101 protein-coding genes and 4 tRNA genes are annotated in these 109300 nt (G+C 58.9%); 54 read left to right on the forward strand and 51 right to left on the reverse strand.

All coding sequences use genetic code 11. The annotated features are described in order from the left end of the window. Window positions 1-83: 83 nt before the first annotated feature. Window positions 84-452, reverse strand: coding sequence for a PilZ domain-containing protein (locus IAI51_RS14965; protein ID WP_187679182.1), 369 nt, complete (start codon window positions 450-452; stop codon window positions 84-86). 159 nt (window positions 453-611) lie between these two features. On the opposite strand from IAI51_RS14965, the gene IAI51_RS14970 reads away from it, so the two are divergent. The 3 genes from IAI51_RS14970 (at window position 612) to yjiA (ending at window position 4014) form a co-directional block, all read left to right on the forward strand. Continuing rightward, window positions 612-2678 carry a carbon starvation CstA family protein gene (locus IAI51_RS14970; RefSeq protein WP_187679183.1) on the forward strand — a complete coding sequence of 689 codons (2067 nt, stop codon included), beginning with the start codon at window positions 612-614 and terminating at the stop codon, window positions 2676-2678. A 15-nt stretch (window positions 2679-2693) separates the two neighbouring features. After that, the gene (locus IAI51_RS14975) at window positions 2694-2891 is read left to right on the forward strand and encodes a YbdD/YjiX family protein (protein WP_003228401.1); all 198 of its coding nucleotides are present in this window, start codon (window positions 2694-2696) and stop codon (window positions 2889-2891) included. A 151-nt stretch (window positions 2892-3042) separates the two neighbouring features. Beyond that, window positions 3043-4014 carry a GTPase gene (gene yjiA / locus IAI51_RS14980; RefSeq protein WP_187679184.1) on the forward strand — a complete coding sequence of 324 codons (972 nt, stop codon included), beginning with the start codon at window positions 3043-3045 and terminating at the stop codon, window positions 4012-4014. 53 nt (window positions 4015-4067) lie between these two features. Here yjiA and IAI51_RS14985 read toward each other — a convergent pair whose 3' ends face one another. The 5 genes from IAI51_RS14985 to morA form a co-directional block, all read right to left on the reverse strand. Then, window positions 4068-4766, reverse strand: a complete 699-nt coding sequence (locus tag IAI51_RS14985; protein WP_187679185.1) for a GntR family transcriptional regulator — start codon at window positions 4764-4766, stop codon at window positions 4068-4070. A gap of 24 nt (window positions 4767-4790) precedes the next feature. After that, window positions 4791-5495, reverse strand: a complete 705-nt coding sequence (locus tag IAI51_RS14990; RefSeq protein ID WP_187679186.1) for a FadR/GntR family transcriptional regulator — start codon at window positions 5493-5495, stop codon at window positions 4791-4793. Window positions 5496-5545: 50 nt separating this feature from the next. Beyond that, window positions 5546-6859: a C4-dicarboxylate transporter DctA gene (locus IAI51_RS14995; protein WP_187679187.1), complete on the reverse strand. Its 1314-nt coding sequence runs from the start codon at window positions 6857-6859 to the stop codon at window positions 5546-5548. A gap of 276 nt (window positions 6860-7135) precedes the next feature. After that, window positions 7136-8389, reverse strand: coding sequence for a serine hydroxymethyltransferase (gene glyA / locus IAI51_RS15000; RefSeq protein ID WP_187679188.1), 1254 nt, complete (start codon window positions 8387-8389; stop codon window positions 7136-7138). Window positions 8390-8557: 168 nt separating this feature from the next. Continuing rightward, complete coding sequence (morA, locus tag IAI51_RS15005) at window positions 8558-12406, reverse strand: cyclic di-GMP receptor MorA (protein WP_187679189.1); 3849 nt, start codon at window positions 12404-12406, stop codon at window positions 8558-8560. A 286-nt stretch (window positions 12407-12692) separates the two neighbouring features. On the opposite strand from morA, the gene ettA reads away from it, so the two are divergent. After that, window positions 12693-14357: an energy-dependent translational throttle protein EttA gene (gene ettA, locus IAI51_RS15010; protein WP_187679258.1), complete on the forward strand. Its 1665-nt coding sequence runs from the start codon at window positions 12693-12695 to the stop codon at window positions 14355-14357. Window positions 14358-14660: 303 nt separating this feature from the next. Then, a complete protein-coding gene (gene gdhA, locus IAI51_RS15015; RefSeq protein ID WP_187679190.1) occupies window positions 14661-16007 on the forward strand; it encodes an NADP-specific glutamate dehydrogenase in 1347 nt (448 codons plus the stop codon). On the opposite strand, the gene IAI51_RS15020 is transcribed toward gdhA, so the two are convergent. The 4 genes from IAI51_RS15020 to IAI51_RS15035 all read right to left on the reverse strand — a co-directional run bounded on the left by IAI51_RS15020 (window position 16004) and on the right by IAI51_RS15035 (window position 19581). Further along, window positions 16004-16498, reverse strand: coding sequence for a GreA/GreB family elongation factor (locus IAI51_RS15020; protein WP_187679191.1), 495 nt, complete (start codon window positions 16496-16498; stop codon window positions 16004-16006). The genes gdhA and IAI51_RS15020 overlap by 4 nt on opposite strands. A gap of 71 nt (window positions 16499-16569) precedes the next feature. Then, the gene (locus IAI51_RS15025) at window positions 16570-16926 is read right to left on the reverse strand and encodes a hypothetical protein (protein ID WP_187679192.1); all 357 of its coding nucleotides are present in this window, start codon (window positions 16924-16926) and stop codon (window positions 16570-16572) included. Between the two features lie 217 nt (window positions 16927-17143). Further along, window positions 17144-18997, reverse strand: coding sequence for a DUF4105 domain-containing protein (locus tag IAI51_RS15030; protein ID WP_187679193.1), 1854 nt, complete (start codon window positions 18995-18997; stop codon window positions 17144-17146). Between the two features lie 95 nt (window positions 18998-19092). After that, a complete protein-coding gene (locus tag IAI51_RS15035; RefSeq protein ID WP_042561159.1) occupies window positions 19093-19581 on the reverse strand; it encodes a DUF3015 domain-containing protein in 489 nt (162 codons plus the stop codon). A 277-nt stretch (window positions 19582-19858) separates the two neighbouring features. Here IAI51_RS15035 and IAI51_RS15040 point away from each other — a divergent pair, with 277 nt between their 5' ends. Further along, window positions 19859-22297, forward strand: a complete 2439-nt coding sequence (locus tag IAI51_RS15040) for a Lon protease family protein (protein ID WP_187679194.1) — start codon at window positions 19859-19861, stop codon at window positions 22295-22297. A gap of 311 nt (window positions 22298-22608) precedes the next feature. Further along, a complete protein-coding gene (locus tag IAI51_RS15045; RefSeq protein ID WP_095189336.1) occupies window positions 22609-22929 on the forward strand; it encodes a hypothetical protein in 321 nt (106 codons plus the stop codon). Here IAI51_RS15045 and IAI51_RS15050 read toward each other — a convergent pair. Further along, complete coding sequence (locus IAI51_RS15050; protein ID WP_187679195.1) at window positions 22926-24755, reverse strand: hypothetical protein; 1830 nt, start codon at window positions 24753-24755, stop codon at window positions 22926-22928. The genes IAI51_RS15045 and IAI51_RS15050 overlap by 4 nt on opposite strands. Before the next feature lie 162 nt (window positions 24756-24917). On the opposite strand from IAI51_RS15050, the gene IAI51_RS15055 reads away from it, so the two are divergent. The 3 genes from IAI51_RS15055 (at window position 24918) to IAI51_RS15065 (ending at window position 26630) form a co-directional block, all read left to right on the forward strand. Beyond that, complete coding sequence (locus IAI51_RS15055) at window positions 24918-25406, forward strand: TIGR00645 family protein (RefSeq protein ID WP_129395586.1); 489 nt, start codon at window positions 24918-24920, stop codon at window positions 25404-25406. 176 nt (window positions 25407-25582) lie between these two features. Then, window positions 25583-25888, forward strand: a complete 306-nt coding sequence (locus IAI51_RS15060) for a DUF6482 family protein (protein ID WP_187679196.1) — start codon at window positions 25583-25585, stop codon at window positions 25886-25888. Between the two features lie 124 nt (window positions 25889-26012). Next, window positions 26013-26630 carry an FKBP-type peptidyl-prolyl cis-trans isomerase gene (locus IAI51_RS15065; protein ID WP_187679197.1) on the forward strand — a complete coding sequence of 206 codons (618 nt, stop codon included), beginning with the start codon at window positions 26013-26015 and terminating at the stop codon, window positions 26628-26630. 131 nt (window positions 26631-26761) lie between these two features. Here the strand turns inward: IAI51_RS15065 and IAI51_RS15070 are convergent, their stop codons facing one another. From IAI51_RS15070 to IAI51_RS15080, 3 genes are all read right to left on the reverse strand, one after another. Continuing rightward, the gene (locus IAI51_RS15070; RefSeq protein ID WP_003228365.1) at window positions 26762-27019 is read right to left on the reverse strand and encodes a hypothetical protein; all 258 of its coding nucleotides are present in this window, start codon (window positions 27017-27019) and stop codon (window positions 26762-26764) included. Window positions 27020-27225: 206 nt separating this feature from the next. Next, on the reverse strand, window positions 27226-27567 hold the full coding sequence (locus IAI51_RS15075) for a zinc ribbon domain-containing protein YjdM (protein WP_003228364.1): 342 nt from the start codon (window positions 27565-27567) through the stop codon (window positions 27226-27228). Between the two features lie 125 nt (window positions 27568-27692). Beyond that, a complete protein-coding gene (locus tag IAI51_RS15080; RefSeq protein ID WP_187679198.1) occupies window positions 27693-28661 on the reverse strand; it encodes a polyprenyl synthetase family protein in 969 nt (322 codons plus the stop codon). 240 nt (window positions 28662-28901) lie between these two features. Here IAI51_RS15080 and rplU point away from each other — a divergent pair, with 240 nt between their 5' ends. From rplU to IAI51_RS15105, 5 genes are all read left to right on the forward strand, one after another. Beyond that, a complete protein-coding gene (gene rplU / locus IAI51_RS15085) occupies window positions 28902-29216 on the forward strand; it encodes a 50S ribosomal protein L21 (protein WP_003176051.1) in 315 nt (104 codons plus the stop codon). Window positions 29217-29251: 35 nt separating this feature from the next. Beyond that, window positions 29252-29509 (forward strand): 50S ribosomal protein L27, encoded by a 258-nt coding sequence (rpmA, locus tag IAI51_RS15090; protein ID WP_003176049.1) that lies wholly within the window; start codon window positions 29252-29254, stop codon window positions 29507-29509. A 193-nt stretch (window positions 29510-29702) separates the two neighbouring features. Next, the gene (cgtA, locus tag IAI51_RS15095) at window positions 29703-30926 is read left to right on the forward strand and encodes an Obg family GTPase CgtA (RefSeq protein ID WP_187679199.1); all 1224 of its coding nucleotides are present in this window, start codon (window positions 29703-29705) and stop codon (window positions 30924-30926) included. A gap of 137 nt (window positions 30927-31063) precedes the next feature. Then, window positions 31064-32182 (forward strand): glutamate 5-kinase, encoded by a 1119-nt coding sequence (gene proB / locus IAI51_RS15100; RefSeq protein WP_187679200.1) that lies wholly within the window; start codon window positions 31064-31066, stop codon window positions 32180-32182. 10 nt (window positions 32183-32192) lie between these two features. After that, window positions 32193-32660 (forward strand): CreA family protein, encoded by a 468-nt coding sequence (locus tag IAI51_RS15105; protein ID WP_187679201.1) that lies wholly within the window; start codon window positions 32193-32195, stop codon window positions 32658-32660. A 110-nt stretch (window positions 32661-32770) separates the two neighbouring features. Here the strand turns inward: IAI51_RS15105 and rpsT are convergent, their stop codons facing one another. Further along, window positions 32771-33043 carry a 30S ribosomal protein S20 gene (rpsT, locus tag IAI51_RS15110; protein ID WP_003228351.1) on the reverse strand — a complete coding sequence of 91 codons (273 nt, stop codon included), beginning with the start codon at window positions 33041-33043 and terminating at the stop codon, window positions 32771-32773. A gap of 252 nt (window positions 33044-33295) precedes the next feature. Here rpsT and murJ point away from each other — a divergent pair, with 252 nt between their 5' ends. The 6 genes from murJ (at window position 33296) to ispH (ending at window position 40782) form a co-directional block, all read left to right on the forward strand. Then, complete coding sequence (gene murJ, locus IAI51_RS15115; RefSeq protein ID WP_187679202.1) at window positions 33296-34834, forward strand: murein biosynthesis integral membrane protein MurJ; 1539 nt, start codon at window positions 33296-33298, stop codon at window positions 34832-34834. A 129-nt stretch (window positions 34835-34963) separates the two neighbouring features. Continuing rightward, entirely contained in the window at window positions 34964-35902 is a 939-nt protein-coding gene (gene ribF, locus IAI51_RS15120; RefSeq protein ID WP_167394884.1) for a bifunctional riboflavin kinase/FAD synthetase, read from the forward strand. Window positions 35903-35915: 13 nt separating this feature from the next. Further along, window positions 35916-38747 carry an isoleucine--tRNA ligase gene (ileS, locus tag IAI51_RS15125; protein ID WP_187679203.1) on the forward strand — a complete coding sequence of 944 codons (2832 nt, stop codon included), beginning with the start codon at window positions 35916-35918 and terminating at the stop codon, window positions 38745-38747. Further along, a complete protein-coding gene (lspA, locus tag IAI51_RS15130) occupies window positions 38740-39252 on the forward strand; it encodes a signal peptidase II (RefSeq protein WP_187679204.1) in 513 nt (170 codons plus the stop codon). Before ileS ends, lspA begins: the two co-directional genes overlap by 8 nt. Window positions 39253-39259: 7 nt before the next feature. Further along, the gene (gene fkpB / locus IAI51_RS15135) at window positions 39260-39697 is read left to right on the forward strand and encodes an FKBP-type peptidyl-prolyl cis-trans isomerase (protein ID WP_185037054.1); all 438 of its coding nucleotides are present in this window, start codon (window positions 39260-39262) and stop codon (window positions 39695-39697) included. Between the two features lie 140 nt (window positions 39698-39837). Continuing rightward, window positions 39838-40782 carry a 4-hydroxy-3-methylbut-2-enyl diphosphate reductase gene (gene ispH, locus IAI51_RS15140; protein WP_187679205.1) on the forward strand — a complete coding sequence of 315 codons (945 nt, stop codon included), beginning with the start codon at window positions 39838-39840 and terminating at the stop codon, window positions 40780-40782. Here ispH and IAI51_RS15145 read toward each other — a convergent pair. After that, entirely contained in the window at window positions 40754-41308 is a 555-nt protein-coding gene (locus IAI51_RS15145; RefSeq protein ID WP_187679206.1) for a GspH/FimT family protein, read from the reverse strand. The two genes, ispH and IAI51_RS15145, sit on opposite strands and share 29 nt — an antisense overlap. A 130-nt stretch (window positions 41309-41438) precedes the next feature. Here IAI51_RS15145 and IAI51_RS15150 point away from each other — a divergent pair, with 130 nt between their 5' ends. Genes IAI51_RS15150 through thiO form a run of 7 tightly spaced genes read left to right on the forward strand, consistent with a single transcriptional unit; the run spans window position 41439 to window position 48210 of the window. After that, entirely contained in the window at window positions 41439-41912 is a 474-nt protein-coding gene (locus tag IAI51_RS15150; protein ID WP_187679207.1) for a GspH/FimT family pseudopilin, read from the forward strand. Beyond that, entirely contained in the window at window positions 41909-42358 is a 450-nt protein-coding gene (gene pilV / locus IAI51_RS15155; RefSeq protein WP_187679208.1) for a type IV pilus modification protein PilV, read from the forward strand. Before IAI51_RS15150 ends, pilV begins: the two co-directional genes overlap by 4 nt. Then, a complete protein-coding gene (locus IAI51_RS15160; RefSeq protein WP_187679209.1) occupies window positions 42355-43068 on the forward strand; it encodes a PilW family protein in 714 nt (237 codons plus the stop codon). Before pilV ends, IAI51_RS15160 begins: the two co-directional genes overlap by 4 nt. 11 nt (window positions 43069-43079) lie before the next feature. Beyond that, window positions 43080-43559: a PilX N-terminal domain-containing pilus assembly protein gene (locus tag IAI51_RS15165; protein ID WP_187679210.1), complete on the forward strand. Its 480-nt coding sequence runs from the start codon at window positions 43080-43082 to the stop codon at window positions 43557-43559. Then, on the forward strand, window positions 43546-46635 hold the full coding sequence (locus IAI51_RS15170; RefSeq protein WP_187679211.1) for a pilus assembly protein: 3090 nt from the start codon (window positions 43546-43548) through the stop codon (window positions 46633-46635). The genes IAI51_RS15165 and IAI51_RS15170 overlap by 14 nt, the downstream gene beginning before the upstream one ends. Before the next feature lie 15 nt (window positions 46636-46650). Then, window positions 46651-47052 (forward strand): type IV pilin protein, encoded by a 402-nt coding sequence (locus IAI51_RS15175; protein ID WP_187679212.1) that lies wholly within the window; start codon window positions 46651-46653, stop codon window positions 47050-47052. A 57-nt stretch (window positions 47053-47109) separates the two neighbouring features. Next, window positions 47110-48210, forward strand: coding sequence for a glycine oxidase ThiO (gene thiO, locus IAI51_RS15180; RefSeq protein ID WP_187679213.1), 1101 nt, complete (start codon window positions 47110-47112; stop codon window positions 48208-48210). Window positions 48211-48321: 111 nt separating this feature from the next. Here the strand turns inward: thiO and IAI51_RS15185 are convergent, their stop codons facing one another. From IAI51_RS15185 to IAI51_RS15195, 4 genes are all read right to left on the reverse strand, one after another. After that, a complete protein-coding gene (locus tag IAI51_RS15185; RefSeq protein ID WP_187679214.1) occupies window positions 48322-49668 on the reverse strand; it encodes a sigma-54-dependent transcriptional regulator in 1347 nt (448 codons plus the stop codon). Further along, window positions 49665-51254 (reverse strand): sensor histidine kinase, encoded by a 1590-nt coding sequence (locus IAI51_RS15190; protein ID WP_187679259.1) that lies wholly within the window; start codon window positions 51252-51254, stop codon window positions 49665-49667. The genes IAI51_RS15185 and IAI51_RS15190 overlap by 4 nt, the downstream gene beginning before the upstream one ends. Next, the gene (locus IAI51_RS27975) at window positions 51244-51477 is read right to left on the reverse strand and encodes a PP0621 family protein (RefSeq protein ID WP_262410350.1); all 234 of its coding nucleotides are present in this window, start codon (window positions 51475-51477) and stop codon (window positions 51244-51246) included. Before IAI51_RS27975 ends, IAI51_RS15190 begins: the two co-directional genes overlap by 11 nt. Before the next feature lie 126 nt (window positions 51478-51603). Continuing rightward, window positions 51604-52620, reverse strand: a complete 1017-nt coding sequence (locus IAI51_RS15195; protein ID WP_187679215.1) for an outer membrane protein assembly factor BamD — start codon at window positions 52618-52620, stop codon at window positions 51604-51606. A 151-nt stretch (window positions 52621-52771) separates the two neighbouring features. Here IAI51_RS15195 and rluD point away from each other — a divergent pair, with 151 nt between their 5' ends. The 7 genes from rluD to IAI51_RS15230 all read left to right on the forward strand — a co-directional run bounded on the left by rluD (window position 52772) and on the right by IAI51_RS15230 (window position 57859). Beyond that, window positions 52772-53734, forward strand: coding sequence for a 23S rRNA pseudouridine(1911/1915/1917) synthase RluD (rluD, locus tag IAI51_RS15200; RefSeq protein WP_187679216.1), 963 nt, complete (start codon window positions 52772-52774; stop codon window positions 53732-53734). After that, on the forward strand, window positions 53731-54453 hold the full coding sequence (pgeF, locus tag IAI51_RS15205; RefSeq protein ID WP_187679217.1) for a peptidoglycan editing factor PgeF: 723 nt from the start codon (window positions 53731-53733) through the stop codon (window positions 54451-54453). Before rluD ends, pgeF begins: the two co-directional genes overlap by 4 nt. A 129-nt stretch (window positions 54454-54582) precedes the next feature. Continuing rightward, on the forward strand, window positions 54583-57147 hold the full coding sequence (gene clpB, locus IAI51_RS15210) for an ATP-dependent chaperone ClpB (protein ID WP_187679218.1): 2565 nt from the start codon (window positions 54583-54585) through the stop codon (window positions 57145-57147). A gap of 295 nt (window positions 57148-57442) precedes the next feature. Then, a tRNA-Asn gene (locus IAI51_RS15215) sits at window positions 57443-57518 on the forward strand. 9 nt (window positions 57519-57527) lie between these two features. Next, a tRNA-Pro gene (locus IAI51_RS15220) sits at window positions 57528-57604 on the forward strand. Between the two features lie 5 nt (window positions 57605-57609). Continuing rightward, window positions 57610-57685, forward strand: a tRNA-Lys gene (locus IAI51_RS15225). 97 nt (window positions 57686-57782) lie between these two features. Continuing rightward, window positions 57783-57859, forward strand: a tRNA-Pro gene (locus IAI51_RS15230). Window positions 57860-57981: 122 nt separating this feature from the next. On the opposite strand, the gene IAI51_RS15235 is transcribed toward IAI51_RS15230, so the two are convergent. The 5 genes from IAI51_RS15235 to IAI51_RS15255 form a co-directional block, all read right to left on the reverse strand. Beyond that, complete coding sequence (locus tag IAI51_RS15235; RefSeq protein ID WP_187679219.1) at window positions 57982-58389, reverse strand: EF-hand domain-containing protein; 408 nt, start codon at window positions 58387-58389, stop codon at window positions 57982-57984. Between the two features lie 230 nt (window positions 58390-58619). Further along, window positions 58620-59918 carry an NAD(P)/FAD-dependent oxidoreductase gene (locus IAI51_RS15240; protein WP_187679220.1) on the reverse strand — a complete coding sequence of 433 codons (1299 nt, stop codon included), beginning with the start codon at window positions 59916-59918 and terminating at the stop codon, window positions 58620-58622. A 63-nt stretch (window positions 59919-59981) separates the two neighbouring features. Beyond that, a complete protein-coding gene (locus IAI51_RS15245; protein ID WP_003228304.1) occupies window positions 59982-60155 on the reverse strand; it encodes a DUF3094 family protein in 174 nt (57 codons plus the stop codon). 51 nt (window positions 60156-60206) lie between these two features. Then, window positions 60207-60734 carry an MOSC domain-containing protein gene (locus IAI51_RS15250; RefSeq protein WP_187679221.1) on the reverse strand — a complete coding sequence of 176 codons (528 nt, stop codon included), beginning with the start codon at window positions 60732-60734 and terminating at the stop codon, window positions 60207-60209. After that, window positions 60731-61357 carry a DUF1780 domain-containing protein gene (locus tag IAI51_RS15255; protein WP_003228301.1) on the reverse strand — a complete coding sequence of 209 codons (627 nt, stop codon included), beginning with the start codon at window positions 61355-61357 and terminating at the stop codon, window positions 60731-60733. Before IAI51_RS15255 ends, IAI51_RS15250 begins: the two co-directional genes overlap by 4 nt. A gap of 148 nt (window positions 61358-61505) precedes the next feature. Between IAI51_RS15255 and IAI51_RS15260 the strand changes: the two genes are divergently transcribed. The 3 genes from IAI51_RS15260 (at window position 61506) to IAI51_RS15270 (ending at window position 62922) form a co-directional block, all read left to right on the forward strand. Continuing rightward, on the forward strand, window positions 61506-61955 hold the full coding sequence (locus tag IAI51_RS15260) for an FAD/FMN-containing dehydrogenase (RefSeq protein WP_222944172.1): 450 nt from the start codon (window positions 61506-61508) through the stop codon (window positions 61953-61955). Next, window positions 61952-62641: an energy-coupling factor ABC transporter permease gene (locus IAI51_RS15265; protein WP_187679223.1), complete on the forward strand. Its 690-nt coding sequence runs from the start codon at window positions 61952-61954 to the stop codon at window positions 62639-62641. Before IAI51_RS15260 ends, IAI51_RS15265 begins: the two co-directional genes overlap by 4 nt. A 65-nt stretch (window positions 62642-62706) precedes the next feature. After that, a complete protein-coding gene (locus tag IAI51_RS15270) occupies window positions 62707-62922 on the forward strand; it encodes a hypothetical protein (protein ID WP_007959584.1) in 216 nt (71 codons plus the stop codon). Window positions 62923-62928: 6 nt separating this feature from the next. Here IAI51_RS15270 and yacG read toward each other — a convergent pair whose 3' ends face one another. From yacG to pilB, 5 genes are read right to left on the reverse strand one after another with little or no spacing between them, the layout of a single operon-like run. Beyond that, window positions 62929-63129, reverse strand: coding sequence for a DNA gyrase inhibitor YacG (yacG, locus tag IAI51_RS15275; RefSeq protein ID WP_007959585.1), 201 nt, complete (start codon window positions 63127-63129; stop codon window positions 62929-62931). Then, window positions 63126-63749, reverse strand: a complete 624-nt coding sequence (gene coaE / locus IAI51_RS15280; protein WP_187679224.1) for a dephospho-CoA kinase — start codon at window positions 63747-63749, stop codon at window positions 63126-63128. Before coaE ends, yacG begins: the two co-directional genes overlap by 4 nt. Then, window positions 63746-64618: a prepilin peptidase gene (locus IAI51_RS15285; RefSeq protein ID WP_187679225.1), complete on the reverse strand. Its 873-nt coding sequence runs from the start codon at window positions 64616-64618 to the stop codon at window positions 63746-63748. The genes coaE and IAI51_RS15285 overlap by 4 nt, the downstream gene beginning before the upstream one ends. A gap of 1 nt (window position 64619) precedes the next feature. Next, window positions 64620-65837, reverse strand: coding sequence for a type II secretion system F family protein (locus IAI51_RS15290; RefSeq protein WP_187679226.1), 1218 nt, complete (start codon window positions 65835-65837; stop codon window positions 64620-64622). Between the two features lie 2 nt (window positions 65838-65839). Continuing rightward, complete coding sequence (gene pilB / locus IAI51_RS15295) at window positions 65840-67540, reverse strand: type IV-A pilus assembly ATPase PilB (protein WP_187679227.1); 1701 nt, start codon at window positions 67538-67540, stop codon at window positions 65840-65842. Window positions 67541-67766: 226 nt separating this feature from the next. Between pilB and IAI51_RS15300 the strand changes: the two genes are divergently transcribed. Both IAI51_RS15300 and IAI51_RS15305 read left to right on the forward strand, forming a co-directional pair. Continuing rightward, window positions 67767-68198 (forward strand): pilin, encoded by a 432-nt coding sequence (locus IAI51_RS15300; RefSeq protein ID WP_187679228.1) that lies wholly within the window; start codon window positions 67767-67769, stop codon window positions 68196-68198. A gap of 296 nt (window positions 68199-68494) precedes the next feature. Beyond that, complete coding sequence (locus tag IAI51_RS15305; protein WP_187679229.1) at window positions 68495-68851, forward strand: BON domain-containing protein; 357 nt, start codon at window positions 68495-68497, stop codon at window positions 68849-68851. A 223-nt stretch (window positions 68852-69074) separates the two neighbouring features. On the opposite strand, the gene IAI51_RS15310 is transcribed toward IAI51_RS15305, so the two are convergent. From IAI51_RS15310 to dksA, 15 genes are all read right to left on the reverse strand, one after another. Beyond that, window positions 69075-69371 (reverse strand): DUF2845 domain-containing protein, encoded by a 297-nt coding sequence (locus IAI51_RS15310; RefSeq protein WP_187679230.1) that lies wholly within the window; start codon window positions 69369-69371, stop codon window positions 69075-69077. Further along, window positions 69371-72322 carry a DUF748 domain-containing protein gene (locus tag IAI51_RS15315; RefSeq protein WP_187679231.1) on the reverse strand — a complete coding sequence of 984 codons (2952 nt, stop codon included), beginning with the start codon at window positions 72320-72322 and terminating at the stop codon, window positions 69371-69373. Before IAI51_RS15315 ends, IAI51_RS15310 begins: the two co-directional genes overlap by 1 nt. A gap of 134 nt (window positions 72323-72456) precedes the next feature. Continuing rightward, window positions 72457-73473, reverse strand: coding sequence for a class I SAM-dependent rRNA methyltransferase (locus IAI51_RS15320; RefSeq protein WP_187679232.1), 1017 nt, complete (start codon window positions 73471-73473; stop codon window positions 72457-72459). Between the two features lie 92 nt (window positions 73474-73565). After that, window positions 73566-74438: an oxygenase MpaB family protein gene (locus IAI51_RS15325; RefSeq protein WP_187679233.1), complete on the reverse strand. Its 873-nt coding sequence runs from the start codon at window positions 74436-74438 to the stop codon at window positions 73566-73568. A gap of 51 nt (window positions 74439-74489) precedes the next feature. Continuing rightward, complete coding sequence (gene acs, locus IAI51_RS15330) at window positions 74490-76427, reverse strand: acetate--CoA ligase (protein ID WP_187679234.1); 1938 nt, start codon at window positions 76425-76427, stop codon at window positions 74490-74492. Window positions 76428-76617: 190 nt separating this feature from the next. After that, window positions 76618-78282: a glucose-6-phosphate isomerase gene (pgi, locus tag IAI51_RS15335; protein WP_187679235.1), complete on the reverse strand. Its 1665-nt coding sequence runs from the start codon at window positions 78280-78282 to the stop codon at window positions 76618-76620. Between the two features lie 343 nt (window positions 78283-78625). Beyond that, window positions 78626-79486 (reverse strand): pantoate--beta-alanine ligase, encoded by an 861-nt coding sequence (panC, locus tag IAI51_RS15340; protein ID WP_187679236.1) that lies wholly within the window; start codon window positions 79484-79486, stop codon window positions 78626-78628. Continuing rightward, window positions 79483-80283, reverse strand: coding sequence for a 3-methyl-2-oxobutanoate hydroxymethyltransferase (panB, locus tag IAI51_RS15345; protein ID WP_187679237.1), 801 nt, complete (start codon window positions 80281-80283; stop codon window positions 79483-79485). Before panB ends, panC begins: the two co-directional genes overlap by 4 nt. A 301-nt stretch (window positions 80284-80584) precedes the next feature. Beyond that, a complete protein-coding gene (gene folK, locus IAI51_RS15350) occupies window positions 80585-81070 on the reverse strand; it encodes a 2-amino-4-hydroxy-6-hydroxymethyldihydropteridine diphosphokinase (protein WP_187679238.1) in 486 nt (161 codons plus the stop codon). A gap of 3 nt (window positions 81071-81073) precedes the next feature. Continuing rightward, window positions 81074-82477 (reverse strand): polynucleotide adenylyltransferase PcnB, encoded by a 1404-nt coding sequence (locus IAI51_RS15355; protein WP_187679239.1) that lies wholly within the window; start codon window positions 82475-82477, stop codon window positions 81074-81076. 734 nt (window positions 82478-83211) lie between these two features. Continuing rightward, on the reverse strand, window positions 83212-84648 hold the full coding sequence (locus IAI51_RS15360; protein ID WP_187679240.1) for a sigma-54-dependent transcriptional regulator: 1437 nt from the start codon (window positions 84646-84648) through the stop codon (window positions 83212-83214). Window positions 84649-84670: 22 nt separating this feature from the next. Beyond that, on the reverse strand, window positions 84671-87625 hold the full coding sequence (locus IAI51_RS15365) for a sensor histidine kinase (RefSeq protein ID WP_187679241.1): 2955 nt from the start codon (window positions 87623-87625) through the stop codon (window positions 84671-84673). Further along, the gene (locus IAI51_RS15370; protein ID WP_003176118.1) at window positions 87609-87785 is read right to left on the reverse strand and encodes a hypothetical protein; all 177 of its coding nucleotides are present in this window, start codon (window positions 87783-87785) and stop codon (window positions 87609-87611) included. The genes IAI51_RS15365 and IAI51_RS15370 overlap by 17 nt, the downstream gene beginning before the upstream one ends. 77 nt (window positions 87786-87862) lie before the next feature. Beyond that, window positions 87863-88759, reverse strand: coding sequence for a tRNA glutamyl-Q(34) synthetase GluQRS (gene gluQRS / locus IAI51_RS15375; protein WP_187679242.1), 897 nt, complete (start codon window positions 88757-88759; stop codon window positions 87863-87865). 190 nt (window positions 88760-88949) lie between these two features. After that, entirely contained in the window at window positions 88950-89393 is a 444-nt protein-coding gene (gene dksA, locus IAI51_RS15380; RefSeq protein WP_007909922.1) for an RNA polymerase-binding protein DksA, read from the reverse strand. 334 nt (window positions 89394-89727) lie between these two features. Between dksA and IAI51_RS15385 the strand changes: the two genes are divergently transcribed. Continuing rightward, on the forward strand, window positions 89728-90900 hold the full coding sequence (locus tag IAI51_RS15385; protein WP_187679243.1) for a pyridoxal phosphate-dependent aminotransferase: 1173 nt from the start codon (window positions 89728-89730) through the stop codon (window positions 90898-90900). Further along, on the forward strand, window positions 90900-91613 hold the full coding sequence (sfsA, locus tag IAI51_RS15390; protein WP_187679244.1) for a DNA/RNA nuclease SfsA: 714 nt from the start codon (window positions 90900-90902) through the stop codon (window positions 91611-91613). Before IAI51_RS15385 ends, sfsA begins: the two co-directional genes overlap by 1 nt. Here sfsA and IAI51_RS15395 read toward each other — a convergent pair. Further along, on the reverse strand, window positions 91610-91927 hold the full coding sequence (locus tag IAI51_RS15395) for a Rieske (2Fe-2S) protein (protein ID WP_187679245.1): 318 nt from the start codon (window positions 91925-91927) through the stop codon (window positions 91610-91612). The two genes, sfsA and IAI51_RS15395, sit on opposite strands and share 4 nt — an antisense overlap. A gap of 282 nt (window positions 91928-92209) precedes the next feature. Between IAI51_RS15395 and IAI51_RS15400 the strand changes: the two genes are divergently transcribed. The 3 genes from IAI51_RS15400 to IAI51_RS15410 are packed head-to-tail and all read left to right on the forward strand — an operon-like array spanning window position 92210 to window position 94833. Then, window positions 92210-93193 carry a FecCD family ABC transporter permease gene (locus IAI51_RS15400; RefSeq protein ID WP_187679260.1) on the forward strand — a complete coding sequence of 328 codons (984 nt, stop codon included), beginning with the start codon at window positions 92210-92212 and terminating at the stop codon, window positions 93191-93193. Then, window positions 93193-93960: a heme ABC transporter ATP-binding protein gene (locus IAI51_RS15405; RefSeq protein ID WP_187679246.1), complete on the forward strand. Its 768-nt coding sequence runs from the start codon at window positions 93193-93195 to the stop codon at window positions 93958-93960. Before IAI51_RS15400 ends, IAI51_RS15405 begins: the two co-directional genes overlap by 1 nt. A 21-nt stretch (window positions 93961-93981) precedes the next feature. Next, entirely contained in the window at window positions 93982-94833 is an 852-nt protein-coding gene (locus IAI51_RS15410; RefSeq protein WP_187679247.1) for a ChaN family lipoprotein, read from the forward strand. 226 nt (window positions 94834-95059) lie between these two features. Here IAI51_RS15410 and IAI51_RS15415 read toward each other — a convergent pair whose 3' ends face one another. From IAI51_RS15415 to IAI51_RS15430, 4 genes are all read right to left on the reverse strand, one after another. Continuing rightward, the gene (locus IAI51_RS15415; protein ID WP_187679248.1) at window positions 95060-95860 is read right to left on the reverse strand and encodes a Crp/Fnr family transcriptional regulator; all 801 of its coding nucleotides are present in this window, start codon (window positions 95858-95860) and stop codon (window positions 95060-95062) included. A 16-nt stretch (window positions 95861-95876) separates the two neighbouring features. Beyond that, complete coding sequence (locus IAI51_RS15420) at window positions 95877-96149, reverse strand: TfoX/Sxy family protein (RefSeq protein WP_003228231.1); 273 nt, start codon at window positions 96147-96149, stop codon at window positions 95877-95879. Between the two features lie 229 nt (window positions 96150-96378). Beyond that, entirely contained in the window at window positions 96379-96723 is a 345-nt protein-coding gene (locus tag IAI51_RS15425; protein ID WP_007909940.1) for a pentapeptide repeat-containing protein, read from the reverse strand. Window positions 96724-96814: 91 nt separating this feature from the next. Further along, a complete protein-coding gene (locus IAI51_RS15430) occupies window positions 96815-98371 on the reverse strand; it encodes an AAA family ATPase (RefSeq protein ID WP_187679249.1) in 1557 nt (518 codons plus the stop codon). A gap of 118 nt (window positions 98372-98489) precedes the next feature. Here IAI51_RS15430 and mrcB point away from each other — a divergent pair, with 118 nt between their 5' ends. From mrcB to IAI51_RS15445, 3 genes are read left to right on the forward strand one after another with little or no spacing between them, the layout of a single operon-like run. Then, the gene (mrcB, locus tag IAI51_RS15435) at window positions 98490-100814 is read left to right on the forward strand and encodes a penicillin-binding protein 1B (RefSeq protein WP_187679250.1); all 2325 of its coding nucleotides are present in this window, start codon (window positions 98490-98492) and stop codon (window positions 100812-100814) included. 16 nt (window positions 100815-100830) lie between these two features. Beyond that, window positions 100831-101580, forward strand: a complete 750-nt coding sequence (locus IAI51_RS15440) for a hypothetical protein (protein WP_187679251.1) — start codon at window positions 100831-100833, stop codon at window positions 101578-101580. Further along, the gene (locus IAI51_RS15445) at window positions 101580-101915 is read left to right on the forward strand and encodes a YqcC family protein (RefSeq protein ID WP_187679252.1); all 336 of its coding nucleotides are present in this window, start codon (window positions 101580-101582) and stop codon (window positions 101913-101915) included. The genes IAI51_RS15440 and IAI51_RS15445 overlap by 1 nt, the downstream gene beginning before the upstream one ends. Before the next feature lie 18 nt (window positions 101916-101933). On the opposite strand, the gene IAI51_RS15450 is transcribed toward IAI51_RS15445, so the two are convergent. Next, window positions 101934-102350 (reverse strand): DUF4124 domain-containing protein, encoded by a 417-nt coding sequence (locus IAI51_RS15450; protein WP_187679253.1) that lies wholly within the window; start codon window positions 102348-102350, stop codon window positions 101934-101936. Between the two features lie 400 nt (window positions 102351-102750). On the opposite strand from IAI51_RS15450, the gene IAI51_RS15455 reads away from it, so the two are divergent. From IAI51_RS15455 to msrQ, 6 genes are all read left to right on the forward strand, one after another. Beyond that, a complete protein-coding gene (locus IAI51_RS15455) occupies window positions 102751-104475 on the forward strand; it encodes an acetolactate synthase 3 large subunit (RefSeq protein WP_187679254.1) in 1725 nt (574 codons plus the stop codon). Window positions 104476-104477: 2 nt separating this feature from the next. Beyond that, the gene (ilvN, locus tag IAI51_RS15460; protein ID WP_003176102.1) at window positions 104478-104969 is read left to right on the forward strand and encodes an acetolactate synthase small subunit; all 492 of its coding nucleotides are present in this window, start codon (window positions 104478-104480) and stop codon (window positions 104967-104969) included. Window positions 104970-105017: 48 nt separating this feature from the next. After that, a complete protein-coding gene (ilvC, locus tag IAI51_RS15465) occupies window positions 105018-106034 on the forward strand; it encodes a ketol-acid reductoisomerase (protein ID WP_003228216.1) in 1017 nt (338 codons plus the stop codon). A gap of 147 nt (window positions 106035-106181) precedes the next feature. Further along, window positions 106182-107039, forward strand: a complete 858-nt coding sequence (gene pssA, locus IAI51_RS15470; RefSeq protein WP_187679255.1) for a CDP-diacylglycerol--serine O-phosphatidyltransferase — start codon at window positions 106182-106184, stop codon at window positions 107037-107039. Window positions 107040-107102: 63 nt separating this feature from the next. Further along, complete coding sequence (gene msrP / locus IAI51_RS15475) at window positions 107103-108116, forward strand: protein-methionine-sulfoxide reductase catalytic subunit MsrP (RefSeq protein ID WP_187679256.1); 1014 nt, start codon at window positions 107103-107105, stop codon at window positions 108114-108116. Further along, window positions 108116-108739, forward strand: coding sequence for a protein-methionine-sulfoxide reductase heme-binding subunit MsrQ (gene msrQ, locus IAI51_RS15480; RefSeq protein WP_187679257.1), 624 nt, complete (start codon window positions 108116-108118; stop codon window positions 108737-108739). The genes msrP and msrQ overlap by 1 nt, the downstream gene beginning before the upstream one ends. The last annotated feature ends 561 nt before the right edge of the window (window positions 108740-109300 follow it).

The following is a 109300-nucleotide window of genomic DNA, read 5'->3' on the forward strand; positions in this document are numbered from 1 at the left end:
CTGCGATCTTTTGATCTTGCTTTTAAAAGATCAGGATCAAAAGATCGCAGCCTTCGGCAGCTCCTACAGGGAGCCGGTTTTAATCAGAGTTCGATCAGAGCGCCCAATTCTCGCTCCAGCTCCTGCGGGTCACCCAGGTTGAACTCAATCAAGCGCCGCAGGCGTTCGATGGACTCCAGGCTGATGTGCTTGCAGACGAAGCCGAGTTGGCCATGGTCGTCGTGGGTCAGTTGCACATCCATCTTGATGTCGACCTCATCGTTGAGATGAATATCGACCAGAAAATGCCGCTCCCGAACACCTAGCCACGGCTCGGGTTTTTCGATCAACAGACCCTTGAGCGACAGATCAATCAATTTGACCGGCCAGATGTACTCGCCCTGACTCAATTCAGTCTTGGCATCGAACGCGATACGTTTGAAGCGGCGACGCTCAGCTGGGTGCTGGCTCATGGCGCAATCCTCACGAAGGTTTGCTGACTATAGACCCGACCAGTCGGTCGCAGCCAATCGTTAAGGCGTCTAGACCAATGTCGGGGTATGGCCTTTGTCGCCGTAAGCGCTAAACTCGGGGTGGCTGTCTTTCTTGTCCACCCTGGCTGGAATAATAAAATGAAAAATAATAATAGCCTGCTACGCCACTTACCCTGGCTAGTGCTGGCAATCGTAGGAGCGTGCGCCCTGGGCGTAGTGGCATTGCGCCGAGGCGAGGCGATCAACGCCTTGTGGATTGTGGTCGCTGCCGTGGCCATTTATCTGGTTGCGTACCGTTACTACAGCCTGTTCATCGCTAACCATGTGATGCAACTCGATCCGCGTCGGGCCACCCCCGCCGTGCTCAACAATGACGGTCTGGACTATGTGCCGACCAACAAACACATTCTCTTCGGTCACCACTTCGCGGCCATCGCTGGCGCGGGGCCTCTGGTCGGTCCGGTACTGGCGGCGCAGATGGGGTATTTGCCCGGCACGCTGTGGCTGATCGCTGGTGTGGTGCTGGCGGGTGCGGTGCAGGACTTCATGGTTCTGTTCATGTCGACCCGTCGTAACGGCCGCTCCCTGGGCGACATGGTGCGTGAAGAAATGGGCCGCATTCCCGGCACCATCGCCTTGTTCGGCTGCTTCCTGATCATGATCATCATCCTCGCGGTGCTGGCGCTGATCGTCGTGAAAGCCCTGGCCGAGAGTCCATGGGGCATTTTCACGGTGATGGCGACCATCCCGATCGCGATGTTCATGGGCATTTACATGCGCTACATCCGTCCGGGTCGCATTGGTGAGATCTCGGTGGTCGGCGTGTTGCTGCTGCTGGGTTCGATCTGGCTCGGTGGGCAGATCGCCGCCGATCCGGTGTGGGCCAAGGCGTTCACCTTCACGGGTGTGCAGATTACCTGGATGCTGGTCGGTTACGGTTTTGTGGCCGCTTCGCTACCGGTCTGGTTGATTCTGGCGCCGCGTGACTACCTCTCCACTTTCCTCAAGATCGGTACCATCGTCGCTTTGGCGATCGGCATTCTGGTGACCATGCCTGAGCTGAAAATGCCGGCGCTGACCCAGTTCGTCGACGGCACCGGCCCGGTGTGGAAGGGCGGTCTGTTCCCGTTCCTGTTCATCACCATCGCTTGTGGTGCGGTCTCCGGTTTCCATGCGCTGATCTCGTCGGGCACCACGCCGAAGTTGCTGGATAACGAAACCAACGCCCGTTACATCGGTTACGGCGGCATGCTGATGGAATCGTTTGTAGCGATCATGGCCATGGTTGCTGCTTCGGTGATCGAGCCTGGCGTGTACTTCGCCATGAACAGCCCGGCAGCCGTCGTCGGCAGTGATGTGGTGTCTGTTGCGCAAGTGGTCACCAGTTGGGGCTTCGCCATTACGCCTGAGGCGCTGCAAGCCGTTGCGAATGACATTGGCGAAACCACGATCCTGGCCCGTGCCGGCGGTGCGCCGACCCTGGCGGTCGGTATCGCGCAGATCCTGCACAGTGTCCTGCCGGGTGAAAACACCATGGCGTTCTGGTACCACTTCGCAATTCTGTTCGAAGCACTGTTCATCCTCACCGCTGTAGACGCCGGCACCCGTGCCGGGCGGTTCATGCTGCAGGATTTGCTCGGCTCTTTCGTGCCGGCGCTGAAACGTACCGAGTCGTGGACCGCCAACCTGATCGCTACCGCTGGTTGTGTGGCGATGTGGGGCTGGTTGCTGTACCAGGGCGTGATCGATCCACTGGGCGGCATCAACACCCTGTGGCCGCTGTTCGGTATCTCTAACCAGATGCTGGCCGGTATCGCATTGATGCTTGGTACCGTTGTGCTGATCAAAATGAAGCGCCAGCGCTACATCTGGGTCACTTTGCTTCCGGCTACCTGGCTGCTGATTTGCACCACCACAGCAGGCTTCATCAAGCTGTTCGACGCCAACCCGGCGATCGGATTCCTGTCGCTGGCCAAGAAGTACAGCGATGCACTCGCCAATGGTCAGGTGCTCGCGCCGGCCAAAAGCGTGGAGCAAATGCAGCACGTGATCTTTAACGCCTACACCAACGCAACGCTGACAGTGCTGTTCCTGTTTGTGGTGTTCAGTATCCTGTTCTACGCGCTCAAGGTCGGCATCGCCGCCTGGGGTAAAAAAGAGCGTACGGATAAAGAATCGCCATTCCAGGCCCTGCCGGATGCGTAACCAGAGGATTGCACCATGTTCAATGACCTGAGTCGCCTCGGTAAATACCTCGGTCAGGCCGCGCGCCTGATGGTCGGCATGCCCGACTACGACACCTACGTCGAGCATATGCAAACCAAGCACCCGGACAAACCGGTGATGAGCTACGAGATGTTCTTTCGCGAACGTCAGGAAGCCCGTTACGGTGGCAAGGGTGGGCCGAAGTGCTGTTGATTAGAGCCTGAGGTCGAAGCTATCCCCTGTGGGAGCGAGCCTGCTCGCGAATACGGAGTGTCAGTTGATGAATCCATTGGCTGACACACCGCTTTCGCGAGCAAGCTCGCTCCCACATTTGTTTATGTGTTCCTTTTAAGGAGATCGGATTTTGTCTTCTCCCATACCTGTCACTGTACTCAGCGGTTTCCTCGGCGCCGGCAAGACCACTTTGTTGCGGCACCTGTTGAAAGCCGAGCACGGCCTGAAAATCGCCGTGATCGAAAACGAATTCAGCGACGCCGGCATCGACACTCAGTTGCTTGGCGACGAACCTGTGCAAGTCATGACCCTGGCCAACGGCTGTGTCTGCTGCACCATCCACACCGATCTGACTAAAGCCCTGTACTTGTTGCTTGAGCGGCTGGACAGCGGCGAAATCGCCTTCGACCGACTGGTGATCGAGTGCACCGGTCTGGCCGATCCGGCACCCGTGGCGCAGACCTTTTTCATCGATGAAGAACTGCGCGAGCGTTATTTGCTCGACGGCATCATCACCTTGGTTGACGCGGCTCATGCCGATGTACACCTGACTCAGACCATCGCCCAGGCGCAGATCGGTTTCGCCGACCGCTTGCTGGTCAGCAAGACTGATCTGGTGGATGAAGCAGCGTTCACCGCGTTGAGTGAGCGCCTGACGCGGATCAACCGTCGTGCGCCGATCCGTGTGGTCGAGCACGGCAACATCCATCTGGCTGAATTGCTCGACGTGCGCGGCTTCAACCTCAACGCCGATCTCGGCGGTGGGCTGAATCTGCGTCCGGTCAGCAAGGCGCCGTCCATTGACCGCATCTCCAGCCTCGTGCTGCGCACCGAGCAGCCGCTGGATATCGATCAGCTCAGCGAGTTCATGAATGAGTTGCTGGAAGAACACGGCAAACAATTGCTGCGTTACAAAGGCGTGCTGAACATTGCCGGGGAAGATCGGCGATTGGTGTTTCAGGGTGTGCTGAAACTCTATGGTTTCGACTGGGACACCGAATGGGCCGAAGGTGAGGCGCGCGAAAGTGTGATTGTGTTTATTGCTGATGACTTGCCGGAAGAGAAGATTCGGGCGGGGTTTGCCAAGGTTTCGGCAGCCTGATGGATCTTCGGTGTCAGAGATGACGCCATCGCGGGCTTGCCCGCGATGGCGATCTATCCGGCAGCGCAGTGCGCATTGACGGAATACAACAGGGTGCCTTCCAAATGATCCAGATGTTGATTCATCAACATCGCCGCTTTAGCCGCATCCCCACATTCCACCGCCTCAACAATCATCAAATGCTCCTGCCACGCGCAACAACTGCGCGTCGTTCCATCACCCCGCGCAATCGCCAGTGACGTAATCGGCACAAGGCTGCCGAGAAAATGCGCCAACGGTGCGTTCCCCGCCATCTGCGCCAATTGCAGATGAAACTCCCCCGACAATCGAATCGCCGCGCCGCGCCGATCCTGCTCTACGGCCTGACGCTCGCGCTCGATCAAGGCGCGCAGGCGTTTCACGCCATCAGCCTGTGGTCGCTGACAAGCCAGGCGCACCAGTGTGTTTTCGGTCAGGCGCCGTGCATGCAAGGTCTGCCGGGTCTGCTCCATATCGGGCGTCGCAACACGCGGCCGATGATTGGCGCGCAGGACGATCACTTGTTCATGGGACAACTGCGTCAGCACCCGACGCACGTCCGCGCGGCTGACGCCGAACATCTGCTTGAGGCTCTCTTCGGTGAAGCGGCTGGCCGGGTCGATACGTTGTTCCAGAATCGCATCGAACAGCCGTGGATACAGGTCATCAATGCGGGAGAAGGGCAGGGCGGCCGACATATGGCGAGTGCGCTGTGGTGAGGCAAGACTGTTCATGGCCGGTCTCCAGTGGGAAGAAATTCAGTTGTTCAAATTGTCGTCCGGAATGTTCAGCTCGATGCCCATCCGCTGGCCTTCGCGCAGGATGTGCCGGCGCATTTCGGCGCTGGCCTGGGCGCTGTTTTTGCTGCGGATCGCACGAACCACGGCTTCGTTTTCCTCCAACCTTTCGGCCAGATGCTCAGGGGAATTGCGCAGCACCTCGGCGCTTTGCTTGAGGGCATTGCTGGTCTGTTGCACCACGCTCTGGAAGATCGGATTCGACGTCAGGGTGAACAGCTCTTCGTGAAACGCGATGTAGGCGCTGACCCCGGCTTCGCTATCACCCGCCTCGAGGGCTTCGCGCATGTCCATCAGAGTCAGGCGCAACTGGCCGACTTCCTTGCTGCTGATCGACTGGGCAACGAGGCCGACGATGAACGGCTCAAGGGTGTAGCGCAGTTGCAGCACGTCTTCGAGACTGGCGCTGGCCACTGCACTGTCGTGGCTTTGGCTGTCGCTGAGCTGTGCGTCGAGTACGACTACGCCTTTGCCCGGCATCGAGCGCACGAGACCGAGGGTTTCCAGGACGATCACCGCTTCGCGCAGGCTCGGGCGGCTGATGCCCAGTTGCTCGGCCAGTTCGCGCTGGCCCGGCAGCATGTCGCCGGAGCGCCACTGACCACGGGCCAGTGCGGCCCGGAGTTTTTCTACGACTGAGTTGACGACGGTTGAGGTGGTAATCACGTGTCTTGCTCCATGAGCCGTGCCTGCGGGTCAGTAGGCACTGCGATCAATCAGAATTCTTTGGCCGCCGCTTGAGCGACGGTTTTTCTCGGCTGAAAGGTATAGCCCTGCTCGCCGTTGAGCACCTTGTTCGCCCGTTGCACATCGATGTCCTTCTCCCAACGAGCGATGGCCACGGTGGCGACGCAGTTGCCGATCAGGTTAGTCAGTGCGCGGCCGATGCCCATGAACCAGTCCACCGCCAGCACTAACACCAGACCGACCACCGGAATGGCCGGGATCGCCGTCAATGTCGCCGCCAGAATCACCAGTGCCGAACCGGGAATGCCATGGGCGCCTTTGGAGGTGATCAGCGACACCAGCAGAATCGTCAGCAAATCAGTCATGGCCAGCGGCGTGCCGGTGGCGTTGGCGATGAACACGATGGCCAGGGTCAGATAGATCGAGAAACCGTCGAGGTTGAACGAGTAGCCGGTGGGAATCACCAGCCCGACCGTCGAGCTGCCGATCCCCAAGTGTTCAAGTTTGCGCATGATCTGTGGCAGCACGGCGTCAGACGACGCGGTGCCCATGACGATCAGCAGTTCTTCACGCAGGTATTTGAGCAGCGGCCACATGCGCAGGCCGGAGGCGCGCATCACCACACCGAGAATCACGCTGACGAAGGCGACGCAGGTCAGGTAGAACAGACCAACCAGACTGCCCAGGTGTTGCAGCGAGTCGAGGCCATATTTGCTGGTGGTGAACGCGATGGCGCCGAACACACCGATCGGCGCCAGACGCACGATCATGCCCATGATGCGGAAGATCACATGGCTCAGTTCGTTGATCAGGCGCGAGATCCCGGAAGCGGCTTCGCCGACCAGGTTCAATGCGCTGCCGAACAGCACCGAGAACAGCAGTACCTGCAGGATGTTGTTGTCGGCAAACGCGCCGATCACCGACGTCGGGATCAGGTCCATCAGGAACTGCGTGGTGGTGTGCATGTGCTGGCTGCGTTCGGCGAGGTCGCCCATGTCGGCGGCGGACAGTTGCTCCAGATGGATATTGGCGCCGCTGCCGATGCCGGTGCTGAAGGCGAACACCAGACCGATCACCAAGGCGATGGTGGTCAACACTTCAAAGTAGATAACGGATTTGAGGCCGATGCGCCCGACCTTCTTCAGATCGCCCGCGCCACTGATGCCGCTGACCACCACGCAGAATACGATCAGACCGATGAGCATCTTGATCAGTTTGATGAAGCCGTCACCGAGCGGTTTGAGCTGGGCCGAGTATTCAGGAAGGGTCAGTCCGCAGACGATGCCAAGCACCAGTCCGAGAACCACTTGGAGGAAGATTGAACGCGAGCACCATCTGAGCATGGGAGGAATCCTGGTCGGTGTCCTGGCTGCCGTGCGCGTGGCGCATCAGATTCAGGACTTAATTATTGTGGTCTTACCGGTATGTCCAGTGCGGGTGCAGTCTAGGCGCGGATTTTTGCGGATCGCAAGTGAAAATTGACGAATTGGCATGACCGGTCTGACCAGTTGTGCGGTGAGTCCCATTCTTGAGCGGTTCAGGCGTTTGAAAAAATGCGGACATAAAAAAACCGGCCAATCACTTGGCCGGTTTTTCATGCTGCGGATTTATCGTCGCGATTAAGCGCCGTACACCGGCAGTTTCTTGCAGATGGCTTTGACTTTCTCACGAACGGCGTCGATCACCGCTTCATTGTTCAGGTCAGCCAGGATGTCGCAGATCCAGCCGGCCAGCTCTTTGCACTCAGCCTCTTTGAAGCCACGAGTGGTCACAGCCGGAGTACCGAAGCGCAGGCCGGAAGTGACGAACGGGGAGCGTGGATCGTTAGGCACGGAGTTCTTGTTCACGGTGATGAACGCTTTGCCCAGAGCGGCGTCTGCGTCTTTACCGGAGATTTCCTGCTTGATCAGCGACAGCAGGAACAGGTGGTTTTCAGTACCGCCGGACACCACGTCGAAACCGCGCTCGATGAACACACCGGCCATGGCCTTGGCGTTTTTCACCACTTGCTGCTGGTAAGTCTTGAACTCAGGCTGCAGCGCTTCCTTGAAGCAGATCGCTTTAGCGGCGATCACGTGCTCCAGCGGGCCACCCTGGGCACCCGGGAATACCGCGGAGTTCAGCTTCTTCTCGATGTCGGCGTTGGCGCGAGCCAGGATCAGGCCGCCACGTGGACCGCGCAGGGTCTTGTGCGTGGTGGTGGTCACGACGTCAGCGAATGGCACCGGGTTCGGGTAGACGCCAGCGGCGACCAGACCGGCCACGTGAGCCATGTCGACGAACAGGTAGGCGCCAACCTTGTCAGCGATAGCGCGGAAGCGTGGGAAATCCAGAATCTGCGAGTAGGCAGAGAAACCGGCCACGATCATTTTTGGCTTGTGCTCAACCGCCAGACGCTCGACTTCGTCGTAGTCGATCAGGCCGTTGGCGTCGATGCCGTACTGGATAGCGTTGTACAGCTTGCCGGAGGAGGAAACGCTGGCGCCGTGGGTCAGGTGACCGCCGTGGGCCAGGCTCATGCCCAGAATGGTGTCACCGGCCGACAGCAGGGCCAGGTAAACAGCAGCGTTGGCTTGCGAACCGGCGTGCGGCTGAACGTTGGCGTAATCGGCGCCGAACAGTTCTTTGGCGCGGTCGATGGCCAGTTGCTCAACAACGTCGACGAACTCGCAACCACCGTAGTAGCGCTTGCCCGGATAACCTTCGGCGTACTTGTTGGTCAGTACCGAGCCTTGAGCCTCCATCACCGCTGGGCTGGTGTAGTTCTCCGAAGCGATCAGCTCGATGTGTTCTTCCTGGCGCTGAGCTTCTTGCTCCATGGCGGCAAAAAGATCGGCGTCGTACTTGGCAATAGTCAAATCACGGCTGAACATGGCGGTCCTCAAGGATTGGGGGCAGAAAAGGGGGGCATTCTAACCCAATGGGTTTTGGATGGCATATGAAACGACATCATGTCGCAGACAAGTGGTTTTCATGACCGATGTGCGGTGCTTTTGAAGGCCTCTTCGCGAGCAGGCTCGCGAAGGCCGCACCGCCGATGTTCAGTCGAACATGAAGAGGGCGTCATTGCTGAACTGCGCCTCAAACCGACCCGCCGGCATCGGCCTTCCAAACAGATACCCCTGAACCTCATCGCAGCCATGCTCACGCAGGAAGTCGAGCTGCTCATGGGTTTCCACACCCTCGGCAATCACCGCCAGATTCAAGCTGTGGGCCATGGCGATGATCGCCCGGGCTATCTGCGCGTCCTGTTCGCCGGACGGCAAACCGTCGACGAAGGTGCGGTCGATCTTCAACACGTCGATCGGGAATTGCTTGAGGTAGTTCAGCGATGAATAACCGGTGCCGAAGTCGTCGACCGCGATGCTCAGGCCAAGGTTTTTCAGCCCGGCGAGAATCTGCATGGCTTCGCTGACCTCGCGCATCAGGATACTTTCGGTCAGTTCCAGCTCCAGGCATGCCGGCGGCAGGCCGGTTTCGCGCAGGATGGTGGCGATCCGCGTGCCGAGTTGGCCATCGGAGAACTGCCGCGCCGAGATGTTCACCGACACCTTTGGCACGCGCACGCGGCTCTGGTGCCAGGTCTTGAGCTGACGGCAGGCCTCGCTGATCACCCAGTCGCCGACGTCCACCACCAGTCCGAGTTCTTCCAGCACCGGAATGAAATCCCCCGGCGGCACCAGCCCACGACGCGGATGACGCCAGCGCAGCAGGGCTTCGGCGCCGGTCAGGCGCTTGCCGTCGCCGCTGAATTGGGGTTGGTAATACAGGACGAATTCGTTCTGCTCCAAGGCATGGCGCAGGTCGCTTTCCAGCTCCAGACGCTCCAGCGCACTGGCGTTCATGTCGGCCTGATAGAACTGGAAGTTGTTCTTGCCGCGCTCTTTGGCGTGGTACATCGCGGTGTCGGCGTTCTTCATCAACTGGCTGAGTTCGTTGCCGTCCTGCGGACTCAGGGCGATGCCGATACTAGCGGTGACGAAGAACTCGCGACCCTCAAGCACGAACGGTCGTACCAGACTGCCGAGAATCTGCTCGGCCACATGGATCGCCCGGTTCAGCGCCAGCTCCCGACTTGAGCGGTGCTGCAGCAGGAGAGTGAACTCATCGCCACCCATCCGCGCCACGGTGTCGTCATCGTCGACGCAGGCCAGCAGGCGTGTGGCCATGTCTTTCAACATGCGGTCGCCGGCGGCATGGCCGAGGGAGTCATTGATCGGTTTGAAACGGTCGAGGTCGAGAAACATCAGCACCACCCACGACTTCTGCCGCTCGGCTGCTTGCAGCGCAGTGTGCAGGCGATCCTGGAACAGTGTGCGGTTGGGCAGATGGGTCAGGGCGTCGTAATAGGCGAGGCGGTGGATGCGCTGTTCGCTGGCCTTGCGCTCGCTGATGTCGCTGAAGAAGCACACGTAACTGGCCAGATCACCCTCGTCGTCGAGCACGGCGGTGATGCCGACCCACGCCGGGTAGTGCTCGCCGTTGCGGCGTTTGAGCCAGACTTCGCCTTCCCACGTACTGTGCTGATGCAGTTGCTTGAGCACGTAACGCAGGTGCGCATCCTGTTGCTCGTCGACGGTGAGCATGTTGGGCAATTGGTCGAGCACTTCCGCCACCGCGTAACCGCTGACCCGACTGAACGCCTCGTTGGCCTGGACGATGTAACCGGCCGGGTCGGTGATCAGGATCGCCGACGTCGAGTGTTCGAATACCGTGGCGGCCATGCGCAAATCTTTCTCGGCGCGGCGCTGCTGACTGATGTCGCGACCAACGCCGAGCACGCCTTCGAACGCGCCGTGTTCGTCCCACACCAGCACCAGACGCAGTTCGATCGGGATCTTGCGGCCATCGGCGCGCAGGCAGTCGAACAGGAACAGTTGGGTCTGCACCTGATTGCGCAAAATGGCTAACTGTTCGGGTTTATCCAGGGCTTTGCTGACGCGATCCATCAGTGTGTAGATGCCGCTCAGTTGCTGCGGGTTGGCGATGGTCGATTGCCAGCCGTTCTGGAAAATCCATTCGGCGTCGTAGCCCAGCACCGCTTGCACCGACGGGCTGACGTAGTTCAGCGAGAGCTTGCTGTCGGTGGAGAAGATCACGTCGCTGATGCTTTCGGCGAGCATCCGGTAGCGCTGCTCGCTGTCGCGCAGGGATTCGCTGGCTTCTATCTGTTCGGTGATGTCCTTGGCCACGCCGATGATCCGCGTGACCTGATCGTGCTTGTCCCGGGCCAGTGCCTGTTCACGAATGTCGAAGCGCCGCCATTCGCCGTCGCGATGGCGGAAGCGCAACTGGCACTGCAACAGTTGGCTGTAACCGGCGTGGCGCTGCATCTGCCGTGAGCGATGGTAATAGTCGGCGTCTTCCGGGTGCAGGAGAATTTCCCAGAAGTACTCGCCCATCTGATGCAGTTCGGTGCGGTTGTAACCGAGGGTCTGGCCGAGATGGTGGTTGCTGAAAATCATCCGCTGGCTGATCACATCCTGCACGTACAGATGATCCGGCACGGTGCGCACCACGTCCGACCAGAAGCCCTCGCGCTCCAGCAGCGACAGCTCGATCAGCTTGCGGCTGGTGATGTCGTTGATACTCAGGATCACCGCTTTATAGTCGTGCCGCTCGGTCGGCAGGCGCAGCACCATCCACAGGTGTTGATCGCGACCGTTGATGTCCGGGAGTTTGATTTCCAGTTCCAGCTGCTTTTGTTGCTGGAGCACCGCGTCGAGTACTTGATGGCCGATCGCGCAGTGACGATGTGGATGACCGTCGATCAACAACTGCCAGGCGTGTTCGCAGGAATTGACATTGAGCAATTGCAGCGCGACCTGATTGACCTCGGTGACGCGCAGTTCCTGCAGCAATTGCTGGCGCTGTTGCGGCTGGTCCAGCCAGGCCTTGAGCTGGTCGCTGGTCTGGATCTGCGCCTTGTCGAAAATCTGCTTGAGCCCGGACAGATCGAGCACGCACAGGGCCACCCCGGTACCGTCGAAAATGTCCTGATAGCGGCGGCGGCCTTCATGTAATTGGCGCTGACGCCGGCGCATGTTCAGTAGCGCGATCACCGGTAGCATCGAGAACGCCAGGCCCAGCAGGCATTTGCCGATGAACGCCGGCAGCAACTCCTCCAGCACGCGCTGGCGGTCGAACAGGCCACGCAATTGCCAATCACTGCTGCTCAGCGGCACGGTGAGTACGGTGTTGGCCAGATCGTCCGGGCTCAGCACGCCAGGCTTGGCGGATGACAGGGCTTCGTCGCGACTGATGATCTGATGGTTGATACGGTTTTCCACCAGCCACAGCGGACGCAGGCCGGTTTCACTCTGCTTGGTCAGCGAGTCGAAGAACGTCGGCGTCAGGCGCAAAGCCCAGTAGGCGCGGGTACTGCCGCTGGCCTGATGCAACAACAGATGCACCACCGAGCCATCGTCGGCGTTACTGAAATAGTGCGCCTGGGCGCGGCTGCGGCGTACCAGTTCGGTGAGGTAGCTGGCGTCGGAGCTGTCGGCGGCGCTGTCGCTGATAATACGCCCGGAAGGGCTGAGCAACGCGAGGCTGCGCAGGTCAGGCAGCGATTGCTGGAGCTTGCGCAGCAACTGCTGCTGTTCGTCGGCCGATTGCGGTTGTTCGACGATCGGTAGCAGATTGAGGGCGATTTGCGCATTCAGCGCCATGTTCAGGCTGACCTGCGAGGCGAGGTCGGCGGTGTAATCGATGGTGTACTGGCGCTGGTTATTCTGGGTTTCGCGCAGTTGATCGAGCAGTTGCCAGAACAGCAGCGCCAGCAGCAAAAGCACGAGTGTCGCCAGCGCACCCTTTAATGTCCCGCGCAGGGGCGAGCCGGGCGCCGGTTGGGTGCTGCTCACAGAGGCTGGCGGAGTGACATTGGACAAGCTGTAATCCTGCGATCTGGCTGGACTGGCGCGACGTGCACTATAAGCCGGACGCCCAAAGGGCGGCTAGCATGCCTTGAGTCGTGGCGAAGTGCCAGCCCATCGCGGCTGGACTGCCTTCCGTCAATCAGGTAGCTTTGCCGGTTACGCGGGAGCGTTCCAGCTCCTAGAATCAGACTTTTTTCAGCGCGCACGCATTGATCACCATCAAGTGAACGACGCGCACGGTCTGGCCGGGCATCGCCTGCGCTCCAATCATTCATCTGTCACTGACCCAAGGTTCTCCATGGCTCAATACGTCTTCACCATGCATCGGCTGGGCAAAGTTGTTCCGCCGAAGCGGGAAATCCTGAAAAACATTTCGCTGTCCTTCTTCCCTGGCGCCAAGATCGGTGTACTCGGCCTTAACGGTTCGGGTAAGTCCACGCTGCTGAAAATCATGGCCGGCGTCGACACCGAGTTCGAAGGCGAAGCCCGTCCGATGCCGGACCTGAACATCGGTTATCTGCCGCAAGAACCGCAACTTGATCCGACCAAGACCGTGCGTGAAGTGGTCGAGGAAGCGGTCAGCGTGATCAAGAACGCCCAGGCGCGCCTGGACGAGGTCTACGCGGCTTACGCTGAAGAAGACGCCGATTTCGACAAACTGGCAGCTGAACAGGCCAAGCTCGAAGCGATCCTGCAAGCCAGCGACGGCCACAATCTGGATCGTCAACTGGAAGTCGCTGCCGATGCGCTGCGTCTGCCGGCATGGGACGCCAAGGTCGAATTCCTCTCCGGTGGTGAAAAGCGTCGTGTGGCCCTGTGCCGTCTGCTGCTGTCCGCTCCGGACATGCTGCTGCTCGACGAACCAACCAACCACTTGGACGCCGACTCGGTGGCGTGGCTGGAGCACTTCCTGCACGACTTCCCGGGCACCGTGGTTGCGATCACGCACGACCGTTACTTCCTGGACAACGTTGCTGGCTGGATTCTGGAACTCGACCGCGGTGCGGGCATTCCTTACGAGGGCAACTATTCGGGTTGGCTTGAAGCCAAGTCCGATCGTCTGGCTGCCGAATCCAAGCAGCAGTCGGCCCACGAAAAAGCCATGAAAGAAGAACTGGAGTGGGTGCGCAAAGGCGCCAAGGCCCGCCAGTCGAAATCCAAGGCTCGTCTGCAACGCTTCGAAGAAATGCAATCGCAGGAATTCCAGAAGCGTTCGGAAACCAACGAGATCTACATCCCGGCCGGTCCGCGCCTGGGCGACAAGGTCATCGAGTTCAAGAACGTCACCAAGGGCTACGGCGATCGCGTGCTGATCGACAACCTGTCGTTCTCGATGCCGAAAGGCGCCATCGTCGGCGTGATCGGCGGTAACGGTGCCGGTAAGTCGACCCTGTTCCGCATGCTGATGGGCAAGGAAACGCCGGACTCGGGCAGCATCGAAGTCGGCGAAACCGTGCAACTGGCCTGCGTGGATCAGAGCCGCGAAGACCTCGACGGCAGCAAGACTGTGTTCCAGCAGATCTCCGACGGTTCCGACCAGATCCGCATCGGTAACTACGAGATCCCGTCGCGCACCTACGTCGGTCGCTTCAACTTCAAGGGCGGCGATCAGCAGAAGTTCGTCAAGGACCTGTCCGGTGGTGAGCGCGGTCGTCTGCATCTGGCGCTGACCCTGAAGGAGGGCGGCAACGTCCTGCTGCTCGACGAACCGTCCAACGACCTCGACGTTGAAACCCTGCGTTCCCTGGAAGAAGCCCTGCTGGACTTCCCGGGCGCCGCCATTGTGATCTCTCACGATCGGTGGTTCCTTGACCGCGTCGCGACCCACATCCTGGCGTACGAAGACGACTCGCAAGCGATCTTCTTCGAAGGCAACTACACCGAGTACGAAGCCGACCGCAAAAAGCGCCTCGGCGAAGCGGCTGCCCAGCCACACCGGGTACGTCACAAGAAACTGGCCTGATATCGGGTTGGTTGCACAAAGAGCGGAGCCTTAGGGCTCCGTTTTTTTTGCCAGGGATTTTCAGGGATACCGAGTTGTATTCATCGCTGGCTTGCCAGCGATGACGCTATAACTGTTGGTGCATTACCCAAATTTGCTCTCACCAATCAGGTGCAATATCAATCAAAAAAGACTTCTGATTTATATCCTGTGCACCATTTGATTTCATATCTGCGACATTTTGCGCTATTTCTGTGTGCAATTCGTTTGTTACAGTCCGGCCCAATCTCCTCCAACGACAATAAATTTGCCGAGACTTTTCCCATGATCGAATCCGTCGAATCCGTCGAATCCTTCCTCGCACGCCTGAAAAAACGCGACCCGGATCAACCCGAATTCCACCAGGCTGTCGAAGAAGTCCTGCGCAGTCTCTGGCCGTTTCTCGAAGCCAATCCGCGTTACCTGACCTCGGGGATTCTGGAGCGCATCTGCGAGCCGGAACGGGCGGTAGTGTTTCGCGTGTCGTGGGTCGACGATCAGGGCAAGGTTCAGGTCAATCGCGGTTTCCGAGTCCAGATGAACAGCGCCATCGGCCCGTACAAGGGCGGCCTGCGTTTTCATCCGTCGGTGAATCTGGGCGTGCTGAAATTCCTCGCCTTCGAACAGACCTTCAAAAACTCGCTCACGTCGCTGCCCATGGGTGGCGGCAAGGGCGGTTCGGACTTCGATCCGAAGGGCAAGAGTGACGCCGAAGTCTTGCGGTTCTGCCAGGCGTTCATGAGCGAGTTGTACCGCCACATCGGCGCGGATGTTGACGTGCCGGCCGGTGACATCGGCGTTGGCGCGCGGGAGATCGGTTTTCTGTTCGGCCAATACAAACGCCTGAGCAACCAGTTCACCAGTGTGCTGACCGGCAAAGGCATGACTTACGGCGGCAGTTTGATCCGCCCGGAAGCTACCGGTTTTGGCTGTGTGTACTTCGCCGAAGAAATGCTCAAGCGTCGCGAGCAGACCGTCGAAGGCAAGCGCGTGGCGATCTCCGGTTCCGGCAACGTCGCGCAATACGCGGCGCGCAAGGTGATGGATCTGGGCGGCAAAGTGATTTCCCTGTCCGACTCCGAAGGCACGCTGTATTGCGAGGCGGGGTTGAGCGAAGAACAGTGGTCGGCGCTGCTGGAACTGAAAAACGTCAAACGCGGGCGGATCAGCGAAATGGCGGCGGCATTTGGCCTGGAGTTCCGTGTTGGTCAGCACCCATGGTCGCTGCCGTGCGACATCGCGCTGCCCTGCGCCACCCAGAACGAACTCGACGCCGATGCCGCCCGCACGCTGCTGCGCAATGGCTGCGTGTGCGTGGCCGAAGGCGCGAACATGCCGGCCACGCTGGAGGCTGTGGATATCTTTATCGATGCCGGCATTCTGTTCGCGCCGGGCAAGGCCTCCAATGCCGGCGGCGTGGCGGTGAGTGGGCTGGAAATGTCGCAGAACGCCATGCGTCTGCTGTGGACGGCGGGCGAGGTGGACAGCAAGTTGCACGCGATCATGCAGTCGATCCACCACGCTTGCGTGCATTACGGCGAAGAGAACGGGCGGATCAACTACGTCAAAGGCGCGAACATCGCAGGCTTCGTCAAAGTCGCCGATGCGATGCTGGCGCAGGGTGTGGTTTAACTCGGTTCGACGCGGATCACTTCAATCACTTGATCGCCGGCGGGGCGCTGCCACAGCACCTCGTCGTTGAGCCGGGCACCGAGCAGTGCGCGGCCCAAAGGTGATCCCCAATTGATCAGGCCTTTGGCGGCGTCGGCCTGATCTTCGCCCACCAGTTGCACCCGGCGTTCGGTGCTGTGTTCGTCGGCGTAGGTGACCCAACTGCCGATCTGCACCTTGTCGGTGGAGGTCGCGGCGACGGCGACCTGCGCGCTGCTCAGGCGTTGGTTGAAGTAGCGCAGATCCCGTTCAAGATCGGCCAGGCGCTGTTTGTCAGCCTGTTCGCCCTTGGCCGATTGCTCGGCGTGCAGGGCTTGCAGCTCGGCAACTTTCGCCTGCAACTGCGCCAGCCCTTGCGGGGTGACGTAATTGGGCTGTGTGCTGACCTGCCGTTCGACCGGTTGATCGGCTTGCGCAGCGGCATTGTCTTCGTTGACGAAAGCGCGACTCATGGTGTCCTCCTCTTCATAGAGTTTGGGCCATGGTCGCCGGCATTTGGTTTCACTGGATGTCTGGAAGCGACCTACTGCGAGCGATAAGCCCGCCCGGCGTCCTGGTCTTTCTGTTGCTGCCAGGCGCGTTCGCGTTCGTCCCAATGTTCGTTGCGATATTCTTCGCGACCCTTGTTTTCCAGCATTGCCTGACACTGGCGGAAGCCATCGGTCCAGCCTTCGGCGTACTGCTTGTCCTTGAGATAGCGCGGCACGTTCTTGCGGAATTCACCGCTGATCGAACCGGCCGCCTGGCGGCCGCTGACACAACCGTCATCGAAACCGTCGGCGAAGGCCGGTGGATAACCTTTGGCAATCAAATCTTCGTGAGTGGTCTGGCAACCGCTCAGCACCAGCAAAACGCCCAGCAAACCCGCACACCGCCACATCGCACTCTCCCGCGCCGGTTCTCGGCTTATGGGGAAAGTCTAGAAGGGGATTCGTTGGATGTTGGTGAAAGGCATGTGAGTAATTCGTTGAGCGCTGCAATTCCCTTGTAGGAGTGAGCCTGCTCGCGATAGCAATCTGTCAGTTGATAACGATGTAGCTGACACACCGCTATCGCGAGCAGGCTCACTCCTACAGGGGAAGGTCGGTGTATTCGGATCAGTAGTGATACCACTTCACTTCTAGCATCACTTCAGTCTCCGGCGTGGCCAGATGACTGAACTCACGCTGCGCACTCAAGCGCAAACCGAGGTTGCGTGACAACTCCCACTGCTGATTCAGACTCAGGCTGCGGCGCACTTCGCCATTGAAGAAGTAATCGCCCTTGGCTTCCAGGCTGAGATTGCCCAGCGGGTTTTTCCACAGCACGCCGGTATTGAAACCGCCCGCCGGGGAAACAAACTCGGCGAAGTCATTGTTGTGTTCCACCCGCACCGTGCCGAGAGCAAAACCCAGCACATCGTCGCCCAGCGCCCACGTACCGCCACCACCGCCATTGACGTGGCTGACCAGCGTCTCGTCATCGTGTTTGCCCGGCACCCGCTCCAGGCCTCCGGTGACTTGCCACGACAGCGGCTGCAATAGCTCATTGCGAGGGGTTAGCGAGCGAATGGTCGCCAGATCCAGTTGCTGGAATTGCCACTGGTTGCCTTCGTACTGGCGCAGTTTCATCTGCAGGATTTCAATCTGCGCACCCAGCGGGAAGCTTTCGGCGTTGTCGTTGAGATCGTGATAGGCCATGCGCAAGCCGTACTCGCCAAATGCGCGGTCGCCTCGAGTACCGAGACCGGCCTGCCAGGTCCTTGATTCGTGGCCATATTCGGGCAAGCCCGGTTGCGGGATTTCCAGCTCCGGCGCCGGATTTTTGTTGATTGCTCGCAGCAGTTCAAAACTGCGCTGCGCACGTTGTGGGTCGCGCTCCTGGCCGTTGGCGCGGTAGCGTTCCAGACGATACGCCGCGTCGATGATCAAGGCTTGGCGGGCGCGGGGCAGGGCCTTGAAGGTCGGGTCTTGCAAGACTTGCTGGTCGGCGCTGACTTTCAGCACCCACTGCTGATCTTCATCGCTTAACGGTTCGGCGCGACTGAGCAGTTCACGCTCGCGGGAGGGGCGGTATTCGATGCTTTCGACCAGCCCGGCTTCTTTCACCGCTTTGACCGTGTCGGTAGGAATCGCGGTCAGCGGGAATTGTTCGGTCAGGCGCAGGCTCGGCCGCGCCACTTGCAGCAGTTCGAGCAAGCGGTAGGAGCAGTTTTCATCGAAGAAGAAGTAGTCGAACTGGATCTGCTTCAACTCCCACACATGTTCAACCATGCGCGCGGTTTCTTCTTGCGTCAGATTGAGTCGGTATTCCCACAGATCGCGGTTTTCCAGACTGCGGTATTCGGAGAGTTTTTCCTGATACGGCACCAGCGCGAACAGGCCCGGATAGCCACCCATCAAACCTTTCCAGGCGTAAAGGATGCTGTTGTCCGAACCTTCGATGTAAGCACCGAAGTTGATCGCGTAACTGAGCAGCGACGTCTTGTCGGCCTGCACGTCAGCCTGATCGATGCGCAGCAGCGTGTGGCCGAACATCGACGATGGGCTGTTGAGATAAGCCGCCGGGAAGATCATCACCGCGCTGTGCGGCGAGACGTCCTTGAACCACTTTTTGTACTCGGCGCACGCAGGTGCCGGCAGATCGGTCAGGTTGAGCTGCGTTTTCAGCCAGCGCGTGCGCGCCGGGTAAACGCATTGTGCGTGTTGCTCGCCGAGGCTGGCCGGGGCATACAGTGCCTGAACGGTGGCGGCAAGTTCATGGTCGGGATGTTCGTTGCCGTCGTGCGCCAGAAAGAACTTCTTGTCGCTGACATAGCTGCGCCAGCCACCAAGCTTGGCGGTTTCGTAATGACCGAGGGAAATCCAGAAGCGGTCGTTGGCCAGTTGCTGCAAACGTTGAGGGTCGATGTTTGGCGCGGCGGACAGCGGGGCGCAGACACAGAGCGCCAGCCAGGCAAGGCGTTTGAGCATAGTCGGCAACTTAAACAGGAAAAAAACAAAAACCCAAAGAGGGACGGGCCAAAAAAATAAAACCCGCTTCCCGAAAGAAGCGGGCGGAGTCGAGCTTAAGCCTGAGTTGCGTACTTGGCCAGACGTGGGTCTGACTTCAGAACGGACAGGGTGTTGGTATGCACGTCTTCAGCGGTCACGTCAGCCTTGCTGAAGATCTGCTGGAAGTGCTCGTGAGTGACAGCAGCGAAGTGCGCACGGTCTTCCGGCGCCACGCCCAGTACCACGGCATAGGTAGTCAGCGCTTCGCCGTTACCTTTTGCCATGTCTTCGGACAGCTCGTTCATCATGCCATTCATGGCAAACCAGGATTTGCCGCCGTAGGTCAGCGACGCGTTGGTCGAGCAACCGTTGGTGCCGGAAGTCATACCAAACGTGGCGTTACCGGAAGTGCCGTTGGTGGTGGATGCCAGGAAGTGAGCAGGGGTGCCACGCTGACCTTCGAACAGCATGTTGCCCCAGCCGCAATCCGGGCCGCCTGGAGCTTGCGCCATTGCGTTGATGGATACAGCGGTGAAGAGAGTACCGAGAAGAATCCGTTTCATAGCTTTTATCTCTTTATGTGCATACCAATGGACAGGGTTCTGACACCTGACGGTGCCAGTGGGCCAGTATTAGTTCCAGCCGCGCAGTTTGGAGTTTAGGCACGTTCCTGGGGTTCCGTGAGTTTTTACAAAAGATTTGGCGATAACCCCGATTTCATGGGTGGCGGGACATGGGCAGCCGGTTGTCTATGCTTTGTCATAGGGCGCGCCTTGCCAGTGGGGCACAGGCAGCGCCAGAATGCCGCTATCTGCCCCGCCTGATTGTTAAGGAAGCCCGATGCCTGATCCTGTTGCTGCCAGCCTGCGTATAGCGCCCGAAGCGCTGACCCGTCCGTTTTCCGCTGAACAGTTCAGCTTCACTACCACCAATGATCTGGAGCCCTTTCGCGGTGTGCTCGGCCAGGAACGTGCGGTCGAAGCCTTGCAGTTCGGCGTGGCCATGCCACGCCCCGGTTACAACGTATTCGTCATGGGCGAGCCCGGCACCGGTCGCTTCTCGTTCGTCAAACGCTACCTGAAAGCCGAAGGCAAACGCCTGCAGACCCCGGCGGACTGGGTTTACGTCAACAATTTCGATGAACCGCGCGAGCCCCGCGTGCTGGAGCTGCCATCGGGCACGGCCGGCGCGTTCATCGGTGATATCAACGGCTTGATCGACAACCTGCTGGCGACCTTCCCGGCGGTGTTCGAACACCCGTCCTACCAGCAAAAGAAAAGCGCCATCGACCGCGCCTTCAACCAGCGCTACGACAAGGCCCTCGACATCATCGAGCGTCTGGCCCTGGAAAAAGACGTCGCCCTGTACCGCGACAGCAGCAACATCGCCTTCACGCCGATGCTCGACGGCAAGGCGCTGGATGAAGCTGAGTTCTCGCAGTTGCCGGAAGCCGATCGCGAGCGCTTTCATGAAGATATTTCCGGCCTTGAAGAGCGTCTGAACGAAGAACTCGCCAGCCTGCCGCAGTGGAAGCGTGAGTCGAACAACCAACTGCGTTCGCTCAACGAAGAAACCATCACCCTGGCCTTGCAGCCACTGCTGTCGCCGCTGTCGGAGAAGTACGCGGAAAACGCCGCTGTCTGCGGTTATCTGCAAGCGATGCAGGTGTACCTGCTGAAAACCGTGGTCGAGCAACTGGTCGACGACAGCAAGACCGACGCCGTCGCGCGCAAGTTGCTGGAAGAGCAATACGCGCCGAGTCTGGTGGTTGGTCATCCGGCCAGTGGCGGTGCGCCGGTGGTGTTCGAGCCGCACCCTACTTACGAAAACCTGTTTGGCCGTATCGAATACACCACCGATCAGGGGGCGCTCTACACCACCTATCGCCAGTTGCGTCCGGGTGCGCTGCACCGCGCCAACGGCGGTTTCCTGATTCTGGAAGCGGAAAAAATGCTCAGCGAGCCGTTCGTGTGGGATGCGCTCAAACGCGCTCTGCAATCGCGCAAGCTGAAAATGGAATCGCCGTTGGGCGAGATGGGTCGTTTCGCCACCGTGACCCTCAATCCGCAGCACATTCCGCTGCAGGTCAAAGTCATCATCATCGGTGCGCGGTCGCTCTACTACACGCTGCAAGACCTCGATCCGGACTTCCAGGAGATGTTCCGCGTCCTGGTCGACTTCGACGAAGACATTCCGATGGTCGACGAGAGCCTTGAGCAATTCGCCCAGTTGCTGAAAACCCGTACGTCGGAAGAAGGCATGGCGCCACTGACCGCCGATGCGGTCGCACGTCTGGCGACGTACAGCGCGCGTCTGGCCGAGCATCAGGGGCGCTTGTCGGCGCGCATTGGCGATCTGTTCCAGTTGGTCAGCGAAGCGGATTTCATTCGTCACCTGGCCGGCGATGAAATGACCGATGCCGGTCATATCGAACGTGCCCTGAAAGCCAAGGCCACTCGTACAGGTCGTGTGTCGGCGCGGATTCTCGACGACATGCTCGCCGGGATCATCCTGATCGACACCGACGGCGCGGCGGTCGGCAAATGCAACGGTCTGACCGTGCTCGAAGTCGGTGACTCGGCGTTCGGTGTGCCGGCGCGGATTTCCGCCACGGTGTACCCGGGCGGCAGCGGTATCGTCGACATCGAGCGTGAGGTCAACCTCGGCCAGCCGATCCACTCCAAAGGCGTGATGATCCTCACCGGGTATCTGGGCAGCCGTTACGCTCAGGAATTCCCGTTGGCAATTTCCGCGAGTATCGCGCTGGAGCAATCCTACGGTTACGTCGATGGCGACAGTGCATCGCTGGGCGAGGCGTGCACGCTGATTTCGGCGTTGTCGAAAACCCCGCTCAAGCAGTGCTTTGCGATCACCGGCTCGATCAACCAGTTCGGCGAGGTGCAGGCAGTTGGCGGGGTCAACGAGAAAATCGAAGGCTTCTTCCGCCTCTGCGAAGCACGCGGGCTGACCGGCGAGCAGGGTGCGATCATTCCGCAGGCCAACGTCGCCACGCTGATGCTCGACGAGAAAGTGCTGGCGGCGGTGCGCGCCGGGCAGTTCCACGTTTACGCAGTGCGTCAGGCCGACGAGGCGTTGAGCCTGCTGGTCGGCGAGCCGGCCGGTGAACCGGATGCTGACGGTCAATTCCCTGAAGGCAGCGTCAACGCGCGGGTGGTTGAGCGTCTGCGCGTGATTGCCGAGATGATCAGTGAAGAAGATCTGAAAGAGGCCGAGAAGGAACTGGCGCAGGAGGCGTTGGCGGAAGCCAAACCGGCGTAAGCCATTACACGGTTAAAACTGTAGGAGCGAGCCTGCTCGCGATCACGGTGTATCAGTCGACATTTCCATCAACTGACACACCGTGATCGCGAGCAGGCTCACTCCTACATTTGTTTTGTGTCGATCTTCGGGAAAAGTGCCATCACTCTGGCGCCAATATTCACACAATGACCATTCGGCGCCTTCTGGTTCCATAAAGCTTGCGCGGCGAACTTTTCTTCTATTCTCAGCTCAAGGATATCGACAGTATCACTGGATCGAGCCAGTCCTCCCGTGAGGGCTGAATACCGGCTTCACCGAGGGTCGCCGCCATGTCGCGCAACCTCTGCCTCACCCGTCAATGCCTGGGTCTCGTGACCCGTATCGAGTGCGCCATCAAGCCGTTGGCCGGCGATACTGGCATGTGGACGCTACTCTTCGCTGCCGGCATGGCCGGCGAACAACCCTCTGCCATCAAAGCCCAAGGCCCGTTTCACGGCCCGGTCGCTGCCGAGTCGATCCTCGACACCATCGTCGAAAGTCTGACCCTGCACGGCTACGAACTGGCCGACGATCCGCAAATCTGGAGCCTGCACCTGCAAGCCCAGCTTCGGCAGATCAACGGCGGGCGGGGACGTAGCCTCAACAGTTAAGGCGCAGGGGCGGGTGCCTGCGACTTGTCGAGTTTGACCTCAAAGCCGTATTGCACGGTGGCAAGGTCGGTTCGCTGGAAGGTTTCGACGTGGGTTGGTCGGCCGTAGAAGTAGTGCACGCCTAACAACGCCGGGCCTTTCGCGCTCGCATCATGGCTGACCGAGAGGATCTGCTTCAGATAGTTGCCGCTGTCGTCCTTGACGAAGAACCGCCATTCGTTCGCAGGAAACAGTTTCAGATCCACCGCCAGGGTGTTGTTTTTGATCTCCAGGCCTTTGGGTAAAGACTTGGCGTCGTAGGATTTTTTGTCGACCTTGGCGAGAAACAACGGCATCGAACCGACGGCAATCGCCGGGGTTTCCGGGAACAGATTCAGATCATAGGTAATCGTCGCCCGCAACGGGTCGACCTGATAAGCCTCGGGCGGCAGTTCGATTGGCTCATCAAGTTTGCCGCTGCGCTTTTCGGTGAAGAACGTCACCGGGCTGACGCCGGGGCTGAAGTCGTCACCGAGCAATTCATCGTTGAAGGTACGTCGATGGGAAAACTCGATACGCGCCGCGCTGGGGTCTTCCACCGATTGATGAATACGGATGCCGGCCTTCAATTGGTCTTCTGTCAGGCTTGCGCCTTTGAGCCAGTTCACCGCCAGATCGTCATACACCACCACGGGCAGATCCAGCGGTTGAATGGCTTTTTCCGTGGTGTGCTGATTGAACGCACGAATCGGCAGATCCAGGTTTTTGCGGGTCACGGTGGCCGATGAAAAGTCCAGCACGCTGACTTCCAGGGTTTCGATCGGGCCGTTGAAGTAAACCTTGTTGTAGCGCTTGGGGTGTTGTTGCTCAAAGGCTTGCTGATCGTTACTGAGCTGTTTTTCCAGGGTGTCGCTCCAGCTTTTCTGCTGTTGCAACTGAACCAGTTGTTTTTCGTAGAAGGCGACCTGCTCCGGACTTTCGTTGATCGAGCCGGCACGCATCAAATATTGCCCGCTGATGTCGCGGGCTTGAACGATCAGCGGATTGAGCTGGGCGTCTGCGACTTCCGGTGCCAATGGCAGGCTGTTGCTGAACTCTACTTGCGCGTAGTTCTTTTCAAGCTTGAGCAGTTTGACGCTGAGGTTGTCGTTGGTGCGGATCTGGCCAACGTCCTTTTGCGTCAGGTCGAAACTGTACAAACGTCGCGGCGCAATGACTTCGACCTGGCCTTGCAGGCTCACTGGTTGCGGCTGGGTTTTCTTGTCCACATTCAGGCCGTCGATGAATGGGTAGGTCACCGTCAGGTCGTCGGGGTTGGTGACGTTGGAGCTGGACGGGCTCAACTGAATGCCGGGATCGGTTTCCGACCACTCGGGTTGATAAGCAATGACGCGCTTGTTGCTCAGCGTTACCGACTGCCATTCCACACTATGGGGAAACAGGAAGCCGCCGGGAATGTTCAGGTTGAAGGGGAAGACCGGTTGCAGATCCGTGAGGTAATCGGAACTGGCGTCCTTGTGCAGTACGAACAGGCCATTGATGAAGGTATCGACAAGGCTCTGCGGGGTCGGGTAATGCTTTAGCACGCCGAGGGCGTCTTCGCCGTATTCGGTTTTTGCCGGATTGCTGTCGAGTTTCTGTTTTGCGCGCTCAAGCAGCAGCAGCGAACCGCCAAGCTCGGTGATGGCGTCCTTGAGCTTCGGATCGGTGATGGCATCCAGTGACTGTTCGAACTTTGTGGTCTTTTCTTCAAGGCTGGCAGCCTGCTTGTCGTCGCCGGGTGAGCAACCGCCGAGTAGCATGGCGAAGCAAATTCCGGCAGTCGTTATCGGCAATCGCAGATCCATTTCCACTCGTCCTGTCCACTGTCGCTGGGCTGTCAATGATTTGGACACTAGCAGAAAAACCTTGTCACACACACGCAGGTGGCGGATTTCCGGGCGGTTTCTGGCTGTCACAGGTGGCTGGTATACTCGCCACCCATTACAACCCCCCTTGTGTGAGATTCAATGGAACGCTTTATCGAAAATGCAATGTACGCCTCGCGTTGGCTGCTGGCGCCGATCTACATCGGGTTGTCACTCGGGCTGCTGGCGTTGGCGCTGAAATTTTTCCAGGAAGTTTTCCACATCCTGCCCAACGTGTTCTCGATGGCCGAGTCGGAGCTGATTCTGGTGCTCCTGTCGCTGATCGACATGGCGCTGGTGGGTGGCCTGCTGGTGATGGTGATGATTTCCGGCTACGAGAACTTCGTTTCCGAACTGAACATCGACGAAGGCAAGGAAAAACTCAGCTGGCTCGGAACCATGGACTCTTCGTCGCTGAAGATGAAAGTGGCGGCCTCGATCGTGGCGATCTCCTCGATCCACCTGCTGCGGATCTTCATGGACGCCAAGAACGTCGATCCCGAGCACCTGATGTGGTACGTGATCATCCACATGACCTTTGTGATCTCGGCGTTTGCCATGGGTTACCTCGACAAGCTCACCAAGCACTGATCATTGTGGCGAGGGAGCTTGCTCCCGCTGGATCGCGTAGCGATCCCCCCTCGCAACACAAAAACACCGCCCGTCTGTTGCGAAACAGACGGGCGGTGTCGTTTGTGGCTTGTGCTTTGGGGCGTGCGGGCATATCCCTGTAGAGGTCTTGGCTCGCCACTGCGTGAGGTGTGTTCATGAACCTGCAAGAGTTGAATGCGTTTGCTATCGCCAAAAAAGTAGATGAGCTGAATCTGATCTCCATGGAAGGCGGGATTTATCTGCTGGAAGCGCGGATGCATGGCGCGGCGTATCCGTTGAGCGATCTCAAGGGCAACATGCTGACGCTGCGTTCGGTGGAGCATGCGCGAGATTTGCTGCATAACTTTCCGGTGCTGCCGTTCAACCTCGTCCACACCTCGGTGCATGATGAAATGTGTGGACTAAGTGCCAGCATTGAAGAGAGCCTGAAATTGCCGATTGCCTGGCGCTCCGCCCTGTAGACCACGTGCCCCAACCGACGGGGCATCTGTGCTAGTCTGCTCGCCCTTTTTGGTTCCGGGCGCGCCGGGACGCGCTGTGTTCGCACGGCAAGTCTTGAGGTCGTCCGCACAGCGGAGCAGTGTCATGTCCGAAGTAAATCTGTCCACCGATGAAACCCGCGTCAGCTACGGCATCGGCCGTCAGCTGGGTGACCAGCTGCGCGACAACCCGCCACCGGGTGTCAGCCTGGACGCCATCCTGGCCGGTCTGACCGACGCCTTCGCCGGCAAGTCAAGCCGTGTGGGTCAGGAAGAAATGTCCGCCAGCTTCAAAGTGATCCGCGAGATCATGCAAGCCGAAGCCGCTGCCAAAGCTGAAGCCGCTGCGGGCGAAGGCCTGGCATTCCTGGCTGAGAACGCCAAGCGTGATGGCATCACCACTCTGGCGTCCGGCCTGCAATTCGAAGTGCTGACTCAGGGCGAAGGCGCCAAGCCTACCCGTGAAGATCAAGTGCGTACTCACTACCACGGCACCCTGATCGACGGCACTGTGTTCGACAGCTCCTACGAGCGCGGCCAGCCTGCAGAATTCCCGGTTGGCGGCGTGATTGCCGGCTGGACCGAAGCTCTGCAACTGATGAATGCCGGCAGCAAATGGCGTCTGTACGTGCCGAGCGAACTGGCTTACGGCGCTCAAGGCGTTGGCAGCATCCCGCCGCACAGCGTTCTGGTGTTCGACGTCGAGCTGCTCGACGTTCTGTAAGACCTGGCCTGTCCTTGTGATGGGCTAATGTGGGAGCCAGCCTGCTGGCGATGGTGCGACGGGGTTTTCTTTCAGAACCGCGTTGATGCCAACGCCAGTAATCTGGCTCCCACAATTTTTTGTGGTACTGCTCATATTTCGATCTTGTGATGCAGCTCATTGGTCGGGCGCAAGGCCCGGGCATAGCAGAACAGAAACAGATTGCGCACGAGCTCCTTGAGCACCAGCGGCTCGCTGGAATTCAGGCTGCTGACGTCCAGGTCCCCTTGATCCTGCAGCTCATGCAGGGCCTCTTCTTCCAGCACTGCGCAGACTTCCCCGGTTTCCCGATGCAGGATTCTCAGATAAGGGTGTGGGCGATCCAGCCAGGCGTCGATCAAATAAGTCATGGTTCTAATCTCCTTGAAAGGGTTTCAATGAGAATAATTCTTATTCGTCAAATAGCAAGCGCCTATTGGCATGTTGCGAGTTTTTACGGGTAAAGATTGCGTAAGGTCAAAACGGCTGGCGTTTAGCTATTGCGTGGTTTTTCTGGGGGAAAGCGAGGAGGGTGGAGCTCCATCCCACGGCTGGCGCGGGATGGATGACAGCAGGCTCAGACTTTTCTGACGAACTCGGATTTGAGTTTCATCGGGCCGATGCCGTCGATCTTGCAGTCGATATCGTGGTCGCCATCGCACAAGCGGATGTTCTTGACCTTGGTGCCGACCTTGACCACCAGCGATGTGCCCTTGACCTTCAGATCCTTGATCACGGTGATGGTGTCGCCGTCCTGCAGGACGTTACCGACCGAATCCTTCTTCACTGCATCGTCAGAGGCCACTTCGGCTTCGCCATTGGCAGACCACTCGTGGGCGCACTCCGGGCAGATCAGTTGGGCACCGTCTTCATAGGTGTATTCGGAATTGCATTTCGGGCAGGGTGGCAGCGTGCTCACTAAGGCTCCTTGAGGATGTGGTTCGCTAAAAGTCGCACATTATATAAGGTTTTTGCCGTGAGAGGGCAGGCAACAAAAAGCCGCAGGCTTCGGGGAAGGCTGCGGCTTTTGGTGATGCGGCAGAATCAATGCGTGCGCGCGACCGCAAACTCACTCAGTTCAACCAGTGCATCGCGGTATTCGCTGGCCGGCAGCGCATCGAGGCACTTGATCGCACGGGCCACGTAATCACGGGCCAGTTGCGCGGTGTACTCCAGCGAACCGGACGCTTCCACGGCGACGCGGATGCTTTCCAGGTTTTCGATCCCGCCTTTCTGGATCGCCTGGCGCACCAGTGCAGCCTGCTCAGGCGTGCCTTCGCGCATGGTGAAGATCAGCGGCAGAGTCGGTTTGCCTTCGGCCAGATCGTCACCGACGTTCTTGCCCAGGGTTTCGGCGTCGCCCTTGTAGTCGAGCAGGTCGTCGACCAGTTGGAACGCCACGCCCAGGTGATCACCGAAGGTGCGCAGGGCTTCGCTCTGCTCGGCGGTGGCACCGGCCAACGCGGCGGCGCTGTGGGTCGAAGCTTCAAAGAGCATCGCGGTCTTGCCGCGGATGACTTCCATGTAGGTTTCTTCGGTGGTGCTGGCGTCGCGCACCTTGGACAGTTGCAATACTTCGCCTTCGGCGATGATGCGCGTGGCCTGGGACAGGATCTTCATCACCGGCATCGAGCCCAGTTCGACCATCATTTCGAACGAGCGCGAGTACAGGAAGTCGCCGACCAGCACGCTCGGGGCGTTGCCCCACATGGCGTTGGCGGTTGAACGGCCACGACGCATGCCGGACATGTCGACGACGTCGTCATGCAGCAGGGTGGCGGTATGCAGGAATTCGATGGTCGCCGCCAGCAGGCGCATGTCGTCGCCTTCGCGACCCAAGGCCTTGCCACACAGCAACACTAATAAAGGACGCAGACGTTTGCCGCCGGCCGACGTGATGTAGTCGCCGATTTTCGATACCAGCGGCACTCGGGAAGTCAGCTGCTTCTTGATGATGCCGTCGACGGCGCTAAAATCGTCCGCCACCGCGCGGTAGAAAGCTTGGGGTTGCATCAGCGAGAGTCGCTCCAGAAGGGTTGCGCGGCATGCTAGGACCCCCGTCCAGACCTGTCAAGGCGCGATGGACGGCTACTTGCAAGCCTGCCGCGCCTTGCGTACAATCGCGCACCCTGAACTTCCTGGGCAGCACCTGCCTTACGCAATTGCAAGCAGGCCTTCCAGCCTCATGCAGCCATGCCAGCCAATACCTCTTCTTATAAAGAGCTGGGTGAGCAGGATTATCGGAGAAATACCATGTCTTATGCAGTAATCGTTACTGGCGGCAAGCAATACAAGGTCGCCCCAGGTGAATACCTGAAGATCGAAAAACTGGAAATCGCTACCGGCGAATCCGTTACCTTTGATCGCGTTCTGTTGGTTGCCAATGGCGACGACGTGAATATCGGCGCTCCAGTTGTTGCTGGCGCTACTGTTGTGGCTGAAGTGATCTCCCAAGGTCGTCACGATAAAGTCCGCATCATCAAGTTCCGTCGTCGTAAGCACCACATGAAGCGTATGGGCCACCGCCAGTGGTACACCGAGATCAAAATCACCGGTATTCAGGCTTAATTTCAGCCTAATTCCTCACTAGGAGAATTGAACTCATGGCACACAAAAAAGCTGGTGGTAGTACCCGTAACGGTCGCGACTCAGAAGCCAAACGCCTTGGCGTCAAGATGTATGGCGGCCAGAAAATCATTCCGGGCAACATCATCGTGCGTCAGCGCGGCACCCAATTCCACGCCGGTTACGGTGTTGGCATGGGTAAAGATCACACCCTCTTCGCGAAAATCGAAGGCGTGATCAAGTTTGAAGTAAAAGGCGCGTTCAACCGCCGTTACGTGAGCGTTGTCGCAGCTTAATTGCGCAATCGCTGGAAGAGCCCTGTCTTGCGACGGGGCTTTTTCGTTTGTGGGGTGAGTCTCTTGCAAAACTGTTTGTATGGGCTGTCGGCGTGCGATGCAGGTCGTGTATTGGGGTCGCTGCGCTCATTTTTGCAAGAGTCTTATGTCTTGATTGTTTTTCGGCTCGTCCGTATGGCGAGAGGCGTTGGTTATGAAGTTTGTTGATGAAGTATCGATTCGCGTAAAGGCTGGTGACGGCGGCAATGGTGCCATGAGTTTCCGTCGGGAAAAATTCATCGAAAACGGTGGTCCGAACGGTGGTGATGGCGGTGATGGCGGTTCCATCTACATGATGGCCGACGAAAACCTCAACACCCTGGTGGACTACCGTTACACCCGGCACTTCGATGCCGAGCGTGGCTCCAACGGCGGCAGCACCGACTGCACCGGCAAAAAAGGTGAGGATCTGATCCTGCGCGTGCCGGTCGGTACCACGGTGATCGACTCCGCCACCCAGGAAGTCATTGGCGACCTGACCAAGGCTGGTCAGAAGTTGATGGTTGTACAGGGCGGCTGGCACGGTCTGGGCAACACCCGTTTCAAATCCAGTACCAACCGTGCGCCGCGTCAGACCACTCCGGGTAAGCCGGGTGAGCAGCGCGACCTGAAGCTGGAAATGAAAGTGCTGGCCGACGTCGGCCTGCTGGGCTTGCCGAACGCCGGTAAAAGTACTTTTATCCGTTCGGTTTCGGCGGCCAAGCCGAAAGTTGCCGACTACCCGTTCACCACGCTGGTGCCGAACCTGGGTGTGGTCAGTGTCGATCGCTGGAAGAGCTTCGTCGTTGCCGATATTCCGGGCTTGATCGAAGGTGCTTCTGACGGTGCTGGCCTGGGTATTCGTTTCCTCAAGCACTTGGCGCGCACGCGTCTGCTGCTGCATCTCGTCGACATGGCGCCGCTGGATGACTCCAGCGCTCCGGATGCGGCGGAAGTGATCGTCAACGAGCTGATCAAATTCAGCCCGTCCCTGGCTGAGCGTGATCGCTGGCTGGTGCTGAACAAGTGCGACCAGATCCTTGAGGAAGATCACGATGTTCGCGTCAAGGAAATCGTTGATCGCCTGGAGTGGACTGGTCCGGTTTACGTGATCTCGGCCATCGCCAAGATCGGCACCGAGCGTCTTTGCCACGACATCATGCGTTACATGGAAGATCGCGCCGATCGCCTTGCTGCCGACCCGGCTTACAAGGAAGAGCTGGCCGATCTGGATCAGCGCATCGAAGACGAAGCGCGTGCGCAATTGCAGGCGCTGGATGACAAGCGTGCCCTGCGTCGCAGCGGCGTGAAGTCGGTCCATGACATCGGCGACGATGACTGGGATGAAGAAGATGTGGATGACGAAGACGGTCCGGAAATCATTTACGTGCGTGACTGATTCGTTGCAGTAAACTTAAGCGCCGCTCAATCGAGCGGCGTTTTAGTATCTGGAAATCGATCGTTGGTCAGGAACAGCCACGAATAACGTCACGGGCAGCGCTGGGTCGCGCTGTCCTCAAGCTAAGGTTGAAGATGATGCGGAGCAAGGTGACAGGTGCGCAGCGTTGGGTCGTGAAGATCGGCAGCGCTTTGCTGACAGCTGATGGCAAAGGGTTGGATCGTGCGGCAATGAGTGTCTGGGTTGAGCAGATGGTGGCCTTGCATGAGGCCGGCGTCGAGTTGGTGCTGGTGTCCTCCGGGGCGGTGGCGGCCGGCATGAGTCGTTTGGGCTGGACCGCACGACCCAGTGCGATGCATGAGCTCCAGGCGGCCGCTGCGATCGGTCAGATGGGCTTGGTGCAGGCGTGGGAATCGAGCTTCGCCGAGCATGGCCGACACACGGCGCAGATTCTCCTGACCCACGACGACCTGTCCGATCGCAAGCGCTACCTGAACGCCCGCAGTACCTTGCGTGCGCTGGTCGAGCTGAAAGTCATCCCGGTGATCAACGAAAACGACACTGTAGTCACTGATGAAATTCGTTTCGGTGACAACGATACGCTGGCGGCGCTGGTGGCCAATCTGGTCGAGGCTGATCTGTTGGTGATCCTGACGGATCGCGATGGCATGTTCGACGCTGATCCGCGCAACAATCCCGATGCGCAGATGATCTACGAGGCGCGCGCCGATGATCCGGGTCTGGATGCGGTGGCGGGCGGCACTGGCGGTGCGCTGGGGCGCGGCGGTATGCAGACCAAATTGCGCGCGGCGCGGCTGGCGGCGCGCTCAGGTGCCCACACCATCATCGTCGGTGGGCGGCTTGAGCGAGTGCTTGATCGTCTTAAGGCTGGCGAGCGTATCGGCACCTTGCTGTCGCCTGAGCGCGGCATGCTGGCTGCACGCAAGCAGTGGCTGGCCGGGCATCTGCAGACCCGTGGCACCTTAGTGCTGGATGATGGTGCGGTGTCGGCGTTGTCACAGGGCAACAAGAGCCTGCTGCCGGTGGGCGTCAAACTGGTGCAGGGCAGTTTCCGTCGTGGTGAGATGGTGGTGTGCGTGGCGCCGGATGGTCGTGAGATCGCTCGTGGTCTGGCCAACTACAGTGCGCTGGAAGCACAAAAAATAATCGGACAGTCGTCGGATGCGATTGTCGGTTTGCTGGGTTACATGGCTGAGCCGGAACTGGTTCACCGTGACAATCTGATTCTGGTTTGAGGAAAGCTCGATGCGTGTAGCAAAAGGATTGTTGGGTCTGCTGATGGCGTTGCCATTGCTGGCCTCGGCCGAGGAAATCGGTCAGGTGTCGACGGTGTTCAAGTTTGTCGGGCCGAACGACCGGATCGTGGTCGAGGCCTTTGATGATCCGAAGGTGGAAGGTGTGACCTGTTATCTGTCGCGCGCCAAGACGGGTGGCGTGAAGGGTGGTCTGGGTCTGGCCGAGGATCGCGCCGAAGCCTCGATCGCTTGCCGTCAGGTCGGTCCGATCAATTTCAAAGGTGAGCTGAAAGATGGTGACGAGGTGTTCAAGGAGCGCACGTCGCTGGTGTTCAAGACCATGCAGGTGGTGCGTTTTCTCGACAAAAAACGCAATACGTTGGTGTACCTGGTCTACAGCGACCGCTTGATCGAGGGCAGTCCGCAGAATGCGGTGACGGCGATTCCGATCCTGCCGTGGGTGCCGGTTCAGCAATAAGGCAAGAAAATCCATGTGGGAGCCAGCTCCCACATTTTTTGCTCTGCATTCACCAAATCGCAGGCAATAAAAAACCGACCCTGAGGTCGGTTTTTTAATGACTACGTCGCTTAGGCAGCTTCTTTCAGTGCCTTGACGTGGCCATTCAGACGGCTCTTATGACGAGCAGCCTTGTTCTTGTGGATGATGCCTTTATCGGCCATGCGGTCGATAACTGGCACAGCCAGAACGTATGCAGCTTGAGCTTTTTCAGCGTCTTTTGCGTCGATGGCCTTAACTACATTCTTGATGTAGGTACGAACCATGGAACGCAGGCTGGCGTTGTGGCTGCGACGCTTCTCAGCCTGTTTTGCACGTTTTTTGGCGGAAGGTGAGTTGGCCACCGTCGAGCTCCTCGAAAGACTTTTTAGGAAATAGCAAACAAAATAGGCCGCGAATCATGCCGATGAAGAGATGTCTTGTCAAGGGCACTTCAATCGTTCCGCTAAGTGGTAGGTATAAAGAGGCGGGATATTTATTTCCGGCGCTTGACCTGTAAACTCGCGAGCTTTGGCTCTGTGCTGTTGCGGCGCGGAGTATCGCACAAGTAGGCGCATTGTTCGCCTGCTGTTTATCGAAAGGCCCTGATTTCCTCAATGAATCTGCTCAAATCGTTGGCCGCCGTCAGCTCTATCACGATGCTTTCCCGTATTTTGGGATTTGTTCGTGACACGCTCATCGCTCGCACATTCGGCGCCGGAATGGCGACTGACGCCTTCTTTATCGCCTTCAAGCTACCCAATCTGCTGCGGCGAATTTTTGCCGAAGGCGCGTTCTCTCAGGCATTTGTGCCGATTCTGGCTGAATACAAAAGCCAGCAGGGCGAGGAGGCGACTCGAACCTTTATTGCCTACGTATCGGGTTTGTTGACCCTGGTATTGGCCGTGGTCACGGCGCTGGGCATGATCGCTGCGCCTTGGGTAATCTGGGCCACAGCCCCCGGTTTCACCGATACGCCGGAAAAATTCCAGCTCACCTCTGATCTGTTGCGGGTGACCTTCCCTTATATATTGCTGATCTCCCTGTCGTCGCTGGCCGGGGCAATTCTCAATACCTGGAACCGTTTCTCGGTGCCGGCCTTTGTGCCGACATTGCTCAACGTCAGCATGATCGTGTTTTCGCTGTTCCTAACGCCGTACTTCGATCCACCGGTCATGGCCCTTGGCTGGGCGGTGCTGGTCGGTGGTCTGGCGCAATTGCTCTATCAACTGCCACACCTGAAAAAGATCGGCATGCTGGTGCTGCCGCGCCTGAATCCGCGCGACACCGGTGTCTGGCGTGTGATGAAACAGATGCTGCCGGCGATCCTTGGTGTCTCGGTGAGCCAGATTTCGCTGATCATCAACACCATCTTTGCCTCGTTTCTGGTCGCAGGTTCGGTGTCGTGGATGTACTACGCCGACCGCTTGATGGAGTTGCCATCCGGCGTACTGGGCGTCGCGCTGGGCACGATTCTGTTGCCGACTCTGGCCAAAACCTACGCCAGCAAGGATCGCCACGAGTATTCGCGCATTCTCGACTGGGGCCTGCGCCTGTGCTTCGTGCTGGTGCTGCCGTGCGCGCTGGCGCTGGGAATTCTCGCCGAGCCATTGACCGTTTCGCTGTTCCAGTACGGCCAGTTCAGTGGCTTTGATGCCGAGATGACTCAGCGCGCATTGATCGCCTATTCTGTCGGCCTTCTCGGGATTATCGTGATCAAAGTGCTGGCGCCGGGCTTTTACGCGCAACAGAACATCCGCACTCCGGTGAAAATCGCAATCTTCACGCTGGTGGTTACTCAACTGTTCAACCTGGTGTTGATCGGCCCGCTGGCCCACGCCGGGCTGGCGTTGGCAATCAGTGCCGGCGCTTGTCTGAACGCCGGTTTGCTGTTCTATCAACTGCGCAAACAGCAGATGTACCAGCCGCAGCCTGGTTGGGCGAAGTTCGGCTTCAAGCTGGTTGTGGCCGTGGCGGTGATGTCGGTGGTGTTGTTGGTCGGCATGCATTTCATGCCGGCCTGGGATCAGGGGCACATGCTGGAACGCTTCCTGCGTCTGGGCGCTTTGGTCGCGGCGGGCGTGGTTTCGTATTTCGGTATGTTGCTGCTGCTCGGTTTCCGTCTGCGCGACTTCAATCGCAAGGCCTTGAGCTGAGGTTTTACCCCTTATAAACGGGCACGGGCCGGCAGTTTTGTCGGCTCGATCACTTTGCGTTACGGTGTTGCCTGTCGTCTGCCGCCGGGTGTGGTTATAATCGGCCACTTTATGAGCAAGAAGCGCGTTATGCAGCTGGTTCGAGGCCTCCACAACTTGCGCCCCCAGCATCGGGGCTGCGTCGCCACTATTGGCAACTTTGACGGTGTTCACCGTGGTCACCAGGCTATCCTGGCCCGGCTGCGTGAGCGTGCGCTCGAGTTGGGCGTACCCAGCTGCGTGGTGATTTTCGAGCCGCAGCCACGGGAGTTCTTTGCACCCGAGACCGCGCCGGCACGTCTGGCCCGGTTGCGCGACAAACTGCAACTGCTGGCGGCCGAAGGTGTTGACCGGGTCTTGTGCCTGGCATTCAACCAGCGTCTGAGCAAGCTCAGCGCCAGTGAGTTCGTCGACACCATTCTGGTAGACGGCCTCGGCGTGCAGCATCTGGAGGTCGGTGACGACTTCCGCTTCGGCTGCGACCGCCTGGGTGATTTCGATTTCCTGCTGCAGGCCGGGCAGGTTCACGGGTTTAGCGTGGAAGCTGCGCAAACTGTCGAGCTGGACGGCATTCGCGTCAGCAGCACCCAGGTGCGCAACGCGTTGGCCGCCGCCGATTTTGCCTTGGCCGAACGGTTGCTCGGCCGCCCGTACCGCATTGCCGGTCGCGTGCTGCATGGCCAGAAACTGGCCCGGCAACTGGGGACGCCCACTGCCAATATTCAACTCAAGCGTCGTCGCGTGCCGTTTACCGGGGTGTATCTGGTGGATGTCGATATCGACGGCAAGACCTGGCCCGGCGTCGCCAATATTGGCGTGCGGCCCACGGTGCAGGGTGATGGCAAGGCCCACCTTGAAGTCCATCTTTTAGATTTTGCCGGCGATCTGTATGACCGGCGTTTGACGGTGGTTTTCCACCAAAAGCTGCGTGAAGAGCAGCGTTTCGCCTCCCTGGAGGCGCTGAAAACGGCGATCAATGCGGATGTCGCCACCGCCCGTGCACTAGCCGCACCTAGCGCCCATCGCTAATGAAGAGCCTTAAATGACCGACTATAAAGCCACGCTAAACCTTCCGGACACCGCCTTCCCAATGAAGGCCGGCCTGCCACAGCGCGAACCGCAGATCCTGCAGCGCTGGGACAGTATTGGCCTGTACGGAAAGTTGCGCGAGATTGGCAAGGATCGTCCGAAGTTCGTTCTGCACGACGGCCCTCCGTATGCCAACGGCACGATCCACATCGGTCACGCACTGAACAAGATTCTCAAGGACATGATCATCCGCTCGAAAACCCTTTCGGGTTTCGATGCGCCGTACATTCCGGGTTGGGACTGCCACGGCCTGCCGATCGAGCACAAGGTTGAAGTGACCCACGGCAAGAACCTGGGCGCGGACAAGACCCGCGAACTGTGCCGTGCCTACGCTACCGAGCAGATCGAAGGGCAGAAGACCGAGTTCATCCGCCTCGGCGTGCTGGGCGACTTCGCCAACCCTTACAAAACCATGGACTTCAAGAACGAGGCCGGTGAAATCCGCGCCCTCGCCGAAATCGTCAAGGGCGGTTTCGTGTTCAAGGGCTTGAAGCCTGTGAATTGGTGCTTCGACTGCGGTTCGGCTCTGGCTGAAGCGGAAGTCGAGTACGAGAACAAGAAGTCCTCGACCATCGACGTAGCGTTCCCGATCGCTGACGAAGCCAAACTGGCTGCCGCGTTCGGTCTGTCATCCCTGAACAAGCCTGCCTCGATCGTGATCTGGACCACCACCCCGTGGACTATCCCGGCTAACCAGGCGCTGAACGTTCATCCGGAATTCAACTACGCCCTGGTCGACGTCGGTGACAAGCTGCTGGTGCTGGCTGAAGAACTGGTCGAAGCCTGCCTCGCGCGTTACAGCCTGGAAGGCTCGGTCATCGCGACCACTACCGGTAAAGAGCTGGAACTGATCAACTTCCGTCACCCATTCTACGACCGTCTGTCGCCGGTGTATCTGGCCGACTACGTCGAGTTGGGCGCTGGCACCGGTGTGGTTCACTCCGCTCCGGCCTACGGCGTGGACGACTTCGTGACCTGCAAGAAGTACGGCATGGTCAACGACGACATCCTGAATCCGGTGCAGAGCAACGGCGTGTACGTGCCGTCGCTGGAATTCTTCGGCGGTCAGTTCATCTGGAAGGCCAACCCGGCCATCGTCGACAAACTGACCGAAGTCGGTGCGCTGCTGCACACCACCGTCATCGAACACAGCTACATGCACTGCTGGCGTCACAAAACTCCGCTGATCTACCGTGCCACCGCGCAGTGGTTCATCGGCATGGATAAAGAGCCAACCAGCGGCGACACCCTGCGTGTGCGCTCGCTCAAAGCCATTGAAGACACCAAGTTCGTCCCGGCCTGGGGCCAGGCGCGCCTGCACTCGATGATCGCCAATCGTCCGGACTGGTGCATCTCCCGTCAGCGCAACTGGGGCGTGCCGATCCCGTTCTTCCTGAACAAGGAAAGCGGCGAGCTGCACCCACGCACCGTCGAACTGATGGAAGAAGTCGCCAAGCGCGTTGAAGTCGAAGGCATCGAAGCCTGGTTCAAGCTCGACGCCGCCGAATTGCTGGGCGATGAAGCGCCGCAATACGACAAGATCAGCGACACCCTCGACGTCTGGTTCGACTCGGGTACCACGCACTGGCACGTCCTGCGCGGTTCGCACCCGATGGGCCACGAGACCGGCCCGCGCGCCGACTTGTACCTGGAAGGTTCTGACCAACACCGTGGATGGTTCCATTCGTCCTTGCTGACTGGTTGCGCCATCGACAACCACGCGCCGTACCGCGAACTGCTGACTCACGGCTTCACCGTCGATGAGTCCGGCCGCAAGATGTCCAAATCGCTGGGCAACGTGATCGCACCGCAGAAAGTCAACGACACCCTGGGCGCCGATATCATGCGTCTGTGGGTCGCTTCGACGGACTACTCCGGCGAGATGGCCGTGTCCGAGCAGATCCTGCAACGCAGTGCGGACGCCTATCGTCGTATCCGTAACACCGCGCGTTTCCTGCTTTCCAACCTGACCGGTTTCAATCCGGCCACCGACCTGCTGCCGGCTGAAGAAATGCTGGCGCTGGATCGCTGGGCGGTGGATCGCACCCTGCTGCTGCAACGCGAGCTGCAAGAGCACTACGGCGAATACCGTTTCTGGAACGTCTACTCGAAGATCCACAACTTCTGCGTGCAGGAGCTGGGTGGTTTCTACCTCGACATCATCAAGGATCGCCAGTACACCACCGGCGCCGACAGCAAGGCGCGCCGCTCGGCGCAAACTGCGCTGTTCCACATCTCCGAGGCGCTGGTGCGCTGGATCGCACCGATACTTGCGTTCACCGCCGACGAGTTGTGGCAATACCTGCCGGGCGAGCGCAACGAATCGGTGATGCTCAACACTTGGTACGAAGGTCTGACCGAGCTGCCAGAAGGCTTCGAGCTGGGTCGCGAGTACTGGGATCGCATCATGGAAGTGAAGGTTGCGGTCAACAAAGAAATGGAAATCCAGCGCGCGGCCAAAGCCGTCGGTGGCAACCTGCAAGCCGAAGTGACGCTGTTCGCCGAAGAGGCGCTGAGCGCCGATCTGGCCAAGCTGAGCAACGAACTGCGCTTTGTCCTGATCACTTCGACCGCAAGCGTTGCGCCTTTCGTGCAGGCTCCGGCCGATGCCGTGGCAACCGAAGTCAGCGGCCTGAAGCTGAAGATCGTCAAGTCTGCCTTCGCGAAATGCGCCCGTTGCTGGCACTGCCGCGAAGACGTCGGCGTGAACCCGGAGCATCCGGAAATCTGCGGTCGTTGCGTCGACAACATCAGCGGCGCTGGCGAGGTTCGTGACTATGCCTAATGCCGTTGGCCGTTTCGGACGGTTGAGCTGGCTCTGGTTGAGTTTGCTGGTTCTGGTCATCGACCAGGCCAGCAAGTTCTACTTCGAAGACAAGCTCGAAATGTTCCAGCAGATCGTGATCATTCCCGATTACTTCAGCTGGACCCTGGCTTACAACACCGGCGCTGCGTTCAGCTTCCTGGCTGACAGCTCTGGCTGGCAGCGCTGGCTGTTCGCTTTGATCGCCATTGTTGTCAGTGCGGTGCTGGTGGTCTGGCTCAAACGTCTGGGTCGCAACGAAACCTGGCTGGCCGTCGCTCTGGCGCTGGTGCTGGGCGGTGCGCTGGGCAATTTGTATGATCGCATTGCCCTGGGCCATGTGATCGACTTCATTCTGGTGCACTGGCAAAACCGCTGGTACTTCCCGGCGTTCAACTTCGCCGACAGCGCCATCACCGTTGGTGCGGTGATGCTCGCACTGGATATGTTCAAAAGTAAGAAAACCGGAGAAACCGTTCATGACTGAACAGGTATTGGCTGAGCAACGCATCGGCCAGAACACGGAAGTCACCTTGCACTTTGCATTGCGCCTGGAGAACGGCGACACGGTCGACAGCACCTTCGACAAGGCCCCAGCGACGTTCAAGGTCGGCGACGGCAACCTGCTGCCGGGTTTCGAAGCCGCGCTGTTCGGCTTCAAGGCTGGCGACAAGCGCACGCTGACGGTTGAGCCGGAAAACGCTTTCGGCCAGCCGAACCCGCAGAACGTGCAGGTTATCCCGCGTTCACAGTTTGCTGACATGGAACTGTCGCCGGGTTTGCTGGTGATCTTCAACGATGCAGCCAATACTGAGCTGCCGGGTGTGGTGAAAGAATTCGACGACGCGCAAGTGACCATCGACTTCAACCACCCGCTGTCTGGCAAGACGCTGACCTTTGACGTCGAGATCATCAACGTCAAAGCGCTGTAAAAAATGTAGGAGTGAGCCTGCTCGCGATGAGTGCCTGACATTCAAGGTTGATGTTGATTGACACTGCGCCATCGCGAGCAGGCTCGCTCCTACAGTTTTGAAATTCATTGTTTTTTCGCGCGCAAGACACGAGGCACAGCATGCAAATCAAACTCGCCAACCCCCGTGGCTTCTGTGCCGGTGTGGACCGGGCGATCGAAATCGTCAACCGCGCCCTTGAAGTCTTCGGGCCGCCGATCTACGTGCGCCATGAAGTGGTGCACAACAAGTTCGTGGTCGAAGACCTGCGCAGCCGTGGCGCCATCTTCGTCGAAGAACTGGATCAGGTGCCGGACGACGTCATCGTGATCTTCAGTGCCCACGGCGTATCCCAGGCTGTGCGTACCGAAGCCGCTGGCCGTGGCCTGAAAGTCTTTGACGCCACCTGCCCGCTGGTGACCAAAGTGCATATCGAAGTCGCGAAATACAGCCGCGACGGTCGTGAATGCATCCTCATTGGCCACGCCGGTCACCCGGAAGTCGAAGGCACCATGGGTCAGTACGACGCCAGCAATGGCGGCGCCATCTACCTCGTCGAGGACGAGAAAGATGTGGCTGAATTGCAGGTGAACGATCCCGAAAGATTGGCGTTCGTCACCCAGACCACCCTGTCGATGGACGACACCAGTCGTGTTATCGACGCCCTGCGCACACGTTTTCCGGCCATCGGCGGCCCGCGCAAGGACGACATCTGCTACGCCACGCAAAATCGTCAGGATGCGGTCAAGCAACTGGCCGACGAATGCGACGTGGTGCTGGTGGTCGGCAGCCCGAACAGCTCCAACTCCAACCGCTTGCGTGAGCTGGCTGAACGCATGGCTACGCCGGCCTACCTGATCGACGGCGCCGAAGACATGCAAAAGAGCTGGTTCGATGGCGTCGAGCGTATTGGCATCACCGCCGGTGCTTCCGCGCCGGAAGTGCTGGTGCGTGGCGTGATTCAGCAATTGCAGGCCTGGGGCGCTACCGGTGCCGATGAGCTCGCCGGCCGCGAAGAGAACATCACGTTCTCGATGCCTAAAGAGTTGCGCGTGCGTTCGATCTGACGCTTTTGTTCTTTTGGCACAGCGCCTGCTCAGCTTTTTCGCTGGCCAGGCGCACTCGACCGGTCGCCGCCAGCACCACCTGGAGCTGGCTGACCGGCTCGTTTACCGAGCAAATATGTAGTTTTCCTGCCTGAAACATCCGCCCGGGCATCAGCGGCTTACCCAAGCTTCCAAACCTTATATAGCGACTCACCCACCAGTTACCGGCAATTGGAATTCGCTGATCGCTCGCGCGTTCGACCAGAAGTGGATTGCTGCTGTCCTCCGGCCCCTTGCCGCTGATATCCAGAATGATCCGCCAGCCCCGGCTCCAGTCGCCGTCGATGCCATGAATGACCACGCTTTGATTGTGCGTGATCGCTAACGTTCGAGCGTTGCGAATACCGTCGAGCAGCGATTGCGCAGCCTGATGGCGATGGTTCGACTCGGTGAGTGTGGCAAACGCCGGGCTGACCAGCAGCAGAACAATTGCGCCAATCGCCAGTCCCATAAGCAGTTCTATCAGGCTGAAACCCTGTTGCGACATGAAAACTCCCTCCATGGAGTGTGATGAGCGGCGCGCTCCGTGCGCCGGGCAGGGCAAATCAACCGACAGAGTCCGGTTGAATGTTCTAGCGTGTACAAGCAGGTATAGCCGACGGCAACGGAGGGCATCGATGGATCATCGTACAAAAGGTTTCACGCTGATCGAGTTGCTGGTCGCGGTCGCGATATTCGTGATCCTGATCACCCTGGCGGTGCCTGCGTTCACCCGTTCGATACAAGGCAGCAAGGCCGATACCGAAATGGGCGACCTGCAACGGGCCATCAATTTCGCCCGTCTGGAAGCGATTGATCGAGGCGTGACGACGCGGCTGCGACCGACGGCTGGCGGCAGCGTCTGGACCGGCGAACTGTCGGTCTACGACAGTACTGGCAATCCGGCCAATGTGTTGCGGGTTGTTCCGGCGATGAGCAGCGGCGCAACTCTGACGCTAACCTTTGGAGTGACCGCGCTGGATTTCAACAACCTTGGCGGTCTGGCCGCACCCTCGACGGCGGTGGTCATCAGCTACACGCTGGGAACGCAAAGCAGGACGCTTAACGTGTGTTTGAACGGACGAATTCAATTGGGTGGAAGTTGCGGATGAGGCCAGGGAGCAAGGGCGTTCAGCAGGGCATGACGCTGATCGAAGTGTTGGTCGCGTTGCTGATTCTGACGGTCGGGCTGTTGGGCGCGGCGGCGGTGCAAATGAATGCACTGAAGTACACCGACAGTTCACGTATGACCAGTCAGGCCAGTTTCATCGCCTACGACATGATGGACCGCATCCGCGCCAACTCCGGCGCCGACTACACCGTCACGCCACCGACGTCAGGAAACCTCAGTGTTGCCCGGGATCAGGACCTCTACGACTTCGCTACCAACATCGTCAACTTCGGCGGGCCGACCGCCACCGGCACGATCGCCCGCAATCAGCGGGTGTACACGATCACAATCAACTGGAATGACTCACGTGCAGCGAATGCCGCCGGCACTACGCGCAGCTTTGTCCTGACCAGTCGCGCCACGGTAGATCCGGTGGCCACGCCATGAAGCGCCATAACCGCGGTTTCGGCCTTATCGAAATGCTCATCGCCCTGGCGCTCGGGCTGATCGTGGTGCTGGGAGTGGTGCAAACTTTCCTCGCTGCGAAGAACACCTACGTCAGCCAGAACAGTGCTGCCGCCATGCAGGAAGACGCACGCTTTGTGCTGAGCAAAATGATTCAGGAACTGCGCATGGTCGGAATGTTCGGTTGTCTGGGCACGATCACGGATTCAAGCTCCGCCGGTGACTTCAGCGCCGCGCAGATCACGCCGATCAGTTGGGACAACGCCAATCTCAAGTTGACGCTGGTGACCGCTGACGTCGGCAGCGCTGGTGGCACTCCCACCTGGACTGTGGTCTCCGATTGCCGCAACAGCGCGACGGCCTATACCGGGTTGCGCAGCGCGGCGAGCGGACAAATCGCCTTCCCGATCCGGCGTCTTGTCTACAGCTTCAGCAACAACCAGATCCTGATGGGCACCGGCAGCGGCACACCGAGCCAGCAGGTGCTGGTTAACAACGTCAGTGCCTTTAACGTGACGTTCGGTCTGGCCAGTTCCGCGACCGATGTAGCCGCCTCGACTTACAGCGCCAACCCCAGCGATCCGGCGCGTATTCGCAGTGTGCGCCTGAGCCTGACTCTCAACGATCCGAACAGTCGGGTCGCCAATCAAACCTTCAACGTGGTTGCCGCTTTGCGCAACCGCTTGCAGTGAGGGCCTGGGCGATGAGGATTTCTCTCCATCAACGTCAGACCCAGCGCGGCATGGTGTTGCTGGTCAGTCTGGTGTTTCTGTTGTTGCTCACAGTGATTGGCCTGTCGTCGATGCAGAGTGCCAACCTGCAGGAGAAAATGGCCGGCAGCGTGAGCCTGCGCAACCAGTCGTTCCAGACCGCCGAAGCGGCGTTGCGTGTGGGCGAGAGTGCGGTGCAACTGGACAGCTACTCGTTGGCCGTATGCAGCGGCACGGCGCAATGTGCGCCGCCTGCGGAGTCATCGGTGGTCAGTGCGGCAGGGCTCAATTCGACGTCCGGCGTGACCTGGATCGCCGCCGGGAGCGGGTTCTATGGCGTGCAGAACATCGGCACGACGCTGACCGCCGTGAATGTGCCGAGCAACACCTCGGCGACGCTGTATCGAGTGACCGCTGTCGGGATCGTCGGCACTTCGCGTAGCGTGGTGGAGAGTGTCTATGCGAAGTATTAAACGCTACGCATCGCTGCTGATCGGTATGTTGCTGAGTTTCTATCTGACGGCGCCTGCCTATGCATTTACGCCGTCCGATTCGCCGCTGCTGAGCGCTGCGGCAGTGGCGCCGAACGTCATGCTGCTGATCGATGACTCGGGGAGTATGAACAGCATCATTTATGCAGCGGGATTCGATCCGACCGCTGACCGCACGCCGGCCCGGGAGTGCAATGCATTCCTCGGGTTGTGCTCGGCCCTGAATGCGCCAGCGATTACCGGCGATACCGTGTTTTTATCGAGCCTTCCAACCTCCGGATGCTCCGGTGGGGCGTATGCGTTCTACAACAACAGCCTGGCGCCGCTGTGTCTGAAACTGCCGGACCCGGTGGGCAACGGCAACACGCGTTACTCAGGGGATTACATTGCCTACGTGGTCAGTCTTGCGATCAACAACGGCACCCGCGACTTCACTAATGGGGCGATTCCCAACGATTACCGCATCAACGTTGCGCGCAACGTCTCCACGGCACTGGTCACAAGCAACAGGACGTTGCGCATCGGTCTGTCGACATTCAACCCGGCCACCAACAACAACTCGGGCAATGGCGGTTACATCGCCCGCACCATCACCGACATGTCACCGGTTTCCGGCAGCGTGACCCAGGGCCAGGCCGATACCAACTACAACGCGCTTATTTCAGCCATTAACAATCTGAGTGCCGTGGCCAACACGCCATTGGCGGAAACCTATTACGAAATCACCCGCTACATGCGCGGCATGGCGCCGTATTACAACAACACGCCGAATACTTACACCAGCCCGATCCAATACCGTTGTCAGAAGAATTATGGTGTGGTGATTACCGACGGTTTGCCCACCTTTGACCGTACCTTCCCGAGCAACGACCCGCTGGGCGGCAGCCGCTTGCCGAACTGGGACGGGGTCAACAATGACGGCAATAACCTCAATGGCGACAGCGAGGGCAACACGCTGTATCTGGACGATATCGCCAAGTTCGCTTTCGATATCGACATGCGTTCGACCGGCAATGATGCGGCGGGCAAGAGCTGGAACGCAGTGGATTTTCCCAAACAGAACATGAACACCTACACCGTGGGTTTCGCTGCTGACAACGACATGCTCTCTGACGCGGCGAGTTACGGGCAGGGCAAGTACTATCAGGCAACCGACAGCACCGGCCTGAACGCGGCATTGTCGTCGGCACTGAGTGACATCACTTCCAAGTCGGGCTCAGGCGGCGCCGGCGTCACCAGCGGAACCACGCTGACCAGTAGCAGCAGTTTTTACCAGACCACTTACGACCCCAAGGATTGGCGCGGCACCATCAAGTCTTTTGGCTTTACATCGGCTGGAGCGGTGAATACGTCGACGGCACAGTGGACCACGGACACGACTATTGTGCCGGGCGCAACTGTGCCGACTTATCAATCGTGGAACACCGCCAGCAACGCTGCCGTGACGCTTGCTTATGGTAATTTTTCCGCCACGCAGCAGACGACGCTCAGTCAGGGATTGCCCACCGGTATCACGGGTATCGATCTGGTCGAGTGGAGCAAAGGCACCAACAAGGCCGGACTCAAGGTGCGCAACGTGTTGTTGGGCGACATCATCAACTCGCCGCTGGTACTCGCGTCACCTACGGATAAAACCGCCTCCGATCTGTCTGGCGACACCACCTATACCTCCTACTTGAACACCAAAGCGTCGAATATGAACACCAGCCTGGTGGTGAATGCCAACGACGGTTTCGTCAATGTCATCAATTCGGCCAACGGCACTCGGCGTTACGCCTATATGCCGTCCAGTGTGTTGCCGTCTCTGCGGTTGATTGCCGATCCGACCTACATCAACGGTGTCAGTCACAAGTTTCTGGTGGATGGCCAGGTCGGGGTATATGACGCGCAACTCAACAGCGCCTGGAAGACTCTTGCCATCGGCGGCACCGGTGCCGGTGGCAAGACGTTCTACGCGCTGCAACTGTTCGACGCTTCGGCGGGCAACGTGATGCGTGCGCTGTGGGAAGTCAGTGGGCCAACGACCGCGAACACCGCCAACGTTTTCAATGATCTGGGTTATGCCTACGCGCGGCCGGAAGTGGCACGCTTGGCCGATGGTCGCTGGGCGGCGTTCATTTCCAACGGCTACGGCAGCAACTCCGGCGTGGCAGCGTTGTACGTGCTGGATGTGCGCGATGGCTCGCTGATCAAGAAAATCGTGATCGACAGTTCAGAAACCACCAACGGTCTGTCGTCGGTGAAGCTCAAGGTCAATTCGCAAAATGTGGTGCAGGCGGCTTACGGCGGTGACTTGAAAGGGCGGTTGTGGAAGTTTGATCTGAGTGCCACGTCGACGGACAGCTGGGGCGTGGCGTTTTCCGGCAAACCGCTGTTCACCACGGCGGGCGGCGCGACTCAGCCGATCACCGCGCAACCCTTGCTGGCGGACAATTCATTGGGTGGCAAACAGATTTTCGTCGGTACCGGTAAATTCAACGAAACGGCAGACAAGACCAACAAGGATTTGCAGGCGTTTTACTCGGTGTGGGATGCCGATGGCGGCTCGGGACAGCTCACAGTCAGCAGTTTGCAGCCACAGGCGATAACCGGCTCATTCTCCGGCAGCTCCGGGCAATTCCTGACCACAACGCAGAATGACACGACGTATCCGGGGGAGAAGGGCTGGTATCTGCCGCTGGTGTATAACAACGTGCTGACCGGCGAGCGGGTCATCAATCAGGCGAGTATCGTGCTGGGTCGTATCGTCTTCACTACGGCGAGTGTCGATACCACTGACCCTTGTGCGAGTTTTGGTACAGGCAAACTGGTCGAACTCGATGCTTTCAGCGGTAAGATGCTCAACTATGCCGTGATCGACACCAATGCCGATGGAGTAGTCAACAGCTCCGACACTATTTCCAGCGGTGTGGTTTTTACCGGGGGCATTCCGACCCTGAACGCCATTATCAATGCCGGCACAGGCAAGGTCACGACGGACAGCAGTGGCACCATCACGTTGGTTGTAGAAAAGGGCGGCGGCGGCAGCCGTCGTATCATGTGGCGACAAATACAGTAAGTGAGAGTTTGAGGCATGAGCAGATCCAACCGAGGCTTCACCCTGATCGAAATCATGATCGTGATTGCGATCATCGGGATCATGCTCACCATTGGCATTCCAAGCTATACCGAATACGTGAAGAAGGGTCGGCGCGCCGAAGTTGTATCGCTACTGTCGGAACAGGCGCAGAGCCTCGAACGTTTCTACACCAGAAACAATCTCTACACCGGCATCACTGGTCTGAGTGCGGGCAACGATTTCTACACCATCACGCCGACGATCACTGACCAAACTTTCCTGCTGACTGCCACACGCAAGTCGGGCACGGCCATGGCCACCGACAAGTGCGGTGATTTCACCCTGACCAACACGGGTGTCAGAAGCATGAGCAATGCGACTACCGGGCTGACCACCAAGGATTGCTGGGGCCGCTGAGGCGTATTCTTTCGGGCGCCTTTTGCGCCCACTGTCTTTTTTACGGTTGGATCAAACATGACCAGGCAACAGCAAGTGGTGATTGTCGGTGGCGGGGTGATTGGCCTGCTGACCGCCTACAATCTCGCCTCCGAAGTGGGCAGCGTGGTGCTGCTGGATCGCTCGAACGTCGGCCAGGAATCGTCCTGGGCGGGCGGCGGCATCGTTTCTCCGCTGTATCCGTGGCGCTACAGCCCGGCAGTCACCGCGCTGGCGCATTGGTCGCAGGATTTTTATCCACAGCTCGGCGAGCGATTGTTTGCTGATACCGGTGTAGATCCCGAGGTTCACACCACAGGCCTGTACTGGTTGGATCTGGACGACGAAGCCGAAGCGCTGGCCTGGGCTGAGCGGGAGAACCGGCCCCTGCGGGCTGTGGATATCTCGGCGGCCCATGACGCGGTGCCGGTACTTGGCGGTGGTTTCTCGCGGGCGATCTACATGGCTGATGTGGCCAACGTAAGAAACCCGCGTCTGGTGAAGTCGCTGAAAGCGGCATTGCAGGCGCTGCCGAACGTGATCATTCACGAGCAGTGCGAGGTCAGCGGGTTTGTTCGTGAGGGTGAGCGGGTTGTTGGTGTGCAAACCGCCACTGGCGTGATCAAGGGCGATGAGGTGGTGCTGACGGCGGGTGCGTGGAGCGGTGATTTGCTCAAGACGCTTAACCTGACGCTGCCGGTGCAGCCAGTCAAAGGCCAGATGATCCTCTACAAATGCGCGGCTGATTTCTTGCCGAGCATGGTGTTGGCCAAGGGCCGTTATGCGATTCCGCGTCGCGACGGGCATATCCTGATCGGCAGCACGCTGGAACATGAGGGCTACGACAAGACGCCGACCGATGTTGCGCTGGAAAGCCTGAAAGCCTCGGCGGTGGAGTTGTTGCCAGCGCTGGCGGAGGCCGAAGTGGTCGGGCATTGGGCCGGGTTACGTCCGGGTTCGCCTGAGGGGGTTCCTTATATTGGCCGAGTGCCGGGGTTTGATGGCTTGTGGCTCAACTGTGGGCATTACCGAAATGGGTTGGTGCTGGCGCCGGCGTCATGTCAGTTGTTTGCCGATGTAATGTTGGGGCGCACGCCGATTATTGATCCGGCGCCGTATGCGCCAGAAGGCCGCATCTAGTCAGATACCCTCTGGTGTCTGTTAGGCGGCCATCGCGGGCAAGCCCGCTCCCACAGTGTTCGTGGAGTAACCGAAAACCCTGTGGGAGCGGGCTTGCCCGCGATGAGGCCCTCAATCCAGACCGAGTTTTTTCAGCCTGTAGCGCATCGACCTGAACGAAAGACTCAACCGTTGCGCCGCCGCCGTGCGGTTCCAGCGGGTTTCCTCCAGCGCCTGCAGGATCAGTTTGCGCTCGACGCTCTCCAGGTAATCCTCCAGATTGTCGATCTGCGTCAAGTCCGCAATCCCGCCATCCGCCGCGCAGTTGCCTTCGCTCAAGCGCAGGTCTTCAGCCTCGATCACGCGGTTCTCACACAAGGTGTGCGCGCGTTCGAGAACGTTCTCCAATTCCCGCACATTGCCCGGAAAGCGATAATTTTTCAGCGCTTCCAACGCCTGCGGATGCAGGCGCGTAGCTGGTTGCCCGGTGTCTTTGGCCAAGCGCTGGAGCATGTGAGCCGCCAGCACTTCAATGTCATCGCGGCGCTCGCGCAGGGACGGCACGCGCAGTTCAATCACGTTGAGCCGGTAATACAGATCCTGGCGAAAACGCTCGGCGGCAACTTCTGCATCGAGATCCTTGTGCGTGGCACAGAGTATTCGTACATCAACCACGGTTTCCTGCTGGCCGCCAACGCTGCGCACGGCTTTTTCCTGAATCGCCCGCAGCAACTTGACCTGCATCGAGAGTGGCAAGTCTGCCACTTCATCAAGAAATAACGTGCCGCCGTGTGCGGCCTGAAACAGCCCCGGCTTGTCCTCGACCGCGCCAGTGAAACTGCCTTTGCGATGGCCGAAAAACTCGCTTTCCATCAGCTCCGAAGGAATCGCCCCGCAATTGACCGGCACAAACGGTTGGCCGGCACGCGGGCCTTGTTCGTGAATCAGTCGCGCAACCAACTCTTTGCCGCTGCCGGATTCGCCGCTGATGTACACCGGCGCCTGACTGCGAGCCAGTTTATCGATTTGCTTGCGCAGCGTGCGCATCGGTAATGAATCGCCAAGCAATCGTCGATCAATCGAGACAGAAACGCCGCCCACCGCCGGCATGCGCAGCGCTGTTGCGACCAGTTCGCGCAATCGTGTGAGATCCACCGGCTTGGTGAGAAAGTCGAAAGCGCCGGCCTTCAGCGCGTTGATCGCCGTTTCGAGGCTGCCATACGCGGTAATCATCGCCACCGGCAACTGGGGATAACGATGCTGGATGTGCTGCACCAGTTCCAGCCCCGTGCCGTCGGGCAGGCGCATGTCGGTCAGGCATAGGTCAAAGGCCTCGCGCTGCAGCAACGCTTGGGCTTCGCCAAGATTGCGTGCGCTGAAGGTGTCGAGTTTCATCCGTCCCAGGGTGATTTCCAGGAGTTCGCGGATATCCGGTTCGTCGTCGACGATGAGGACTTTTTGCCGTGGGCTGGTGTTCAACTTTGTTTCCGTCCGTGAGCAAAGGTGATGCGAAAGCAGCCGCCGCCTTGGCGTGATTTGAAGTCTAGGCGCGCCTGGTTGCTTTCGCACAGCTCACGGGACAGATAAAGCCCAAGGCCGGTGCCCTGGCTGCTGGTAGTGAAGAACGGTTCGAACAGATGAGCCTGTTCATCGAGCGCCACGCCGGGGCCGTTGTCCTGCACTTCGAGCACTGCCAGCTGGCTGTCGAGATCCATGAACAGATACAGCCAGACTTCAGCATGCTCATGCAGCAGGGCGCTGTGGCGCCAGCCGTTGCGTAGAAGATTGTCGAGAATTTGCGTGAGCTGGTTGGGGTCCATCAGGGTGGTGAAGTCGCCCGAGTTGATCCGCAGATGGATCTGCTGGCGCTCGGTGGCCTGCTCGCGGCTTTCTGCGACAAAGTTTTCCAGCCACGGCTTTAGATCCAGCCGTTGCGGGGCGCTCTGTTGGCGGCGGGACAGTTGCAGGACGTTTTCGATGACTCGGTTCATGCGTTGTGAGTGATCTTGAATGATCTGCGTCAGACGCCGATCCGCGCCATCGAGTTCCTCGGATTCCCCCAATAGCTGTGCGGCGTGACTGATGGCCCCCAGCGGATTGCGAATTTCGTGGGAGATACCGGCGGTCAGGCGCCCGAGCGCGGCGAGTTTCAGTTGTTGGGCCTGTTGGGCGATTTGTGCGAGGTCTTCGAGAAACACCAGTGTCTGTTGATTGGGGCTCTGTTCGAGGGCGATGAAGCTTGGCTGCAGTTCCAGGCCGTTGCCGGGGATTTTCAGGCTTTGCGGGCGCAGGGTCGGGTTGTTCATCCACAGTTGCAGGCGATCGACTAGCGCGGGCGAATAATCGTCGATCAAATGGCCTTGAAGGTGCGACTGCGCGAGCAAGGTCTGGGCGCTCTGATTGGCCAGTTGGACGCGGCGCTGTTCGTCGAGCACCAGGATCCCGGTGCGCATGCGTTGCAGAATCAGCGCGTTAAGGGCTTCAAGGCCGACCACCTCGCTGGCCCGTCGCTCAGCCAGAGTCTCACTGACTTCAAGGCGCCGGATCAGACCCTGAACCAGCAACGAGGCAGCAAAACACAAAGCACCGAGGGTGCCCGCTTGCAGGTATTCATTGGCGCTCAGCGGATGACTGAAGTTGAGCAGAAAACTAAAACCGACAATACCGAGCGCAGCGATGGCGGCAATCAGCAGGCCGATGCGTCGGCGCAGCAGGGTGTTGCTGATCGCCACCGAGACCACCAGCAAATTGCCGAGGGCACTAGCGACACCGCCCGCCGCGAAGAACAAACCGCACAACAGCAGCACATCGACAAGCGCCAGGCTGAACAGTTGCGCGGGCCGCCGGGTGTTTTCAAGAAACACTACCAGAAGAATGTTCAGCACCAGATACAGCCAGCTGCCGCCGCGCAGCAGATCGTCGTTGGCCGACGTCAGCAGGCGGTTGTCCATGTTGCTGGAGATCAGCAGCACCAGGGTGATGCCGACACTTAAACGGTAGAGATGATAAAGGCGCAGCAGACGCTGAGCCTGTTTGCTGTCGGCGTTGGCGGCCTCAGCGATCACTGGAACCAGGGCCTTGCTCAAGATGAGCCTGGCTGCAGTACCACTGTTGTTGAAGGTTCAGCGCGCGGTCGCGGGGCAGGTGCACGCCGCAATGGGCACAGCGCACCATCGGCGCGGCGTCCTGCTCGCGGGGAGATTGTGCGGATGAGGCGGGGGCCTTGAATTTACGCCACAACCATATCGCAGCGAAAATCAGGGCAATCCAGAACAATAAACGAAGCATGATGAGCGGCTTTTCGACTGATGATCCGGCAGTTTAGCCAAGGACATGACAAGCGCACAGCCTATTAAAGCGCGGTCATGAAAAAGGGAGATCCGAAGATCTCCCTTTTCTGTGCATCCGGTGCGATCAGTCGAACACGCCGAAAGTCATGTAGCTGAACCAGGAACGGTCGGTGTCGCTCGACTCAGGCTCCGGCTCTTCGATCACGTCACCGTTCTCGTCTTTAGGCTTCAGCTCGTTCGGGATCGCGTCTTTCGCGTCCTGGAACTGCTTCTGCACGTCCTGGTTGGCGCGGGTCTCTCCCGGCGGCAGCGGTGGACGCGATTCGATCAGACCCAAAGTTGCCTTGCTCAGGAACGAACGGTTGTCGGCTTCGGCAACCCTTGGCACGAACTGGCCATCTTGCAGGCTAGGGTGGTTCGGGTAGTTGAGCTTCAGGGTTTCCAGGCTGCTGGCCGCCAGTTCGTCCAGGTGCAGACGCTGATAGGCTTCGGTCATCACCGCCAGGCCGTCACCGACCGATGGGGTTTCCTGGAAGTTTTCCACGACATAACGACCACGGTTTGCAGCGGCAACGTACGCCTGACGGGTCAGGTAATAGTCGGCCACGTGGATTTCGTAGGCCGCCAGCAGGTTGCGCAGGTAAATCATGCGCTGCTTGGCGTCCGGCGCGTAGCGGCTGTTCGGATAGCGGCTGGTCAGCTGGGCGAACTCGTTGTAGGAGTCGCGGGCAGCGCCCGGGTCACGCTTGGTCATGTCCAGCGGCAGGAAGCGCGCCAGCAGGCCGACGTCCTGGTCGAAGGAAGTCAGACCTTTCAAGTAATACGCGTAATCCACGTTCGGGTGCTGCGGATGCAAACGAATGAAACGCTCGGCGGCGGACTTTGCAGCTTCCGGTTCGGCGTTTTTATAGTTGGCGTAGATCAGCTCCAGCTGTGCCTGATCGGCGTAGCGACCGAACGGATAACGCGACTCCAGAGCCTTCAGCTTGGCTGTGGCGCTGGTGTAGCTATTGTTGTCCAGGTCAGTCTGAGCCTGCTGATACAGCTCGGCTTCGCTGAGGTTTTCGTCTACGACTTCCTTCGATGAGCAAGCAGCGGTCAATGCGAGGATGGCGATCAGCAGCAGGTGTTTCACTTGCATGGCGGCTTGCGTCCCTATGACGGCCGCTGTCTTGGGCGGGGCCGTCCTGTTATGATGAGCGCCCCGTTGAAAAGCCTCGGGGCAAAAGACGCCGTATTTAACCACAAGCGCGCAGCCGAAACCAAAAGCTGTGCCGACGCCCAGTCAGAGCATGTCCGATAAAATTGAACTTCGCGCAGAGGTGCCGTCCGAATTGGGCGGCCAACGCCTCGATCAAGTCGCCGCCCAACTCTTCGCTGAGCACTCACGCTCGCGCCTTTCCGCCTGGATCAAAGAAGGTCGCCTGACTGTGGACGGGGCGGTCATCCGCCCGCGCGACATCGTGCATGGCGGTGCCATCCTTGAGCTGACTGCCGAGCAGGAAGCCCAGGGCGAGTGGATCGCCCAGGACATCGAGCTCGACATCGTCTATGAAGATGACGACATTCTGGTGATCAACAAGCCTGCGGGCCTGGTGGTGCATCCGGCTGCCGGTCACGCCGATGGCACCTTGCTTAACGCCTTGCTGCACCACGTGCCGGACATTATCAATGTCCCGCGCGCCGGTATCGTGCATCGTCTGGACAAGGACACCACCGGTTTGATGGTGGTAGCCAAGACCATTCAGGCGCAGACAAAGCTTGTGACTCAATTGCAGAGTCGCAGCGTGAGCCGGATCTACGAGTGCATCGTGATTGGCGTGGTGACCGCCGGTGGCAAGATCAACGCCCCGATCGGCCGTCACGGCCAGCAGCGTCAGCGCATGGCAGTGATGGAAGGCGGCAAGCCTGCCGTCAGCCACTACCGCGTGCTGGAGCGTTTCCGTTCCCACACCCATGTACGGGTGAAACTGGAAACCGGTCGTACCCACCAGATCCGTGTTCACATGGCGCACATCAACTTCCCGTTGGTCGGCGATCCTGCGTACGGCGGTCGTTTCCGCATTCCGCCTGCTGCGAACCTGAACATGGTCGAAACCCTCAAGAACTTCCCGCGACAGGCTCTGCATGCGCGTTTCCTTGAGTTGGATCATCCGACGAGCGGTGAGCGCATGAGCTGGGAATCTCCGTTGCCGGAAGACTTCGTCTGGCTGCTGACCCTGCTCAAGCAGGATCGCGAGGCCTTCATCGGATGAACTGGCTGACGCCGGACTGGCCTGCGCCGGCCAGCGTCAGGGCCTGTGTCACCACCCGTGAGGGTGGTGTCAGCGAGGCGCCGTTCGACAGCCTCAATCTGGGCGATCATGTTGATGATCGTCCCGAGGCTGTTGCCGAGAACCGTCGGCGTTTGACTGATCACTTCTCTATAAAGCCTGCCTGGTTGCAGCAAGTCCACGGCATTGCCGTGGCGCATGCGGATCCTGCCGTTGTTGCGACTGCCGACGCCAGTTGGACAGCCACCCCGGGCATCGCCTGCGCTGCAATGACGGCCGACTGCTTGCCAGCGCTGTTCTGTGATCGCGACGGTACCCGCGTTGCGGCGGCTCACGCCGGTTGGCGCGGTCTGGCGGCAGGTGTGCTCGAAGCCACGCTCGATACGCTCGATGTCCCGGTGCAAGACGTTCTGGTCTGGCTTGGCCCTGCCATTGGCCCGCAAGCCTTTGAAGTCGGCCCGGAAGTTCGGGAAGTCTTCATCAATCAACTGCCCGAAGCGGCGACTGCCTTTGTCCCTAGCCACAATCCGGGCAAGTTCATGGCCGACATCTACAAGCTGGCGCGCCTGCGTCTGGCAGTTCGTGGTGTCACTGCGGTTTACGGCGGTGGTTTCTGCACCGTGACCGATCCGCGCTTCTTTTCTTATCGCCGTGCGTCGCGCACCGGTCGGTTAGCCTCTTTAGTTTGGCTCACCCGCTAGACTTGCCTGACCTGCATCAACTCTCCGCCGCTTGAATCTCGCAGAATCGACCGCATCTACAGTGGTATCTGGCAGGTTTCTTTATTCAGGATGGTTTTAGGTCCGGCCTGCTCAAAAGGAAGGTGACCCATGCGTATAGACCGTTTAACCAGTAAATTACAGTTGGCATTATCCGACGCCCAATCGTTGGCTGTCGGCCACGATCATCCGGCCATCGAGCCGGCGCACTTGATGCAGGCCATGCTTGAACAGCAGGGTGGTTCGATCAAACCCCTGCTGATGCAAGTGGGTTTTGACGTCAACAGCTTGCGAAAAGAGCTGACCAAAGAGCTCGATCAATTACCGAAAATCCAGAACCCCACCGGCGACGTCAACATGTCGCAGGATCTGGCGCGCCTGCTCAATCAGGCTGACCGTCTGGCCCAGCAGAAGGGCGACCAGTTCATCTCCAGCGAACTGGTGCTGCTCGCCGCGATGGACGAAAACAGCAAGCTCGGCAAGTTGCTGCTCGGCCAAGGCGTGAGCAAAAAGGCCCTGGAAAACGCGATCAACAACCTGCGCGGTGGCGACGCCGTCAATGATGCCAACCACGAAGAGTCGCGTCAGGCGTTGGACAAGTACACCGTCGACCTGACCAAGCGTGCCGAAGACGGCAAGCTCGATCCGGTGATTGGGCGTGACGACGAAATTCGTCGCACCATTCAGGTTCTTCAACGCCGCACCAAGAACAACCCGGTGCTGATCGGTGAGCCTGGCGTGGGTAAAACCGCGATTGCCGAGGGTCTGGCCCAGCGCATCATCAACGGCGAAGTGCCGGACGGCCTCAAGGGTAAGCGTCTGCTGTCGCTGGATATGGGTGCGCTGATTGCGGGTGCCAAGTACCGCGGTGAATTCGAAGAACGCCTGAAATCGCTGCTCAATGAGCTGTCGAAGCAGGAAGGGCAGATCATTCTGTTCATCGACGAACTGCACACGATGGTCGGCGCGGGCAAGGGCGAGGGCTCGATGGATGCCGGCAATATGCTCAAGCCAGCGCTGGCGCGTGGCGAGTTGCACTGTGTCGGCGCGACCACACTCAACGAGTACCGCCAATATATAGAGAAGGACGCGGCACTTGAGCGGCGCTTCCAGAAAGTGCTGGTGGATGAGCCGAGTGAAGAAGACACCATCGCGATCCTGCGTGGCCTCAAGGAACGTTACGAGGTTCACCACAAGGTTGCGATCACTGACGGCGCGATCATCGCGGCGGCCAAGCTCAGCCATCGTTACATCACTGATCGGCAGTTGCCAGACAAGGCCATCGACCTGATCGACGAGGCTGCCAGCCGTATCCGCATGGAGATCGACTCCAAGCCGGAAGTGCTTGATCGTCTTGAGCGTCGCCTGATTCAGTTGAAGGTCGAATCACAGGCCCTGAAGAAAGAAAGCGATGAAGCGGCGATGAAGCGTCTGGAAAAACTCCAGGAAGAAATCGTTCGTCTTGAGCGTGAGTATTCGGATCTGGAAGAAATCTGGAACTCGGAAAAAGCCGAGGTACAGGGTTCTGCGCAGATTCAGCAGAAGATCGAACAGTCCCGTCAGGAACTGGAAGCCGCACGCCGTAAAGGTGATCTGAACCGCATGGCCGAGTTGCAGTATGGGGTGATCCCGGATCTGGAGCGCAGCCTGCAAATGGTCGACCAGCACGGCAAGAGCGAAAACCAGTTGCTGCGCAGCAAGGTGACTGAAGAAGAGATCGCCGAAGTTGTGTCGAAGTGGACGGGCATTCCGGTGTCGAAAATGCTCGAAGGCGAGCGCGACAAGCTGATGAAGATGGAAAGCCTGTTGCACCAGCGTGTGATCGGTCAGGACGAAGCGGTAGTGGCGGTGGCCAACGCGGTACGGCGTTCCCGCGCCGGCCTGTCTGACCCTAATCGTCCAAGTGGCTCGTTCATGTTCCTCGGTCCGACCGGTGTCGGTAAAACCGAGCTGTGCAAGGCGTTGGCCGAATTCCTCTTTGATACTGAAGAGGCGATGGTGCGGATCGACATGTCCGAGTTCATGGAGAAACATTCCGTGGCTCGTTTGATCGGTGCGCCACCGGGATACGTCGGTTACGAAGAGGGCGGTTATCTGACCGAGGCGGTTCGGCGCAAGCCTTACTCGGTGATCCTGCTGGACGAAGTCGAGAAGGCGCATCCGGATGTGTTCAACATTCTGCTGCAAGTGCTTGAGGACGGGCGTCTGACCGACAGCCACGGCCGTACGGTGGACTTCCGCAACACTGTGATCGTCATGACCTCGAACCTCGGTTCGTCGCAGATCCAGGAACTGGTCGGTGATCGTGAAGCCCAGCGTGCAGCCGTAATGGATGCGCTGACGTCGCACTTCCGGCCGGAGTTCATCAACCGGGTCGACGAAGTGGTGATCTTCGAGCCTCTGGCGCGGGATCAGATCGCGGGCATTACCGAGATCCAGTTGGGCCGCCTGCGCAGTCGTCTGGCCGAGCGTGAGCTTAAGCTGGAGCTGAGCCCGGAAGCGATGGACAAGTTGATTGCTGTCGGTTACGACCCGGTCTATGGCGCTCGTCCTTTGAAACGGGCGATCCAGCGCTGGATCGAAAACCCGCTGGCGCAGTTGATCCTGTCGGGGCATTTCCTGCCCGGCGCGACGGCGACCGGCGCCGTTGTGAGCGACGAAATCGTTTTCGACTGAGCCGCAGCGTCAATGAAATAAGGAAGGCCTCGCATTGCGAGGCCTTTTTTTCGCCAGGCTGTTGAACTCAAAGGAAAAGGCTTGTAAAGTGCGCCCCGCAGTCAGTCACCCACAAGGTTTCAGCTCACTGAGCAGGAATCTGAAATAAGTTGCAAATCATTAACTTGAAAGCAATTTAGGGGGTTGACAGAGGTGATCTAGGTTGTAGAATAGCGCGCCTCAGACACACGAACGCAGCGATGCGAACGGCGTCTAAGAGCTGTAAGTTTCACCGTTGTAAATTGAAATATGTAGTTCCGTGATAGCTCAGTCGGTAGAGCAAATGACTGTTAATCATTGGGTCCCAGGTTCGAGTCCTGGTCACGGAGCCAATTTCAAACCGGGGTATAGCGCAGTCCGGTAGCGCGCCTGCTTTGGGAGCAGGATGTCAGGAGTTCGAATCCCCTTACCCCGACCATTTTTGGGTCGTTAGCTCAGTTGGTAGAGCAGTTGGCTTTTAACCAATTGGTCGTAGGTTCGAATCCCACACGACCCACCATTTTTGAAACCAGTTTGCACTGGGATCGAATCTTAAGATCAGATGCCAAAAGCGCTGATCGAAGAAGGCGATCTTTGAAAGGTCGCCTTTTTTTTACCGGGGTATAGCGCAGTCCGGTAGCGCGCCTGCTTTGGGAGCAGGATGTCAGGAGTTCGAATCCCCTTACCCCGACCATATTAAAAATCCTCGTATCGAAAGATACGGGGATTTTTTTTGTCTGGCGGTCAGGGCCTGGCATCAGACGTAAAAAAGCCGCGCCTCCTTCAGGGAGGGCGCGGCTTTTTGCTTTCAGCGAATCAGACGCCGTCTTGGTCTTTCAGATGCTCGAACAGGCCCTTGGGCATCTTCTTGCCATTGGCTTCGAAGTTGGCCTTCACGTTGTTGTAGGCCTCTTGCTCGTCGATGAAACCGTCATGGTTGGTGTCAATCTTGTCGAAATCAGATTTCGGCGCGACTTTGAGGAATTCGGCACGGGAAACCTTGCCGTCGCCATCGGAGTCGGTCTTGGCCATCGACGCATCGCCACACTTGCCTTCACCGCATTTGCCTTCCGGTGTCTTTACCGATGTTTCTGCCGAGGCAACCATATAGCCCTGGGCCAGTGGCTGGGCGGCAAACACCGAGCCGGACAGCATCAGACCACCCGCCAGTGCGGCGCCGATCAGGCCAATGGATTTTTTACCGAGAGTCGAAGTACGGGACATTACATTCTCCTACGGTTGCACAGTGCAACCACACGTTAAGGACGACATCCGGAGCAGAGGTGCTCGGGTGAGGCCATTAGGCGGTGGCGGTGTATCGCGACTGTGTCGTGGAGCGGGGGAGTTTGTAAGCGAAGGTGGGGAAGGTGGGGCGGAGATACAGTCAGAAACATATCTCCCAATCAACATAAAACACTGTGGGCGCGAGCTTGCTCGCTCCCACAGTTCTTACATCAATGCAGCTTCAGACGAGGCTCAGTCCCGCGACCAATCTTGCTACCGAGCATCAACATCGCCGTGCGGAATGGCCCGTACAGTGCCATCTGGTGCATGCGGTACAGCGACACGTAAAACATCCGCGCCAGCCAGCCTTCAAGCATCACGCTGCCGGTCAGGTTGCCCATCAAGTTACCCACAGCCGAAAAACGCGACAGCGAAATCAGCGAGCCGTAGTCGGTGTACTTGTACTCCGGCAGAGTCTTGCCTTCGATGCGCAGCTTCAGCGATTTGGCCAGCAAGGATGCCTGCTGGTGCGCAGCTTGCGCACGTGGCGGCACGTTGCGATCCGAACCCGGTTGCGGGCACGCGGCGCAGTCACCGAAGGCGAAAATGCTTTCATCCCGGGTGGTTTGCAGCGTCGGCAAAACTTGCAGTTGATTGATGCGGTTGGTTTCCAGGCCGTCGATGTCCTTGAGGAAACCCGGCGCACGAATGCCGGCCGCCCAGACTTTCAGGCTCGCCTTGATCTCGTTGCCGTCGGCGGTAATCAGGCTGTCGGCGGTAACTTCGCTCACCGACGCATTGGTCATCACGTTGACCCCGAGTTTCTCCAAGGTCTTGTGTACCGGCCCGCTGATGCGCTCCGGCAGGGCCGGCAGCACCCGTGGCCCGGCTTCGATCAGGGTGATGTGCATGTTTTCCGGTTTGATCCGGTCCAGACCGTAAGCCGCCAGCTCATGGGCGGCGTTGTGCAGTTCTGCCGCCAGTTCGACGCCCGTGGCGCCGGCACCGACGATCGCCACGCTGATCTGTTCGACCACATCGGTTTGCCCGGCGTGCGCACGCAGATAGTGGTTGAGCAGTTGCTGGTGGAAGCGCTCGGCCTGTTTGCGGGTGTCGAGGAACAGGCAGTGCTGCGCCGCACCCTGGGTGCCGAAATCGTTGGTGGTGCTGCCGACGCTGATCACCAGCGAGTCGTAGGCCACTTCGCGGGCCGGCACCAGTTCCACGCCGTTTTCGTCGTAGGTGGCGGCTAGCTGAATTTTCTTCGCGGCACGATCAAGCCCGCTCATGCGCCCCAACTGGAACTCGAAGTGGTTCCATTTGGCCTGGGCAACATAGTTGAGTTCGTCTTCGGAAGAGTTCAGCGATCCGGCGGCCACTTCATGCAACAGCGGTTTCCAGATGTGCGTCAGGTTTGCGTCGACCAGCATCACACTGGCCGTGCCGCGCTTGCCCAGAGTCTTACCCAGACGGGTAGCCAACTCCAGACCGCCGGCGCCGCCGCCGACAATAACAATACGATGGGACATAGGGATAACTCGCAAGGTTTTTAAAGGAAATCGGTGCGGTTATCTTCGCGAGCGCCAGGCAGCTCATAGCGTCAGATAACTTATAAGTCGGCTCAACAGGCCAAGACCAATGGTCACTGCCAGCACCAGCACCAGGAGCATCCACGGCCGGAAAGGCCGGCGCTCGACACGGTGTTGGGACAATTGCAGGTACTCTTCGACATGCTTTTGGTCTTCGGGGTTCAGGCGGCTGGTCATAAAGGCCTCGTCAGGTAGACGTTGCTGAATGTGCAGAAGCTACAGCGGTTTTCAACCGGGGTTGAACGCAGCATAGCCGCTGTCCGGAACCGGTTCGACAGACACACCGTCATCGAGGCGAATGATCCCGCTTTTTAACACCCGTGCGGTGATTCCGCCATGCCCGCGCACCGCTTGAAAAGTGCCAGGGCCGAGGTTGTTTTGCAGGCGGGCGCAAGGCTGACACCAGCCGGTGGTCTCGAAAATTGCCTGACCGATGCGAAAGCGCCGACCCTTGAGGCTGAACAGGTTGATCCCACTGATAACGAGATTGCGCCGCAGATCTTCAGGTTTGACCGGTTGATCGGCCGGGCGGCCCATCAGCGCGCTGATCACCGCGAGGTGTTCAAACTGGATCAGCGTCACCTGCCGCGCGTTGCGCACGCCGGGGCGGGCGTGATCGCCAGTCAGTCCGGCTTCCAGCCGCGCTTCCACAGCATCGAGTTCGATCATTGGCCCACGGGATTCGGGTCGCACGCCAATCCAGCGCACTCGGCCGGTTTGTGGCACGTCGGCGATCAATTGCTGAAGCGGTGTCACAGGCTGATTCCAACATCAAACACGATGCTTCTTCCAAGGTTGCTACGTAGAAAGTCCGGTGCATCGGGGTGGGCGAACAGCACGCGGGCGAATGTCGGGCCGACAAGGGACAGCGAGCGCCAGCCCTGACGCAAATATTCGGTCGGTGGTGGAAAGTGGCTGTTCAGATCCAGCACTTCGCGCTTGAGGCTGGCGAAGGCGATGATATCCAGTTCGCCCAGATCCATGCCACGCTCCTTGTAGTTGTGGGCTTTTTTGCGCAAGGTCGGCGCCAGTCTGAGCAGGAATTCATTGGCCGGAATCCGGCGCGGCTTGGCTTCGCGGCGCACCAGTTGGCTGAGGGAGAACGCACTGCGTCGCCGCTGCAATTCGTCGCGCCATTCGTCGTTGAGTCTGCGGCCTTCATCGAGAACGAAAAACACCTCGAAATTGGCATCACGAAACAGCACGTCCGGCGGCTCGCCAGCAGGGGCGAACTCGTCGGCCCGGTAGGGAATGTTCAGGCCTTGCAGCAGGCGCTGGCAGACCCAACGCTCACGCTCCCATTTGCGGGCATTGGACAGGAACGCGTTGGCTTGCTCGGCCGCGATGGTCAGCAGGCGTAAATAATCTGAGTCATCCATAGGCCCAAGCTTAGCGTTCAAATGCGACAAGCAGAAAGCCTTGCGTGGCAAAGTACGTCAGTGGGCAGTCGAGAATGGCGGTGTAGACTCAATACAGCCGAGTCATTACGTCAAACCAAGGGGACTTATCGTGAAATTTCGCTGGCTAATGGTGTTTGCTCTTGTCCCGCTGTGGGCCCACGCCCTCGAAAACGGCGAGCGACTTGCCCCCTGGACGCTGCTGGATCAGTACGATCAGGCCTACACGCTCGATAACAGCACTACGACGCTGTTGGTGGCGCGGGACATGGATGGCGCCAAGCTGATCAAGGAAGCCATGAAAGATCAGCCCAAGGGCTATCTGGAGGCGCGCCACGCGGTGTTCGTTGCGGACATCCAGCGCATGCCGGCGCTGATCGCCAAAATGTTCGCCGTGCCTGCCATGCGGGACTACAGCTACCGGGTCATGCTCGACCGTGAGGGGCGGGTCGCGTCGCGCTATCCCGGCGCAGAAGGGCAGGTGTTGTGGCTGCAATTGAAGGACGGTCGGCTGCTCGAACAGCATGAGTACGCCAACGCTACCCAACTGCGCGAGGCGCTGGAGAAGGCGCGGCCATGATCGGTGTCGAGGTGCTGTCGACTGAAAGCCTGGTAGTGGGCTGGCTGATTTATCTGCCGGTGCTGCTCTGGGCGATCTTTCGCGCACCTTGGGTCGAGTTGTTCAGCGACATCCGCCGTCAGCACTTGTTGTTCGGCACCGTATTCGCGTTGTTTCTGTTGTGGCTGGTGCGCAGGGATTTCGACACCGGTGTGTCTTATCACTTCATCGGCATGACGGCCGTAACGTTGCTACTGGACTGGCCGCTGGCGATTGTCGGCGGGTTGATTGCTCAGATCGGCCTGGTGCTGCTCGGGCGTCAGGATCTCGCGGCGCTTGGGGTCAATGGCGCTTTGTTTATTCTGCTGCCGGTGCTGATTACCGAGTGCGTGGCGATCCTCGTCGAGCGAGCTCAGCCGCGCAATCCATTTGTGTATATCTTCTGTTCCGGGTTTCTGGCGGCTGCGTTGTCGGCGTTGATGTGCCTGCTGTTGAGCCTGACGCTGCTCTGGTACGACGGCCTCTTTGCCATGCCGGAGTGGCTGGAAGACTTCATTGGCTACCTGTGGCTGATCATTTTTCCCGAGGCATTCATCAACGGTGTGGTGATCAGTGCGCTGGTGGTGTTCAGCCCTGAGTGGCTGGAGACCTTCAATCGAACGCGCTACCTTTCGGCGCCGTGGAAGGACGACGATCCGAAGTCTTGATCCACATCAAACCAGCCCGGCAAGCGTCATTTCATGCTCGTGCAAATCCCTTCAGGAGCAGCGGCATGAGTGTGTACGAGTGGGCGAGACAGGAAACACGGCAGAGTCTGGAGATGGCGCAGGAGGTGGGGTTTGATCCGGGACTGAGCCTGCGCGCCTTGCTCAGTGCAGTGGTGCAACAGAGCAAGGCTGTGCGCAATGCCGAAGACCTTGCCGACGAGTTGCGCTTTCTGGCGGAAAACCTCGACGACGATCAGGACTACGGCTTCATGCGTCCTTGAGCGGGATCAGTGACGTGGGTCGAAGTCGCCGGAAAACAGTTCATCTTCGGCATCCGGGGCGACCGGAATCTTGTGTTCCTCGGAGGCCCACGCACCGAGGTCGATGAGCTTGCAGCGATCGGAGCAGAACGGGCGGAATTTGTTCTCTGGCGTGAATTCCACGGGTGCGCCGCAGGTTGGGCATTCTACGGTTGGGATCTGGCTCATGATTGGCCTCCACTTAAAGTCAGGTAAAAGTCATGCAGGCGCTCGACCTCGCTGTGCAGCCAGGCGAGGTCGCGATCGTTGACCACCACGTCGTCGGCACGGCTCACACGGTCTTCGCGGCTCGACTGGGCCTTGAGGATCGCCTGAACCTGCTGTTCGCTGGTCTGGTCACGCTGCAAGGTGCGTTCGATCTGCAGTTGTTGCGGGGCGTCGATCACCAGGATGCGCTGAGTCATTGCGTATTGCCCGGATTCGATCAGCAGCGGTGACACCAGAATCGCGTAAGGCGATTTTGCCAGCGCCAGGTGATGGGCGATTTCCTCGGCGATCAACGGATGCAGCAGGGCTTCGAGCCAGCGGCGTTCCTCCGGAACCTCAAAGATCAGTTTGCGCAGCGCGGCGCGATCCAGCGTTCCGTCCGCTTGTAACACGCCAGCGCCAAAGTGTTCGGCAATCTTCACCAGCGCCGGACGCCCCGGTTCGACCACCCAGCGCGCCGCATGATCAGCGTCGACCACATGAATGCCGAGGTCGATAAAGTGCTGGGCCGCCGCGCTTTTGCCGCTGCCGATGCCGCCGGTCAGGCCGAGAATCCAGGGTTTTTCCACAGGGGTATTCATTTCAAACCGACAAACTGCCAATAGAAGTCGGTTATTTGACCACCCCAGAGCAAGGCAATCCAGCCGGCAATTGCCAGATAGGGGCCAAACGGGATTGGCGTCGAGGTTTCCTGGTCGCGCAGGCGCAGCAAAATCACTCCGATGATCGCGCCCACCAGCGATGACAGCAGGATCGTCAGCGGCAAAATCTGCCAGCCACCCCAGGCGCCGAGCAGCGCCAGCAGCTTGAAATCACCGTGGCCGATGCCGTCCTTGCCGGTCAGCAGTTTGAACAGCCAGAACACCGACCACAGCGCCAGATAACCGGCCACCGCGCCCCATAGTGCATCGTGCAACGGCACGAATAGCCCGAAACTGTTGACGATCAGCCCCAGCCATAACAAGGGCAGGACCAGCACGTCGGGCAACAATTGGTGATCTGTGTCGATCAAGCTCATCGCCAGCAAGCCCCAGGTGAGGAAGATCAACAGGCAAGCCGGCCAGCCGAATCCCAGGTGCCAGGCAATGAACGCCGAGAGCAGGCCGCAGGCCAGTTCCGTCAGCGGATAGCGTTTACTGATCGGCGCGGCACACGCGGAACAACGTCCGCGCAGCCACAGATAACTGAGCAGCGGAATGTTTTCCCAAGCGCGGATTCGATGCGCGCAGTGCGGGCACTCGGAGTGGGGCAGCATCAGGTTGTAGGTCGGCAGCGGCGTTTCGCCGGGAAGGCCTAGTACGTCCTGGGCCTGCTGGCGCCAGTCACGCTCGAGCATCTTTGGCAGACGCCAGACCAGCACATTGAGAAAGCTGCCGACCACCAGCCCAAGCAACAGCGTGGTGAAAACAAAAGCCAGCGGGTAGAGGACAAACAGTTCGTCGATAGGCATGTCAGATCGCTGAGCCGAGTTGGAAGATCGGCAGGTACATGGCCACCACCAGACCACCGACGATCACCCCCAGGACCACCATGATGAACGGCTCCATGAGGCTGGTGAGGTTGTCGACCATGTTATCCACTTCGTCCTCGTAAAACCCTGCGACTTTGGCGAGCATCTCGTCCAGCGCGCCGGACTCTTCGCCGATTGCGGTCATCTGCACCGCCATGTTGGGAAACACGCCGGTGGTGCGCATCGAAAAATTCAGCTGCATACCGGTGGAGACATCCTGGCGGATCCGCAGAATCGCTCTCTTGAACACGACGTTGCCAGCGGCACCGGCCACCGAATCCAGCGCTTCGACCAGCGGCACCCCGGCGGCGAAGGTAGTCGACAGGGTTCGGGCGAAACGAGCGACGGCAGATTTGTACATCAGCGTGCCCACCAGCGGCAGCTTCAGCAGCCAGGTGTCGCGACGGTCGCGCAAGGCCTGGGAAGTTTTCAGCGCATGTCGAATGCCGAAAAACGCCACGACCAGAAAGATCAGAATCGCCCACCACCATTGCTGCATGAATTCCGAGAGGCTGATCACCATCAGGGTAAAGCCCGGCAATTCGGCGCCGAATCCGGAAAACACCGACTGGAACTGCGGCACCACTTTCACCAGCAGAATCCCGGTCACTACGGCGGCCACCAGCACCACGGCGGTGGGGTAGGTCATGGCCTTTTTGATCTTGGCTTTGAGGCTTTCGCTTTTTTCCTTATAGGTCGCCACGCGCTCCAGTAACGTATCGAGGGCGCCGGACTGTTCGCCGGCATCCACCAGGTTGCAATACAACTCGTCGAAATATTGCGGCTTTTTGCGCAGGGCGTTGGCGAAACTGTTACCGGCGGCGACCTCCTGTTTCACCTCGTCCACCAGTTTGCGCATGGCCGGGTTTTCGAAGCCCTCGCCGATGATGTCGAACGACTGCAACAGCGGTACTCCGGCCTTCATCATGGTTGCCATTTGCCGGGTAAACAGCGCGATGTCCCGGACCTTGATGCGTTTGCCGAAACTCAGAATCGATGCCGATTTTTTGCGCACCTTGCCCGGATTGATCCCCTGTTTGCGTAGTTGCGCCTTGATCAGGGCCGGATTAAGACCGCTCAATTCACCACTGAGTTTGCTGCCTTTCTTGTCCGTGCCTTCCCAGGCGTAGACGCTGATTTTCGCTGCCTTGACCGCCATATTCAGTCCTTGGTGACCCGGTTGATTTCTTCCAGGCTGGTGATGCCTTGCATGGCTTTATGCAAACCGGAAGTGCGCAGGTCGTCGAAACCGTCGCGGCGCATCTGAATGTCGATTTCCAGCGAATTGCCCTCGGCCATGATCAGCCGTTGCAGGTCTGGTGTGTTCTTCACCACTTCATAAATCCCCACGCGTCCCTTGTAACCGCCGTTGCAGTGATCGCAACCGACCGGCTCGTAGATCGTGAAACTGCCGATGCGTTCCTCGGGGAAGCCCTCCTTGATCAGGGTTTCGCGGGGGATCTCGATGGCTTTCTTGCAATGGCTGCACAACTTGCGCGCCAGCCGCTGGGCGATGATCAGGCTGACCGAAGTGGCGATGTTGAAGCCGGGAATACCCATGTTGTGCAGGCGGGTGAGGGTTTCCGCCGCGCTGTTGGTGTGCAGGGTCGAGAGCACGAGGTGACCGGTCTGCGCAGCCTTGATCGCAATCTCGGCGGTTTCCAGGTCACGGATCTCGCCGACCATGATCACGTCCGGGTCCTGACGCAGGAACGAGCGCAGGGCCTGGGCGAAATCCAGCCCCTGTTTGGGATTGACGTTGACCTGGTTGATGCCTTCCATGTTGATCTCCACCGGGTCTTCGGCGGTGGAGATGTTGATGTCGACGGTGTTGAGAATATTCAGCCCGGTATACAGCGACACGGTTTTACCCGAGCCGGTGGGGCCGGTGACCAGAATCATGCCTTGCGGCTGCTTGAGCGCGGCCATGTACAGATCTTTCTGCGCTGGCTCGTAACCGAGTGCATCGATGCCCATCTGCGCGCTGGACGGGTCGAGAATCCGGATCACCACTTTTTCGCCCCACAGGGTCGGCAGGGTGTTGACCCGGAAGTCGATCGACTTGCTCTTCGACAGGCGCATCTTGATCCGCCCGTCCTGCGGTTTGCGCCGTTCCGAGATGTCGAGGCTGGCCATGACTTTCAGGCGTGCGGCGATTCGCCCGGCCAGTTGGATGGGCGGTTTGGCTACCTCGCGCAGAATGCCGTCGGTGCGTACCCGCACGCGGTAGTTCTTTTCGTAAGGCTCGAAATGCAGGTCGGAGGAGCCGCTCTTGATCGCGTCCAGCAGCATCTTGTGAACGAAACGCACCACCGGCGCATCGTCGGCATCGAGTCCGCCGATGGCGTCCTGTTTGTTGTCATCGATGGCTTCTACATCGATGCCATCGAGATCGACGTCTGCCATGTCTTCGAGACCGCTGGCATGGGTATCGAAGAATTTTTCGATGGCATCGGTAAGCTTGTCGTCTTCTACCAGAATGGCTTCGGTGCTCAGTCCGGTGCTGAACTGAATGTCGTTGATCGCTTGATGATTGCTCGGGTCGGAAATCCCCACGAACAGTTTGTTACCGCGTCGCCACAAGGGCAGGGCGTGATGCTGGCGTACCAGTTTTTCACTGACCAGGCCTTTGGGCTGGGTTTCCTTGTCCAGACAATTGAGGTCGAGGAACGCCATGCCGAAGTGCTCCGAGGCGATCTCGGCCACCTGCCAGCTCTTCACCAGTTTGTTCTGCACCAGATAGCTGACCAGTGACTGTCGATTGCGCTGGGCCTGTTGCCAGGCCTGCTGGGCGCTTTTTTCCGTAAGCAGTTCGGCCTGCACCAATTGCTTGGCCAGACCGCTCAGAGCGATGTCATTCATGGGGATTCCGCACGCTTGCAGTTCATGACTTATAGCCTAGTCAAGTGACAGCGCCAAACATGGCCGGTGCAGGTGACAAAAAGTGTCAGATAGTGCGGTTACAGGTTGTAGGAAGCTGCGTCGAGCGTGGTAACCGCCTAGTGCGCAGGGCGTTGAGGCGCTTGGCATGGGCTATGCTCAGTCCTTCTCAGATCATGAGAATTCGACTCATGCATGGAGCGTGTCTATGAAAAAACAACAAGGCTTTACTCTGATCGAGCTGCTGATCGTTGTGGCAATCATCGGGATTCTGGCGACTATCGCCCTGCCGCAGTATTCGAAATATCAGGCGCGGTCGAAGGTGACGGCGGGGCTGGCTGAAATCAGCGCACTGAAAGTGCCGTTTGAGGACACCATCAATCAAGGGACAAACCCTACGCTTGCAATCGTGAAGGGTGATGCGGTCACTACCACTTCAAATTGTGCATTGACGGCTTCAGGTACGGCCGCTGACGGTGCGGGAACCATTGTTTGTACGATCGCCAATGCTCCAGCGCCAGTGTTGGGCAAAACTATCACGCTGACTCGTTCCTCCGGCACGGGCGCAGGCGTTTGGAGCTGTGGTACCACAGTGGCTCCGGACTACTCGCCAAAAGGCTGCACTGCCAGCGGTACGTAATGTCAGGCCATGTCTGATGAATGCCCCGCCACGCGGGGCATTTTTCATTGCGCAGCACTTCACAAAAGCTCTAATAATTTCAGCACCTTAGGAACTTTTCGGAAAGCCGCAACTTGCATGTGAATATCGCGCGAGTCATGCAAATTGCATGAAACCGAAAATTTGAGATATTCATAAGTCTTTGATTTATATGGTTTTTAGCCTGTTGGAAAAGTTGGCACAGCGTTCGCAATATCTCCAGTAACCCTGCTGACAAGACATCCAGCAGACTTTCCAGAAAAACAGGAGTTACTCGTATGAAGAAGTTCGCTATCACTGCCGCTGCTGCTACCGCGCTGACCCTGACCATGGCTTCCGGTGCATTCGCTCAATCCACCCAGGCTACCCAGGCTCCAATGACTCTGGCCGCCGGTGAAGTCACCGAGATGAAGCAAGACACTTCCGATACCTGGATCACCACCAAAGTCAAAACTGACCTGGTTACCGAAAAAGGCATTCCAGGCACCGATATCAAAGTTGAGACCAACCAAGGTGTTGTATCTCTGTCGTCGACCACTCCGGTAACTGCGGCTCAGAAAACAACCGCAGTGAACATCGCCAAGAATATCAAGGGCGTTAAAGACGTATCTGCTGCTGGCCTGAAAGCCGAGTAAGGCATGACTTCTCGCCTGGACCGGGAGAAGGCGCGACAGACGGGCCGAGCAATACGTCTGCCGCAACTTTAGAGTTCATGCGAACGGTCACACGGAAGTGACCATTACAGGCCCCGGCACTTTGTGTCGGGGCCTGTTTTATTTCACAAAGCAAAAAGATCGCAGCCTTCGGCAGCTCATTGGTTTCCTGCAGGAGCTGCCGAACGCTGCGATCTTTTGATTTTCAGTTGCCGCGTTTGCTGTTGATCTGGCGCAGACGATTGCCTTCAAAGCGCAGGTATTGATACATGCCGTTGCTCGGGCCGTAGGTCCATTCCTCGACCTGAAACTCTTCGCGGCGATTGGCGCTACGCTTGTAACCCAGCGCATCGCGACTGACCGGCTCTCCGCACTTTTGCAGTACTTCGCTTGCGCGGTCGTCAAGGCTGATCAGTTGGCTGCCGCAACGCAACGTATCCGACGCCGAGGCTTGGCCAACAACGAGTGTCAGTGTCATCACTGCCAGCCATTTGCGCTTCATCACTCGGCATCCAGATGCATTTGCGTCACCACCCGACCATCGCTTTCAGCCTCGCCCAGATTGGTGTCGATGAAGTACACGCGCTCGTCAGCCAGTTGACCTTTATCCACCAGATAATCCTTGATGCTGCTGGCGCGATCCTGGCCCAACTGGCGCAGCAATACATCGCTGCCGCTCCAGAAATTGATCACGCCTTCGCGCATTTTCGCTGTGCGTTCTTCCTTGCCCAGATCCTTCCATTCGGCCGGCGGCTGAGTCTTCAGGCGAGTGCGATAGATGCCTTCGAGCAATGGGCCTTTCTCGCTGTCCGGCACTTCTATCAAGGAAGCCTGAGCCGGGACTTTATCGCCACGGCGCTGGAGCATCTTGTAGTAGTTGTACTGGTATTCACGTTCCAGGCGCTGCTCGGCGAGCAATGGACCGTCGCTGCTTTTGGCGGCGGCGCCCTCGATTTCCAGGCGTAGGGCCGGACGTTCCTTGAGTGCCTGGGATAGCTTGATCAGCGCACTCTCGGCATCCTTGTTCAACTCGCTGGACCCCGGCGCGAACGACACTGTGCCGAGGTCTTCGGAACCGCCACCGCTGACAAGTCCGCCAATCATTTTGAAAGGCGCGGCAGCGGCTTTGACGATCAGGTTGCGCAGGGTCTGCCAGACAATCGGCATCACGCTGAACTGCGGATTGTTCAAGTCGCCCGTCACGGGTAACTCGATGGAAATCTTGCCGTCGACGTCCTTGAGCAACGCGATTGCCAATTTCAGCGGCAGGCTTGTCGCGTCCGGGCTGTCGACTTTTTCACCGAGTTGCAATTGCTCGACCACCACTTTGTTCTCGGCTTTCAACTGGCCTTTGGTGATCAGGTAATGCAGGTCGAGGTTGAGTCGGCCCTTGCGGATGCGGTAACCGGCGAATTTGCCGGAGTAGGGCGTCAGTGTGGTCAGCTCGACGCGTTTGAAACTGGTGGTGATATCGAGGCTTGCCATCGGGTCGAACGGATTGACCGCACCCTTGATGGTCACTGGCGCGTAGCGATCAACCTTGCCCTTGATATCGACAGTGGCCGGTTTCACCTGTCGACTGTCGATGGTGCCGATCTGGCCGTTGAGTTGCTGGACGGCGGTGGCGAAGTTCGGGGTCAGGCTGAAGTCGGCAAAGTTGGCCGAACCGTCATTGATTGCGATGCCGCCGATGTGGATGCCCAGCGGTTTTTCTTTGCTCGCCGGTTTGGCGGCGTCGGCTTTTGCGCCGCTGTCGGCAGGCTGCGGAATCAGCAGGTCGTCGATGTTGGTGGTGCGGTCATCGTTGATCATGAAACGCACATACGGCTGGAACAGGTTGACCTTGTCGATCGACAGGCTGTCGCCGTGCTGATAGTTCAGGCCTTCCACCACCACTTGCTGCCATTTGAGGAGGTCGCGGGTTTTCAGGGTGTCGAGGGTGTGCAGTTGATCGATCTGAGCGCGGCCGGTCACGCTGAGCGCCAGCGGGTCGGTGCTCTTGAGATTGACCTTGAGGTCACTGCCAAGCATGCCGCTGCGCAATTCGAGGCGAATGAACGGATTGATGTAGGACTGCGCGACACGCAGGTCGATGTCCTGAGTTTTCACGTTGAGCTGGGCGGTGACCGGCGCGAGATTGACCACGCCGTCGGCCATGATCTTGCCTTGCTTGCCCAGCCCGGAATCGAGTTTAACCTTGAAGGGCGAACCGTTGAGGCTGTCGAAATCCTGCAAGTCAGCGTTCAGCGGGCCGACATCCAGCGCCACCGGTGGATTGGCCGAACGGTCAGCCAGATGCACTTGGTAGTTGCGCAGCTGCACATCTTTGAGCAGCACCTGCCATGGCTTGCTCGGGGCAGTGGATTCAGCCTTGGGCGAATCGGCGGCGGCCGGCGTACTGGCCGGTTCGGCGGCGGCTTTGGCGGCGGGCTTCGACGGTTGGCTGGCGAACAGTTTCTGCCAGTCCAGTTGGCCGTCGGCTTCGAGGGCGGCCCAGGTTTCCAGTTTGTTGCTGCGGATCTTGCCGACCACCACTTGCTGTTTGGCCAGGTCCACGGTGGTGTCGCTGATGTCGAGGCGTTCGAGTTTTGCCAGTGGGCGCCCGTCCGGTGCCTTGATGGCGAACGGCGCGATGCTGACCGCAACGTTGTTCAGCAGCAGTTCGGTTTCTTTCGACAGATTGAGCTTGTAGTCGGTGCTGAGGCTGACCACGCCGTTCTCCAGCACCAGTGGCACCGCATCACGCACGTACGGCCAGAAGGATTTCATCTGGCCGTCGGTGATTTTCAGTGTGCCTTCGGAGGCAATCGGGATCAGGCTGAAGTTGCCTTTCCAGTCGATCTGCCCACCGGCCGGGCCGGCGGCGACCAGCGTCATGTCGGCGCTGTCTTCGGGCAGGGTGCTGAGGTTTTTCAGTTCGAAGTCGAGTTTGTCGTAAAGGAACTCGATCGGCTCACTAGGGCGCGCATCCTCGAAATGCAGGGCGCCACCCGCCAGTTTGATCCGGTCGATGCGCAGCGGGAACGGTTTTGCATCCGGGTCGGTCGGAGTCGGTTCACTGGCTGGCAGCTTGAACAAGCCCAGCAGGTTGAGCTTGCCGTCTTTGGCGAAGAGGATTTCAGTCTTGGATTTGTCCAGCTCGATATCGGACAGGTGCAGCGCTTTTGTCCACAGGCTGTCGAGTTGCAGGTTGGCGTACAGGCGTTCGAAGCCGACCTGCTCTTTGCCCGGTTCGCCGATAACCAGGCCCCACAGGGTGACCTCAAGGCTGAACGGATTGAGTTCGATGCGCTGGATATGCGCAGGCACCGTGGCGTAGTTGGCCAGTTGTTGGTTGGCCACGCGCAGGGCGATGCCCGGCAAAATCAGAAACCCCAGCAGGCTGTAGAGGGCCAGAGCGGTCAACAGGGCGCCAATCGCGCGAATCAATCCTTTGGGCATGTGCGGCTTCATCTGTCTGAATCGGAGTGCCTTGGAGTATGGCACGCGATTCTGGTTCCGAAGTACATGGCGTGGGACAGGATTGTTCAGATTTTTCCGCAATCTTTGTAGGAGCAACCTTCGGCAGCTCCTGCAAAGGGATGCGATCAGAGCTGCAGGATCAGGGTTTTCAACGGCGGCTGCTGATCCATTGACGGGAAGTCGGCGCCCGGCGTCATTACGCTCCACTCGCGCACCGGACGTCCGGCCTTCTCGGCGCAGCGCAACACCTGCTCACGCCAGTCGTCCATGCTGACTTTCGCCAGGTTGTTGCAACAGATCAGCACGCCGTTGTCGGCGGTGGTCAGCAGGGCCGGTTTGAGCAGGCTCTGATAGTCGCGCAGCAGGTCGACGGTGCCGAATGCGCTCTTGGCCCAGGCTGGAGGATCAAGCAGCACCAGATCGTATTGGCGTTGTTCGAGGCGCTGATAGCTCGGCAGTTTCTGCCCGCGCCGCTGGCTGATCGGCAGGCCGGCGAGTTGGCGAATCGCAGGGAAGTAATCGGACTGGATAAATTCCATTTCGGGCAATTGCGGATTGAGCTGGCCATTTTCGCGACCGACTGCGAGGTTGCCTTCGGCGAAGTCCAGATTGCACACCTCACGCGCACCACCTGCCGCGGCACTGAGGCCAACGCCGCAGGTGTAGGCGAACAGGTTGAGCACGCTTTTGCCGCGGGCGTGATCCTTGACCCAGCCGCGGGTGTTGCGCAGGTCGAGGAACAGCAACGGATCCTGCCCTGCATGGCGTCCGCGAACGCGGTAGTTCAGGCCCCACTCGTGGCCGGTCAGATCGGCCAACGCGGCGTCGTCGGCTTTATAGACGCTGTCTTCGCGGTCGATACGCGAGTTGCCGCGGGAGCGGTCGTTGTAGACCAGCAAGGTTTCAAATCCAAGGGTCTGGTTGACCATGGCGTGCAGTTGCAGCAGATCGTCACGCTCCAGCGTCTGGTGAAAACTTTGCACCAGCAGTTGCGGGCCGTAGCGGTCGATCGTCAGGCCGCCGGCGCCTTCCTGGCTGCCGTGGAACAGCCGATAGCAATCGGTGCCTTGGCTATGCAGCTCGGCGAGCAGGTCCTGGCGTTGGTCGAGGGCGGCGCGCAGCGCCTGATTCAAGGAAGACATGCGTGCGCCTTGCTGGTGAGAATTGGGGCGCGGGAGTTTAGCATTGTGCTGCTACCGATGCCCTGAGGCATTACCGATTACCTGTGTGCAGGTCAGGTGAGTAGGCCCATCCGCCGTTTGGCCCGTTGCACCGAGCCATTGCGCATTGCCCAACGCAACATCGGCGCGCTGCGCCTGACGCTGGCGCGGATCAGTTGCCGTTGCAGCGAACCCTGCCGCACATCGAGCATGTCGCTGGCCCAGTCCGGCAACAGGTCGATACCGGCCTTCATCATCAGATCGCCAAAGGGCCGCGCCAACACACTGGGGGCTGGCGCGTCGAGCAGCAGACGCAAGACTTCGCGGCTGCGCTCATCGCACAGCAATTGCGGGCGCATGCGTTGCAGATAATCCGCCACAGCTTGCCGTGACTTCGGCACGTCGCGGGCGCCCAGGCGTTCGGCGACCACAGCGATCTCCGCGTAATAACGATCCTGATCCGCCGGCGACAACTGCGGATTGCGATAACGCAAATGCGCGGCGAGGAAGTTGCTGACTTCCGCCACATGCACCCACGTCAGCAGATCCGGATCGCTGGCCGCATATGCTCGGCCATCCGGCGCAGTGCCGACCACTTGCAGGTGAATGGTGCGTACTTTTTCGATCAGCCATTCGGCGTCCCGCCGCGAGCCGAAGGTGGTGCCGGACACGAACTGGCTGGTACGGCGCAATCGCCCGAGCATGTCCTGGCGAAAGTTCGAGTGATCCCAGACCCCGGCCAGCGCCAGTGGATGCAGCGCTTGCAGCAACAATGCACTGATACCGCCGATCAACATGCTGCTGAAGTCGCCGTGCACTTGCCAACTGATCGAGTCGGGGCCGAACAGGCCGGGATCGCCCTTGGGATTTTCCAGGTCGAGCTGACCAAGAGATAACCCGGTCAGGCTCATGAGTTGGGTTTCGATACGGCTGCGGATGAATTCCATGACCACTCATTGTTGAAGAGCGGGCGCGACCGGTTGATCGCGCCCGGGATGTTACTGATTGAGGCGCTTGTCGATCAGGCCTTGCACCACGCTCGGGTCGGCCAGGGTCGAGGTGTCGCCGAGGCTGTCGAGTTCGTTGCAGGCGATCTTGCGCAGAATGCGCCGCATGATCTTGCCTGAGCGGGTTTTCGGCAAGGCCGGCGCCCACTGGATCAGGTCCGGTTTGGCGAAGCTGCCGATTTCTTTGCTGACGTGGGCCAGCAATTCTTTCTTCAGCTCATCATTCGGTTCGGTGCCGTTCATGGGGGTGACGAACGCGTAGATGCCCTGGCCTTTGACGTCGTGGGGATAACCGACCACCGCGGCCTCGGCAATGCTGTCGTGCAGCACCAGCGCGCTCTCCACTTCGGCAGTGCCGATACGGTGGCCGGAGACGTTGATCACGTCGTCGATACGCCCGGTGATCCAGTAGTCGCCGTCCTCGTCGCGACGGGCGCCGTCGCCGGTGAAGTAATAGCCGGGGTAGGGTTTGAAATAGGTGTCGACCATTCGCTGCGGGTCGCCATAGACGCTGCGGATCTGCGCCGGCCAACTCGATTTGATGGCGAGCACGCCGCTGCCAGCGCCTTTGATTTCCTTGCCCTGCTCATCGAGCAGCACCGGTTGCACGCCGAACATCGGCTGTGTGGCGCAGCCAGGTTTGATCCGCTGTGCACTGACCAAGGGGCTGAGCATGATGCCGCCGGTTTCGGTCTGCCACCAGGTATCGACGATGGGGCAGCGCTGTTCGCCGACCACATTGAAATACCATTCCCACGCTTCCGGGTTGATTGGCTCACCCACGCTGCCGAGTAATCTGAGGCTCTGGCGCGAAGTTTCCTTCAGCGGTTCCGCACCTTCTCGCATCAACGCGCGCAGCGCGGTGGGCGCGGTGTAGAAGATGTTGACCTTGTGTTTGTCGATCACCTGCCAGAAACGCGAGCTGTTTGGATAACTCGGCACGCCTTCGAACATCAGCGTGGTCGCTCCGTTGGCCAGCGGGCCGTAAACGATGTAGCTGTGGCCGGTGACCCAACCGACGTCGGCGGTACACCAGAACACTTCGCCGTCGCGGTAGTCGAGCACGTACTTGAAAGTCATCGCCGCTTGCAGCAAGTAGCCGCCAGTGGTGTGCAGCACGCCTTTGGGTTTGCCTGTGCTGCCGGAGGTGTAGAGGATGAACAGCGGGTCTTCAGCGTCCATCGGCTCTGGCGGGCAGTCGTCGCTGACATCGCGCACAGCCTGGTGATACCAGAGATCGCGGCCCTCGACCCAGTCCACATTGCCCTGGGTGCGCTCGACTACGACGACGGTGCTGACAGCCGGGCAATTTTGCAGGGCTTTATCGACGTTCTGTTTCAGCGGCACGAATTTGCCGCCGCGCACGCCTTCGTCGGCGGTAATCACGGTGCGGCAATCGGCATCGAGAATGCGGTCACGCAGTGAATCAGGGGAAAAGCCGCCGAACACCACCGAATGAATCGCGCCGATCCTCGCGCAGGCGAGCATGGCGTAGGCGGCTTCGGGGATCATCGGCATGTAGATGCACACCCGGTCGCCTTTCTTCACGCCACGGTTTTTCAGCACGTTGGCCAGCCGGCAGACGTGGTGATGAAGTTTTTTATAGGTGATTTGCGCCGATTCGGCAGGGTCGTCGCCTTCCCAGAGCAGGGCGGTCTGATCGCCGCGCTGTTCGAGATGGCGGTCGATGCAGTTGTAACTGACGTTCAGTTGGCCGCCGGCAAACCAGGCGGCTTCACCGGTTTTCAGGTCATAGCGCTGAACGGTCTGCCACGGTGTACTCCAGTCAAGGAAGCGGGTGGCCTGTTCGGCCCAGAAAACGCTGGGGTGTTCAATGGATTCGCGGTACAGGCGTCGGTAGTCGTCCTGACTCAACTGAGCAGCCCGGCGGACGGCATCGGCTTTGGGGAACGTGCTGATATCGAACATGACGGTTCCTTATTCTTGTTGTGCGAAGAATAAAGATGCGCCGAGAGATCAAGAGGTTCAAGTCATCCACAAAACAACTGTGGGAGCGAGCCTGCTGGCGAAGGCGGGGTGTCAGTCAGCAACAATACTGAATGAACAACCGCCATCGCCAGCAGGCTGGCTCCCACAGGGTGACTACGGCGCTTTCAAATCAACCGCGGTGACGACCGCGGAAGTAGTTGATCAGGCCCTGAGTCGAAGGATCGTCAGCGGTCGTTTCATCGCTGCCGACCAGACGGTTGTAAACGCCTTTGCCCAGTTCCTTGCCCAGTTCCACGCCCCACTGGTCGAAGGCGTTGATGCCCCAGACCACGCTTTGCACGAACACTTTGTGCTCATACATGGCAACCAGCGCGCCGAGACGACGCGGGCTGATGCGTTCGACCACAAGGGTGTTGCTCGGACGGTTGCCCGGGATCACCTTGTGCGGTGCGATTTTGTGCACGTCTTCTTCGCTCACGCCTTTGTCGCGCAGTTCTGCTTCGGCTTCCGGCAGGGTCTTGCCGAGCATCAGCGCCTGGCTCTGCGACAGGCAGTTGGCGTACAGCCACTGGTGGTGGTCAGACACCGGGTTGAAGCTGACGATCGGCACGATGAAATCGGCCGGAATCAGTTGGGTGCCTTGATGCAGCAACTGGTGGTAAGCGTGCTGACCGTTACAGCCGACGCCGCCCCAGATCACCGGACCCGTGTCAGTCGACACCGCAGTGCCGTCCTGACGAACGCTCTTGCCGTTGGATTCCATGTCCAATTGCTGCAAGTGCTTGGTGATGTTACGCAGGTAATGGTCGTACGGCAGGATCGCGTGGCTTTGCGCGCCCCAGAAGTTGCCGTACCACACGCCGAGCAGCGCCAGCAGCACTGGCATGTTCTGTTCGAAGGGCGCGGTCTGGAAATGCTGGTCCATGGTGTATGCGCCGGACAGCAGTTCCTTGAAGTTGGACATGCCGATGGCCAGGGCGATCGGCAAACCGATGGCCGACCACAGCGAGTAACGGCCGCCGACCCAGTCCCACATCGGGAAGATGTTTTCTTCACGAATACCGAACGCAATGGCGGCGGCGTTGTTGCTCGATACGGCGATGAAGTGACGATACAACTCGGCTTCCGAACCGCCCTGAGCCAGGTACCAGGCGCGAGCGGCCTGAGCATTTTTCAGGGTTTCGAGGGTGTTGAACGACTTCGACGAAACGATGAACAGCGTGGTTTCGGCGCGCAGTTTTTGCGTCAGTTCGTGGAACTCGCTGCCGTCGATGTTCGCCAGATAGTGGCAACGCACGCCTTTCTGCGCGTAGGACAGCAACGCTTCGGACACCAGTTCAGGACCGAGGAACGAGCCACCGATGCCGATGTTGACCACGTCGGTGATCGGCTTCTCGGTGTAACCGCGCCACAGACCGTCGTGGATGCGGCCGACCAGATCGGTGATCTGGTTGAGAACCTTGTGGACTTCCGGCATCACATTGACGCCGTTGACCGACAATTTGTCGCCCACCGGGCGGCGCAGGGCGGTGTGCAGTGCCGGGCGGCCTTCGGACGAGTTGACGATTTCGCCGTCGAACAGCGCTTTGATCGCGCCCTTCAGATCGACTTCATTGGCCAGACCCACCAACAGATTGCGGGTCTCGGCGTTGATCAAATTCTTCGAATAGTCGAGAAACAGTCCGCAGCTGCTGAGGGTGAACTGATTGAAGCGCTGCGGATCGGCGTTGAAGGCCTCGCGCATGCTGAAATCCTGCATGGCTTGGCGGTGGTCTTTCAACGCTTGCCAGGCAGGCAGAGCGGTAACGTCGTGAGGAGTGCGGTAGTACGCCATCGCTGCGGTTTTCCTTTTTACTTGAACGGCCTTTTGAACACGGAACAGGCCAGCACGCCATGGTTGGGCATGGGCCAACTGCGTCGACAGGGTTTCTGGACACAGGGCGAATACAGTAAACCTCGCGCTGCGTTCTGTCTTGACTTTGTCTGACCCGATCCCTGTACTTTTTTAACATTGATACCGGTAACGAGGCGACAAACGGAGAATAGCGAGACTGAATTGAGCACAAACGACTGTGGGAGCGAGCTTGCTCGCGAAGGCGTCGTGTCAGTAGACGCTTGGTCATCTGACAGATTGCATTCGCGAGCAAACTCGCTCCCACAGTGATATTGCAGTGTTCTCAGGTCGGCGTATCGAGATTCAGGTGCAGGTTATCGATCAACCGCGTGGTGCCGAGGAACGCCGCGACCAGAATCACCAGATCGCGATCTTCAGCCGTCGCCGGACGCAAGGTCAGAGCATGGCGAATCTCCAGGTAATCCGGGCGCAGGCCTGCGGCTTCCAGTTGTTGCAGCTGCGCGCTGATCAGCGCCGGGAAATCCCGCTCACCCTGTTTGATCGACTCGGCAATCGTGCTCAGGGTGCGATAGACCACCGGGGCTACGGCACGTTGTTCTTCGCTGAGGAAACCGTTGCGCGACGACAGTGCCAACCCATCGGCGGCACGGACGGTCGGCTCGCCGATGATCTGGATCGGCATGTTCAGGTCATGCACCAGTGCGCGGATCACCGCCAGTTGCTGGAAATCCTTCTGGCCGAAAATCGCCAGATCCGGCTGGACCATGTTGAACAGTTTGCTGACCACCGTCGCCACGCCTTCGAAGTGCCCCGGACGGCTGGCGCCGCACAGACCTTCGGAGAGGTGCGGCACGCTGACCCGGGTCTGTCCGGCCATGCCGTCGGGGTACATTTCCTCGACAGTCGGCGCGAACAGCAGCGAACAGCCAGCTTCCAACAGCTTTTCCTGATCCGCCGCCAGGGTGCGCGGATACTTGTCGAGGTCTTCGCCGGCGCCGAATTGCAGCGGATTGACGAAAATGCTCGCCACCACGAAGTCGACCCGCTGGGTGGCTTTGGTGATCAGTGCGACGTGGCCGCTGTGCAGGTTGCCCATGGTCGGCACGAAGCCGATGCGCTTGCCTTCGCTACGGGCGCGGGCTACGGCGGCGCGCAGTTCGCGTACGGTTTTAACGGTGTTCATGCAGAGAATCCGTGTTCGATCCCAGGGAAAGTAACGCCTTTGACTTCGTTGACGTATGCCTTCAGTGCGGACTGGATGCTGTCCTGACCCTGCATGAAGTTTTTAACGAACTTCGGTACGCGGCCGGTGATCGACAGGCCGAGCATGTCGTGCAGCACCAGTACTTGGCCGTCGGTATCGCTACCGGCGCCGATGCCGATGACCGGAATCTTCACGGCCTGACTGATTTCAGCGGCCAGTTCACTCGGCACGCATTCGAGCAGCAGCATCGATGCGCCTGCCTGCTCCAGCGAGATCGCATCAGCGCGCATCTGCCGCGCCTGGTTCTCGTTGCGGCCCTGCACTTTGTAGCCGCCGAGAATGTTCACCGCTTGCGGGGTCAACCCCATGTGCGCGCAGACCGGAACACCGCGTTCGGCCAACAGACGAATCGACTCGGCCAACCACAGCTGACCTTCGACCTTGACCATGTGCGCACCGGCCTGCATCAGCATGGCGCTGTTGTTCATGGTTTGTTCGAGGGTGGCGTTGGCCATGAACGGCAAGTCGGCCAGGATCAGGGCATCGCTGTTGCCGCGTTTGACGCAGGCGGTGTGGTAGGCCATTTCCGCAGTGGTCACCGGCAATGTGCTGTCATGACCTTGCAGGACCATGCCGAGGGAGTCGCCCACCAGCAGCACTTCGACACCGGCCTCGTTGCAGGCGTGGGCGAAGGTCGCGTCATAGCAGGTCAGCATGGTGATCTTTTCACCTTTCTGCTTGAGGCTCTGGAGCGTGGTCAGGGTGATGGCTGGCATGTAAAAAATCCTCGTTCAGGCGCTCTGGAAACTACTGCGAGTAACGCGCGTGATTCTTCATCTACTCAGGCGCACGCTCTTTTGTCGTGCTTATAAGGCCTGGATTGCGCCCGTATGTGCCGTGTTGGCGGCAGCGGGACGCCTATAGTCGTGAGGAGAACCTAGGAAGTCAATTGCGTGTGTTACCGCGTTGTTACGAGGGGAGTGTTACCGGCGTTACTGATGCGATTCAGCGCTGCGGCGGGCTTGATTCGGAGGAATTTTGTCCGACAAAAACAAGATGTCCGTCAGGGGATTTGTGTCAGGCGTGGGGAATGCGTTCGAGGCCGACGAACGGGCAGGCGGCGAGCAGGTCGTTGAGGGTGCGGCCATCGGGCAGGCGCAGATCCTGCGGGGCCAGTTCAGCGAGGGGATAGAGGACGAACGCACGTTCCTGAATTTGATAGTGCGGGACTTTCAGCCGTGGCTCGTCGATCAGCCTATCACCGAACAGCAGAATATCCAGATCCAGGGTGCGCGGCCCCCAGCGCTCCAGACGTTCGCGGCCCTGATCGTTCTCGATGGCTTGCAAGGCATCGAGCAGTTCCAGCGGCGCCATATTGCTCTCGAGCGCTGCAACCGCGTTGGTATAACGCGGTTGGCCCGGCAGCAACGAGTCGCTTTGGTAGAAGGCTGAAACGCCGGCCAGCGTGGTCAGCGACAATTGCCCCAACGCCTCGACGGCGCTGCGCAATTGTTCGGCTGGGTCAGCGAGGTTGCTGCCCATGCCGATGTAGATACGTTCCATGCCTTACTCGCCCGATGCGCTCGGAGCACCGGCGGTGCGTTTGCGCTTGGAACCGCTGCTGCGGCGACGCTTGCGCGGAGCACCGCTGGCGTCATCACCTTTGCCGCTCAGATCACGGATCATGTCGCGACGCTCGCTGTCGTTGGCGTCCTGATAATCGGTCCACCATTCGCCCAGGCCATCGGTCTGCTCGCCAGCGCTTTCACGCAACAGCAGGAAGTCGTAACCGGCGCGGAAACGTGGATTGTCCAGCAGCAGATCGGCACGTTTGCCGCTGCGCCGTGGCAGGCGTTCCTGCATGTCCCAGATTTCGCGGATCGGCATGGTGAAGCGCTTCGGAATCGCAATGCGCTGGCACTGTTCGGCAATCAGTTCGTGCGCCGCTTCCTGCATGGCCGGAATCGGCGGCATGCCACGTTCTTGCAGACGCAACACACGGGCCGGCAGGGCAGGCCAGAGCATGGCGGCAAACAGGAACGCCGGGGTTACCGGTTTGTTCTGCTTGATCCGCAGATCGGTGTTGGTCAGCGCTTCACTGATCAGCGTGTGGGTGTATTCCGGGTTGTGTTCCAGTGCGTCGGCACTGGCCGGGAACAGCGGGGCGAACAGCTGCAGATCGACCAGCATTTCGAAGGTAATCGCGCCGTGGCCGGAGAGAAACAGCTTGAGTACTTCTTCGAACAGGCGTGCCGACGGAATCTCGCGCAGCATCGGCGCCAGTTCACGGATCGGCTGGACGGTGTGCTTCTCGATGCCGAAATTGAGCTTGGCGGCGAAACGCACGGCTCGCAGCATGCGCACCGGGTCTTCCTGATAGCGCTGCTTCGGGTCGCCGATCAGACGAATCAGATGATTGCGGATGTCGTGTACGCCATTGGCGTAATCGAGAATGCGCTCGCTGACCGGATCGTAATACAGGGCGTTGATGGTGAAGTCGCGGCGTTGCGCGTCTTCTTCCAGGGTGCCGTAGACGTTGTCGCGCAGAATTCGCCCGCTTTCGTTACGCGAAGACTGGTTGCTGTCTTCGTCGTCTTCGTTTAGCGGGTGATTGGCGCGGAAGGTCGCGACTTCGATGATTTCGCGACCGAAGTGGATATGAACCAGTTTGAAGCGACGTCCGATGATTCGCGCATTGCGGAATTCGGCACGGACTTGCTCAGGGGTGGCGCTGGTGGCGACGTCGAAATCCTTGGGCGTGATGCCCAACAGCATGTCACGCACGCAACCGCCGACCAGATAGGCCTGGTAACCGGCGCCCTGCAAGCGTTCGACGATATTGACCGCGTAGCGGCTGAACTGCGTTTTCTGCAGCGAATGTTGGCCGCTGTTGAGCACTTCAGGGGTGCTGCGGATGTGTTGCGTACGACGCACGGGAGCTCGGAATGACTGGAACAACTTCTTCAGCATGGGATGCACTGTTTGAAGGAATGTTCGGCCAAACCAAAGAATGACCGCATGATGGGCGCAGATTCTAGCATTTAGTCGGGGGATGGTGTAGGACGCAGCCGTTTTACGCTGCAAGCCGCGGGCTACAGGCGTCGAGCCTTGAAAATGTGGGGAGTTTTGCCGGGAGGGAGAAACTACAAGGGGAGCCGAAGCTCCCCAAGAAGTAGTTGCGTGCTCTTTTTATTATTGATTCGGGCTTCTTGTTTTTGTTGAGTGCCCTCGCCATGAAGCTTTTCCTTCATGACCCTCCCAATCGGGAGCCAAGAGCAAACGGATTGCTTTGGTCGCTGAATTGCAGTGATCTCTCGATCCAACCAGTACAGGCTCTGTCTTAGGACAGTTTTTGTTGTTCTCGGCCTGGTCGTGGGGCAAGCCCCAAATACAACGCCTCTCCAAAAGAATCAGTTAGCTGCGCCTCTCGCCGTCTTGTTTTTATTGTGCGTGAGTCGATTCGTCTTATTTTTATTGTCTTGTGCATTGCTTGTTATTGTTCTTGTACCAAACATATAGCAGGTGCCGTGCCAACTTTTGTGAAGGCCAATAAAACAAGGGGTTAGGTCGATATAACCGTTTTAGAGGGGCGAAAAAAAGCCGGGGTTTCGTTACCGATAACCCCGGCTTCTGTTACGTGGAAAGGCTGAGGTAACAGTTTTTTCACATCTTCATGCGTTACCCGCACACTCGACAGGTAACGTTCAGCTCTCGCTGGCGACCCCGGTCTTGCGCCGTGGGATGCCCAAGCGCTGACGGCGTTCCCACAGGCATTTACGGCTGACGCCCAGTTTGCGCGCCAGTTCGGTCTCGGTCATGTGGTCCTGATGCTCAAGCACGAAGTGCTGGAAGTAGTCTTCCAGCGACAGATCTTCGGTCGGTTCATGGCTGCTGTTGCTGCTGTTACCCGCCGTCTGTGGCGGCAGACCAATGAATTCGTCGTCTTCCAGATCGCTCAGCTCGATATCGATGCCCAGCAGGTCGGCGGAGATTTCCGGGCTCTCGCTGAGGATCACCGCGCGCTCGACGGCGTTTTCCAGTTCTCGCACGTTACCCGGCCAGGAATAGTGACGGATCGCCTGTTCGGCATCCGCGGCAAATTTCAGGTCGGTACGGTTGATGCGCGCACTCTGGCGGGCGAGGAAAGCATTGGCGATTTCGTTGACGTCGGCGCCACGCTCGCGCAGGGCCGGCAGTTTCAACGCGATCACGTGCAGACGGTAATAAAGGTCTTCACGGAACTGGCCGATTTTCGCCAGGCTCTTCAGGTCGCGGTGGGTCGCGGCGATCAAACGCACATCGACCTTCTGCGACTGCACCGAACCAACGCGGCGAATCTCGCCTTCCTGCAATACACGCAGCAGGCGAGCCTGGGCTTCCAGCGGCAATTCGCCGATCTCATCGAGGAATAGCGTGCCACCGTCCGCCGCTTCCACCAGACCGGCACGCCCGGCGCTGGCGCCAGTGAACGCGCCTTTCTCGTGGCCGAACAGTTCGGACTCGATCAGGCTTTCCGGGATGGCCGCGCAGTTCACCGAGATCATCGGCGCCTTGGCGCGTTTCGACAGGTTGTGCAGGGCGCGGGCAACCAGCTCTTTACCCGTGCCGGATTCGCCCTGAATCAGAACATTGGAATCGGTCGGCGCCACTTTGCGGATCTTGCTGTACAGGTCCTGCATCGGTGGACAGGAGCCGATGATGCCGATTTCGCCGTTGCTGTTGTCGACGGCGGCTTTGCCGCTGCCATTGGCGGTTTTACCGGTAACAACTTCGCCGGCAGCAGGCGCCGACTGACGGTCTCGCAGAATCCGCGCGACAGCCTGAAGCATTTCATCGTGGTCGAAAGGCTTGGCGATATAGTCCACCGCGCCCATCTTCATCGAGTCGACCGCCGAGCGCAGGCTGGCGTAACTGGTCATGATCAGCACCGGCGTGCCCTGGCCAAGCTTGATCAGCTCGGTACCCGGCGCACCCGGCAGGCGCAGATCGCTGACGATCAGATCGAACGTAGGAATGGTGAAGCGTTCTTGTGCTTCCTGCACTGAACCGGCTTCGCTGACCTGGTACTGGTTACGTTCCAGCAGGCGGCGCAAGGCGGAGCGGATAATTGTTTCGTCTTCGACGATCAAAATGTGCGGCATTGATTCGATACTCTCGACGGTCTCAGTTCACAGCGGACGTCGCTTCGACATGACGCGGTAAGGTCACCCGGATACGGGTGCCGCGTTGGCTTTGTACATCAGCCGGGCTGTCGATGGTGATTTGTCCATAATGCTCTTCAACGATGGAATAGACCAGTGCAAGGCCCAGACCGGTGCCTTCGCCAGGATCCTTGGTGGTGAAGAAGGGTTCGAACAATCGGTCCATGATGTTCTTCGGAATACCACTGCCTTCGTCCTCGACGATCAGATCGACCGTGTGTTCGCCGGCTTCGCTCTTGACCCGCACCGCACTGCCCGCAGGCGACGCGTCACGGGCGTTGGAGAGCAGATTGATGAGGACCTGGGCGAGTCGCTGCGGATCACCTTCGACCCAGTGATCCGGATCGCACAGGTTGTAGAACTGCACTTCGAAATTGCGTCGGTTCAGGGCCAGCAGGCCGATGGCGTCCTGGGCCACTTCCGCCAGACAAACGGGCTCGTCGCTGTGCTGATGGCTGCCGGCATGGGCAAAACTCATCAGCGACTGAACGATACGTGACACGCGTTTGGTCTGTTCGAGGATCTGCCCGCTGATTTCCGTCAGCTCGCCATCGTCTTCGCGTTCTTCGCGCAGGTTCTGCGCCAGACAGGCGATGCCGGTGATCGGGTTACCGATTTCGTGGGCCACACCGGCCGCAAGACGACCGATGCTCGCCAGGCGCTCGGAGTGCACCAATTTGTCTTCGAGCATCTGGGTTTCAGTCAGATCTTCCACCAGCAACACCAAACCACTGTTACCCGGCGCCAAGGGCTCGTCGATTGCGGCTTTGTGCAGGTTCAGCCAGCGGGTCTGGCCATCGAGCGCCAGGTGCTGTTTGTGCAAATGCTCGTCAGGCAAGTTGATGAAGCCTTGCAGCAATTCTTTCCACGGATTGCCGATGGTGCTCAGGCGGGAACCGACCACCCGTTGCGCGGCGATCCCGGTCAGCTCCTCCATGGCCTTGTTCCACATCAGGATCTCTTGATCCTTGGCCAGCGAGCAGACGCCCATCGGCAATTCCTGCAGGGTCTGGCGGTGGTAGCGGCGCAGGGCGTCGAGCTCGGCGGCCAGACCTGTGAGGCGCGAGTGGTAATCCTCGAGGCGGCTTTCGATGAAGTGAATGTCTTCGGTGACATAGTTTTCGCCGCCGGCCTTGTACGGCAGGAAGGTTTCGACCATGTCCTGCGCCACACTTGGGCCCATCAGCCCGGAAAGGTTGGCTTCGATACGGTCGCGCAGACGGCGCAAGGCGTAAGGGCGGCGTTCATCGAATGGCAAATAAAGGTCACGCAGCGCCTGTTCGACTTCTTTCTGCGCAGCCTTGGCACCCAGTGGTTTGGCCAGTTGCGTGGCGAATTCCTGTGGCGAGGCAGCGTGCAGTTCCCGGCGTTGCGGGCGGCGCACGTTATCCACCGCGCAGGCTTCGGCGGCGCTGGCTTCTTCGGGACTGGCGTTGGTGAACAGCGAAATCAGGGTGAACATCAATACGTTGGCGGCCAGTGACGCGATGGCAGCCATGTGCCAACTGGTGTCGTCCAGCACGTAAATCATGTTCAGCAGCGGAATGTAGAAACCCTGCAGATTGCCGACCAGCGGCAACAGCATGGTGATCACCCAGACCAGAATCCCGGCCAGCAGACCGGCAATAAAGCCGCGACGGTTGGCGGTCGGCCAGTACAGCACCGACAGCACGCCCGGCAGGAATTGCAGGGTCGCTACGAAGGCCACGATGCCCAGGTTGGCCAGATCCTGCCCGGCGCCGAGCAGCAGATAGAAGCAGAAACCAGCCATGATGATCGCGACGATCAGCGCCCGGCGCGTCCACTTCAGCCAGCGGTAGATATTGCCTTCGGCCGGTGGCTGATAAAGCGGCAGCACCAGGTGGTTCAGGGCCATGCCCGACAACGCCAGGGTGGTGACGATGATCAAGCCGCTGGCCGCCGACAGGCCACCAACGTAGGCGAGCAATGCCAAAGGCTTGCTGTTGGCGGCAATGCCGATGCCGAGGGTGAAGTATTCCGGATCGGTCGTGGCACCAAGCTTGAGGCCGGCCCACAGGATCAGCGGCACCGCCAGACTCATCAACAACAGGAACAGCGGCAGGCCCCAACTGGCACTCACCAGTGAGCGCGGGTTGAGGTTCTCGGTAAAGGTCATGTGATACATGTGCGGCATCACGATCGCCGAGGCGAAGAACACCAGCAGCAACGTGCGCCACGGGCCTTCCTGCAACGGCGTGTGCAATGCGGCGAGGGCGGTCTGGTTTTGCAGCAGCCAGAGTTCCAGCTGTTGCGGGCCGTCGAACACGCCATAGAGGGCGTACAGGCCAACGCCGCCGAGGGCGATCAGTTTGATCACCGACTCAAAGGCAATCGCGAACACCAGCCCTTCGTGTTTCTCGCGGGTGGCGATGTGGCGCGAGCCAAAGAAGATCGTGAACAGAATGATCAACGCACAGAATGCCAGCGCCACGCGGCTTTGAATCGGTTCACCGGTGAGAATGCCGATGGAGTCGGCCACTGCCTGAATCTGTAATGCCAGCAGCGGCAAGACGCCGATCAGCATGAAAATCGTGGTCAGTGCCCCGGCCCAAGTGCTGCGAAAACGGAACGCAAACAGATCCGCCAACGACGACAGTTGATAGGTGCGGGTGATTTTCAGAATTGGATAGAGCAACACCGGCGCCAGCAGAAACGCGCCGGACACCCCGAGATAACTGGAGAGAAAGCCGTAGCCGTACTGATAGGCCAGGCCAACCGTGCCGTAGAACGCCCAGGCACTGGCATAGACCCCCAGCGACAGGGTGTAAGTCAACGGGTGGCGAATGATCGCCCGGGGGATCATGCCCCGTTCGCTGATCCAGGCTACGCCGAACAGCACCGCCAGGTAGGCGGCGCTGACCAGGATCATCTGGGTCAGGCTAAAGCTCATCGGCATCTTTTTGGCTCTGCAGGATGAAGGTCACGACAATCAGGATCAGCCAGAGCAGATAGGGGCGATACCAGGCGCCCGTAGCGTCGATCCACCAATCCATGATGGCGGGAGAAAACAGATAGATCCCCACGACCAAAAGCAGGACCAAGCGATAGATGTACATCCCGGCCTCTCTTTTTTATGCGCGTGCCCGAAAACGTGCGGCGATGGTAACGGATGGCGGCGCGACTGCAAGTGTCGTCATAGCAGTTGCGCTTCGGGCAGGGTCAGTGTGCGCGGGATCTTGCTGGCATCCCAATGGGCGCTGCCCCAGTTGAGCAGTTCCTGCGGCGATGCATGTGCCAGTTCGGCGCCGGGGTTTTGCCCCAGTGCGCGCAAGGCCCGCAGCAGCAACGGCGTGGCTTGGTCGGCTTCCAGCGGCGGCGAGCGGTAGGACTTGCCGAGCTTGTTGCCGTCCGGCTGGGTGATCAACGGCAGGTGCAGATAACGCGGCTGACGCAGGCCCAACAGTTCTTGCAGATAGAGCTGGCGTGGCGTGGAGTCGAGCAGGTCGGCGCCGCGTACGATGTCGGTAACGCCTTGCCAGGCATCGTCGAGCACCACGGCCAATTGATAGGCATAGAGGCCGTCGCGACGGCGAATCACGAAATCGCCGACATCACGGCCCAAATGCTGTCGGTATTCGCCCTGCACCCGGTCGATGAAGTGGTATTCGAGTTCCGGCACGCGCAGGCGGATCGCCGCGTCCTGCTGGTCGTGTCCGGCATTGCGGCACAGCCCCGGATAAATCCCGTCATAGGGCTCCAGCTGTTTGCGCGAGCAGGTGCAGGCGTAGGCCAGGCCATGATTGAACAGGCTGTTGAGCACTTCGGCATACGCGTCGTGCCGATCACTTTGGCGCACCATCTCGCCGTCCCATTCGAAACCGTAGCTTTCCAGGGCCTTGAGGATCGCCGCTTGTGCACCGGGTTCTTCACGGGGCGGGTCGAGATCTTCCATGCGCACCAGCCAACGTCCGCCAACCGAACGTGCATCAAGATAAGAGGCGAGGGCGGCAACCAGCGAACCGAAGTGCAGGTGGCCACTTGGGGTTGGGGCGAAACGGCCGATGTAGGCGGGGGATGTCTTGGCAGTCATTGGGCGAAACTACTTTTCAGGGCGTGCGCAGGTCAACTTGTAGGAGTGAGCCTGCTCGCGATAGCAGTGTGACAATCAACATCATTATTGACTGATCTACCGTGATCGCGAGCAGGCTCACTCCTACACAGGCAAAAGGCAGAAACAAAAACGGAGCGTTCGCACGCTCCGTTTTTCGTTCAGGTCGAGATTACTTGCCGACCTGCTTTTCCTTGATTTCAGCGAGGTTCTTGCAGTCGACGCACATGTCGGCTGTCGGGCGGGCTTCGAGGCGCTTGACGCCGATCTCGATGCCGCAGGAATCACACCATCCGTATTCGCCGTCTTCGATCAGTTGCAGAGTCTTGTCGATCTTCTTGATCAGCTTGCGCTCGCGATCACGGGCGCGCAGTTCGAGGGCGAACTCTTCTTCCTGACTGGCACGGTCGGCCGGGTCGGGGAAGTTGGCTGCTTCGTCCTTCATGTGATCAACAGTGCGGTCGACTTCCTGCATCAAGTCCAGTTTCCACTTGGTCAGGATCTTGGTGAAGTGCGCGCGCATGGGCTTGCCCATGTACTCTTCGTCTTTGGCCTGAACATAAGGTTCGAAGCCACTGATCGCTGTTTGCTGCTGTTGCTTTGCTTGGGTGGGCATGAAATGGACCGCCTCTACTCTTGTAATCCATTGCGCAGGATTGCTCCATCACCGACACCTGCCGGCCCTGCGGCTGCAAGCGGGCGAACTTACCAGATCAATTCGGCCCGCGCTACTCCCGGATGTCGAGGCCCCGGCGGGTGGCGCTTGCAAATGTTTGGCAAGCCGTGTCTGGCGGTGTGTGAGACCTGTTCAATCACTGATTTTAGTCAATCCTGGAGGGTACGCGTGTGTCATTACATTCCAGAGTTCTTGAGGCTGTGACCGCTACGGGTTCTCGCTCGTTCCGGCAGATGGGTAGAATCGTTTCTTTTCTCCCGTCGAAGGAAGGCCAATGGCTCAGCCCTACAGTGCGCGCAGTCGTGCGATCGAACCGTTCCATGTGATGGCGCTGCTGGCGCGGGCCAACGAGCTGCAGGCTGAAGGCCACGATGTGATCCACCTGGAAATCGGCGAGCCAGACTTCACCACGGCCGAGCCGATCATTCGTGCCGGGCACGCGGCGCTGACGGCGGGCAAGACCCGTTACACCGCGGCGCGCGGTATTCCTGAACTGCGCGAGGCGATTTCCGGGTTTTATCAATCGCGCTATGGCCTGAATATCGACCCACGGCGGATTCTGATCACTCCGGGCGGCTCCGGCGCCTTGTTGCTCGCCAGCGCGTTGTTGGTCGATCCCGGCAAACACTGGCTGTTGGCAGACCCGGGCTATCCGTGCAACCGGCACTTCTTGCGCCTGGTCGAAGGCGCGGCGCAGCTGGTTCCTGTAGGGCCTGACGTGCGTTATCAACTGACCCCAGATCTGGTCGAGCGCCATTGGGATAACGACAGCGTCGGTGCATTGGTGGCCTCGCCGGCCAACCCGACCGGCACGATCCTGACCCGAGATGAGCTGGCCGGGTTATCCACAGCCATCAAGGCGCGGCACGGGCATCTGGTGGTGGACGAGATCTATCACGGCCTGACTTACGGCACCGACGCGGCGAGTGTGCTGGAAGTCGATGACAGCGCTTTTGTCCTCAACAGTTTCTCCAAATACTTCGGCATGACGGGGTGGCGTCTCGGCTGGCTGGTAGCCCCGGATGCGGCGGTCAGTGAGCTGGAGAAACTCGCGCAGAACCTTTACATCAGCGCGCCGAGCATGGCCCAGTACGCCGCGCTGGCCTGTTTCGAGCCGGACACCATTGCGATTCTCGAAGAGCGCCGCGCCGAGTTCGGACGTCGTCGTGACTTTCTCCTTCCGGCATTGCGCGAGTTGGGGTTCAACATCGCCGTTGAGCCCGAAGGTGCTTTCTATTTGTATGCAGATATCAGCCGGTTCGGCGGTGATGCCTTCGCGTTCTGTCGTCATTTCCTCGAAACCGAGCACGTCGCGTTTACCCCTGGTCTGGATTTCGGTCGCTATCAGGCCAGTCACCATGTTCGTTTTGCCTACACGCAAAACCTCCCGCGCCTACAGGAAGCAGTCGAGCGAATCGCCCGTGGCTTGAAGAGTTGGCAAGGCTGATGCGCTTTTATCCTCCTCTGGAAGAGGCGCGGCTGATTCGACGTTACAAGCGTTTTCTCGCCGATATCGAAACCGTTGGCGGCGAGATGCTGACCATTCACTGCCCGAACACTGGTTCGATGCTCAACTGTCAGGTCGAGGGTGGGCAGGTCTGGTTCAGTCGCTCCAACGACCCGAAGCGCAAGTTGCCCGGCACCTGGGAAATCGGCGAAACCCCACAGGGTCGGTTGTTTTGCGTGAACACCGGGCGCGCCAACGGGCTGGTGGAAGAAGCCTTGCAGGCCGGTGTCATCACCGAGTTGAACGGGTTTACCGCGTTGAAGCGCGAAGTGGCTTACGGACAGGAAAAAAGCCGCATCGATTTCCGCCTCGAATACCCCAGCGGCCCCGCTTATGTAGAAGTGAAAAGCGTCACTCTGGGCTTCGATGGCACGGCAGTGGCGGCGTTTCCCGATGCCGTGACCCAGCGCGGTGCCAAGCATCTGCGCGAGCTGGCGCATCTGGCGCGGGACGGGATTCGCGCGGTGCAGTTGTATTGCGTCAATCTCACCGGGATTGAAGCGGTGCGTCCTGCGGTGGAAATCGATTCGGCCTACGCCGATGCCCTGCGCGAAGCGGTGGCCTGTGGCGTTGAAGTCCTGGCTTACGGCGTTCGGCTTAACCATGAAGAGATGGTGATCGACCGGCGACTCGACGTATTGCTCAACGGTTAAACATCGATCCACACGCCCTGTGCATCTTCGCGGCAATCTATAGTCGTCAGCGCCTGCCCGGCGCAGGGCCCGGAAACGCACTCGCCGTCCTCGATCAGAAACAGTGCGCCGTGGGTGGCGCACTGGATCAGGCTGTTGCTCGGGTCGAGAAACTGGTTCGGGTGCCATTCCAGACCCACACCGCGATGCGGGCAGCGATTCAGGTAGACATACGCCTGACCGTTGCGGCGCACGGCAAACAGCTTTTTACCATCAATATCAAAACCGCGACTGCCGGCCTCGGCCAGATCGGCGCTCGCGCACAGAAACTTCATGGCTATCCTCTAAAGTCGGCTCGTGACCGGATATGTCCGAGCTTGACGTTTAAATGCAAACAATTATCAAATGGCGGCCTTCACCCGCAGGCGCCTGCCAGATGCCGAGGATACTTGGCCTGTCATCCCTACGCCCGGGAAACCTTGTTCAAGGAAGCTGTGTATGCGCCTGAGTACCCGCGTTGTGAAAACCCTGTCTGACGGTTTCTACCCAGCCAAGAGTGGCCAATGACCACACTGCTCAAACCTCGTGGCCTGTTCATCGGCCTGACACTCCTGTGTCTGCTGGCAATCTGGTTGTCGCTGGCGCTGGGGCCGGTCAGCCTGCCGTTGTTCGATACGTTGCGTGCGGCGTTGCGCCTGATTGGCGTACCGCTGGCTCCGGAAGGGCTGGAGCAGGCTGAGCTGATTCTCGGACAGATTCGTCTGCCGCGAACGTTGCTCGGGTTGGCGGTCGGCGGTGTACTGGCCTTGTCCGGTGTGGCGATGCAGGGATTGTTTCGTAATCCTTTGGCGGATCCGGGGCTGGTCGGGGTTTCCAGTGGCGCGGCGTTGGGCGCGGCAATTGCGATTGTCGGCGGCTCGTTTTTTGGCGGTTTACCGGAATGGTTCGGGCCTTATTTGTTATCGGTGTGCGCGTTCCTCGGTGGGCTAGGGGTGACGGCGCTGGTTTATCGACTCGGCCGGCACAACGGGCAAACCAATGTCGCGACGATGTTACTGGCGGGGATCGCGCTGACCGCGCTGGCCAGTTCGGCGGTCGGACTGTTCACTTATCTGGCGGACGACGCGACCCTGCGCACGCTGACCTTCTGGAACCTCGGCAGTCTCAATGGCGCCAGTTATGCGCGGTTGTGGCCATTGCTGATCATCAGCGCCGGCGTTGCCCTGTGGTTGCCGCGCCGGGCGAAAGCGCTGAATGCCTTGCTGCTCGGCGAGTCCGAGGCCGGGCATTTGGGGGTTGATGTCGAACGGCTCAAGCGTGAACTGGTGTTTTGTACGGCGCTGGGTGTCGGCGCGGCAGTGGCTGCTGCGGGGATGATCGGCTTCGTTGGACTGGTGGTGCCGCATCTGGTGCGCTTGCTCGCAGGTCCCGATCATCGAGTATTGCTGCCGGCCTCGGTGTTGGCCGGGGCTAGTCTGTTGTTGCTGGCTGATCTGGTGGCGCGTCTGGCGCTGGCGCCGGCGGAATTGCCGATCGGGATCGTCACGGCGTTTATCGGCGCGCCGTTCTTCCTTTATTTGCTGCTGCGAGGGCGTGCCTGATGTTGCGTGCGCAAAATCTGCATATCCGTCGCGGCCGCAAGACCGTTCTCAGCGAGGTCACCCTGCAACTCGAACCGGGCGAAGTGCTCGGCGTGCTGGGGCCGAACGGCGCCGGTAAAAGTACTTTGCTTGGTGCCTTATGCGGTGAACTGGCGCCAAGTGAAGGCGAGGTCTCGCTTGATGGCCAGTCGTTGGCACATTGGACGGGCACGCAACGCGCTCGACGATTGGCCGTGTTACCGCAGGTTTCGACCCTGAATTTCGCCTTTCGCGTTGAAGAGGTGGTCGGCATGGGGCGTTTGCCTTATCAAAGCGGTCGAGTGCGTGATGACGAGATTGTCGCCGCAGCATTGGCGGCGGCGGATGCCGGGCATCTGAGCGGGCGCAGCTATCTGGCATTGTCGGGCGGTGAGCGCCAGCGCGTGCATCTGGCGCGGGTGCTGGCGCAACTCTGGCCGGGGCAGGTCGGGCAGACATTGCTGCTGGATGAGCCGACGTCGATGCTTGATCCGCTGCATCAACACACGACTTTGCAGGCCGTATGCGAGTTTGCCGATCGCGGCGCGGCAGTGATGGTGATCCTGCATGATCTGAATCTGGCTGCGCGTTATTGTGATCGCGTGTTGCTGCTTGAGGGCGGGCGACCGGTTGCGCTGGACACGCCGCAGCAAGTGTTGCGGCCGGACACGCTCAAAGCCGTGTTCGGTCTCGAAGTATTGGTGCAGCCGCACCCGGAGCGTGGGCATCCGCTGATCATCGCCCGCTGACTTTCTCATTGAGGTGATTGCATGCGAGGAATGTGGCTGTTGGCGGTGTTGTTGCTCGCGGGGTGTCAGCATGTTGCCGCGCCACCGCCAGTCAGTGGCGAGATTCGTGACCTGCACAGCGGTCAGGTGCTGACCGCGCAGCAACTGCTCACACGTCTTGCTGAACCGCAGCGGCTGATCATCGGCGAGCAGCATGACAACGCCGATCACCACGCCGCGCAGTTATGGCTTTTGCAGTCTCTTGGCAAACAGCGGTCGCAAGGCAGCCTGTTGTTGGAAATGCTCACGCCGGATCAGCAGCCGAAGGTTGATGCGCTACGCCAGTCTGCGTCTCAGCCCGACAACCTTCCTGACGCATTGGCCTGGCAGGAGGGTTGGGACTGGAGTCTCTATGGGCCGATTGTTCGCTTCGCCCTCACACAGCCGTATCCGTTGCTGGCGGCGAATCTGGATAACAACGAAATCCGCAGCTTTTATCGCAATCCATCCGTTATGCCGGGGGAGCGCAGCAATGCTCAATCGGTGAAAACTGTTTTGCTGGAGCAGATCAGCGATTCCCACTGTGGCCTGCTGCCTGAGTCGCAGATGCCGGCGATGCTGGCGGTTCAGCAACAACGCGATCGGCGCATGGCCGAGCGTTTATTGGATGCGCCCACACCGTCGTTGCTGCTGGCGGGTGCCTGGCATGCACGCAAGGATGTCGGGGTGCCGCTGCATGTTGTGGATCTGGGCGCTACCCAGGCTCCTGCAGTGCTGATGCTGGCGGAGCAGGGCGCCGAGGTTACGGCGGCGATGGCCGATTACGTCTGGTACACCCCGGCCATGCCCAAGCGTGATTACTGCGAAGAAATGCGCAAACAGTTCGGCAAGTGACTTTTCCACAGGCAAAAAAAGACCCGGTAAAAACCGGGTCAAATAACCGTGATTAGCCTGATGAGGAGATAATCTGAGAGTCCGAACCAAGGGCTTTTCAGAATATCGACTGATCTCGCGACCAGTTGTGATAATCATAGCGATTCTCATTACCGAGTCAACCTCTGTTTTTTCATTTGCCTGATTTAATCTCGGGATTGGCCGGAATGCCCCGGAAAACGGGGACTTAAAACTGGGTTTTGACCGCAGTCAGTTGAGTGATCTGGCCGTTGAGCTGGCTGATGCGCCGCGCCATGCTTTCGATCAGGCTGTGGGCAATCTTCGGATTGCTGCGGGTCATGCTCAAAAACTGATCACCGGGAATCAGCATCACCGTGCTCGAATCACGAGCAATTACTGTGGCATTTCGTGGCTCCCCGGTGAACACCGCCATGGCTCCAAAAATCTCATCCTTGGGCACTTCGCCGACCTTATGTCCATCGACAAAGGCTTCGGCATGCCCGTCGATGATGACAAACACGTGATCGGCGGCATCGCCTTGGTGGATCAGCACTTCACCGGCCTCGACCCGTTTGAAACCGTTGGTACTGCGAAACTCCCGCGGTTTCAGTTCGGCCACGGCGTGGGCGAGGAGTGCCATTTGGCCCAGCAGGTACTCGAGAAATTGGTTCGCCCGGTTGGCGTCAGCATACAAATGCCCGAACACATCGCTGCGGCGATAGGGCAACAAGCGCAACGGTCCTTCATTGCACAGACGGCAATCGACCCAAGCGTCACCCTGTTGTAGGCCGATCAAGTCACCTTCCTGCCAATAGAACAGTGCTCGTACACCGATGTACCCGTTGATTACGCCTTCCGTCAGCAGAAACAACTGATCGCCGGGCAACTGCGCCATCAAGTCATCGGTCGTCTCCAGTTCAATCACCGGGCCGCACGGCACGAGGTCTTCCAGCCACTGCGCAGGAAAATTCTGCAAACGGTTGATCACTGAGTCGGCAAATGCCGATTGTTCCCCAAGCAGGTACATGACGGTCAGCGCCCGTTCAGTTCTTGTGACGTGAGGAAATGGCTTCGAGTTGCTTGTTCAAGGCGTCCTTGCGCTCGGCGGGGATGTCGTTCCAGTGAACATCCATCAATGCGCCTTCGATCGCATACAACAACACCTTCGATGCGCGAAACCCGCGGGTACGCACGGCCCGGTAGGCGTCCACCGCGCCCAGGCGACGCAAGTCCGAGGCGCTGTGGATACCCACGGCATGCAGCCATTGCGCCGACGTCTTGCCAAGATTCTTCAGGTGTTGCAGTTCATCATTCATCAAGCCTCCTTGCGACGGCCGAATGGTGCGTGGGGCGAGCTTCTCAGGAGTGTAGCCATCAGTAGGAAAAGCGTGGTTGTTTGGTCGGATTCAACGCAAACGCTTCTAAGAACGGTCGCAATTTTCAGCAGGATAGGCGGGCGGGGAGGGATGCCATGGCGCGGGAAAAATCCGCACAGCAAGCAGTCCAGCGCAAAGCGGGGGCGCTGGACACATCAGGCAGAAGCGCTTAGCGAGTGCGATAACGCAGGCGTGTACCGAAGTTCATCGACATCAGAATCTCGTCAGCGCTCAGCTCCGGCGGAAAGTACGCACCGGAAATCTGTGCGTGGGCCAAGCTTGCACCTTCCAGCGATGCGTTGCGGAAATCAATGCCACGCAAATCGGCGGAACGGAAATACGCGTCCCGGAAATCCACGCCATCGGCGTTCAGTTCACGCAGGTCGAGGCCACGGAAGTCGCCGCCTACCATATCGATCGGTCCGTCTTGCGGGCGTTCCTTGTTGAAACCTGTGATGTCATCTTTGTGCAGCAAGGCATACAGCGGGGTGTCGAGAAGTTTCGGCTGGCTCATGTCACATCACCTGTTGGTTTTATGGCGCCAGTATAGTGCCACTATTTGGCAGCCGTGAAGCCAGCGAGGGCTTCACGGCTGAAATAGTTTCTTACAGGCCTGGCAGGCGTTGGCGGATTTGCGCGACCACGGTGTCCAGTGTGCCGGATTCATTGGTCTGCACGCGTTTGCTGCGCAGGATTTCTTCCGGCGTCAGCGCTTCGCGATTGGCCTGCTGAGCTTCGATCACTGCCAGCGTGGCGTCGGACGGATCCTGTTTGTCTGCCTGACGAATCGCCAGCCAGCTCTCGATCACCGCTTGCGGCGCGTTGCAGTCGAGAATCAGGAACGGCGTGCCGGTGGCTTCGGCGACTTGAGCCGCGCTGTCACGTTGCTCGCGCTTGAGGTAAGTGGCGTCAATCACCACCGGGAAACCGGCGTGCAGGATCACGTCAGCGATTTCATGCAGGCGCGCGTAGGTCTTGGCGCTGGCGTCGGCACTATAAATGCCGGCCTGTACATCATTGGCGACGGTTTGCTCGCCGAACAGACGCTTGCGCTCAACATCGGAGCGCAGGCGGATCGCCCCCAGCGCTTCGACCAGACGCATGGCCACGTGGCTCTTGCCGACAGCGGAAACGCCGTGGGTGATCGCCATGAAGCGCGAAGGAATGGTGCTGTAGCTTTCCGCCAGGTTGGCGTAGTTGCGGTACTGGCGCAGGGTGGTGGCGCGCTGCACCGGGGTCGCGTCTGCCGGCATGCTGAACAGCGCTACTTTTGCGCGAACCAGTGCGCGGTAGGCTTTATAGAAGTTCAGCACTTCCAGGCCTTGATAGTCGCCGGTCAGTTCCAGGTATTGGCTGATGAAGCGGCGGGCCAGGGATTTCAGGCCGCGATCTTCCAGGTCCATTGCCAGGAAACCGGTGTCGGCCCAGACGTCAGTGAAGCGGAACGGTTCGTTGAATTCGATGCAGTCGAAGATCACCACTTTGCCGTCAATGACAGTAGCGTTACCCAAGTGAATATCGCCGTGGCACTCGCGGGTGAAGCCTTCGGCCTTGCGCTGGGCGAACAGTGGCTTGAGACGCGCAAAGCTGCTTTCGGCCCAGGCTTTCAAGGCTTCAAGTTGCAGCAGGTCATTTTTGTCGCTGAGGAACGGCAGGATCTGTTCGAAGTTTTGCGATACCGGCGCCATCACGCTGTCCGGGGTGCCGGCGTCGTGCTCGGCCGGGACTTTCGGGGCGGTGAGGTGGAATCTGGCGATCTGCTCGGCCATTTCATCGATGTGCTGGGTGGTCAGCTCGCCATTGGCTTGCAAGGTGCTGAGCAAACCGGCCTGCGGGAACTGACGCATTTTCAGCACGTATTCGATAGCCGGGCCGTCGCCGCCCAGTTGTGGGGCTTCGACGCTGCCGGTGACAGGCAACACCTCCAGATACAAATCGTCGGTCAGGCGCTGGTTCAGACGCAGTTCTTCGCCGCAAAAGTGTCCGCGTTGTTCGAGATTGGTGAAGTCGAGGAAGCCGAAATTCACGGGCTTCTTCACTTTATAAGCAAAGGGACCGGTGAGGATCACCCACGAGATATGGGTTTCGATGACCTGGAACCCTTCGACGGGGTGCGGGTAGAGGGCCGGGTTTTGCAGGGCAGCGATCAGTGACTGGCTCACGGGCGATCCTTCAGAGACTGGGGGAAAATCGAGGTCGCCATTATGGCCGCTCGCCAGCCCGACGCAAACCTCGGAGCGCTCCTGTTGAGTATGAATAAAGTGCGTATAATCCGCCGCCATGACTCGAACTCGATCCCCCCGCACTCCTAAAAAACCACCTGCCAAGGGCTTGCGCCCATGGTTGGGTTGGGCCATTAAACTCAGTCTGGTCGGCCTTGTGGTGCTGGCCGGCTTCGCCGTTTACCTCGATGCCGTGGTGCAGGAGAAGTTCTCCGGCAAGCGCTGGACCATCCCGGCCAAGGTCTACGCGCGCCCGCTTGAGCTGTTCGTCGGACAAAAGCTCAGCAAGGACGATTTCCTCACCGAACTCGATGCCCTCGGCTATCGCCGCGAAGCCGTGAGCAATGGCCCTGGCGCCGCTGCCGTCAGCGGCAACACCGTCGATCTGAATACCCGTGGCTTCCAGTTCTATGAAGGTCTGGAGAAAGCGCAACCGGTGCGCGTGCGCTTCTCGGGCGATTATGTCGCCGAGCTTTCAGCCACCAACGGCTCCAAGCTGTCAGTGGTGCGCCTGGAACCGGTGCTGATCGGCGGGATTTATCCGAAGAATCTTGAAGACCGCATTCTGATCAAACTCGATCAAGTGCCGCCATATCTGCTGGAAACCCTGGTTGCGGTTGAGGATCGGGATTTCTACAGTCACTGGGGCGTGTCGCCGAAGTCGATTGCCCGCGCCATCTGGGTCAACACGTCCGGCGGCAAGATGACCCAGGGCGGCAGTACGCTGACCCAGCAGTTGGTGAAAAACTTCTACCTCACCAACGAACGCAGCCTGTCACGCAAGCTCACCGAAGCGATGATGGCGATGCTGTTGGAGCTGCATTACGACAAGAAGGAAATTCTTGAGGCCTACCTCAACGAAGTCTTCGTCGGACAGGACGGCCAACGCGCGGTGCACGGTTTCGGTCTGGCCAGTCAGTTCTTCTTCGGTCAGCCTCTGTCCGAGTTGAAGCTGCATCAAGTCGCGATGCTGGTGGGAATGGTCAAAGGCCCGTCCTATTACAACCCGCGGCGCAATCCCGAGCGTGCGCTGGAACGCCGTAATCTGGTGCTCGATGTGCTTGAGCAACAAGGCGTCGCAACGGCGGAGCAGGTCGAAGCAGCGAAGAAAATGCCACTGGGTGTAACCACTCGCGGCAAGCTGGCCGACAGCTCGTTCCCGGGCTTTATCGATCTGGTCAAACGCCAGTTGCGTGAAGACTACCGCGACGAAGACTTGACCGAAGAAGGTCTGCGGATCTTCACCAGTTTCGACCCGATTCTGCAGATGAAAGCCGAGGCGTCGGTCAACGACACCTTTAAGCGTCTGTCCGGGCGCAAAGGCTCCGATGACGTTGAAGCGGCGATGGTCGTGACCAATCCGGAAACCGGCGAAGTCCAGGCGATGATCGGCAGCCGACAGGCAAGCTATGCCGGCTTCAACCGGGCACTGGATGCGGTACGACCGATCGGCTCGTTGATCAAGCCGGCGGTGTATCTCACCGCGCTGGAAAAACCGAGCCAATACACCCTGACCAGTTGGTTGTCGGATGATCCGTTGTCGGTCAAGGGGGCGAACGGTCAGGTGTGGAAACCACAGAACTACGATCGTCGTTCCCACGGCACTGTGTTCCTCTATCAGGGCCTGGCGCATTCCTACAACCTGTCGACCTCGCGTCTGGGCCTGGAAGTGGGCGTACCGAATGTCCTCAAGACGCTGGGGCGCCTGGGTGTGACGCGCGAGTTTCCGGCATTCCCATCGATGTTGCTGGGTGCCGGCGGTATGACCCCGATCGAAGTGGCGACCATGTATCAGACCCTTGCCAACGGTGGTTTCAATACGCCGATGCGCGGGATTCGCAGCGTGCTGACCGCCGAAGGCGAGCCGCTCAAGCGTTATCCGTTCCAGATTCAGCAGCGTTTCGATCCGGCGTCCATTTACCTGATCCAGAACGCCATGCAGCGGGTCATGCGTGAAGGCACCGGCAGTTCGGTTTACAACGTGCTGCCCAAGACCCTGACACTGGCCGGCAAGACCGGTACCAGTAACGACTCGCGTGACAGCTGGTTCGCCGGTTTCAGTCAGGATCTGCTGGCGGTGGTCTGGCTGGGACGCGATGACAACGGCAAGACGCCATTCACTGGTGCTACCGGTGCGTTGCAGGTCTGGACAAGTTTCATGCGCAAGGCTGACCCGCTGCCGCTGGACATGCCGCAGCCGGACAACATCGTCCAGGCGTGGGTCGATTCGCGTACCGGGCAAGGCTCTGATGCCAACTGCCCTGGGGCGGTGCAGATGCCGTATATTCGCGGCAGCGAACCACCACCCGGCGCTGCCTGTGCAAGCGAAACGCCTGCTCCCGGCGAGTCGGTGATGGATTGGGTCAAGGGCTGGATGAATTAAGCGAAGAGGGTTTCAAGTGAACAAGTGGTTGATTCCAGCGGTGACTGCCGTGGCTTTGCTCAGCGGCTGCTCCACCGTACAGCGTGGTTCGATTCCGGTGGTTGATTCGGGCACGGCTGTGTCCAACAGCGAACGTATTTCGGCCAATGGCGGCTTCCGTCAAACCACGGTCAAGCGTCCTGCGCAGGGCCAGACTCAGGCCATACCGCAAGGTGATACTGGCGTTGTGGTGATGGTGCCGGGCGGCGGCGCGGCAACATCGGCGCCGATCAGCTCTTCGCCGATCGTGCCGGGCCCGGCATCCGGCGGCATCACGCCGGGGCCGTACAACCCTTCGCCAGTCGAGTCGGCACCGATCAACTCCGGCAGCTACAGCATGCCTTCGACGCCGAGCGGCATTCCTTCGGCCAGCAGCGGCGGCGGTCTGTCGGCGGACGAGCAACTGGACGGTCCGGTACTCGCCTTGCTGACGACTGCCCAACAGCAACAGGCCGGTGGCGACCTCAATGGTGCGTCGTCCAGCCTGGAGCGCGCGCAGCGTGTTGCCCCGCGTGAGCCGCAAGTGCTTTATCGCCTGGCACAGGTGCGTATGGCCCAAGGCGATGCGCCGCAAGCCGAGCAGTTTGCCCGTCGTGCACTGACCATGGCCAACGGCCGTCCGGACTTGCAGGCCAGCCTGTGGGAAATCATCGCTCAGTCCCGTGAGAAACAAGGTGATTCCGCTGGCGCTGCGCAGGCTCGCCAGAAGGCCAAGGTTTCGTTGTGATGGATAGTCGTTTCCCGAAAATCGCCGATCAGCTGTTGCTGATTGAGCGTGAGCTGCGCACGCAGGGTTGGTGGGATGAAGTTCAGCCGTCGGTAGAAGCCTTGAGCAGCGTCGAGCCATTCTCGGTCGACACGCTGGACTTCGAGCAGTGGCTGCAATGGATCTTCCTGCCTCGGATGAAGATGATCCTCGAGCAGGATCTGCCTTTGCCGAACGCCTCGGGCATTCAGGAAATGGCTGAAATGGTCTTCGCCCAGCGCAATATGCAGGGCAAGGATCGGCAGCTTCAGTTATTGCTCAAACAGTTTGATCAGTTGATTACTGCTTCGCGCTGAACCGGAAGCTGCCAGTTGTTACTGGCAGTTTTCCGCAATCTGCTTCTGCGCTTCGACGATGCGCTCCTGACGTTGTGCATCGCTCAGCCGCCGCAACTCCCCCTCAACTTCCTCCCGCAAACGCGGATTGTTGTGCAATTGCGCAAGATTCGTACGTGCCTGCTCGCAAAACGCCTTGAGCTGCGCTTGTTGATCGGCGACTTGCTTCTTGACCTTGTCGTCGATGGCTTTCTGATCGCCCATCACGCCGCCACCCGGCATTGGCGCCGGTTTTGCCGCAGGCGAGGAGGGCGTCTGCAGAGTAGTGGACGGCTGGCCTTGGGGAGGTTGTGCATCAAAGTGAGTGACACCTTGGGCATCGACCCATTTGTAGATCTGAGCGGCCGTGCACCATGGGCTGAGGCCGATCAGCAGGGTTAACAGAAGCATTCGCATGCTGATTCCTTAGCAAAATTGCGCAATTGACGCTAACAGAGTAGCTGTTTTCAGGTTTTTTCTTGCGTTCTCATGTGCTTACCCACAATTAAGCACATAGACGGCTTGACTTGGAGAGGGCGAAACAGAAGAATCCAAAGTCCGCTGTAGAGGGACTGCCAGAAGCAGACCCACTCGGTAGATCATGAGGCGCACATCCGCGCCGACCTGTTACACCCGCAACGCGTTACCTCGCGCTGGGTGGGAAAGGCCCGCAACACTTGGGACGATCCCAATACTTGCTCAGTCAGTGCTGACGTAGTCGGCGACCACCGTCGCTCATGCTCTGCCGAGAAGTAAACCTATTAAGACCCGTCCCATTTTTCGTGGGCGGTATTCTGGCGTTTTAGAGGTGAACAACGTGGAGCTTTTATCTGGCGGTGAGATGCTCGTCCGCTTCTTGCGTGACGAAGGCGTCAAATATATCTACGGGTACCCGGGTGGTGCTCTCCTGCATGTTTACGATGCCCTGTTCAAAGAACCGGAAGTGACTCACATCCTGGTTCGTCACGAGCAAGCGGCTACCCATATGGCTGACGGCTACGCCCGTGCCACCGGTAAAGCCGGCGTGGTATTGGTGACTTCCGGTCCAGGCGCCACAAACGCCATCACCGGTATTGCCACCGCCTATATGGATTCGATTCCAATGGTGATCATTTCCGGTCAGGTGCCTAGCACCATGGTCGGCACCGACGCGTTCCAGGAAACCGACATGATCGGTATCTCCCGGCCGATCGTGAAGCACAGCTTCATGATCAAGCACGCTTCGGAAATCCCGGAAGTCATGAAGAAGGCCTTCTACCTGGCGCAATCCGGTCGTCCGGGTCCGGTCGTGGTCGATATTCCGAAAGACATGACCAACCCGGCCGAGAAGTTCGAATACATCTTCCCGAAGAAAGCCAAGCTGCGCTCCTACAGCCCGGCCGTTCGCGGTCACTCGGGGCAAATCCGCAAGGCGGCAGAAATGCTCCTTGCGGCCAAGCGCCCTGTGCTGTACTCCGGTGGCGGCGTGATCCTGGGCAACGGTTCCGCACCGCTGACCGAACTGGCGAAAATGCTCAACCTGCCAGTGACCAACACGCTGATGGGCCTGGGCGGCTTCCCTGGCACCGATCGTCAGTTTATCGGCATGCTCGGGATGCACGGCAGCTACACCGCCAACCTGGCGATGCACCATGCCGACGTGATCCTGGCTGTCGGTGCGCGTTTCGACGATCGCGTGATCAACGGCGCGGCGAAGTTCTGCCCGAACGCCAAGATCATCCACATCGACATCGACCCGGCTTCGATTTCCAAGACCATCAAGGCTGACGTGCCTATCGTTGGTCCGGTCGAGAGCGTCCTGACCGAAATGGTCGCGATCCTCAAGGAAATCGGCGAGACCCCAAACAAGGAGTCTGTGGCCAGTTGGTGGAAGCAGGTTGATGAATGGCGTGGTGATCGCGGCCTGTTTCCTTACGACAAGGGCGACGGCAGCAAGATCAAGCCACAGACTGTGATCGAAACCCTCTGCGAAGTGACCAAGGGCGATGCCTTTATCACCTCCGACGTGGGCCAGCACCAGATGTTCGCTGCGCAGTACTACACGTTCAATAAGCCTAACCGCTGGATCAACTCCGGTGGCCTGGGCACCATGGGCTTCGGTTTCCCAGCGGCCATGGGTATCAAGTTGAACTTCCCGGAAGACGACGTTGCCTGCGTCACCGGTGAAGGCAGTATCCAGATGAACATCCAGGAACTGTCGACCTGCCTGCAATATGGCTTGCCAGTAAAAATCGTCATCCTGAACAACGGTGTTCTGGGGATGGTGCGTCAGTGGCAGGACATGAGCTACGGCAGCCGTCACTCGCACTCGTACATGGAATCGCTGCCTGACTTCGTCAAGTTGGCTGAAGCCTACGGTCACGTTGGCGTACGCATCACCGATTCGAAAGATTTGAAGTCGAAGATGGAAGAAGCGTTCGCCATGAAGGATCGCCTGGTCGTGATCGATATTTCGGTAGACACCAGCGAGCACGTCTACCCGATGCAGATCAAAGACGGCTCGATGCGCGATATGTGGCTGAGCAAGACGGAGCGTACTTAATCATGCGGCACATTATTTCCTTGCTTCTGGAAAACGAACCCGGCGCTCTGTCTCGCGTAGTCGGCCTGTTCTCGCAGCGCAACTACAACATCGAAAGCCTGACCGTGGCCCCGACCGAAGACCCGACCCTGTCGCGTCTGACGCTGACCACCGTTGGTCACGATGAAGTCATCGAGCAGATCACTAAAAACCTGAACAAGCTGATCGAAGTGGTCAAGCTGGTGGACCTGTCGGAAAGTGCTCATATCGAGCGCGAACTGATGCTGGTCAAGGTCAAGGCCACTGGCGCCCAGCGCGCCGAGATCAAACGCACCACCGATATTTACCGTGGACAGATCGTCGATGTCAGCGCCAGCGTGTATACCGTTCAATTGACCGGTACCAGCGACAAGCTCGACAGCTTCATTCAGTCCATCGGCACCGCATCGATTCTGGAAACCGTCCGCAGCGGCGTGACCGGCATCGCCCGCGGCGACAAAGTACTCAGCATCTAAACCAAATTAGCGAATGGCCTGAACGGCCTGGATATATAGGGGAAATTCATGAAAGTTTTCTACGATAAAGACTGCGACCTGTCGATCATCCAGGGCAAGAAAGTTGCCATCATCGGTTACGGTTCCCAGGGCCACGCCCAGGCGTGCAACCTGAAAGATTCCGGTGTCGACGTTACCGTTGGTCTGCGTAAAGGTTCGGCCACCGTTGCCAAAGCTGAAGCTCACGGCCTGAAAGTGACCGACGTTGCTTCCGCTGTTGCTGCTGCCGACCTGGTCATGATCCTGACCCCGGACGAGTTCCAGTCCTCGCTGTACAAGAACGAAATCGAGCCGAACATCAAGAAAGGCGCCACCCTGGCCTTCTCCCACGGTTTCGCGATCCACTACAACCAGGTTGTTCCGCGTGCCGACCTCGACGTGATCATGATCGCGCCGAAAGCCCCGGGCCACACCGTGCGTTCCGAGTTCGTGAAGGGTGGTGGTATCCCTGACCTGATCGCGATCTACCAGGACGCTTCGGGCAACGCCAAAAACGTTGCACTGTCCTACGCTGCCGGTGTTGGCGGCGGTCGTACCGGTATCATCGAAACCACCTTCAAGGACGAGACTGAAACTGACCTGTTCGGCGAGCAAGCCGTTCTGTGTGGCGGTACCGTTGAACTGGTCAAAGCCGGTTTCGAAACTCTGGTTGAAGCTGGCTACGCGCCGGAAATGGCCTACTTCGAGTGCCTGCACGAACTGAAACTGATCGTTGACCTCATGTACGAAGGCGGTATCGCCAACATGAACTACTCGATCTCCAACAACGCTGAGTACGGCGAGTACGTGACCGGTCCGGAAGTGATCAACGCCGAATCCCGTCAGGCCATGCGCAACGCCCTGAAACGTATTCAGGACGGCGAATACGCCAAAATGTTCATCAGCGAAGGCGCAACCGGCTACCCTTCGATGACCGCCAAGCGTCGTAACAACGCCGCTCACGGTATCGAAATCATCGGCGAGCAACTGCGCTCCATGATGCCGTGGATCGGTGCCAACAAGATCGTCGACAAAGCCAAAAACTAAGTCGTCGTCCCTTGTACGAAAAACGCGGCCTCGGCCGCGTTTTTTCGTTTGAGGCGGTGGTTCTGGTATAAAGCTGCATCGTTTGTGGCCGAACCGTCGTCCCAGACACCTGTCGAATTTTTTCCAAACCGTTGCAAGGTAATGTCCATGAGCGAACGTCCCGAAGAGCCGAACAAGGCTTCTGACGCCGAAAGCCTGCTGCCTATCGATGAACACATCGAAGAAGGGCACGACGCAGAAGGTCGTAAAGTCCGGCATCGTGGTATCTATCTGCTGCCGAATCTGTTCACCACAGCGAACCTGTTCGCAGGGTTCTACTCCATCATCAACTCGATGAGTGCCCAGGCTGCGTTAAGCGCCGGGGACTCGGTGAACGCGAGCAAGTATTTCGCCTTCGCTGCCATCGCTATTTTCGTCGCCATGGTGCTCGACGGCCTCGATGGTCGTGTTGCGCGCATGACCAATACGCAAAGCGCTTTCGGCGCCGAGTATGACTCGCTGTCCGACATGGTTGCTTTCGGCGTGGCACCGGCGCTGCTGGCCTTTGGCTGGGCGTTGGGTGATATGGGCAAGGTCGGCTGGATGGTCGCCTTCATCTATGTAGCGGGTGCGGCCCTGCGTCTGGCGCGCTTCAACACTCAGGTTGGCACTGCCGACAAGCGCTACTTCATCGGTCTGGCCAGTCCGGCAGCCGCCGGCGTGGTGGCTGGTATTGTCTGGGCGTTCAGCGATTACGGGATCCAGGGCTCGAAGATGTCGTTCCTGGTCGCGCTGATGGTGGCCGCTGCCGGCATGCTGATGGTCAGCAACATCAAGTACAACAGCTTCAAGGAGCTGGACTTGAAAGGGCGTGTGCCTTTCGTTGCGATTCTCGCGGTGGTGTTGGTGTTTGCCGTGGTCTTCAGCGATCCACCGCGCATTCTGCTGCTGGTGTTTCTCGCTTATGCGGCCTCCGGCCCAGTGCAATACCTCCTGCATCTTCGTCGCCACAAAAACGCCGAGTGATGTAATTTCCCGCATACTCCGCAGTCTATGGGTACATCTGTCCTCCAAAGCTGCGGAGTTGTCATGTTGATCAAAATCCCCAAAGCATCTGACTGCCATGAGTCGGATGTCACGTCTGAATCGATTTATCTCTCTCGTCGCCAATTGCTTGGAGCCACTGCCGCCGGTATCGCCGTCGGCAGCTTGCCGCGCTGGGCTAGTGCCGACGATGCCGCTCGCTATGCTGATGTCGAGGCGGGTAAAGCGCCAGCCTGGTTTACCGAGAAGCTCCCCTCTACAAAGTGGGGAGCGGTCAACGTCAAGGATGAGGCGATCACCCCTTATAAAGACGCGACTCACTACAACAACTTCTATGAGTTCGGTACTGACAAAGGTGACCCGGCGGCGAATGCCGGGACGCTGAAAACTGAACCCTGGAGTGTTGTGGTAGACGGGGAGGTGGGTAAGCCAGGGCGTTATGCGCTGGAAGACTTCATGAAACCGTATCAGCTGGAAGAGCGCATCTATCGCCTGCGCTGCGTTGAAGCCTGGTCGATGGTTATTCCGTGGATCGGTTTTCCTATCTCGGCGCTGCTCAAGCAGGTCGAGCCTACCTCCAATGCCAAGTACATCCGTTTCGAAACGCTGCAGGATCCCAAGAGCATGCCAGGACAGCGCTCTGGTTTTGCCCTGATCGACTGGCCTTATGTAGAAGGCTTGCGTCTGGATGAAGCGATGAATCCATTGGCGATTCTGGCTGTGGGCATGTATGGCCGGGAATTGCCGAATCAGAATGGCGCACCGCTGCGTTTGGTTGTGCCTTGGAAGTATGGGTTCAAGAGCGTCAAATCCATCGTGCGGATCAGTTTGGTCAGCGAGCAGCCGAAGACGACATGGCAGAGTATTGCGTCGGATGAGTACGGGTTTTATGCGAACGTGAATCCTACAGTCGACCATCCGCGCTGGACGCAAGCACGGGAGCGCCGGTTGCCGAACAGCCTGTTCAAGCCGAATGTGCGCGATACCCAGATGTTCAATGGCTACTCGGATGAAGTTGCTTCTTTATATACAGGGCTCGATCTGCGGAAGAATTACTGATGCGATATCCGGTCTGGCGAGTGGGTGTTTTCATTGCAGCGGCGATCTGGCCTTTGCTGTGGTTTTATCAAGCCTTCGAGGATTTGCTTGGGCCGGATCCTGGCAAGGTCCTGGTTGATCGGCTCGGACTCGGGACGTTGGTGTTGTTGCTGATTACTTTGAGCATGACGCCTATGCAAAAATTGACCGGCTGGGCGGGGTGGATCGCAGTACGTCGGCAATTGGGGCTTTGGTGTTTTGCCTATGTGGTTCTACATCTATGTAGCTACATGGCATTCATTCTCGGGTTCGATTGGTCGCAGCTTGGCGTTGAGCTGCGTAAGCGGCCATACATTATTGTCGGTACATTAGGTTTTCTCGGGTTGCTGGCGTTGGCGGTGACTTCCAATCGTTACAGTCAGCGCCGTCTAGGCGTGCGCTGGAAGAAGCTGCACCGTCTTGCCTATGTGATTCTGGGGCTGGGTTTGCTGCATATGCTTTGGATCGTGCGTGCTGATCTCCGAGAGTGGGCTATCTATGCCTTTATAGGTGCTCTGCTTCTTTTGCTGCGTGTGCCACCTGTTACTCGTCGAATCCCGCGTTTAATGGCTAAAAAACAGATTCTGCAAGAAAAGCGAAATTAGGTGTTGACGGCAGATTCTGGAAGTCTATAATTCGCCCACTTCCGGCGCAGTCGAAACGGAAAACTCCTTGAGATTCAATGAGTTATACGGTTTTCGATAGCGGGTTGCTTCAGTTCATCGAAGCCTGGAAGGAGTTGAAAGAGCGGTGCTGTTTGGCTCTTTTAACGGTTCGATCTTCTCGGTCGAAAGCGGAGAAAAAGAGGTGTTGACAACAGCGAGTAACGCTGTAGAATTCGCCTCCCGCTAACGAGAGATCGGAAGCGCAAGTGGTTGAAGTTGTTGAAGAATTCTTCGAAAACTTCTGAAAATAATCACTTGACAGCAAATGAGGCTGCTGTAGAATGCGCGCCTCGGTTGAGACGAAAGATCTTAACCAACCGCTCTTTAACAACTGAATCAAGCAATTCGTGTGGGTGCTTGTGGGGTCAGACTGATAGTCAACAAGATTATCAGCATCACAAGTTACTCCGCGAGAAATCAAAGATGTAACCAACGATTGCTGAGCCAAGTTTAGGGTTTCTTAAAAACCCAAAGATGTTTGAACTGAAGAGTTTGATCATG

It is taken from the genome of Pseudomonas sp. N40(2020) (assembly GCF_014472415.1).
In the GTDB taxonomy this organism is placed as follows: Bacteria; Pseudomonadota; Gammaproteobacteria; order Pseudomonadales; family Pseudomonadaceae; genus Aquipseudomonas.

Excerpts from the sequence above, each read along its gene's own strand:
- IAI51_RS15420 (WP_003228231.1), bottom strand. The coding sequence starts at position 96,149 with ATGAATGATGAACTGCAACACCTGAAGAATCTTGGCAAGACGTCGGCG.
- rpmA (WP_003176049.1), top strand. The coding sequence starts at position 29,252 with ATGGCACACAAAAAAGCTGGTGGTAGTACCCGTAACGGTCGCGACTCA.
- gdhA (WP_187679190.1), top strand. The coding sequence starts at position 14,661 with ATGATCGAATCCGTCGAATCCGTCGAATCCTTCCTCGCACGCCTGAAA.
- IAI51_RS15030 (WP_187679193.1), bottom strand. The coding sequence starts at position 18,997 with ATGCTCAAACGCCTTGCCTGGCTGGCGCTCTGTGTCTGCGCCCCGCTG.
- mrcB (WP_187679250.1), top strand. The coding sequence starts at position 98,490 with ATGACTCGAACTCGATCCCCCCGCACTCCTAAAAAACCACCTGCCAAG.
- IAI51_RS15105 (WP_187679201.1), top strand. The coding sequence starts at position 32,193 with ATGCGTGTAGCAAAAGGATTGTTGGGTCTGCTGATGGCGTTGCCATTG.
- IAI51_RS15175 (WP_187679212.1), top strand. The coding sequence starts at position 46,651 with ATGAGCAGATCCAACCGAGGCTTCACCCTGATCGAAATCATGATCGTG.
- gluQRS (WP_187679242.1), bottom strand. The coding sequence starts at position 88,759 with ATGACTGCCAAGACATCCCCCGCCTACATCGGCCGTTTCGCCCCAACC.
- IAI51_RS15305 (WP_187679229.1), top strand. The coding sequence starts at position 68,495 with ATGAAGAAGTTCGCTATCACTGCCGCTGCTGCTACCGCGCTGACCCTG.
- IAI51_RS15060 (WP_187679196.1), top strand. The coding sequence starts at position 25,583 with ATGAACCTGCAAGAGTTGAATGCGTTTGCTATCGCCAAAAAAGTAGAT.
- IAI51_RS15045 (WP_095189336.1), top strand. The coding sequence starts at position 22,609 with ATGTCGCGCAACCTCTGCCTCACCCGTCAATGCCTGGGTCTCGTGACC.
- IAI51_RS15355 (WP_187679239.1), bottom strand. The coding sequence starts at position 82,477 with ATGCTGAAGAAGTTGTTCCAGTCATTCCGAGCTCCCGTGCGTCGTACG.
- IAI51_RS15370 (WP_003176118.1), bottom strand. The coding sequence starts at position 87,785 with ATGTACATCTATCGCTTGGTCCTGCTTTTGGTCGTGGGGATCTATCTG.
- IAI51_RS15245 (WP_003228304.1), bottom strand. The coding sequence starts at position 60,155 with ATGACCAGCCGCCTGAACCCCGAAGACCAAAAGCATGTCGAAGAGTAC.
- ribF (WP_167394884.1), top strand. The coding sequence starts at position 34,964 with ATGCAGCTGGTTCGAGGCCTCCACAACTTGCGCCCCCAGCATCGGGGC.
- IAI51_RS15325 (WP_187679233.1), bottom strand. The coding sequence starts at position 74,438 with ATGGAATTCATCCGCAGCCGTATCGAAACCCAACTCATGAGCCTGACC.
- IAI51_RS15165 (WP_187679210.1), top strand. The coding sequence starts at position 43,080 with ATGAGGATTTCTCTCCATCAACGTCAGACCCAGCGCGGCATGGTGTTG.
- IAI51_RS15070 (WP_003228365.1), bottom strand. The coding sequence starts at position 27,019 with ATGACTTATTTGATCGACGCCTGGCTGGATCGCCCACACCCTTATCTG.
- pilB (WP_187679227.1), bottom strand. The coding sequence starts at position 67,540 with ATGAATGACATCGCTCTGAGCGGTCTGGCCAAGCAATTGGTGCAGGCC.
- yacG (WP_007959585.1), bottom strand. The coding sequence starts at position 63,129 with ATGAGCCAGATCCCAACCGTAGAATGCCCAACCTGCGGCGCACCCGTG.
- panB (WP_187679237.1), bottom strand. The coding sequence starts at position 80,283 with ATGCCAGCCATCACCCTGACCACGCTCCAGAGCCTCAAGCAGAAAGGT.
- panC (WP_187679236.1), bottom strand. The coding sequence starts at position 79,486 with ATGAACACCGTTAAAACCGTACGCGAACTGCGCGCCGCCGTAGCCCGC.
- IAI51_RS15445 (WP_187679252.1), top strand. The coding sequence starts at position 101,580 with ATGGATAGTCGTTTCCCGAAAATCGCCGATCAGCTGTTGCTGATTGAG.
- IAI51_RS14985 (WP_187679185.1), bottom strand. The coding sequence starts at position 4,766 with ATGAACAGTCTTGCCTCACCACAGCGCACTCGCCATATGTCGGCCGCC.
- IAI51_RS15265 (WP_187679223.1), top strand. The coding sequence starts at position 61,952 with ATGATCGGTGTCGAGGTGCTGTCGACTGAAAGCCTGGTAGTGGGCTGG.
- IAI51_RS15425 (WP_007909940.1), bottom strand. The coding sequence starts at position 96,723 with ATGAGCCAGCCGAAACTTCTCGACACCCCGCTGTATGCCTTGCTGCAC.
- IAI51_RS15055 (WP_129395586.1), top strand. The coding sequence starts at position 24,918 with ATGGAACGCTTTATCGAAAATGCAATGTACGCCTCGCGTTGGCTGCTG.
- IAI51_RS15315 (WP_187679231.1), bottom strand. The coding sequence starts at position 72,322 with ATGAAGCCGCACATGCCCAAAGGATTGATTCGCGCGATTGGCGCCCTG.
- IAI51_RS15300 (WP_187679228.1), top strand. The coding sequence starts at position 67,767 with ATGAAAAAACAACAAGGCTTTACTCTGATCGAGCTGCTGATCGTTGTG.
- IAI51_RS15385 (WP_187679243.1), top strand. The coding sequence starts at position 89,728 with ATGGCTCAGCCCTACAGTGCGCGCAGTCGTGCGATCGAACCGTTCCAT.
- IAI51_RS15035 (WP_042561159.1), bottom strand. The coding sequence starts at position 19,581 with ATGAAACGGATTCTTCTCGGTACTCTCTTCACCGCTGTATCCATCAAC.
- IAI51_RS15080 (WP_187679198.1), bottom strand. The coding sequence starts at position 28,661 with ATGCAACCCCAAGCTTTCTACCGCGCGGTGGCGGACGATTTTAGCGCC.
- IAI51_RS15255 (WP_003228301.1), bottom strand. The coding sequence starts at position 61,357 with ATGGATGACTCAGATTATTTACGCCTGCTGACCATCGCGGCCGAGCAA.
- IAI51_RS15040 (WP_187679194.1), top strand. The coding sequence starts at position 19,859 with ATGCCTGATCCTGTTGCTGCCAGCCTGCGTATAGCGCCCGAAGCGCTG.
- IAI51_RS15450 (WP_187679253.1), bottom strand. The coding sequence starts at position 102,350 with ATGCGAATGCTTCTGTTAACCCTGCTGATCGGCCTCAGCCCATGGTGC.
- coaE (WP_187679224.1), bottom strand. The coding sequence starts at position 63,749 with ATGAATACCCCTGTGGAAAAACCCTGGATTCTCGGCCTGACCGGCGGC.
- pgeF (WP_187679217.1), top strand. The coding sequence starts at position 53,731 with ATGAACTGGCTGACGCCGGACTGGCCTGCGCCGGCCAGCGTCAGGGCC.
- folK (WP_187679238.1), bottom strand. The coding sequence starts at position 81,070 with ATGGAACGTATCTACATCGGCATGGGCAGCAACCTCGCTGACCCAGCC.
- ispH (WP_187679205.1), top strand. The coding sequence starts at position 39,838 with ATGCAAATCAAACTCGCCAACCCCCGTGGCTTCTGTGCCGGTGTGGAC.
- IAI51_RS14975 (WP_003228401.1), top strand. The coding sequence starts at position 2,694 with ATGTTCAATGACCTGAGTCGCCTCGGTAAATACCTCGGTCAGGCCGCG.
- IAI51_RS15025 (WP_187679192.1), bottom strand. The coding sequence starts at position 16,926 with ATGTGGCGGTGTGCGGGTTTGCTGGGCGTTTTGCTGGTGCTGAGCGGT.
- IAI51_RS15365 (WP_187679241.1), bottom strand. The coding sequence starts at position 87,625 with ATGCCGATGAGCTTTAGCCTGACCCAGATGATCCTGGTCAGCGCCGCC.
- lspA (WP_187679204.1), top strand. The coding sequence starts at position 38,740 with ATGCCTAATGCCGTTGGCCGTTTCGGACGGTTGAGCTGGCTCTGGTTG.
- IAI51_RS15160 (WP_187679209.1), top strand. The coding sequence starts at position 42,355 with ATGAAGCGCCATAACCGCGGTTTCGGCCTTATCGAAATGCTCATCGCC.
- IAI51_RS14965 (WP_187679182.1), bottom strand. The coding sequence starts at position 452 with ATGAGCCAGCACCCAGCTGAGCGTCGCCGCTTCAAACGTATCGCGTTC.
- IAI51_RS15360 (WP_187679240.1), bottom strand. The coding sequence starts at position 84,648 with ATGCCGCACATTTTGATCGTCGAAGACGAAACAATTATCCGCTCCGCC.
- acs (WP_187679234.1), bottom strand. The coding sequence starts at position 76,427 with ATGTTCGATATCAGCACGTTCCCCAAAGCCGATGCCGTCCGCCGGGCT.
- IAI51_RS15170 (WP_187679211.1), top strand. The coding sequence starts at position 43,546 with ATGCGAAGTATTAAACGCTACGCATCGCTGCTGATCGGTATGTTGCTG.
- IAI51_RS15395 (WP_187679245.1), bottom strand. The coding sequence starts at position 91,927 with ATGAAGTTTCTGTGCGCGAGCGCCGATCTGGCCGAGGCCGGCAGTCGC.
- IAI51_RS15290 (WP_187679226.1), bottom strand. The coding sequence starts at position 65,837 with ATGGCGGTCAAGGCAGCGAAAATCAGCGTCTACGCCTGGGAAGGCACG.
- pgi (WP_187679235.1), bottom strand. The coding sequence starts at position 78,282 with ATGGCGTACTACCGCACTCCTCACGACGTTACCGCTCTGCCTGCCTGG.
- murJ (WP_187679202.1), top strand. The coding sequence starts at position 33,296 with ATGAATCTGCTCAAATCGTTGGCCGCCGTCAGCTCTATCACGATGCTT.
- pilV (WP_187679208.1), top strand. The coding sequence starts at position 41,909 with ATGAGGCCAGGGAGCAAGGGCGTTCAGCAGGGCATGACGCTGATCGAA.
- IAI51_RS15270 (WP_007959584.1), top strand. The coding sequence starts at position 62,707 with ATGAGTGTGTACGAGTGGGCGAGACAGGAAACACGGCAGAGTCTGGAG.
- IAI51_RS15150 (WP_187679207.1), top strand. The coding sequence starts at position 41,439 with ATGGATCATCGTACAAAAGGTTTCACGCTGATCGAGTTGCTGGTCGCG.
- IAI51_RS15320 (WP_187679232.1), bottom strand. The coding sequence starts at position 73,473 with ATGTCTTCCTTGAATCAGGCGCTGCGCGCCGCCCTCGACCAACGCCAG.
- ileS (WP_187679203.1), top strand. The coding sequence starts at position 35,916 with ATGACCGACTATAAAGCCACGCTAAACCTTCCGGACACCGCCTTCCCA.
- IAI51_RS14995 (WP_187679187.1), bottom strand. The coding sequence starts at position 6,859 with ATGCTCAGATGGTGCTCGCGTTCAATCTTCCTCCAAGTGGTTCTCGGA.
- ilvC (WP_003228216.1), top strand. The coding sequence starts at position 105,018 with ATGAAAGTTTTCTACGATAAAGACTGCGACCTGTCGATCATCCAGGGC.
- ettA (WP_187679258.1), top strand. The coding sequence starts at position 12,693 with ATGGCTCAATACGTCTTCACCATGCATCGGCTGGGCAAAGTTGTTCCG.
- cgtA (WP_187679199.1), top strand. The coding sequence starts at position 29,703 with ATGAAGTTTGTTGATGAAGTATCGATTCGCGTAAAGGCTGGTGACGGC.
- clpB (WP_187679218.1), top strand. The coding sequence starts at position 54,583 with ATGCGTATAGACCGTTTAACCAGTAAATTACAGTTGGCATTATCCGAC.
- IAI51_RS15050 (WP_187679195.1), bottom strand. The coding sequence starts at position 24,755 with ATGGATCTGCGATTGCCGATAACGACTGCCGGAATTTGCTTCGCCATG.
- IAI51_RS15065 (WP_187679197.1), top strand. The coding sequence starts at position 26,013 with ATGTCCGAAGTAAATCTGTCCACCGATGAAACCCGCGTCAGCTACGGC.
- msrP (WP_187679256.1), top strand. The coding sequence starts at position 107,103 with ATGTTGATCAAAATCCCCAAAGCATCTGACTGCCATGAGTCGGATGTC.
- msrQ (WP_187679257.1), top strand. The coding sequence starts at position 108,116 with ATGCGATATCCGGTCTGGCGAGTGGGTGTTTTCATTGCAGCGGCGATC.
- pssA (WP_187679255.1), top strand. The coding sequence starts at position 106,182 with ATGAGCGAACGTCCCGAAGAGCCGAACAAGGCTTCTGACGCCGAAAGC.
- rplU (WP_003176051.1), top strand. The coding sequence starts at position 28,902 with ATGTCTTATGCAGTAATCGTTACTGGCGGCAAGCAATACAAGGTCGCC.
- proB (WP_187679200.1), top strand. The coding sequence starts at position 31,064 with ATGCGGAGCAAGGTGACAGGTGCGCAGCGTTGGGTCGTGAAGATCGGC.
- IAI51_RS15235 (WP_187679219.1), bottom strand. The coding sequence starts at position 58,389 with ATGTCCCGTACTTCGACTCTCGGTAAAAAATCCATTGGCCTGATCGGC.
- IAI51_RS15260 (WP_222944172.1), top strand. The coding sequence starts at position 61,506 with ATGGTGTTTGCTCTTGTCCCGCTGTGGGCCCACGCCCTCGAAAACGGC.
- ilvN (WP_003176102.1), top strand. The coding sequence starts at position 104,478 with ATGCGGCACATTATTTCCTTGCTTCTGGAAAACGAACCCGGCGCTCTG.
- IAI51_RS15020 (WP_187679191.1), bottom strand. The coding sequence starts at position 16,498 with ATGAGTCGCGCTTTCGTCAACGAAGACAATGCCGCTGCGCAAGCCGAT.
- thiO (WP_187679213.1), top strand. The coding sequence starts at position 47,110 with ATGACCAGGCAACAGCAAGTGGTGATTGTCGGTGGCGGGGTGATTGGC.
- rluD (WP_187679216.1), top strand. The coding sequence starts at position 52,772 with ATGTCCGATAAAATTGAACTTCGCGCAGAGGTGCCGTCCGAATTGGGC.
- IAI51_RS15405 (WP_187679246.1), top strand. The coding sequence starts at position 93,193 with ATGTTGCGTGCGCAAAATCTGCATATCCGTCGCGGCCGCAAGACCGTT.
- dksA (WP_007909922.1), bottom strand. The coding sequence starts at position 89,393 with ATGCCCACCCAAGCAAAGCAACAGCAGCAAACAGCGATCAGTGGCTTC.
- IAI51_RS15310 (WP_187679230.1), bottom strand. The coding sequence starts at position 69,371 with ATGAAGCGCAAATGGCTGGCAGTGATGACACTGACACTCGTTGTTGGC.
- sfsA (WP_187679244.1), top strand. The coding sequence starts at position 90,900 with ATGCGCTTTTATCCTCCTCTGGAAGAGGCGCGGCTGATTCGACGTTAC.
- glyA (WP_187679188.1), bottom strand. The coding sequence starts at position 8,389 with ATGTTCAGCCGTGATTTGACTATTGCCAAGTACGACGCCGATCTTTTT.
- IAI51_RS14970 (WP_187679183.1), top strand. The coding sequence starts at position 612 with ATGAAAAATAATAATAGCCTGCTACGCCACTTACCCTGGCTAGTGCTG.
- IAI51_RS15240 (WP_187679220.1), bottom strand. The coding sequence starts at position 59,918 with ATGTCCCATCGTATTGTTATTGTCGGCGGCGGCGCCGGCGGTCTGGAG.
- IAI51_RS15285 (WP_187679225.1), bottom strand. The coding sequence starts at position 64,618 with ATGCCTATCGACGAACTGTTTGTCCTCTACCCGCTGGCTTTTGTTTTC.
- IAI51_RS15145 (WP_187679206.1), bottom strand. The coding sequence starts at position 41,308 with ATGTCGCAACAGGGTTTCAGCCTGATAGAACTGCTTATGGGACTGGCG.
- IAI51_RS15415 (WP_187679248.1), bottom strand. The coding sequence starts at position 95,860 with ATGTACCTGCTTGGGGAACAATCGGCATTTGCCGACTCAGTGATCAAC.
- IAI51_RS15195 (WP_187679215.1), bottom strand. The coding sequence starts at position 52,620 with ATGCAAGTGAAACACCTGCTGCTGATCGCCATCCTCGCATTGACCGCT.
- IAI51_RS27975 (WP_262410350.1), bottom strand. The coding sequence starts at position 51,477 with ATGCTTCGTTTATTGTTCTGGATTGCCCTGATTTTCGCTGCGATATGG.
- IAI51_RS15410 (WP_187679247.1), top strand. The coding sequence starts at position 93,982 with ATGCGAGGAATGTGGCTGTTGGCGGTGTTGTTGCTCGCGGGGTGTCAG.